At 33.7% G+C, this 115,343-nt stretch carries 96 protein-coding genes, 1 tRNA gene and 1 pseudogene; 53 read left to right on the top strand and 45 right to left on the bottom strand.

The window, feature by feature from the left end; genetic code table 11:
• Positions 1-314: 314 nt before the first annotated feature.
• The 6 genes from H6X70_RS14365 to folE all read right to left on the bottom strand — a co-directional run bounded on the left by H6X70_RS14365 (position 315) and on the right by folE (position 6,546).
• A complete protein-coding gene (locus H6X70_RS14365; protein ID WP_194768384.1) occupies positions 315-1,025 on the bottom strand; it encodes a toxin-antitoxin system YwqK family antitoxin in 711 nt (236 codons plus the stop codon).
• Positions 1,026-1,149: 124 nt separating this feature from the next.
• Complete coding sequence (gene yidC, locus H6X70_RS14360; RefSeq protein WP_194768383.1) at positions 1,150-3,042, bottom strand: membrane protein insertase YidC; 1,893 nt, start codon at positions 3,040-3,042, stop codon at positions 1,150-1,152.
• A 120-nt stretch (positions 3,043-3,162) separates the two neighbouring features.
• Positions 3,163-4,803, bottom strand: coding sequence for a CTP synthase (locus H6X70_RS14355; protein WP_194768382.1), 1,641 nt, complete (start codon positions 4,801-4,803; stop codon positions 3,163-3,165).
• 238 nt (positions 4,804-5,041) lie between these two features.
• On the bottom strand, positions 5,042-5,671 hold the full coding sequence (locus tag H6X70_RS14350; RefSeq protein WP_194768381.1) for a class I SAM-dependent DNA methyltransferase: 630 nt from the start codon (positions 5,669-5,671) through the stop codon (positions 5,042-5,044).
• Between the two features lie 5 nt (positions 5,672-5,676).
• The gene (locus H6X70_RS14345; RefSeq protein WP_194768380.1) at positions 5,677-5,943 is read right to left on the bottom strand and encodes a hypothetical protein; all 267 of its coding nucleotides are present in this window, start codon (positions 5,941-5,943) and stop codon (positions 5,677-5,679) included.
• A gap of 15 nt (positions 5,944-5,958) precedes the next feature.
• Positions 5,959-6,546 carry a GTP cyclohydrolase I FolE gene (folE, locus tag H6X70_RS14340; RefSeq protein WP_194768379.1) on the bottom strand — a complete coding sequence of 196 codons (588 nt, stop codon included), beginning with the start codon at positions 6,544-6,546 and terminating at the stop codon, positions 5,959-5,961.
• 365 nt (positions 6,547-6,911) lie between these two features.
• Here folE and H6X70_RS14335 point away from each other — a divergent pair, with 365 nt between their 5' ends.
• On the top strand, positions 6,912-7,574 hold the full coding sequence (locus H6X70_RS14335) for an ABC transporter ATP-binding protein (RefSeq protein WP_194768378.1): 663 nt from the start codon (positions 6,912-6,914) through the stop codon (positions 7,572-7,574).
• A gap of 321 nt (positions 7,575-7,895) precedes the next feature.
• On the opposite strand, the gene H6X70_RS14330 is transcribed toward H6X70_RS14335, so the two are convergent.
• Positions 7,896-9,086, bottom strand: coding sequence for an MFS transporter (locus tag H6X70_RS14330; RefSeq protein WP_410529886.1), 1,191 nt, complete (start codon positions 9,084-9,086; stop codon positions 7,896-7,898).
• Between the two features lie 267 nt (positions 9,087-9,353).
• Positions 9,354-10,163, bottom strand: coding sequence for a hypothetical protein (locus H6X70_RS14325; RefSeq protein WP_194768377.1), 810 nt, complete (start codon positions 10,161-10,163; stop codon positions 9,354-9,356).
• Positions 10,164-10,386: 223 nt separating this feature from the next.
• Between H6X70_RS14325 and H6X70_RS14320 the strand changes: the two genes are divergently transcribed.
• Positions 10,387-11,151 (top strand): TIGR02757 family protein, encoded by a 765-nt coding sequence (locus H6X70_RS14320; protein ID WP_194768376.1) that lies wholly within the window; start codon positions 10,387-10,389, stop codon positions 11,149-11,151.
• 42 nt (positions 11,152-11,193) lie between these two features.
• Entirely contained in the window at positions 11,194-12,690 is a 1,497-nt protein-coding gene (locus H6X70_RS14315; RefSeq protein WP_194768375.1) for a S10 family peptidase, read from the top strand.
• A 142-nt stretch (positions 12,691-12,832) separates the two neighbouring features.
• Here the strand turns inward: H6X70_RS14315 and H6X70_RS14310 are convergent, their stop codons facing one another.
• Positions 12,833-13,354 (bottom strand): lipocalin family protein, encoded by a 522-nt coding sequence (locus tag H6X70_RS14310; RefSeq protein ID WP_194768374.1) that lies wholly within the window; start codon positions 13,352-13,354, stop codon positions 12,833-12,835.
• Positions 13,355-13,407: 53 nt separating this feature from the next.
• Complete coding sequence (locus tag H6X70_RS14305; protein WP_194768373.1) at positions 13,408-15,300, bottom strand: PDZ domain-containing protein; 1,893 nt, start codon at positions 15,298-15,300, stop codon at positions 13,408-13,410.
• 84 nt (positions 15,301-15,384) lie between these two features.
• On the opposite strand from H6X70_RS14305, the gene H6X70_RS14300 reads away from it, so the two are divergent.
• The 6 genes from H6X70_RS14300 (at position 15,385) to H6X70_RS14275 (ending at position 21,578) form a co-directional block, all read left to right on the top strand.
• On the top strand, positions 15,385-16,392 hold the full coding sequence (locus tag H6X70_RS14300) for a glycosyltransferase family 2 protein (RefSeq protein WP_194768372.1): 1,008 nt from the start codon (positions 15,385-15,387) through the stop codon (positions 16,390-16,392).
• Between the two features lie 40 nt (positions 16,393-16,432).
• Positions 16,433-18,358: a vWA domain-containing protein gene (locus tag H6X70_RS14295; RefSeq protein ID WP_194768371.1), complete on the top strand. Its 1,926-nt coding sequence runs from the start codon at positions 16,433-16,435 to the stop codon at positions 18,356-18,358.
• Positions 18,355-19,611, top strand: coding sequence for a dihydroorotase (locus H6X70_RS14290; RefSeq protein ID WP_194768370.1), 1,257 nt, complete (start codon positions 18,355-18,357; stop codon positions 19,609-19,611). The genes H6X70_RS14295 and H6X70_RS14290 overlap by 4 nt, the downstream gene beginning before the upstream one ends.
• A gap of 4 nt (positions 19,612-19,615) precedes the next feature.
• Positions 19,616-19,948 carry a hypothetical protein gene (locus H6X70_RS14285; protein ID WP_194768369.1) on the top strand — a complete coding sequence of 111 codons (333 nt, stop codon included), beginning with the start codon at positions 19,616-19,618 and terminating at the stop codon, positions 19,946-19,948.
• Position 19,949: 1 nt separating this feature from the next.
• Positions 19,950-20,609, top strand: a complete 660-nt coding sequence (locus tag H6X70_RS14280; protein ID WP_194768368.1) for an alpha/beta hydrolase — start codon at positions 19,950-19,952, stop codon at positions 20,607-20,609.
• 87 nt (positions 20,610-20,696) lie between these two features.
• On the top strand, positions 20,697-21,578 hold the full coding sequence (locus tag H6X70_RS14275; RefSeq protein ID WP_194768367.1) for an alpha/beta hydrolase: 882 nt from the start codon (positions 20,697-20,699) through the stop codon (positions 21,576-21,578).
• A gap of 10 nt (positions 21,579-21,588) precedes the next feature.
• On the opposite strand, the gene H6X70_RS14270 is transcribed toward H6X70_RS14275, so the two are convergent.
• The gene (locus H6X70_RS14270; RefSeq protein ID WP_194768366.1) at positions 21,589-23,967 is read right to left on the bottom strand and encodes an outer membrane beta-barrel family protein; all 2,379 of its coding nucleotides are present in this window, start codon (positions 23,965-23,967) and stop codon (positions 21,589-21,591) included.
• Between the two features lie 184 nt (positions 23,968-24,151).
• Here H6X70_RS14270 and H6X70_RS14265 point away from each other — a divergent pair, with 184 nt between their 5' ends.
• The 3 genes from H6X70_RS14265 (at position 24,152) to H6X70_RS14255 (ending at position 26,259) form a co-directional block, all read left to right on the top strand.
• Entirely contained in the window at positions 24,152-25,180 is a 1,029-nt protein-coding gene (locus tag H6X70_RS14265; protein ID WP_194768365.1) for a sensor histidine kinase, read from the top strand.
• Positions 25,177-25,860, top strand: coding sequence for a LytTR family DNA-binding domain-containing protein (locus H6X70_RS14260; RefSeq protein ID WP_317171475.1), 684 nt, complete (start codon positions 25,177-25,179; stop codon positions 25,858-25,860). Before H6X70_RS14265 ends, H6X70_RS14260 begins: the two co-directional genes overlap by 4 nt.
• A 138-nt stretch (positions 25,861-25,998) precedes the next feature.
• Positions 25,999-26,259: a hypothetical protein gene (locus H6X70_RS14255; protein WP_194768364.1), complete on the top strand. Its 261-nt coding sequence runs from the start codon at positions 25,999-26,001 to the stop codon at positions 26,257-26,259.
• A 103-nt stretch (positions 26,260-26,362) separates the two neighbouring features.
• Here H6X70_RS14255 and secDF read toward each other — a convergent pair whose 3' ends face one another.
• Entirely contained in the window at positions 26,363-29,359 is a 2,997-nt protein-coding gene (gene secDF / locus H6X70_RS14250; protein WP_194768363.1) for a protein translocase subunit SecDF, read from the bottom strand.
• A gap of 166 nt (positions 29,360-29,525) precedes the next feature.
• Entirely contained in the window at positions 29,526-30,137 is a 612-nt protein-coding gene (locus H6X70_RS14245; protein WP_194768362.1) for a hypothetical protein, read from the bottom strand.
• Positions 30,138-30,385: 248 nt separating this feature from the next.
• Here H6X70_RS14245 and H6X70_RS14240 point away from each other — a divergent pair, with 248 nt between their 5' ends.
• Positions 30,386-34,642 (top strand): LamG-like jellyroll fold domain-containing protein, encoded by a 4,257-nt coding sequence (locus H6X70_RS14240; protein WP_194768361.1) that lies wholly within the window; start codon positions 30,386-30,388, stop codon positions 34,640-34,642.
• 145 nt (positions 34,643-34,787) lie between these two features.
• On the opposite strand, the gene hisS is transcribed toward H6X70_RS14240, so the two are convergent.
• From hisS to rpsF, 5 genes are all read right to left on the bottom strand, one after another.
• Positions 34,788-36,167, bottom strand: a complete 1,380-nt coding sequence (gene hisS, locus H6X70_RS14235; protein WP_194768360.1) for a histidine--tRNA ligase — start codon at positions 36,165-36,167, stop codon at positions 34,788-34,790.
• 143 nt (positions 36,168-36,310) lie between these two features.
• Complete coding sequence (locus H6X70_RS14230) at positions 36,311-36,781, bottom strand: DUF6495 family protein (protein ID WP_194768359.1); 471 nt, start codon at positions 36,779-36,781, stop codon at positions 36,311-36,313.
• 222 nt (positions 36,782-37,003) lie between these two features.
• Positions 37,004-37,447, bottom strand: a complete 444-nt coding sequence (gene rplI / locus H6X70_RS14225) for a 50S ribosomal protein L9 (RefSeq protein ID WP_194768358.1) — start codon at positions 37,445-37,447, stop codon at positions 37,004-37,006.
• 12 nt (positions 37,448-37,459) lie between these two features.
• Positions 37,460-37,756, bottom strand: coding sequence for a 30S ribosomal protein S18 (rpsR, locus tag H6X70_RS14220; RefSeq protein WP_042498218.1), 297 nt, complete (start codon positions 37,754-37,756; stop codon positions 37,460-37,462).
• A gap of 2 nt (positions 37,757-37,758) precedes the next feature.
• Positions 37,759-38,097: a 30S ribosomal protein S6 gene (rpsF, locus tag H6X70_RS14215; RefSeq protein ID WP_194768357.1), complete on the bottom strand. Its 339-nt coding sequence runs from the start codon at positions 38,095-38,097 to the stop codon at positions 37,759-37,761.
• A 203-nt stretch (positions 38,098-38,300) separates the two neighbouring features.
• Here rpsF and H6X70_RS14210 point away from each other — a divergent pair.
• Positions 38,301-38,996: pseudogene (locus H6X70_RS14210) on the top strand (LytR/AlgR family response regulator transcription factor).
• Between the two features lie 16 nt (positions 38,997-39,012).
• On the opposite strand, the gene priA reads toward H6X70_RS14210, so the two are convergent.
• The 3 genes from priA to nadC form a co-directional block, all read right to left on the bottom strand.
• Positions 39,013-41,487: a primosomal protein N' gene (gene priA / locus H6X70_RS14205; protein ID WP_194768356.1), complete on the bottom strand. Its 2,475-nt coding sequence runs from the start codon at positions 41,485-41,487 to the stop codon at positions 39,013-39,015.
• A gap of 3 nt (positions 41,488-41,490) precedes the next feature.
• Positions 41,491-42,432: a YihY/virulence factor BrkB family protein gene (locus tag H6X70_RS14200; protein ID WP_194768355.1), complete on the bottom strand. Its 942-nt coding sequence runs from the start codon at positions 42,430-42,432 to the stop codon at positions 41,491-41,493.
• A 106-nt stretch (positions 42,433-42,538) separates the two neighbouring features.
• Positions 42,539-43,399 carry a carboxylating nicotinate-nucleotide diphosphorylase gene (gene nadC / locus H6X70_RS14195; protein WP_194768354.1) on the bottom strand — a complete coding sequence of 287 codons (861 nt, stop codon included), beginning with the start codon at positions 43,397-43,399 and terminating at the stop codon, positions 42,539-42,541.
• 126 nt (positions 43,400-43,525) lie between these two features.
• On the opposite strand from nadC, the gene rlmH reads away from it, so the two are divergent.
• A complete protein-coding gene (gene rlmH, locus H6X70_RS14190; protein WP_194768353.1) occupies positions 43,526-43,999 on the top strand; it encodes a 23S rRNA (pseudouridine(1915)-N(3))-methyltransferase RlmH in 474 nt (157 codons plus the stop codon).
• Positions 44,000-44,170: 171 nt separating this feature from the next.
• On the opposite strand, the gene hpf is transcribed toward rlmH, so the two are convergent.
• Entirely contained in the window at positions 44,171-44,470 is a 300-nt protein-coding gene (hpf, locus tag H6X70_RS14185) for a ribosome hibernation-promoting factor, HPF/YfiA family (RefSeq protein WP_194768352.1), read from the bottom strand.
• 170 nt (positions 44,471-44,640) lie between these two features.
• On the opposite strand from hpf, the gene H6X70_RS14180 reads away from it, so the two are divergent.
• The 12 genes from H6X70_RS14180 (at position 44,641) to H6X70_RS14125 (ending at position 61,244) form a co-directional block, all read left to right on the top strand.
• Entirely contained in the window at positions 44,641-45,213 is a 573-nt protein-coding gene (locus tag H6X70_RS14180; RefSeq protein WP_194768351.1) for a non-canonical purine NTP diphosphatase, read from the top strand.
• 97 nt (positions 45,214-45,310) lie between these two features.
• Positions 45,311-47,530 carry a RelA/SpoT family protein gene (locus tag H6X70_RS14175; RefSeq protein WP_194768350.1) on the top strand — a complete coding sequence of 740 codons (2,220 nt, stop codon included), beginning with the start codon at positions 45,311-45,313 and terminating at the stop codon, positions 47,528-47,530.
• A gap of 26 nt (positions 47,531-47,556) precedes the next feature.
• On the top strand, positions 47,557-48,015 hold the full coding sequence (locus tag H6X70_RS14170) for a Fur family transcriptional regulator (RefSeq protein ID WP_194768349.1): 459 nt from the start codon (positions 47,557-47,559) through the stop codon (positions 48,013-48,015).
• Between the two features lie 8 nt (positions 48,016-48,023).
• A complete protein-coding gene (locus H6X70_RS14165) occupies positions 48,024-49,298 on the top strand; it encodes an adenylosuccinate synthase (protein WP_194768348.1) in 1,275 nt (424 codons plus the stop codon).
• A gap of 284 nt (positions 49,299-49,582) precedes the next feature.
• A complete protein-coding gene (locus tag H6X70_RS14160; protein WP_228530384.1) occupies positions 49,583-51,307 on the top strand; it encodes an OstA-like protein in 1,725 nt (574 codons plus the stop codon).
• A 26-nt stretch (positions 51,308-51,333) separates the two neighbouring features.
• Positions 51,334-52,521, top strand: a complete 1,188-nt coding sequence (locus H6X70_RS14155; RefSeq protein ID WP_194768346.1) for an aspartate aminotransferase family protein — start codon at positions 51,334-51,336, stop codon at positions 52,519-52,521.
• Positions 52,522-52,674: 153 nt separating this feature from the next.
• On the top strand, positions 52,675-54,063 hold the full coding sequence (locus tag H6X70_RS14150) for a tetratricopeptide repeat protein (protein ID WP_194768345.1): 1,389 nt from the start codon (positions 52,675-52,677) through the stop codon (positions 54,061-54,063).
• A 50-nt stretch (positions 54,064-54,113) separates the two neighbouring features.
• Entirely contained in the window at positions 54,114-55,031 is a 918-nt protein-coding gene (locus H6X70_RS14145; RefSeq protein WP_194768344.1) for a DUF368 domain-containing protein, read from the top strand.
• Between the two features lie 2 nt (positions 55,032-55,033).
• Positions 55,034-56,050, top strand: coding sequence for a DUF368 domain-containing protein (locus H6X70_RS14140; RefSeq protein WP_194768343.1), 1,017 nt, complete (start codon positions 55,034-55,036; stop codon positions 56,048-56,050).
• Positions 56,047-56,787, top strand: a complete 741-nt coding sequence (locus tag H6X70_RS14135; RefSeq protein WP_194768342.1) for a shikimate dehydrogenase family protein — start codon at positions 56,047-56,049, stop codon at positions 56,785-56,787. The genes H6X70_RS14140 and H6X70_RS14135 overlap by 4 nt, the downstream gene beginning before the upstream one ends.
• A 103-nt stretch (positions 56,788-56,890) precedes the next feature.
• Positions 56,891-58,867, top strand: a complete 1,977-nt coding sequence (locus H6X70_RS14130; RefSeq protein ID WP_194768341.1) for a DUF349 domain-containing protein — start codon at positions 56,891-56,893, stop codon at positions 58,865-58,867.
• A 1,159-nt stretch (positions 58,868-60,026) separates the two neighbouring features.
• Positions 60,027-61,244: a hypothetical protein gene (locus H6X70_RS14125; RefSeq protein WP_194768340.1), complete on the top strand. Its 1,218-nt coding sequence runs from the start codon at positions 60,027-60,029 to the stop codon at positions 61,242-61,244.
• 803 nt (positions 61,245-62,047) lie between these two features.
• Here the strand turns inward: H6X70_RS14125 and H6X70_RS14120 are convergent.
• The 11 genes from H6X70_RS14120 to H6X70_RS14070 all read right to left on the bottom strand — a co-directional run bounded on the left by H6X70_RS14120 (position 62,048) and on the right by H6X70_RS14070 (position 73,095).
• On the bottom strand, positions 62,048-64,384 hold the full coding sequence (locus H6X70_RS14120) for a TonB-dependent receptor (protein WP_194768339.1): 2,337 nt from the start codon (positions 64,382-64,384) through the stop codon (positions 62,048-62,050).
• A 137-nt stretch (positions 64,385-64,521) separates the two neighbouring features.
• Positions 64,522-65,265, bottom strand: coding sequence for a helix-turn-helix domain-containing protein (locus H6X70_RS14115; RefSeq protein WP_228530383.1), 744 nt, complete (start codon positions 65,263-65,265; stop codon positions 64,522-64,524).
• A 446-nt stretch (positions 65,266-65,711) separates the two neighbouring features.
• On the bottom strand, positions 65,712-66,176 hold the full coding sequence (locus H6X70_RS14110; RefSeq protein ID WP_194768337.1) for a hemerythrin domain-containing protein: 465 nt from the start codon (positions 66,174-66,176) through the stop codon (positions 65,712-65,714).
• 117 nt (positions 66,177-66,293) lie between these two features.
• Positions 66,294-67,055 carry a cyclase family protein gene (locus tag H6X70_RS14105; protein WP_194768336.1) on the bottom strand — a complete coding sequence of 254 codons (762 nt, stop codon included), beginning with the start codon at positions 67,053-67,055 and terminating at the stop codon, positions 66,294-66,296.
• Between the two features lie 935 nt (positions 67,056-67,990).
• Positions 67,991-68,527, bottom strand: coding sequence for a hypothetical protein (locus tag H6X70_RS14100; RefSeq protein WP_228530382.1), 537 nt, complete (start codon positions 68,525-68,527; stop codon positions 67,991-67,993).
• 53 nt (positions 68,528-68,580) lie between these two features.
• On the bottom strand, positions 68,581-68,757 hold the full coding sequence (locus H6X70_RS14095) for a hypothetical protein (protein WP_194768334.1): 177 nt from the start codon (positions 68,755-68,757) through the stop codon (positions 68,581-68,583).
• Positions 68,758-69,711: 954 nt separating this feature from the next.
• Positions 69,712-70,206 (bottom strand): hypothetical protein, encoded by a 495-nt coding sequence (locus H6X70_RS14090; RefSeq protein ID WP_194768333.1) that lies wholly within the window; start codon positions 70,204-70,206, stop codon positions 69,712-69,714.
• A gap of 249 nt (positions 70,207-70,455) precedes the next feature.
• Positions 70,456-70,803, bottom strand: coding sequence for a DUF3024 domain-containing protein (locus H6X70_RS14085; protein WP_194768332.1), 348 nt, complete (start codon positions 70,801-70,803; stop codon positions 70,456-70,458).
• Positions 70,804-70,878: 75 nt separating this feature from the next.
• On the bottom strand, positions 70,879-71,496 hold the full coding sequence (gene bluB, locus H6X70_RS14080; RefSeq protein WP_194768331.1) for a 5,6-dimethylbenzimidazole synthase: 618 nt from the start codon (positions 71,494-71,496) through the stop codon (positions 70,879-70,881).
• Positions 71,497-71,640: 144 nt separating this feature from the next.
• On the bottom strand, positions 71,641-72,786 hold the full coding sequence (locus H6X70_RS14075) for a sialidase family protein (RefSeq protein ID WP_228530381.1): 1,146 nt from the start codon (positions 72,784-72,786) through the stop codon (positions 71,641-71,643).
• A 235-nt stretch (positions 72,787-73,021) separates the two neighbouring features.
• Positions 73,022-73,095: transfer RNA gene (locus tag H6X70_RS14070), tRNA-Arg, on the bottom strand.
• 162 nt (positions 73,096-73,257) lie between these two features.
• Here H6X70_RS14070 and H6X70_RS14065 point away from each other — a divergent pair.
• The 5 genes from H6X70_RS14065 to H6X70_RS14045 all read left to right on the top strand — a co-directional run bounded on the left by H6X70_RS14065 (position 73,258) and on the right by H6X70_RS14045 (position 77,280).
• A complete protein-coding gene (locus H6X70_RS14065; protein WP_194768330.1) occupies positions 73,258-73,887 on the top strand; it encodes a Crp/Fnr family transcriptional regulator in 630 nt (209 codons plus the stop codon).
• Between the two features lie 88 nt (positions 73,888-73,975).
• A complete protein-coding gene (locus H6X70_RS14060) occupies positions 73,976-74,533 on the top strand; it encodes a YeeE/YedE family protein (protein WP_194768329.1) in 558 nt (185 codons plus the stop codon).
• Between the two features lie 27 nt (positions 74,534-74,560).
• Positions 74,561-74,974, top strand: coding sequence for a DUF6691 family protein (locus tag H6X70_RS14055; RefSeq protein ID WP_194768328.1), 414 nt, complete (start codon positions 74,561-74,563; stop codon positions 74,972-74,974).
• A 1-nt stretch (position 74,975) separates the two neighbouring features.
• Positions 74,976-75,767, top strand: coding sequence for a sulfite exporter TauE/SafE family protein (locus tag H6X70_RS14050; protein WP_194768327.1), 792 nt, complete (start codon positions 74,976-74,978; stop codon positions 75,765-75,767).
• A 100-nt stretch (positions 75,768-75,867) separates the two neighbouring features.
• Entirely contained in the window at positions 75,868-77,280 is a 1,413-nt protein-coding gene (locus tag H6X70_RS14045) for an MBL fold metallo-hydrolase (protein WP_194768326.1), read from the top strand.
• Between the two features lie 1,141 nt (positions 77,281-78,421).
• Here the strand turns inward: H6X70_RS14045 and H6X70_RS14040 are convergent.
• Together H6X70_RS14040 and prmA are read right to left on the bottom strand one after the other, a co-directional pair.
• On the bottom strand, positions 78,422-78,697 hold the full coding sequence (locus H6X70_RS14040; RefSeq protein ID WP_194768325.1) for an ATP-dependent Clp protease adaptor ClpS: 276 nt from the start codon (positions 78,695-78,697) through the stop codon (positions 78,422-78,424).
• A gap of 49 nt (positions 78,698-78,746) precedes the next feature.
• Entirely contained in the window at positions 78,747-79,583 is an 837-nt protein-coding gene (gene prmA, locus H6X70_RS14035; protein ID WP_194768324.1) for a 50S ribosomal protein L11 methyltransferase, read from the bottom strand.
• Positions 79,584-79,754: 171 nt separating this feature from the next.
• Between prmA and H6X70_RS14030 the strand changes: the two genes are divergently transcribed.
• Positions 79,755-80,054, top strand: a complete 300-nt coding sequence (locus H6X70_RS14030) for a nucleotidyltransferase family protein (RefSeq protein WP_194768323.1) — start codon at positions 79,755-79,757, stop codon at positions 80,052-80,054.
• 271 nt (positions 80,055-80,325) lie between these two features.
• Here the strand turns inward: H6X70_RS14030 and tpiA are convergent, their stop codons facing one another.
• From tpiA to H6X70_RS14005, 5 genes are read right to left on the bottom strand one after another with little or no spacing between them, the layout of a single operon-like run.
• Positions 80,326-81,075 carry a triose-phosphate isomerase gene (tpiA, locus tag H6X70_RS14025; protein ID WP_194768322.1) on the bottom strand — a complete coding sequence of 250 codons (750 nt, stop codon included), beginning with the start codon at positions 81,073-81,075 and terminating at the stop codon, positions 80,326-80,328.
• 33 nt (positions 81,076-81,108) lie between these two features.
• Positions 81,109-81,600 carry a TlpA family protein disulfide reductase gene (locus H6X70_RS14020; protein WP_194768321.1) on the bottom strand — a complete coding sequence of 164 codons (492 nt, stop codon included), beginning with the start codon at positions 81,598-81,600 and terminating at the stop codon, positions 81,109-81,111.
• Positions 81,601-81,641: 41 nt separating this feature from the next.
• Positions 81,642-82,718, bottom strand: a complete 1,077-nt coding sequence (locus H6X70_RS14015) for an ABC transporter permease (RefSeq protein WP_194768320.1) — start codon at positions 82,716-82,718, stop codon at positions 81,642-81,644.
• A 42-nt stretch (positions 82,719-82,760) separates the two neighbouring features.
• The gene (locus H6X70_RS14010) at positions 82,761-83,855 is read right to left on the bottom strand and encodes a BT_3928 family protein (RefSeq protein ID WP_194768319.1); all 1,095 of its coding nucleotides are present in this window, start codon (positions 83,853-83,855) and stop codon (positions 82,761-82,763) included.
• Complete coding sequence (locus H6X70_RS14005; RefSeq protein WP_194768318.1) at positions 83,852-84,397, bottom strand: DUF1599 domain-containing protein; 546 nt, start codon at positions 84,395-84,397, stop codon at positions 83,852-83,854. The genes H6X70_RS14010 and H6X70_RS14005 overlap by 4 nt, the downstream gene beginning before the upstream one ends.
• Before the next feature lie 93 nt (positions 84,398-84,490).
• On the opposite strand from H6X70_RS14005, the gene folP reads away from it, so the two are divergent.
• Genes folP through H6X70_RS13990 form a run of 3 tightly spaced genes read left to right on the top strand, consistent with a single transcriptional unit; the run spans position 84,491 to position 86,835 of the window.
• Entirely contained in the window at positions 84,491-85,321 is an 831-nt protein-coding gene (gene folP, locus H6X70_RS14000) for a dihydropteroate synthase (protein WP_194768317.1), read from the top strand.
• Between the two features lie 22 nt (positions 85,322-85,343).
• The gene (locus tag H6X70_RS13995; protein ID WP_194768316.1) at positions 85,344-86,012 is read left to right on the top strand and encodes a hypothetical protein; all 669 of its coding nucleotides are present in this window, start codon (positions 85,344-85,346) and stop codon (positions 86,010-86,012) included.
• A gap of 37 nt (positions 86,013-86,049) precedes the next feature.
• Positions 86,050-86,835, top strand: coding sequence for a diadenylate cyclase (locus tag H6X70_RS13990; protein WP_194768315.1), 786 nt, complete (start codon positions 86,050-86,052; stop codon positions 86,833-86,835).
• Between the two features lie 1,090 nt (positions 86,836-87,925).
• On the opposite strand, the gene H6X70_RS13985 is transcribed toward H6X70_RS13990, so the two are convergent.
• Both H6X70_RS13985 and truA read right to left on the bottom strand, forming a co-directional pair.
• Complete coding sequence (locus H6X70_RS13985; protein WP_194768314.1) at positions 87,926-89,695, bottom strand: ABC transporter ATP-binding protein; 1,770 nt, start codon at positions 89,693-89,695, stop codon at positions 87,926-87,928.
• A complete protein-coding gene (gene truA / locus H6X70_RS13980) occupies positions 89,696-90,439 on the bottom strand; it encodes a tRNA pseudouridine(38-40) synthase TruA (protein ID WP_194768396.1) in 744 nt (247 codons plus the stop codon).
• Positions 90,440-90,843: 404 nt separating this feature from the next.
• Here truA and H6X70_RS13975 point away from each other — a divergent pair, with 404 nt between their 5' ends.
• Together H6X70_RS13975 and H6X70_RS13970 are read left to right on the top strand one after the other, a co-directional pair.
• Positions 90,844-91,347: a metallophosphoesterase family protein gene (locus H6X70_RS13975; protein ID WP_194768313.1), complete on the top strand. Its 504-nt coding sequence runs from the start codon at positions 90,844-90,846 to the stop codon at positions 91,345-91,347.
• A gap of 392 nt (positions 91,348-91,739) precedes the next feature.
• Positions 91,740-92,168 carry a peptidylprolyl isomerase gene (locus tag H6X70_RS13970; protein ID WP_194768312.1) on the top strand — a complete coding sequence of 143 codons (429 nt, stop codon included), beginning with the start codon at positions 91,740-91,742 and terminating at the stop codon, positions 92,166-92,168.
• 449 nt (positions 92,169-92,617) lie between these two features.
• Here H6X70_RS13970 and H6X70_RS13965 read toward each other — a convergent pair whose 3' ends face one another.
• Positions 92,618-93,028 (bottom strand): DUF4293 domain-containing protein, encoded by a 411-nt coding sequence (locus H6X70_RS13965; RefSeq protein WP_194768311.1) that lies wholly within the window; start codon positions 93,026-93,028, stop codon positions 92,618-92,620.
• 185 nt (positions 93,029-93,213) lie between these two features.
• Here H6X70_RS13965 and rho point away from each other — a divergent pair, with 185 nt between their 5' ends.
• The 7 genes from rho (at position 93,214) to H6X70_RS13930 (ending at position 100,258) form a co-directional block, all read left to right on the top strand.
• Complete coding sequence (gene rho, locus H6X70_RS13960) at positions 93,214-94,902, top strand: transcription termination factor Rho (RefSeq protein WP_194768310.1); 1,689 nt, start codon at positions 93,214-93,216, stop codon at positions 94,900-94,902.
• Between the two features lie 216 nt (positions 94,903-95,118).
• The gene (locus H6X70_RS13955) at positions 95,119-95,865 is read left to right on the top strand and encodes an acyl-[acyl-carrier-protein] thioesterase (protein WP_194768309.1); all 747 of its coding nucleotides are present in this window, start codon (positions 95,119-95,121) and stop codon (positions 95,863-95,865) included.
• A 636-nt stretch (positions 95,866-96,501) separates the two neighbouring features.
• A complete protein-coding gene (locus tag H6X70_RS13950; protein ID WP_194768308.1) occupies positions 96,502-97,203 on the top strand; it encodes a DUF4369 domain-containing protein in 702 nt (233 codons plus the stop codon).
• Between the two features lie 244 nt (positions 97,204-97,447).
• Complete coding sequence (gene nhaC / locus H6X70_RS13945; protein WP_194768307.1) at positions 97,448-98,914, top strand: Na+/H+ antiporter NhaC; 1,467 nt, start codon at positions 97,448-97,450, stop codon at positions 98,912-98,914.
• Between the two features lie 137 nt (positions 98,915-99,051).
• On the top strand, positions 99,052-99,690 hold the full coding sequence (locus H6X70_RS13940) for a peroxiredoxin (protein ID WP_194768306.1): 639 nt from the start codon (positions 99,052-99,054) through the stop codon (positions 99,688-99,690).
• 15 nt (positions 99,691-99,705) lie between these two features.
• Positions 99,706-100,020, top strand: a complete 315-nt coding sequence (locus H6X70_RS13935) for a thioredoxin family protein (protein ID WP_194768305.1) — start codon at positions 99,706-99,708, stop codon at positions 100,018-100,020.
• Positions 100,001-100,258 (top strand): DUF6952 family protein, encoded by a 258-nt coding sequence (locus H6X70_RS13930; protein WP_194768304.1) that lies wholly within the window; start codon positions 100,001-100,003, stop codon positions 100,256-100,258. The genes H6X70_RS13935 and H6X70_RS13930 overlap by 20 nt, the downstream gene beginning before the upstream one ends.
• 242 nt (positions 100,259-100,500) lie before the next feature.
• On the opposite strand, the gene katG is transcribed toward H6X70_RS13930, so the two are convergent.
• Positions 100,501-102,708 carry a catalase/peroxidase HPI gene (gene katG / locus H6X70_RS13925; RefSeq protein ID WP_194768303.1) on the bottom strand — a complete coding sequence of 736 codons (2,208 nt, stop codon included), beginning with the start codon at positions 102,706-102,708 and terminating at the stop codon, positions 100,501-100,503.
• A gap of 196 nt (positions 102,709-102,904) precedes the next feature.
• On the opposite strand from katG, the gene tpx reads away from it, so the two are divergent.
• The 7 genes from tpx (at position 102,905) to H6X70_RS13890 (ending at position 111,770) form a co-directional block, all read left to right on the top strand.
• Positions 102,905-103,402 (top strand): thiol peroxidase, encoded by a 498-nt coding sequence (tpx, locus tag H6X70_RS13920; RefSeq protein ID WP_194768302.1) that lies wholly within the window; start codon positions 102,905-102,907, stop codon positions 103,400-103,402.
• Position 103,403: 1 nt separating this feature from the next.
• Positions 103,404-103,772, top strand: coding sequence for a diacylglycerol kinase family protein (locus H6X70_RS13915; RefSeq protein ID WP_194768301.1), 369 nt, complete (start codon positions 103,404-103,406; stop codon positions 103,770-103,772).
• 111 nt (positions 103,773-103,883) lie between these two features.
• Positions 103,884-106,286: an FtsK/SpoIIIE family DNA translocase gene (locus H6X70_RS13910; RefSeq protein ID WP_194768300.1), complete on the top strand. Its 2,403-nt coding sequence runs from the start codon at positions 103,884-103,886 to the stop codon at positions 106,284-106,286.
• Between the two features lie 11 nt (positions 106,287-106,297).
• Positions 106,298-106,933 carry a LolA family protein gene (locus H6X70_RS13905; RefSeq protein ID WP_194768299.1) on the top strand — a complete coding sequence of 212 codons (636 nt, stop codon included), beginning with the start codon at positions 106,298-106,300 and terminating at the stop codon, positions 106,931-106,933.
• Between the two features lie 9 nt (positions 106,934-106,942).
• Positions 106,943-109,315 (top strand): LptF/LptG family permease, encoded by a 2,373-nt coding sequence (locus H6X70_RS16955; RefSeq protein WP_317171474.1) that lies wholly within the window; start codon positions 106,943-106,945, stop codon positions 109,313-109,315.
• 28 nt (positions 109,316-109,343) lie between these two features.
• Positions 109,344-110,510, top strand: coding sequence for a 3,4-dihydroxy-2-butanone-4-phosphate synthase (gene ribB / locus H6X70_RS13895; RefSeq protein WP_410529885.1), 1,167 nt, complete (start codon positions 109,344-109,346; stop codon positions 110,508-110,510).
• Between the two features lie 348 nt (positions 110,511-110,858).
• Positions 110,859-111,770, top strand: coding sequence for a neutral zinc metallopeptidase (locus H6X70_RS13890; protein ID WP_194768298.1), 912 nt, complete (start codon positions 110,859-110,861; stop codon positions 111,768-111,770).
• A 34-nt stretch (positions 111,771-111,804) separates the two neighbouring features.
• Here H6X70_RS13890 and H6X70_RS13885 read toward each other — a convergent pair whose 3' ends face one another.
• A complete protein-coding gene (locus tag H6X70_RS13885) occupies positions 111,805-113,073 on the bottom strand; it encodes a chloride channel protein (protein ID WP_194768297.1) in 1,269 nt (422 codons plus the stop codon).
• A 374-nt stretch (positions 113,074-113,447) separates the two neighbouring features.
• Here H6X70_RS13885 and H6X70_RS13880 point away from each other — a divergent pair, with 374 nt between their 5' ends.
• A complete protein-coding gene (locus tag H6X70_RS13880) occupies positions 113,448-115,208 on the top strand; it encodes an APC family permease (RefSeq protein WP_194768296.1) in 1,761 nt (586 codons plus the stop codon).
• Positions 115,209-115,343: the final 135 nt, after the last annotated feature.

The raw sequence follows: 115,343 nt of genomic DNA, 5'->3' as shown, positions 1-115,343 counted from the left end.
TTTCATAATTATATTACTATATTTATATGACAACAAATGTAATACTAAAACTACATTACCTGAAAGAGACTATTTCATGTTAGCTCAAAACCATGTAGTTTAAAAGTTATTACAGAAAGTATCACTTCTAGACATAGAATTTATGATACTTTTTTAAGTTCTTATAAAAACATTGACACTATTTAATCAATGATTAAAATAATATCTATTTGAAAAAGAAAAGTTAGTTTGGTTAGTTTTGGTTTGTTAGTTTGTAGACAATATTTAAAAATTCTCACACCCTCTTAAAGATTGTCTATAAAAAAAGGAGCTCCTTATTTTTTAAGGAGTTTTTTTTTGCTTTGTGGTCTGTACGAGAAATTCTTTTCATTAACTAATTTACCGTTTTCATAAAACTTCCAAACCCCCTCTTTTTGACCTCTTTTATAAACGCCTTCAGATAATAAAACCCCCTCAGGATTATAAAACTTGGCTTCACCGTGCAATTCGCCATTAACATAAAAGTATTGTTTAAGAATCACGTTTTTTACTGAATACGAATATGCAGGACCTTCTAACTTACCATCGCTGTAATTTTGTTTTTCTGCAATCTGTCCGCTAGGATAATATACCAAGCGCTCTCCAATTAATTCACCATTACTATTATAAGTTTCTGTACTGAGTAGATTTTTAGAATTTTGCTGATAATATTTCCAAGTTCCAATATAGTTTTTACCATTCATTTGGCCTTCGCTAATCACAGAACCATTGGAAGCTAAAAATTTTACATCGGCAGTAGAATCCGTATCATTAAATAATTTGGTAGCCGATAAAACCGCTTGATTTTTATAATTGATATAAAACTTAAACAATCCAATTTCTTTACCATGATTAAATTCGCCTTCGTATCTTAAAATATTCGTGTCCTCAAAGTTCTTTTTCCAAATCCCATGACGTTTTCCTTCAGCATCAAATTGATTGATGTCTTGGGCAAAAACAAAACTGCTAATCAATAAAATCATGATTATACTATAGGCTTTTTTCATTTTAAAATATTTTTATCGCTTCTGCGGAATTATATCAATTACAACGTTATTTTTCGTCAATTTCTTATAATAAAAAAGCTGCCAAAATAAATTTCTGGCAGCTTTTCTAATTTGATAATTATAATTATTTACGCTTTTGCTGCGCTTGTTTTTGTTGTTCGGCCTGCTCCATCATTTCTGCCATTTTCTTTTGGAAACGATTTTGTTTTTTAGGCTTCTTTTTATTCTCTTGAATCTGCGCATGGATTTTATCTTCATCAAGAATAAAGTTCTTAATCACTAAGATAATTCCAATACTAATTAAGTTAGAAATAAAGTAATACAAACTTAAACCAGAAGCATAGTTATTGAAGAAAAACAACATCATGATTGGCGAGAAATACATCATATACTTCATCATTTTTGCCATATCTGGCATGCCTTCTTGCTGTGGTTGCGATTGCATATTTTGCCCAGTAGTTAAACGCATGTAGAAGAAAATTGCAATAGATGCCAAAATTGGAAACAAACTTACATGACTACCATAAAACGGAATGTTAAACGGTAAGTCTGCAATAGTATCGTATGATGATAAATCTTCTGCCCAAAGGAATGGTTTTTGTCTTAAATCGAATGCCGAAGGGAAAAACTGAAATAAAGCATAAAACACTGGCAACTGTACTAATGCTGGTAAACAACCTGCCATTGGACTCGCCCCTGCTTTAGACTGTAAAGCCATAGTTTCCTGTTGCGCTTTCATTTTGTTATTCTTATACTTTTCGCGAATTTCATCCAATTCTGGTTTTAAAATCTTCATTTTCGCTTGCGATAAGAATTGCTTATACTGTACGAAAGACAATAAGAATTTAACCAAAATAGTCATAACCACAATAGCTATTCCGTAAGGCATAAATCCGCCAAGGAAACTAAATAATGGCATAAAAATATAACGGTTTATCCAGCCAAATAAGCCCCAACCAAATGGTACCAATTCGTCTAAATTTTTTCCGTAAGCATTTAAAACTTTAAAATCGTTAGGGCCAAAATACCAATCCATAGATTCGCTAATTTCGCCACCTTGTAATTCTAAAGGCATTTTTGCAGCGAATGCTTTGGTGTAAACCGTATCTATTTCTTCGTCGTGTACTAAATTTTCAGTAGTGATGTGCGCTTTCTTAAAAGCTTTGTCTGTAAGTAATACAGATGAAAAGAAATGCTGTTTGAAGCCAATCCAAGTTACATCATCAATTTCTTTATCGGCATCCCTAGCGCCTGTATAGTTATCTTTTCCGTCTTCATATTCATAATGAACATCGGTATAACGGTTTTCATAAGAAATACTTTTAGCATGGCGGTACCCCTTAAGTTTCCAGTCCAAATTAATTTGAGATCCGCTATTAATAATAGTGCTTAAACCTTGAGAACGCACAGAAAAATCGATCATGTAATCGCCTTCTTTTATCTCGTAACGGTATTCTAAAAATTTACTTTCAGACACTTTAAGTTTCATAGAAACCACGGTTATGTTACCATTTTTGGTAACTTCTGGAATAAAAGGTAAATCTTTTGTGTTTAAAATTCGGCTATCTGTTGTTCCGAAATTAATATTGAAAGAAGCATTCTTGTCCTTAATTAAATAAATAGGAACAGAATCGTAATTTACAAATTGTCTTAATCTTACTTCCGACAGATATCCACCTTTATTGTTGAATTTTAATGCTAATAAGTCAGTTTCAACAACAGTTTCTTTATCGGTTGCATGAATTGCTGAATAAGCAAAAGCACCCAACTTATTTTTAAGCTCGATTTGTTGAAGCGAATCTACGCCAGAACCAATGGCATAATCTGAAGCTGTCGTAACTAAAGTTTGATTATCTGTTTTTGCTTTTTGTTCGGCTGCAATTTGCTCTTGTTTTGCTTTTTCTTGAGCTTCCAACTCTTCTGGTGTTGGTTGGTTTTGCCAAAGCATGTAGCCTAAAATTCCGAAAATAAGTACAAATCCTATAATCGAATTAAGATCTAATTTTTTTTCTTCCATATTTAATTTTGTGTCATTTTTAATGCTATCAAAAACAATATATAATCAGGTTTTCGATACGTTTAAAACAACAAGATATTTGTTAAAATCTGTATTGAATAATCAATAAACTGTCCAAATTTACTTTTTTGCCATAGTGGCACTTCTTTTTCCGCGACTATGTAAAAGGGCGGCTTTTACAAAGGCCACAAACAATGGATGTGGGTTTGCAACGGTACTTTTATATTCTGGATGATATTGCACGCCAATAAACCAAGGGTGTGTTGGGATTTCAACAATTTCAACTAAACCTGTATCTGGGTTTAATCCTGTTGCTTGCATGCCTGCAGCTTCCATTTGTGCTTTATAATCGCCATTAAATTCATAACGGTGTCTGTGACGCTCAGAAATACTTTCCGATTTATAAATATCGCGAATAGCACTACCTAATTTTAAATCGCAATCCCAAGCTCCTAAACGCATGGTCCCCCCTTTATCTGTAATCGTTTTTTGATCTTCCATTAAATCGATAACAGCATTTTTTGTATCCGAATTCATTTCAGAAGAGGCAGCATCTTTTATACCTAAAACGTTTCTAGCAAACTCGATAACGGCCATTTGCATTCCTAAACAAATTCCTAAAAATGGCACATTGTTTTCTCTAACGTATTGAACGGCATCAATTTTACCATCGATTCCACGCTCGCCAAAACCAGGCGCTACTAAAACCCCGTCTAAATGACCTAATTTTAAATGAACATTATCTTTATTGATGTATTCTGAATGTACAGACTCGACTTTAACCTTAACTTCATTCTCTGCTCCTGCATGAATAAAAGCTTCTAAAATAGATTTATATGAATCTTGTAATTCTACGTATTTACCAATTAATCCGATAGTTACTTCAGATTTTGGATTTTTATGACGGTGTACAAATTGATTCCAACGCTCAATATCTGGAGTGTCGCTTTTAAGATTTAATTTTTCAAGAACCACTTTATCCAAACCTTCATCTAACATTAAGTTTGGTACATCGTAAATGGTTGAAGCATCAATAGATTGAATAACAGCATTTTCTTTTACGTTGCAAAATAAAGCCAGTTTTCGGCGTAAATCTTTTGGTAAATTATGCTCGGTTCTACACACTAAAATATCGGCTTGAACCCCACTTTCCATTAATGTTTTTACACTATGCTGCGTAGGTTTTGTTTTTAATTCGCCTGCGGCAGATAAAAAAGGCACTAAAGTTAAATGAATAACAATACCATTATTTTCGCCTAAATCCCAACGCAATTGACGTACAGCTTCAATATATGGTAACGATTCAATATCACCTACAGTTCCACCAATTTCGGTAATGACAATATCGTAATCGCCAGATTTTCCTAAAATCTGAATACGTTCTTTAATTTCATCTGTAATATGAGGAACAACTTGAACCGTTTTTCCTAAAAATTCGCCACGACGTTCTTTATCGATAACACTTTGGTAAATTCTACCAGTAGTTACGTTATTGGCCTGACTTGTAGCACGGTTTAAAAAACGCTCGTAATGCCCTAAGTCTAAATCGGTTTCAGCACCATCTTCAGTAACATAACATTCGCCATGTTCGTACGGATTTAAAGTTCCTGGATCGACATTAATATAAGGGTCTAGTTTTTGAATTGTAACCCGATAACCTTGGGCTTGTAATAGCTTTGCAAGAGATGCTGCTATAATTCCTTTTCCTAAGGAAGACGTAACCCCACCGGTTACAAAAATGTATTTTGCTGTATTTGTCATGTTGCGCTTTTAAACGCAGGCAAATTTACAAAATTTTAATAGTTATTTGAGCCGTAATAACAAACATTATTTAAGTGTCCCATTTAATAACTTATTACATTGCTTATCAACGCGTTGAAAACACACAATACACCATAAACATTTCCTTGCTTTTATATCAAAAAAACACAGTGTTTAATTTGCGCTAAAATTCATTCAAAGAAACTGTTAACAACCAAAATGTCCTGAAGTTTTGAAACTATATCTTTTTCGCAACAATAATGGTATGCGTTTCGGAAGTTGTTTCGGAAGTTTTAAATGGTACATTTATAATTTCTAAAACACTAAAACCATTATTCTCTAGTTGGAATTCTATGGTTTGCAAGCGATGGTAATAAAAAAATACTCTACCCGCATTTCCCGATTTAAAGTTAGAATCTTTAGGATTTCCTTCTACAAAACTTAAATATAAAACCCCATCTTTATATAATAAGGTATTCGAATTACAAATTAACATTTCACATTCGTGTTGTGAAAGATAAGGCAAACAAAAACCAGCAATAATACCGTGATATTTATCTGTTAATTCGCCAATTAAACGAGTATCCATGACTACAAATTTGGCTGAAGGATTATTTTTTTCTGCCAAAGCAATCATATTGGGAGAAATATCCACACCTAAAACCGCCAAATTTGGTTGTTTTGTTAGAAGGTACTTTGTTATATTTCCAGGACCACAGCCAACATCTATTATTTTTGCTTTAGTGTTAGGAAGGAGAGCACAAAAATAATCGTAAGATGCGTTATAAAGTTCTTCTTTCATAAACTTAGCCTCATACAATTTGGCTATTTTATCCCATGTAGCAAAAGTTTCTGTGTTCGCATTCATTGTAGTTATTTCTTTTTTTCTGCCAAAACATAAGTATAAAACCACATAAGCGTAAAGGTTGGAATAATATCTAAACCTGGCACAATTTCTTCAACAAAGGAAACCACACCTGCTACTTTCCCCGATTTTCCTTTGTAGAGTTTCGTCATTAACCATCCTGAAATAGGCGCCCAAATAATATCGGTCATTTCTCCAATGCCTGGAAAAAAATAAGACAAGGCCCCTATGATGTCTAACAGAATACCAACAAAAAGTTTATTGTATTTACTCATGGGAGGACTTATTTATCACTTTCCAATTAATTTTAAAAACTCGTTTCGGGTTTCTATTTTTTCAAACTGCCCTCTAAACCCTGATGTTGTTGTTACCGAGCTTTGTTTCTGTACCCCACGCATCATCATACACATGTGCGATGCTTCAATAACAACAGCGACGCCCTGAGGTTTTAAGGTGTCGTTAATACAGTCTAAAATTTGCTTGGTTAGTCGTTCTTGAACTTGTAAACGTCTTGCAAAAACATCAACAATTCTAGGAAGTTTACTTAAACCTACAATTTGTCCGTTTGGAATATAGGCAATATGCGCTTTACCAAAAAAAGGTAAAACATGATGCTCGCAAAGGGAATATAATTCGATGTCTTTTACAATAACCATTTCGTTATAAGACTCTTTAAACATGGCGCCTTTTAAAATTTCTACAGGGTCTTGCTCGTAACCTTGAGTTAAAAATTGCATAGCTTTTGCCGCGCGTTCCGGGGTTTTTAAGAGGCCTTCACGTTGTGTATCTTCTCCTAAATCTTCAATAATATGTTTATATTGATTGGTAATTCCATCGGTAACTTCATCGTTATATTCTTCAAAACTTTTGTACGGCATAAAAGGGTTGTTTGTTGTTGTGCTTTATTTTTAATTGAACATATAAACCAGGGACTTTCCTAGAAAATATCCAACTAGGGAAATCGTAGAAAGTACTACAATACTAGTTAACAATAGCTTCTTTGATGTATTTGTATCTTTTCTTAAGGCAATAATTCCAAGAATTACTATTATTCCATTAAAAATAAGTAAAATAATTTCCATAATTGATTTTTATATTTTTCATTACTGTTTAACCATCGCATTTCATAATCCAACATAGCGATTCAATAAATATATAGTTAAAAGCAGATATTACAAAAAAAAGAAACTTAATTGTTCATAACGCTTTAAAGTAGTAAATTCACGCCTATTATTTCTTATAGATGATTCAAGCAAAAAACATTCATAAATACTACGGCGATTTACAAGTTTTAAAAGGTGTCGATATTCATATTAAAAAAGGCGAAGTGGTTTCTATAGTTGGCGCTTCGGGGGCTGGAAAAACCACCTTACTACAAATTTTAGGAACTTTAGACAAAGCTTCATCAAATGTGCCCTTTAAATTAAGCATAAACGGTACCGACATAAATACTTTAAAAGATAAAGCTCTAGCCAAATTTAGAAATGAGCATATCGGATTTATATTTCAATTTCATCAATTATTACCCGAATTTTCAGCCTTAGAAAATGTTTGCTTGCCTGCTTTTATTAAAGGAACAAAAAAAGCAGATGCCGAAAAACGCGGTATAGAATTACTCGATTTTTTAGGCTTATCGCACCGACACAACCACAAACCAAACGAACTTTCGGGTGGAGAACAACAACGTGTTGCCGTTGCTAGAGCCTTAATAAATAGTCCTGATTTAATTTTTGCCGATGAACCTTCTGGGAATTTAGATAGCGAATCTGCCGAAAACCTTCACAATTTATTCTTTAAATTACGCGATGAATTCGGACAAACCTTTGTTATTGTGACGCATAATGAAGATTTAGCAAATATGGCCGACAGAAAGTTAACCATGGTTGATGGTAAAATAACTTCCTAATTTTTTCTTTTTTAAGAAGGGCTGCCATATCATTCCCTTTCATTTTTATGTTGTAGTTCATTTTTTCCATTGATGAAAAAACGAACCAAAAAAATCTAGATTTACGAAACTTTATCTAAATTTTTCGTTCGACACCTAAATTCCAGGAACTCGCCATAATAATTAGAGCCAAATTTAAAAATTAGTTTAGCTCAAACAGCCTGAAATTTCACGGTGTTATCACTTCAAATTTCACGATAAATTTTCGATAGACCATAAAACCGATTTATCTAAATAAGACTAATACCAATTTTAAACTTAGATTTCGACCAAATATAAACCCTAGACTTTTTTCTTAAAAACCATTTTGGACACTAAGGCTGAAAAACCTAAAACAGGCCCAATAGCCAGCATGACAAAAAGATAATTTAAGGGCACAAAAGCCATTAAATAATTAAAAAGCATAATGCTAATAATTGTTAAGCTATACCCCAAACAATTTACAATGGTAAGCGCTGTACCTTTAAACTCGGGGTTAACGGTTTGAGCTACCAAAGTTGAAAATAATGGCGAATCGGCAATAACAACCATGCCCCAAAATACAGCAAAGGCTACAAAAATAATTTCGGAGTTTATCTCAAAAAACAAAGGCGACACCAAACAGCAAATTGCTGAAAGCACTAATGCTGTAGTGGCGACATGTATGGTTTTAAATTTTTGAGATAAATACCCAGCTATCACGCAAGCAATTCCGCCTAAAGCGATAATACTAAAACTTAATAACGGAATGTTAAAACTTGTACCCGGATGCATTTTAACATAAGTAGTTAGCAATAATGGAATAAACGCCCAAAATGCATAAAGCTCCCACATGTGTCCAAAATACCCAAAGGCAGCCGATCGAAAATTGGAGTTTCTAAATATTTTAAATATTACAGAAAGATCTATCGCTTTAGCGGATTTTCTAAAAGGGCCATCTGGAACAAAAACCAGAATTAAAACACCGCCTAATACCGCTATGCCCGAAGTGATATACACCACGTATTGCCATGAAATAAACTGACTAAAACCTTTTAATAAGTGCGGAAAAGCCGTTCCTAATACTAAAGCTCCAACCAAGAAGCCTAATGATTTTCCAAGTCCTTTTTGGTAATAATCGGCTGCTATTTTCATGCCCACGGGGTAAATTCCTGCCAAGAAAAACCCAGTTGAAAAACGTAACAAAATTAAACTATAAATAGTCTGGCTTGGAAAAACGACCAAAGCATTAAAAAATGCACATAATATCGCACAGACAAAAAACACTTTCGAAGGCGAAAAACGATCTGTAATTGTAAAAAAGGCAAACAAAAAAGTGCCCATAATAAAACCAAATTGAACCGCTGAAGTTAAAAACCCTAAAGCTGAAACTTCTAAATTAAAAGTGATGATTAAGTCGGTAATAACGCCATTTCCCGCAAACCACAACGAGGTGCAGCAAAATTGAGAGAAAACGATAATGGGTAAGATGCGTTTTGAAAGGTCCAAATTCATTAAAAATATAAGTCACGAATTTAAGCTTTATTATTAAACAAATAATTTTTTAAAACTTACCATCTGAAATAAACAAGCCTATTCTAGCAGCACATAGACAGAAAAACTAGTCAACACAAATATCAACCAATTAGTTATACAACTAGTATATTCACAGGAAAGGGCTAAAAAAAAGAAACCCCGAAGCGTTGGCCTCGGGGAATTCTAAATGATTAGATTTTAATCTAAGTGATTATTGAAATGTTTTAAGATTTCAAAAACCAAAAATTATTTTTCTAAAGGATATGTAACTCCTAAAATCGTTATAGTTTTTGCTGAATAGTCTAATTTAATATTATTAAACACACCAACATCAAGCTTAAGAACACCTGATTTTACTGCTCTTGGCAACAATACAAAATGTAAAGACTCTTCAACCGTTAATTCATATTCAATATCGTTTGAGCTAACTCCAGACTGTGTTCCGTCTAATAAATATTCGTCATCCCAAATATTTAGAGGCGTATCAGCTCCAGAAATCCAAGTTCTAGTTGAATTTTCGGTGTATTCAATAGCAGCATCATTTTCAGCAGTTATTTTTCCATTTTCAATATCTACGCTATATTCTAAAAACCCATCTTCATTTTCACCTAAATTCTCAACAACTTGAGTCCCTTCAACTTTATACCCATTGTGATAAAAACCATCAAAAGTAGCTGTATGTGTGCTTCCTTCTACACCGTACCAATCTGTTGAAACAATAGTTACAATGCCTTCTCTGGTAACCCCGTCTTTACCTACTGTTCCTTCTTTAAAATCAACCGTTATTGTTTTAGGAAATGTAGTTAAATCCATAGGTGTAACCGAAATTTCAGGACTATTTTTAGTCGCTGCTATTTTTGCTGATGAAGAACCTTCAGCTTGTAAAATGGCATCACCATTATTATTTCCAATATCTTGGAATATTTGATTAACCAAGGCGTATTCTTGAATAGCTTCAATCGTTTCTGTAGGCTCGATGGCTTCTGTTACAGCATCTTTTGCATCATCGCATCCTATAAAAAAAAGTGCTAAAACTGGAATGATTAATTTTTTCATAATTTATATGTTTATTTTTTCGTTTCAAAAATAACGCTATTTGGTCGAATTTTAGTTCAATTTTAGGATTGATTTATTACTTTTTCGACAAAAACATGCACTTCGTCGATGATTTAACGCTTTTCAACTATTATCTAATATAACAGTAAAGATTGAAAGCTTAAAACCATTAGCATAATAAATGGTATTTTTGAAGTCTTAAAACACCATCAAAATTTACATCTTGAATACTGCCGAATTAAAAGAATTTTTAGACGCTAAAGTTATTGAATATAACAATCCTAATTTTATTGATAGTGACCCTATTCAAATTCCGCATCGCTTATCAATCAAAGAAGATATTGAAATTGCCTCTTTTTTAACAGCCACCATTGCTTGGGGAAACCGAAAAATGATTATAAAAAATGCTGATAGCATGATGGAACTGTTAGGAAATTCGCCTTACGATTTTGTTATAAATCATAAAGCAAGCGACCTAGATACTTTTGATGGTTTTGTGCACCGTACTTTTAATGCTGAAGATTTAAAATATTTTATAACAGCTTTAAAAAACATCTATGTAAATCATAATGGTTTAGAGGCCGTTTTTAACAACTACACTTCCGAAACCAGCATGCAACCTGCCATTCACGAATTTAAAAAGACATTTTTTTCCATAAATCATCCTTCCCGAACATTAAAACATGTTGGCGACCCAAATAAAGGTTCGGCGGCGAAACGGATTAATATGATGCTGCGTTGGTTGGTAAGGAAAGATCAAGCAGGGGTAGATTTTGGCATTTGGAAAACCATTCCAGCTTCAAAACTATCTTGTCCGTTAGATGTACATTCAGGAAACGTGGCTAGAAAACTGGGTTTATTAAAACGTAAACAAAATGATGCCAAAGCTTTAACCGAATTAGACACCGCTTTAAGAAACCTAGACCCCAAAGACCCCGTTAAATATGACTTCGCCCTTTTTGGATTGGGTGTTTTTGAAGGGTTCTAACAACTGTTTTTCGTATCTTTATTCGCAAATACACACTGCCTTATGAAATTATATATTTCTCTATTTTTCACCGTTTTTAGTCTTTCACTTTTTTCTCAATCTCGAAAAATTCCAACCGATACTATGGTGGTTACCACACATAGTACAACCATTAAAAACACAGCTATCAACTACACGGCCACGACAGGAACCCAACCCGTTTGGAATCAAGAAGGCGACCCAATTGCGACCCTATATTATACCTATTACGAACGAAATAATGTAAAAAATAAAGCCGAACGACCTTTAGTGATTTCATTTAACGGCGGTCCAGGTTCTGCATCAGTTTGGATGCATATTGCTTACACAGGTCCAAAAGTTTTAAATATTGACGATGAAGGTTACCCTATGCAACCTTATGGTGTAAAGGATAATCCGAATTCTATTCTAGACATTGCCGATATTGTATATGTAAACCCCGTAAACACAGGCTATTCCAGAATGATAGCCAATAAAGAAGGAAAACTACCAGAACGCGAAACATTTTTTGGTATTAATGCAGACATTAAATACCTCGCCGAATGGATTAACACGTTTGTATCTAGAAAAAACCGATGGGAATCGCCTAAATATATTATTGGCGAAAGTTATGGAGGCACACGCGTTATGGGCTTAGCCAACGAATTACAATCTAAACAGTGGATGTATTTAAATGGTGTGATTTTGGTATCGCCAGCCGATTATAAATTATACAATACCAATCAGCCCATATATTCAGCTTTAAACTTGCCTTATTTTACGGCTACTGCTTGGTATCACAAGGCCTTAACCCCTGCTCTTCAACAAAAAGATTTATTAGATATCTTACCAGAAGCCGAAAACTATGCCATTAATACGTTAATGCCTGCCCTTGCTAAAGGTGGTTTTATTTCTGAAAGTGAAAAACAAGACGTTGCAAAAAAAGTGGCTTATTATTCCGGTTTAACCGAAAAGGCCATTTTACAAAATAATCTAGAAGTATCGAATAGTTATTTCTGGAAAGCCTTATTACAAGATAAAACAGGACAAACTATTGGCCGTTTAGATTCTAGATATTTGGGCATCGATAAAACAGAAGCAGGCACAAGCCCCGATTATAATGCAGAAATTTCATCATGGTCGCATTCCTTTACGCCCGCCATTAATTATTACATTAAAGAACATTTAAAATTTAACACCGATATTAAATATAATATGTTTGGCGATGTGCACCCTTGGGACAGACGAAACGACCATACAAGAGAAGGATTAAGACAAGCCATGGCCGAAAACCCATATTTAAAAGTACTAATCCAATCGGGGTATTACGATGGCGCCACCACATATTTTGGGGCTAAATATACGATGTGGCAAATAGACCCTAGCGGAAAAATGAAAGACCGTTTTACATACAAAGGTTATAGAAGTGGCCATATGATGTACCTAAGAAAAGATGATTTAATTTCTGCGAATGATGATATTCGAGAGTTTATAAAAAATGCTTCTAGCAACGGAAAAGCTGCTAAATATATGAGGAAATAGAAGTAAGTATTTTAGCGCTATCATAAAAATAAAAAAACGACTGATATTTTCAAGCATCAATCGTTTTTAAACTTATACATTTTATAACACTTTCAGACCTTCAATAAAGTATCTGAAAAATAGTTATACTAAATTCTGATTACTATTCTGAGAAGAATTCATCTGTCGTTTTTTCGTAAGTATACTTATAAGTAGAAATTTTTTCTTCTTCAAAAGTCTCTGTCAAGCTTAATCTGCCATTTTCAAAAGAAACAGTTTCTGGATCATACTCACCTTTAGCTCCTTCAATCCAATCGGGGTTATCAAGTTCATCAGGAACAATTACAACTTCTGTCGCAGTTCTTGTTAATATACCATTAGTTAACGTAAATGTGCCGGTTACTCCAAATCCATCATAAGCGCAATCATCTGAAATATCAGATTCTTTGGCCGCAACATCCTTATAAGTATTATCACTATTAAATTCGATAATCGATTTACTTTCACACACAGTAGCTTCTTCTAATTCTCCATCATAAGATATACTTACAAGTTTCCATTTTCCAATAATACTGTCTTGTACATCAGGCGTTTTATTATTATCATCGCTGCTACAAGCCAATAATGTTATTGTGGTTAAAAAAATTAGTGCAAATTGTTTTTTGTTCATTTTAATTGTTTTCATGGTTATTATCGATTTGGGGAGCAAATGTAGGTATTTAAATCAAAAGCAAACTCCTAACCTTTTAACCATGCTTCACGTAATGCTTTTTGCGCATCGGTTGCGTCTGGCTTTTCAATAATGCCAAGTCCCATGGTGTAAGTTTTAGTTACTTTTGTTTTAATGTTAATGGCTTTTCCATCACGTATTAAAACAACTTCAATAGCTTGACCAGGTTTCCAATTATAAATAGACTCTAATACCTCGTTTGCATTTTGCATGGTTATTTCCTTGCCGTTTACGCTTCTAATTATATCGTCTGGTTTAGCACCTTGTTCTGCCCAAAAGCTATTTTCTGAAACTTGATCTGTAAAAAAGATAACGCCTAATTGCGGATCGCCGCTAACAATTGGCGCTCCATCCATTAAAATATAGTTGGTTTCCACTTTACCTTCACCAATTTCTAAGCCCACTTTTGCGAAAAATTCGTTGTAATCAATTGGGATATCACCCACAACGTGCATTTCGAAAAAATCACCCAATGAAGGATAAGTCATCGCCACAATTTCATCAATTAATTTATCATCTTCAAAAGGTTTGTGCTTCCCATATTTATTCGATAATTCTTTCATTAGCGATAAAATTCCGCGATGCCCGTTACTTTCTTCGCGCATTAAAATATCAATACACATACCTATTAAAGCACCTTTTTGATACACGTTTAAATATTGATCTTTGTAAGGCTCTTTAATCACATTTTCACTCATTATGGTAAAACTCATCGCATCATTCATACGTTTTGAATAACTGATTTTTTCCATAATCGAATTGTAAAAACTAGCTTCATCAACCAAACCTTGATTCACTTGAAATAAAGTTGCGAAATATTCGGTAACCCCTTCATACATCCATAAATGCTTTGAAAACGTTGGGTTGTTATAATCGAAATACTGAACATCTTCAGAATGCACACTTAAAGGCGTTACAATATGAAAAAACTCATGCGAAACCACATCAATCATACTATCGGCTAAAGCTTCTTCAGACATGTTTTCAGAAAAAACAACAACCGTTGAAGTATGGTGTTCTAAAGCTCCAAATCCTTTTGCCGAATCTTCTTTTCCTTCAGATAAATACAAGAAAATATCGTATTGAGAAGTTGAATTTATATCACCTAAATACGCCTTTTGAGCTTCCATCATTTTAAAAACCGTTTCTTTAAGCGATTTTGCCGAATGTTTTTTATTTGGAGAATAAACACTTAAAACGATTTTAATATCGCCAACTTGAAAGGTTTCAACATCCAAATCGCCGTACATCATTGGATTATCGGTAATATCAAAATAGGTTTGTGCCAAATAACTTGTGGTAGTCGTTTTTCCATCGGCACTGGTTTTAGAACCTGATGCTTTTAACGCAGATGCATGCACAAAGTTAGACGGACTCGTAATATCCACCTTGTATTGATTGTTTTTTAAAGAATCGAAATACCCTATAAAACCATGTAAATTCAACACGAAATTATTCGGCTCTATATTGGTTCCCGAAGGTGAAAAAGGCGTATCATTTCCAATACCTCCCACGAGTTCCTGATCGAAAGTATCATTTACCAAATAGGTTATTTTATCAAGATTTTTAGCGTTAGAAATCGTCCACGTATTCGTATCTACATTGTGAACTGGCATTTCATTACCTTTATAATCATAAGCTTTAATGGCATCGATGTATTTTCCAAAATTGCTTATGGCATAGGTGCCTTGAACAACTTTTGGAAGTCGGTAAGTAACCTTATCAACCGTAAAACGTCCTGGATCAATAGTTACAGGAACACGATCGTTATCGACATGAACTAAATCTACCACGGTTTCAATTGGCGTATTTACAGCCAAATCATTTTGCGATGTTTTTGTGGTACCACAACTGGCAACCAATAAGCCCGTAAATAAAACGGCTAAAATTCTGTTATTCATTAATTTTGATTTTTGTTAAAAAATTGAGCTGCAAAATACTATTATGTACGACGCCCATTACCTAAGGTTTTGTTAAATTCGCATATGCAAAAACCGCTTGTAAGCATTTTAATTCCTTTTAAAAACACCGAAACTTATTTACCGGATTGTTTAAATTCCATATTACAACAAAGCTATTCTAATTGGGAATTAATCATTATTGATGATCATTCAACAGATAAAAGCCATGCTATTGTTAACGATTTTACTCACAAAGATAGCAGAATTAAACTATTAAAAAATTCTGGAAGTGGAATTATTGATGCTTTAAAATTGGCTTTTTCACAAAGCAAAGGGGACTTTATTACACGTATGGACAGCGATGATGTGATGCGTCCCAACAAACTTGAAGTTTTAGCAAATAATTTATTAACCTACGGAAAACAGCATATCGCGGTGGGTTTAGTTCATTATTTTGCTGAAGAAGGTATAAAAGCGGGTTACAAAAGCTATGAAGTTTGGCTGAATAACCTAACTGAAAAAGGCGCAAATTATTCTGAAATCTATAAAGAATGTGTTATTCCTTCGCCCTGTTGGATGGTACATCGCGAGGATTTAATAGCCTGCGATGCTTTTAACCCCAACCGCTATCCTGAAGATTACGACCTAGCATTCAGGTTTTACAAACACAATTTTAAATGCATTCCTTGCTGCGACATTTTACACGATTGGCGTGATTACAGCCACCGCACTTCTAGAACTCATGTGCACTATGCTGAAAATCATTTTATAGATTTAAAACTGCACTATTTTCTAGAACTCGATTATCAAACCAATAAAACGTTAGTGGTTTGGGGCGCAGGAAATAAAGGAAAAACCATTGCAAAAACCCTTAAAAAATTGAATATGCCTTTTGAATGGATTTGCGATAATCCTAAAAAAATTGGTAAAGACATTTATGGTACTGTTTTAAAACCGTTTCAATATTTACAGCACATTGAAAACCCACAAAGCATTATTACCGTTGCCAATAAAGAAGAACAGCAAGGTATTTTAGAATATATGAATCACTTGCATTTAAAACCGATTGAAGATTATGTTTTCTTTTGTTAATGCCGAAAAATTATGTAGGTTTGACTAATCTAATTAAGCTATGCAGTTTAAACATCCAGAACTTCTTTACGCCTTATTTTTACTGCTTATTCCTATTATTGTTCACTTATTTCAGTTACGTAAATTTAAACGTGAAGCCTTTACCAACGTTGCTTTTTTAAAAGAAGCCACTTTACAAACTAGAAAAAGTTCGCAAATAAAAAAATGGCTTGTTTTACTTACTCGATTATTGCTTCTAGCGGCTTTAGTTTTTGCTTTTGCACAACCTTATACTTCTAATTTAGACAGTTTTAAAACCGAAAAAGAAACCGTTATTTATTTAGATAACTCCTTTAGTATGCAAGCTAAAGGGAATCAAGGAGAATTATTAAAAAGAGCCGTTCAGGATATTATTTCCAATGTTCCTAATGATGAAAACATATCGATAGTTACTAATAATCACGTTTTTAAAAACACAAATATTAGTGCGATTAAAAACGAGTTGCTAAAATTAGACTATGCTTCAAATAGTTTAACTGCCGAAGCGGCTTTATTAAAAAGTAAAACCTTATTCAATAATAAAAAAGGGATTTTAAAAAATCTTGTTTTTATTTCAGATTTTCAGCAAGACCAAAGCGATTTTAATATTGAACCAGATTCGCTAACCCGTTTACATTTAGTGAAATTAGAAGCGGTTAACAAAAACAATATTGCTATTGATAGCGCTTACATTTCTGAAACAAACGCCAATAATTTAGAGCTTAACGTAGTTTTAAAAAATAGCGGTACTGCGGTTGAAAATTTACCGGTATCACTTTATAATGACGATAAGCTTATCGCAAAAACATCTGTAAATCTTAATAAAACCAACCAAACGACCTTTACATTACCTAAAGATCAGCTTATAAATGGTAAAATAAGTGTGGACGATAGCAGTTTACAATTTGATAATAGCTTGTTTTTCAATTTGAATAAAGCTTCAAAAATTAATGTGCTTTCTATAAATGCGGCGAACGATAGTTTTTTAAAACGCATTTATACCGAAGCCGATTTCAACTACATTTCAACCACCGAAAAACAGTTAAATTTTAACTTAATAGATAAACAGCATCTTATTATTTTAAATGAATTGGATGCCATTTCAACCCCATTAATTTCAGCTTTAAAACAATTTTCAGCGCAAGGTGGTACTATTATTATCATACCTTCAAACAACATTCAATTAACAGCTTATAATTTATTTTTAAATTCATACGGCGCGCAGTTTTCAAACATAATTACTGCCGAAAAACGCATAACCACTATAAATTACAGTCATCCCCTATACAATAACGGCGTATTTACAAAACAGGTTAAAAACTTTCAGTACCCTAAAGTGAATCAGTTTTATGGATTAACTTCAAATCAAGCTTCGGCAGCTTTACAATTTGAAGATGGTAAACTGTTTTTAGCAGAACTTAACCATGTTTTTGTGTTTTCGGCAGCTTTAAATAGCGATAATTCAAGTTTTAAAAACTCGCCACTTATTGTCCCTACCTTATTTAATATTGGAAAACAGAGCTTTAAAATTCCTGAAATTTATTATACCATAGGTCGCGAAAACACCTTTGAAGTGGAAACACAAATGCAGCAAGACGCCGTGCTTTCACTAGTTAATGAAGACGTTAATTTGATTCCGAGACAACAATATTTTAATAATAAGGTGGTGATTCATACTTCGGAAGAACCTTCAACTGCAGGTACATTTTCTGTTATGAATGGCATTGAAACATTAAAAAATGTGAGTTTTAATTACAATAGATCGGAAAGTGATTTGGTTTACCGCAATCTTTCTGCTTCAAAAAATGTGATGGTTAGCGATTCGGTAACTAAAATTTTCGACAGTATAAAAAGTGACACAAAAATTAATGCCCTGTGGAAATGGTTTGTTATTTTTGCACTAGCGTTATTGATTATTGAAATGCTCATCTTAAAATTCTTTAAATGAACATACTTATAAAATCGGCCACGATTATAGATTCTAAAAGCGAATTTCACAATTCTACTCAAGATATATTAATTGAAAATGGCGTGATTACTAAGATTGCCAACAGCATTAAAAATTCTAAAAATTACCAAGAAGTTAGCTTAAACAACCTTCATATTTCTCAAGGTTGGTTTGATAGCGGGGTGTGTTTTGGAGAACCTGGTTTGGAAGAACGAGAAACTATTGCCAATGGTTTACAAACTGCGGCGCTTTCTGGTTTTACTGCGGTGGCTTTAAATGCGTATAGCAATCCGGTTATCGATTCGAATTCCGATATTACTTTTATAAAATCGAAATCATTAAACCATGCTGTAACACTTTTACCTATTGGAGCTTTAACCGTTTCTAGCCAAGGTGTCGATCTTGCCGAACTTTATGATATGAGCTCTGCCGGAGCTGTTGCTTTTTACGATTATAAAAAGCCTATTTCTAATCCGAATCTTATGAAAATCGCGCTGCAATACGCTAGCAATTTTAACGGTTTGGTATGTTCTTTTCCACAAGAAAACAAAATTGCAGGTCTAGGTGTTATGAACGAAAACATAACTAGCACCAGATTAGGTTTAAAAGGTATTCCTGCACTTGCTGAAGAAATGCAAATTGCAAGAGACTTATTTTTATTGGAATATACAGGCGGAAAATTACATATTCCTACCATTTCTACAGCAACATCGGTGGCACTTATTCGCGAGGCAAAAAAGAAGAAACTAGATGTAACCTGCAGTGTTGCGATTCACAATTTATATTTTACAGATGAAGCGCTAACCGATTTTAACACGCATTTTAAAGTATTACCGCCCTTACGCACACAAAGTGATGCCGATGCCTTAATTGAAGGCGTTAAAGATGGCACAATCGATATGGTGACTACAGATCATAATCCTTTAAATATCGAATTAAAAAAGATAGAATTTGATTACGCTAATTATGGTACCATTGGTTTAGAAACTGCTTTTGGTGCCTTACAAACGCTATTTACCACAAAAAAAACCATTGATATTTTAACCAAAGGAAAAAATAGATTTGGCTTAGAAGCATCTGCTATAAATGAAGGTGCTCTAGCTAACATCACGCTTTTTAATCCAGACTCAAAAGCTGTTTTCACGACTAAAGACATCCTTTCAAAATCGAAGAATGCCATATTTGAAAACGAAACCTTAAAAGGCAGCGTTTATGGTATTATTGCCAATAATCAAATGGTTTTAAAATCGTAATTGCATGACAAATCAAGACATTGAAATTGGCCGTAAAAACGCCATAATAAGCTACATTACCATATTTGGAGTTATTATTGCCTATTATTTAAACAACGAAAACAAAAGTGATTTTGCTAGTTTTCACATCAGACAATCCTTAGGACTTTGGCTTACTTTTTTTGCGCTGGGTTATATTGTTGGTAGTTTTGATAACTGGTTGGTAACCTCATCCTTCTACTTGTTTTTTGTAATTCTTTTTATTTATGGATTTTCAAATGCTGTGGCAAGAAAAAAACAAATTGTGCCTCTAGTGGGTGCATTCTATCAAAAAATATTTGCAAACCTAGGAAACTAACATGGTAAACACATCACTTTCATTACAACATATTATTAGAAAATCTAGCTTAACCGAAAATGCACCATTATTAATTATGATGCATGGTTATGGCAGCGATGAAAACGATTTATTTTCGTTTGCAACAGAGTTACCCGAAGAACTTTTTATCATTTCTGTAAAAGCTCCTTACCCTATGGAACCTTACGGAAATGCTTGGTATGCTATTAATTTTGATGCTGAAAAAGGCAAATGGAACGATATTGAACAAGCCAAACAATCGCGTGATTTAATCTCAAAATTTATTGATGAAGCTGTTGAAGCTTACCCTGTAAATAAAAGTAACGTATCGCTTTTGGGCTTTAGCCAGGGCAGTATTTTAAGTTACGGAGTAGCATTAACATACCCTGAAAAAATTAAAAACGTCGTGGCTTTAAGCGGCTATTTGGTTCAAGATATTTTCCCTGAAAAATTTGAGTCGAAAGACTATTCGCATTTAGATTTTTATTGTTCACACGGCAGTGTTGACCAAGTAATTCCTGTGGAATGGGCGAGACAAACAACACCGTTTTTAAACGCCTTAAAAGTTAAAAATCAGTATTCTGAATTTCCTGTAGGGCACGGCGTAGCGCCTCAAAACTTTTATGAGTTTAAGGAATGGTTAAGTGCACGAATTGGCTAGGGTTTAAGTCGGTATTACAGCTGAAAACCAATTAATCCATTCAATTTCGAATAAATTAATAGCGTTTTCAATTTAAAAATTCTAAAAATGATACGAACTTTTGGTATTTCTTCCTTTATAGCGCTTAGTTCCATTTTTAATTGTACAAGTCAATCTACGACCTATAAACCTGTTAAATTCCCGACAGATTATAATGCAAGTCTTAATATTGTTTATACCACTGTAAACCAATGGGAAGGCAAGATGGATTTATATACCAATCTGCTTTCAAAGCAACCAACGCCTATTGTAATTAATATTCATGGTGGCGGTTGGAATCATGGTGTAAAAGAATCGCAAACTGGATTTAGCGAATTCTTTAAAAATGGTTTTGCGGTTGCCAATGTGGAATATCGTTTAGAATCTACAGCTCCAGCCCCTGCGGCGATTGAAGACGTAAGATGTGCCTTGATTTATTTGTATAAACACGCAAAAACATTAAATATTGATACCAATAAAATTGTGGTGATGGGCGCTTCCGCTGGAGGCCATTTAGCACTCATGACAGGATTATTGGGAAATAATAGAAGATTTGACAGCCATTGCTATTTAGAATCTGAAATTAAAATTGCTGCCATTATTGATAAATACGGTCCAACCGATTTAACGCTTCTATCCGAAATGGGTTCTGCGAAAAAATGGCTAAAAACAAACTCTAAAAATAAAACTTTTATAAAGTCTGTTTCTCCTTTATATTTTGTTTCCGAATCCAGTCCACCAACACTAATTATTCATGGCACGAAAGATCCGCTTGTTTCTTATAAGCAATCTGTCATGCTTTATAAGAAACTACAAGAAAATCAAATAAAAACGGAGTTGGTTCTAATTGAAGGTGGTGGCCATGGTAAATTTTCAAAAGCTGAAAAATCACTTTTTAATGAAAAATTATGGCAGTTTTTAGACAATCTAAAACTAACAAATAAAAACTAGGTTTTTAAACTTAACGTCTTCTTCCTCCAGAATATTCCATAGCATCCCCTTTTCCAAAGCCATAGCTAAATCCGAAAGTTACAAAACGACCTCGCATACTTTTAGTATAGGCTTCAAAATCGTCCTGAATCGTCATTCTTTCGTTAATTCGGGAATTAAAAACATCGCGCACACTCATATTAATTACGCCTTTACCTTTTAGTATTTTTTTACGTAAACCTAAATCTAAAAAAGCAATGTCATCAACTTCAAATTGAATGGTTTGATATTTTGAATTGTAATTTCCTGTAGCTTCAAAATCGATATCGGCTGGGAATTTAAACTTGGCTAGAATTTTAGAATTCCATTGGTCGCCTTTAAAATCGAAAACCTTAGTCTCATAACTTCCCACACGTTTAAAGTTGTTATAATTAAAATCGACATTAAAGCTTAACCATTTTGCTGGACTCACTTTGGTGTTAAATTCAATACCAATAGTACTATTTGTCCCAATATTTTCTGGACGTTGCACAATAACGTTATCTACCGAAGTCACCACGCGCTCTATAACATCGGTGGTATACCTGTGGAAAAGTCCGAAATTTAAAGCTGTTTTCCCTATGTCGAAAATACTTGTAATCTCATAAGAATCGGTGTATTCTGGTTGTAAATCTGGATTACCTTGACGAATATTATAATTGTTTCTAATGTTGAAAAACGGATTTAAATCCCAAAGACGCGGTCTATAAATTCGATTAGAATACCCCGCTTGAATTGACACAGCATCCGAAATTTTATAAGAAGTATGAATACTAGGAAACAGGTTAAAATAGCTTTGGCTATTAGCTTCATCGGTATTTACCAATAAGGTATTTACATTGGTATATTCCATTCTTAAACCTGGTTTTACACCCCATTTGCCACTTTGATAAGCACCTGTAGCGTAAATTCCCAACACATCTTGGTTAAATTCAAAAACGTTGGTAAGTCCAAAATCGGTTTCAAAATCACCATTCACTAAATCCTGAACTTCATAATCGTTACTTACATCGTTTATCACATATTGGGCACCAGTTTCCATGCTCCATTTATCTGAAAACGGCTTAGTATAATCCAATTTAAATGTGTAGGTGTTTTCTCCAAAATCGGTTCTAGTACGTTGTTCACGATCCATGTTAGTGCCCGAAACGGTTTCATCTTCAAACAAAGACGACTGATCTTTACTAAAAGAACGCCCTGTTGCACTAATTAATAAGTCGTGATCGTCATGATCTTCAAAATCTCTTTTATATTGAAGTTCATATTGCCATTTCGGATTGGCAGCTTCGGTAACTTCCGTACGGTTCCATTCAGATTCTAGATTCTCGTTTTCATCAAACAACTGAAAATTATTATCGGAAGGTTGATCTTCATCTTCAAAAGCATAATTACCCGAAATTGTGATGACGTTATTATCATTAATATAATAATCGGAACCTAATGTAATGGTATAAAACTTTTCATCTCTGTAATCTTGTCCCGTATTATAAAGAATGTTGCCATTATCTAAATCGTTATTAATATTGATGTTATCCTGAGGTCTTGAACGTCTTCCCAATCCAATTTGAGTAAACAGGTTAAACTTTTCAGAACGTTTGTTTAAACTTAAACCCACACTATTATTATCGGGAACACCAGCATTTAAAGTTATCGAACCATTCACCCCCTTACGCTCTTCTTTCTTTATAACTATGTTTATAATTCCCGTAGTTCCTTCGGCTTCATATTTAGCCGACGGGTTTGTAATCACTTCAATTTTTTCAATCATATCGGAAGTAATACTCCCTAAGGCTCCCGAATCTTCAGTTAAAATAGATGGTTTTCCATTAATTAAAACCTGTACCCCTTCACTACCACGTAAACTAATGGCACCTTCAATACTCACACTTACAGAAGGCACATTACTAAGTACCTCTAGCGCACTAGCGCCTGTACTACTAATGTCTCTTCCTATATTAAAAACACGTTTATCGAGTTTAAATTCATTTCTAGAAACTTCAGCTTGAACTACTACTTCTCCTAATTGCTCGGCATCTTCAGCTAAAGAAATAAGCCCAAGATTTATGCTGTTATTTTTAATTTCGAATTGTGTAATTGTTTTAGAAATAAACCCCATAAAACTCACTTCAATGTGAAAATTTGAAGCTGATGTTTCTACATTAAATTTACCATCATCATCAGTAATGGTTCCTGTAATAGGTTTTTTAGAATCAATATCGGTTATAGCAACAGTAGCAAATGCTAAAGGCTGCTTGCTGTTTTCTTCAACAACCTGCCCTTTAATTTTTATATTTTGAGCAACACTCGTCCCACCAATTAATAAAATAAAACAAAGTAATAATTGCGTGATGTGTTTTTTTCTAGAATTCATTCTTAATTATTGTTTGTGCAAAAATCAGGCTTTTATTTTAAAAAAGTCGATTGTATTCTGTAAACGACAAATCCGTCCCTGTAAACTGCAATGTTACAGTTCGCGATTTTACGTTTACATGATTAATTCTGCAGTTTACAGGACTCGTTTTTTATTATTGTAGTTTATATTGTAATTTCGATTTATGTCTGCAAAAAAAACAACATTTAAGATAAGTTGGAAAGAAATTGTTTTTCAAATTATTTTGCATTTGCTCGTATTCATTTTCTATGTCTACAATAGAACGAATCGTACTTTTGAAATCCACCACTTTATTTTCTTTTTAAATTATGCGATCGCTGCGGCCATAATTAGTTATATTTTAATGCCTACTTTTTTCTACAAGAAAAAATATTTAGCCTTTTGTCTGTATCTAATATTACTCATTGTTATTGTTATCCTTACTGAAGAATTTTTTCTAGAAAAGGTGTTTTTTCCTAATACCAAACGCTCTAGTTCTTTCCCAGGAGTATTTTTTATGTTGGCCGATATTCTACCGGTTATCACCATATTATCTGGTTTTAAGTTTACATGGGATGCTATTGTTAAGCAACGTCAAGTTGAAAAATTAACAACACACATTCAAGAAAGTGAACTTCAATTTTTAAAATCTCAAATCAATCCACATTTCCTATTTAACAATTTGAACAACCTTTATTCGTATGCTATTGAAGCTTCACCTAAAACCCCTATTATTATTTTAGAATTAAGTTCGGTTTTAAGATATATGTTGTACGAATGCAAAGCGCGCTATGTTTCTATTGTTAAAGAAATCGAGCATTTAAAAAACTTTACCCAACTAAATGAACTTCAAATTGAAGAACGTGGTCGTATTAATTTTAAATCTGAAAACATTGATGCTCAATATGAAATTGCGCCACTTATTTTAGTTGTTTTTATTGAAAACGCCTTTAAACACAGTCAGTCGGCACAATCGGATAACATAAAAATTGATATTGAAATTTCAATGACTAATGGTATTCTAAGTTTTAGTTGTGTGAACAACTTTATGCCTATGACCAAACAAGATGATTTAACACATGGGATTGGCTTAAAAAACGTAAAAAAACGCTTAGATTTATTATATCCAGATACGCATGAATTAAAGATTAATGAATCGGAAAACCTATACGATGTTCAATTAACCATAAAACTTCATAAAACAGCCCAATGATGACCTGTATTATTGTAGAAGACCAGCCGCCAGCACAGCGTATTTTAAAAAAATACATTGAAGATGTTGACTTTCTAACCTTGAAAGCTGTGTTTTCAGATGCCATTCAGGCCATGGCATATCTAAAAACAGAAACCATTGATGTGATGTTTTTAGACATTAATTTGCCAAAAATATCAGGGATTGAATTTCTTAAAAGTGCTAATAATATTCCGCAAGTTATATTAACTACTGCGTTTTCAGATTATGCCTTAGAGAGTTACGAACTGAATGTCGTAGATTATTTATTGAAGCCTTTTTCTTTTCAGCGATTTGTTCAAGCGGTTTCAAAAGTAAGCTCTAAAACTTCGGAAATGCCTTCGGAAACTTCAGAAATCTTCATAAAATCTGGCTATGAACATATTAAAGTTATTATTGATGATATTCTTTTTATTGAATCTGATTCCGATTACACCGAAATTACTACCCTAAATCAAAAATATTTATCGCAAGAACCATTACGCCATTGGATTGAAGTTTTACCAAATAACAAATTCTATAGAATACATAAATCTCATATTATAAACATTCAGAAAATAGAAAAATTGGTAAGTAACCTCGTCTATTTAAAAGGTGGTTATAAAATTCCAATAGGACGCACTTACAAAGATGCCTTTACTAAAAACATCTTTAAAATCTAATTCCTAACTTTACTTTCAAAATCCTTTAAAAAACAGCCTGTCCCTTTACAGTACGGGATGATTTTTTATTTTACTGGGAACAAAAAAAGCATAGTCACAGCTGGCATGCATTGAGTAGAACCGCTAAAAATGACATTTATGAGCAATTTAAAAGACATCAAATCAGAGATTGAAAAATATGCAAATGACTCAAACTTGACCGAATTACAAATTGTTGAGAAACTTGAAAAACATTACTTTGACAAAAAAGTAAACGCGAATTTAAAGTTGTATAAATTAGGGAAGAAAAAAGTGAGAGAAATAACAAAAGACTTGAAAATATCTCATAGAAAATTTTATCAGATTTTGGAAAAGAAGAACATTGGGTATAAAAAATATAATAAGAGTGATTTAAAATAAAACGATTGACTTCAAGTGTTTTTGCATAATCGAAAACTTAATTGAAAACAAAAAAGCCTGCTAACATTTGTTAACAGGCTTTTTTATTGGTTAAAAAATTGAATTAGCTATTAAGCTTCTTTCTTTTTTCTGATTTATCTACTGTTTCATACATTACAGGTGTTGCGATAAATAACGATGAGTAAGTACCCACAATTACCCCTACAATTAATGCAAACATGAAGCCTCTAATCGAGTCGCCACCAAATATAAATATCGCTAATAATACTACTAAAGTAGTTAACGAGGTATTTAATGTTCTACTTAATGTGCTGCTTAAAGAGACATCTACAACTTTGTCAAAATTCCATGCGGTATGCTCGTTAAGGTATTCACGAACTCTATCGAATACAACCACGGTATCATTTAACGAATAACCAATTACCGTTAATATGGCTGCAATAAATGCTTGGTTAATTTCCATGTTAAATGGCATGAATTTATAAGTTAAAGAGAATACCCCTAATACAATAAGAACATCGTGGAAAACTGCTATTACAGCTCCTAAAGAGAATTGCCATTTTTTGAATCGGAATAAAATGTATAAGAACACTACGATTAACGATCCTAATACAGCCCATAAAGAAGCTTGCTTAATATCATCGGCAATCGTTGGAGATACTTTATAAGTTTCTAATAAACCAACTTGCTTGTTTACATCGTTTAAATCGATGAAATCGTTATAAGTAGTCCCTTCTAAATAAGGTACTAAAGCTTGGTATAATTTAGATCGAATTTCTTCATCTACTTTAGTACCAGATTCGTTAACCTTATATTTTGTTGTGATTTTTAACTGATTTGCAGAACCAAATGTTTTAGCATCGGCACTTCCAAAAACAGCAGGGTCAGATAAAACATCTGTAATTTCTGAAGAAGAAACTGCATGTGCAAAACGCACTTGATAGGTTCTACCTCCAACAAAATCGACACCTTGATCTAATCCGTTTGTAAATAATGATCCTAATGAAAGTACGATTAATGAACCAGAAATGATGTAAGCAATCTTACGTTTCTTTAAAAATTCGATGTTTATGTTTCTAAAAAGGTTTTTAGTAAGTCCTGTAGAGAACTCTAAGTTACCACCTCTATTTGCATACCAGTCAATTAATAATCTTGTAATGAAAATAGCTGTAAATAAAGACGTAGCAATACCAATTAATAAAGTAGTTGCGAAACCTTTAATTGGTCCTGTACCAAATACAAATAAAATTAATGCTGTTAAACCTGTAGTAATGTTGGCATCTAAAATTGATGATAAGGCATTACCAAATCCATCTTTAATAGCTTCTGCTTGTCCTTTTCCTTTGCTTAATTCCTCACGAATACGCTCAAAAATAAGTACGTTCGCATCCACCGACATACCAATGGTTAATACAATACCCGCAATACCAGGTAAAGTTAATACGGCTCCAAGTCCAGATAAAACACCAAAGATTAATAAGATGTTTAATAACATGGCGATATCTGCAAATAAACCAGATTTTCCGTAATAGAAAACCATCCATAATAATACCAATGCCAATGCAATCATGAAAGACATGGTTCCACTTTGAATCGCTTCCTTACCTAAAGAAGGCCCAACAACTTCACTAGAAATAATATCTGCAGAAGCAGGTAATTTACCAGCACGTAATACGTTTGCTAAATCGATCGCTTCGTTTAATGTAAAGTCTCCAGAAATTGAAGAACTTCCTCCTGCAATAGGTCCTGTAGTTACGCCTGGAGCAGAATATACAATGTTATCTAAAACAATAGCAATCTGACTGCCTTGTGCATAAGCATTTCCAGTCATTTCTTCCCAGATTTTAGCACCTTTAGCATTCATTTGCATAGACACTTCAGACTTTCCAACAGCGCTAAACTGGTTTCTTGCATCGGTTACTACATCACCACTTAAAGGTGGAATGTTTTCTCTATTACCAACTAAGGCATATAAATCGACTAATTCGCTATTTTTTTCTGGTTTTCCAAAAGCAAATCTTGCATAACGTTGTTCTGATGGTAATAACGCTCTAACTTCTTTACTGTTTAAATAGTCAAGAACTTTATTTTTATCTTTAATTTCAAACTTAGCGATAACTGGTCCTCCAGGATAGCCTTGTCCTCTAATTAAATCGAAAATTGGGTTTACAGTAGCAACTGCTGTAGAATCAGTTTCAGCATCACCTAATAAATCGTCAATTTGAGATGATTTTGCATCTTCTTCATCTTCAGATTTTGCTTCAGCACTTTCTGTTTTTTTATCTACTACAGATTTTAAAACTTCGTTAGCTTGTGCTAAAAACGGGAAAAATTGTTCGCCTTTATAAGCATCCCAAAATTCTAATTGTGCTGTACTTTGTAATAAGCTTGTAGCACGCTCAACATCTTTAACACCTGGTAATTCAACCAAAATACGTCCAGAAGTTCCTAAACGTTGAATGTTTGGAGAAGTTACACCAAACTCATCAATACGCTTACGTAATACTTCGAATGCAGAAACGATAGACTCGTCAATTTTTCTATCGATAACTACTTTTACCTCATCATCAGACATACCGCCATCAATTTCACCATCTAAAGCTTTGGTGTAAAAAATATCTGGAGACGCTAATTTGGTATCACCTTTAATAGCGTCAAAAGCAGTGAAAAAATCTTCTAAATAGGTGTTTTGACCATTTTTTTGAAGTTCTGTAGCATCTTCTAAAGCTTTATTAAATGTAGGATCGGTTGTATTGTTAGCCAATCCTTTTAAAATGTCTTTTACAGACACTTGAAGAATTACGTTAATACCACCTTTTAAATCTAAACCAAGGTTCATGGCTTTTTGTTTCACTTCGGTATAAGTGAATTTTGCAACCCCCATGTGGTATACCGTATCGGTAGCGATAGACTGTAAATAGTTGGCTTCTTCCTGAGTACGTTTAGCGTGATAGTTCTCTTCGGTAGAAGGTACTTTATTAATCGCTATTTCATGAGCTTCTTTCTCAATTTGATTTGCTTTGAATGTGAATGATAATTGATAAATACTTACCAAACCAAACAAAAGAGCAAATAATTTTACTAATCCTTTGTTTTGCATTTTATAATTTTTACGTCATTTTTTTAATCGGGCAAATATAGAATTTACCGCATAATATGACAATGTTTTATGTATTAAGATTTTATGCTTCATCTTTATAAAAATGAAGTCTTTTTAATGTCTTTTGGAAATCTAGGTTTTACCTAAAGTAGTGTATAAAAACCTTTTAGCAGAAAGGGCCCGCTCGAACCTCGGGAATAGTATGCAAAGCTTCACTTATGGTAAGTGCTATAGTTTCGCAAACTTTAAAGGTCGTTTTAAAACTGTTATGAGAAGCTATAGTTTCTAAATAACCTGTTGAAAAACTATGATTAGAATCTAAAAATCGATCACTTTTAGTATCTAATTGTAAAACAATGGTACCATCGAAATCCCAACCAGAGTCGTTACTGGTTTGAATTTCATAAATGTCAAAATTGTATTTAACAGCACCTTCTTCAAGCGGAATCTCTGAATTGGCTTGATGTTCGGTTAAAATAAGGGCTAAATCATCTTCATTCGAAAAAGCCTTTTTAATACTAGAAACATCGGCGTCGCTGTAATATCTAATTTTTAATAAACCATTGTCTTGGGTGCTTACCTTAATATGACTTCCGCCAACGGCAATCAATTGTTTTTTTACAATGGCAATGGTGTTTTGTACTTCAGTAGATGTTAAATCAACATCTGTAAATTGCAAGACAATTTCTTGATTAGGCGTAGCTATTTGCTGCTGAGAAACAACACCAAACAAAGCTAATCCGAAAATAAAAGTACTAAGGCACCATCTTGCTAACATGCGCCAAATATAAAAAAATAAAGACTGTATTACTACAGTCTTTATATAATTATCATGTATAGCTATTTAATTCAGTTCTATTGACTTTTTTTAACTAAAAACGTAATAAAATACGCTCACAAACCAAACCGTTTATCTATTCATTCCAACAAATCAACCGTTTATCGGTTTTTTTTGAATATTAACGCACGCAAACTTATATTGCAAGCTGCTATTTAACAATCAGTTATCCCAAAACTGCCTCTCACATGAAGAAAACTACTTTTTGGACTAAATTATTATTGCATTTTTTCATCTTATTTCTAAGCATTAATGCTTTTTCTCAAGAAATTGAAAGTATTAATTTGAAGACTTCTACTAATAAGATGAGCAGCCCCCCTGAAGAGTTCACTTTCCAAACAACCATGAAATCCATGATGAGCACTGGTTTTTATGATAGTGATGGTGATGGTGTTTCAGATAACAATGATATTGATGATGATAACGATGGTATTCCTGATACTATTGAAGAACAAGCTTGTGTTGATGCTAACGGCAACTCATTGGCCGAATTTATATTCTTAAATGAAACTTTTGGTGTATACGATGAATCTGACCCAAGCACTGCGCGTGGCGAAATAGGCGGAGCAGACTCCCCTTACACTGCCTATACAGGCTATGGATACGAAGATGGCGCTGGCTCTAACAATAGTGTAAACGATGGCCAATACACACTTACAAGTATAATTGTAGATCCAGATGATGTCCCTACAAACCCTAATGCCAATGTTACTCCTTCGCCTACAGGCCATGTGGCGACATGGGCACACAGCGCTTGGGAACCAATTGAAGACCACACGCCTGGAGATAACACCGGAAATACCAAAGGAAGAATGGCACTTTTTAACGGCCATGACATTGCCAACAACACTTTTTATGAAACAACCATTAATGGTTTAATTCCAGACGTATTAATAACCTATAGTTTTTGGGTTATAAATGTAGACAAGAGTACTTATAATAGAAGTAAACCTAAAATTACTGTTCACTTTTATAAAACTGATGGTACTGAAATTTTTGGAACTAGCGGGTCTGTCTTCACAACTAATAACATATACCGCTGTAGTGGAGGCGGAGATAGCGATAGTACTAGTAGTACGTGCCCAGTTTCTGAATGGCAAGAATTTTCATCAACCTTAACAACCTCAGAATCTACTATACTTGTTAAATTTGTAAACAATGCTCCCGGTGGCGCTGGTAACGATTTAGCATTAGACGATATTGTTATTAAACAATCCATTTGCGACATGGATGGTGATAATGTTGGTGACATCTATGATTTGGATTCTGATAACGATGGGATCCCAGATGCTATTGAAGCAAATTCTACAACTGCTGCTTTGAGTGCTGATAAAGGATATATAGCAACAGCTTTAAAAAAATCAAACGATAAGAACAAAAATGGCATGCTAGACAGTTTAGAATCGCCTACTCTAACCCCAATAGACACAGACGGAGATGGCATTCCTAATTATTTAGATTTAGATAGCGATAACGATGGCTTATTTGATGTCGATGAGTCTGGAGCCACAAATAGTAACAGTCCAACCTTTATAAATGGGGACGGCGATATTTCAGGTGATGGTACTGGCGACGGTATAGAAACTGAAAACTTTAGAGGCGATAGCGGAACTGCAAACGGATACGGCGATGGCATAATAGATATATTCGATTTCCATGAAGGCACAAATTTTAACGATTCTTATGGTAATAATGGCCAAACTAGTCCTGTAGACACCTTTGGAGACCCTAATATACCCGACTATTTAGAAGTAAACCCACTGCCACTAGCCGCAAACGACCCTAGAATCATATATGAAAACTTATTAGATGCTAACGGTAAACTATCCAACACCACAGACAATGATGGCGATGGTATTATGGATTCGAGAGATGGAGACGATACCGTTTTTGGATCTCCAAGAAATTTAGACAGCAGTTTTAGTTTGTATTTTGATGGTAGAAACGATTATGTTGAAGATACTTTTTCGTTAACAAGCGAAGCCTCGATAATGGCTTTTATTAAAAAGGATGGAGCAAACACAAATAACGACCATCAAATTATAGCAGGAAAAGACAATTTCTATTTAATAATAGATAGCAGCACTAATATTGTAAGCACTGTTATAGAAGGCAACACTCTTGTTTCAACAACTGCAATTCCAGAAAATATTTGGACGCATATTGCCGTAGCAACAAAATCTGGCGAAACAAAACTATATATTAATGGTGTTGAAGAAGACACATCTACCAATGGAAGTTTCACCGACACCCCTAATTTCACAATTGGTCGAGGTGCTTCAAACGCAAACTATTTTAAAGGCGAAATCGATGAAGTAAGAGTTTTTAATACGGCCCTTACATCAGAAGAAATAAAAAGAATGGTGTATCAGGAATTGGATGATACCAATGGTTTTAACAGCGGAAAAATAATTCCTTTAGATATCTCATCAACATTAGGCTCCCAATTAGTTAAATACTATAAAATGGATGGCTATACAGACGACATTTTAGATGATAAAAAATCTACTTCAAAAGATGTTACTGGCGCAAAAATGTATAATTTTAAAAACATCTATTTCCAAAAAGCACCGCTTCCTTTTATCACTTCAGCCGATGGCGATTGGGATAATTCGGCAAGTTGGTTATATGGTGATGAATGGGATATTTCAAACAAAAAAAACAATCCTGAAGACGCCTCAATCATCCACATTAAACACAATTTAAACTTAAAAGGTGCAACCGAATTTACCCAAGGCACGGTTGGTATTATTATAGATGATAACAAAACCTTTACCGTCCAGCCAAATCATGGTATTCATAACAGTTGGTATTTAGAATTAAATGGACTTTTAGATTTAGAAGGCGAATCTCAACTTATACAAACCCAAGGCAGTATTTTAGCATCGACAAGTAGCGGAGCTTTGGAAAGAAACCAAGAAGGCGCAGCAAACTTATATACATACAATTGTTGGTCGTCTCCCGTTGGAATAACTGGCTCACTAAATAATAGCAACTATACAGCATCGGATATCTTTGATAATATTGGTTTTTTAACTGGTCAAAATGAATATGATGGAGACGGATCAAATGTTGCAGATTATTGGATTTGGAAATATGCCGATAATCCATCAGACCAATATTCCGAATGGGAACATATTAGAAGTACAGGAGAATTATTGCCAGGGGAAGGATTTACTATGAAAGGAACTGGAACCACCGATGCAGAACAACTTTACGAATTTCTAGGAAAACCGTTTAATGGAGATATCAGCTTAACACTTAATGAAGATAATGACTATTTAGTTGGTAACCCTTACCCGTCTTCTATTGATGCCGATCAATTTATTAGAGATAATTTAGGAACTTCTGATGGCGGAAACAACCCAAACGGAAATATTATCAATGGGGCTTTATATTTCTGGGATCATTTCTCTGATCACTCACACTTTCTTAAAGAGTATGAAGGCGGATATTCTGTATACACATTAACAGGAGCTACACCAGCCATATCAAATGATAGCAGAATTAATGCCACTGGAAATACAGGAAGTACGGCCAAACGGTATATCCCAGTAGGGCAAGGATTTTTTGTTTCATCGTTATTAGATCCAGATCTTAAAAAAATGATTAATTCTTCAGATGCATCTGCTGCAACCGTCCCTATTGGAGGACAGATTGTTTTTAAAAATAGCCAACGTGTATTTGCAACAGAAGCTGCTCATCCTTCCGAATTTTTAAAATCAGCATCAGGAAAATCTAAAGCAAATAAAATTTCTGAAGATATCAGGCCAAAAATTCGATTAAAATTTAAATCACCACTTGGTTACCACAGGCAAATTTTACTTGGTACAGATGCGCATGCCACAAATGGATTTGATTTAGGTTATGAAGCCGAACTAAACGAAGCAAACAAAGAAGACATGTATTGGCTGTTAAATAAAAGCGCATTAACAATACAAGCTATTAAAAACTTTGAAGAAACAAGTCAAATTTTACCTTTAGGCCTAAAAACATCAAAAGAAGGTTTAGCGCTGATAAAAATTGATGCTTTAGAAAATGTAGACCCTCAAACTAAAATTTATTTACATGATAAAGACTTAAACACTTATCATGATCTAAAAGAAAGTGATTTTGAAATTTATTTAGAATCAGGCGTACAAGAAGACCGTTTTGAGCTAACATTTTCGACACCTTTAACGTTAGAAACAGATCAAGCCGAAGAAAACAGTCTTGAAGTGCATTTTAATAACACTAAAAAACAAATTGTAATCTACAATCCTAATGCCCTTCAAATAGAATCAATAGCGCTATTTAACTTATTAGGACAATCGGTATTAAGCATTGAAATTCAAAATACTGATAGAAATTCAGAATACAAAACAGAAGCAATAAGCACAGGAATATACACGGTAAAATTAAAAACTAATAAAGGAACCGTAACCAAGAAAGTGCTTGTAGAGTAGTTTATTGAAAACCAACTTAAACAAAAGAGACTATCTAAAAAGTAAGTTAAATTTGACTTGTCAGGTTGAGCTTGTCGAAACCGATATTGATTAGCAATCAGTTAAAAATATTTCGACAAGCTCAATATGACATCAAGTATACTTTTTAGACAGTCTCTTTTGTTTTTAAAATTAATGCTTCTAGAGACACCTTGCTTTGCTCTCCTGAAACCATATCTTTTAATGTATACTGATTAGATTTTATTTCCTCCTCACCCACTAAAACCACAAATGGAATTTCGCGTTTATTCGCATGATTCATTTGTTTTTTCATTTTAGCAGCATCGGGATATAATTCAGCATTAATGCCTTGTAAACGTAAATTCTTAATGGCTTTTAAACAGAATAGCGCTTCCTTATCACCAAAATTTATAAATAAAACGGCTACATTTTTACTAACGGTTTCTGGAAACAAGCCTAATTCTTCTAAAACCAAATAAATGCGGTCCAGACCAAAACTTATACCAACCCCACTAACATCTTTTAAACCAAAAATTCCCGTTAAGTCATCATAACGGCCACCGCCACCAATAGAACCCATTTGTACGGTTTTTGGTGCTGCTACTTCAAAAATAGCGCCTGTATAATAATTTAAACCTCTAGCTAAAGTCACATCCAACTGAAGTGTTGCTGTACTTAAACCTAACTCGGAAATAGCTTCATCAATAAAAGCCAATTCTTCAATCCCTTTTAAGCCTTCTTCGGAAGTAGATAGAATACTTTTTAAACTTTCAATTTGAGATTCAAAAGAACCTGAAAGTGTAAATAAAGGCTGAAGTTTTGAAATGCCTTCTTCAGAAATTCCTTTACCAAGCATTTCTTCCTTCACTTTCTCCTCGCCTATTTTGTCTAATTTATCTAAAGCCACAGTGAAATCGATAAGCTTATCGCTAGCACCAATCACTTCAGCAATTCCAGAAAGTATTTTTCTATTATTTATTTTGATGGTAACGCCTTCCAGTTTTAAAGCTGAAAAAACCCTATCATACAACTGAATAAACTCAACTTCTTGCCAAAGCGATCTAGAGCCTACTACATCGGCATCACATTGAAAAAACTCTCTAAAACGGCCTTTTTGAGGACGATCGGCACGCCAAACAGGTTGAATTTGATAGCGTTTAAACGGAAATTCAATTTCATTTTGATGCTGCACCACGTAACGCGCAAAAGGCACGGTTAAGTCATAACGCAATGCTTTTTCTGAAATTGAAGCGGTTATTTTCGTGGAATCTTTTTCTGCATAAGCTTCTGCATTTGCCTTAGATAAGAAATCACCAGAATTTAAAATCTTAAAAATTAATCGGTCACCTTCATCGCCATACTTCCCCATAAGGGTACTTGAGTTTTCAAAACTTGGGGTTTCAATAGATTGAAATCCGAAGGTTTCAAAAGCACCACGAATAGTGTTAAATATATAGTTTCGTTTGGCAACTTGTTCTGGATTAAAATCTCTTGTGCCTTTTGGAATGCTTGGTTTTTGAGCCATATAAATGTCTGTGGAAACAGGTATCTTTTTAATTATTAAAAAATAGAATTTGCCGCATCAAAACTTTAAAAATTATTTTGCTGTTGCGGAAGAACAAAAATAATAGTTTTAATTGGAAACAAATTCTGCCTTTGTAGGAATGATTAGTTAATTATTTTATCAAAATACTTAAACAAATCGCCTTTAGTAATCACAGCGCCTTGTTCAATCATTTTAAACTTATCTAAATTTTTATCGTCGGTATAATCTTTATCGGCCTGTAAAAACTCTACGCTTTCATCCATTAAGTTTTCTCGTAACCAGTTATAACCTTCGGCTGTAGTAATATCCACTTCTTCGTTTTTCACATTCAATACAATGGCTTGCATATTCGTTTCCCCTAACCTAAACAAATACATGTGTTGTGCTGAAATATGCTCTAAAAACTCAGCAGCATTTAATACACCTTCCCAAATTAAATCGCTAAACACGTCTAATTCCATTTCGGCTAAATCGGGTTTATTTGCTTTTAAATTTGTCCACTCATCAGCTGTAATGGATTGAGTTGCTAAGAAATTTATAAATTCTTGGTGTAATTCTTCAAACTGTTCTTTGGTGAGTCTTGAATATTTCATTTAAATAAAAATCAATTTTGAAATTATAGTAATAAACTATCTGTATATAAACTGTTTTCAGCTTAAAAAAACCGGGTTTTTAAGCGCTGCAAATTTAAGAATATATCTCTTATTATCTTAAAAAATGGAGACCAAACCCAATGGGTTTCACACATGAAACTATAAAACATAAAAAAACCACTCAAAAAAATTGAGTGGTTTTGTATGATATAAAGCTTTTAATTAAGTTTGGGCAACAACTTCAAATTCTAAATCTACAGATACAACTCTGTGTAAACGAATTACGGCAGTATATTTACCTAATCGTTTAATTGTTGTAAGCGTGATGAATTTTTTATCAATTTCTTGACCTTCTTTTGCTAAAGCTTCAGCTAAATCGATGTTGTTTACAGAACCAAATAATTTGTCTCCTGCTCCAACTTTAGCTGGTATTTTAATTTCTAATGCTTTAATTGCTTCAGCAACTTTATTAGCATCATCAACTATTTTCTTTTCTTTAAAAGCGCGTTGCTTTAAGTTTTCAGCTAATACTTTTTTTGCAGAAGCTGTTGCTAAAATCGCTTGTTTTTGAGGAATTAAAAAGTTTCTACCATAACCGTTCTTAACTGTTACAACATCGTCTTTAAATCCTAAATTTTCAACGTCTTGTTTTAATATAAGTTCCATTGTTATCGTATTTTATTTTAATAAATCAGCTACATAAGGCATTAAAGCTAAGTGACGTGCTCTTTTTACAGCTACAGACACTTTTCTTTGATACTTTAATGATGTTCCTGTTAAACGACGTGGTAAAATTTTACCTTGCTCATTTACAAATCTTAATAACCAGTCTGCATCTTTATAATCTACATACTTGATACCAGACTTTTTGAAACGACAATATTTCTTTTGCTTATTAGTTTCAATATTAAGAGGCGTTAAATATCTAATTTCGCCGTCTTTTTTTCCTTTTGATTGTTGTTCTATTGATGACATAATTAAGCTTTTTGTTTAAGTTTCTCTCTTCTTCTTTCTGCCCAAGCAATCGCGTGCTTATCTAACGATACTGTTAAATAACGCATAAAACGCTCGTCACGCCTAAACTCTACTTCTAAAGCGTCAATTACTTCTCCTGGTACAGTGTACTCAAATAAGTGATAAAAACCACTTTTCTTGTTTTGAATTGGGTAAGCTAATTTTTTTAGTCCCCAATCTTCTTTAGCTATCATCTTAGCGCCGTTAGAAACAAGAAAGTCTTCGTATTTCTTTACTGTTTCCTTTACCTGATCTTCAGATAAAACGGGATTTAAGATGAAAACAGTTTCATAATGATTCATAAAAATCGTATTTTATTGTTAAAAATTGGCTGCAAAAGTAATTATTTTTTATATCTTACACAAGATTATTAGACCTAATTTCCCTCTCAAACAAATAGGCACTAGTAAATTCAATAAAATTTGCGCTTTACCGACGTTTTTTGGTTTTTAGCCGAATTTTTTGTACTATTGTCGATATCTTAACCGAAATAATATAGAATGTTATGACTTTAAACTGTGTAGTAGTAGACGATTCAGCCATTCAGCGTCTCTCTATAGTTAAGTTAGTCGAGAACCACCCATCTCTCAACTTAATTGCGGAGTACAGTAGCGCTTTAGAAACAAAAAATGGTTTAAACACGCATCAAGTAGATTTAATTTTTTTAGACATTGAAATGCCAGTGCTAAACGGATTTGAACTTCTAGACGTATTAAACAACAAACCGCAAATTATTTTCGTAACCGGTAAAACTGAATACGCTTTTAAAGCTTTCAATTATGATGCTACCGATTACTTACACAAACCCATTACAAGAGAACGTTTTAACACTTCTGTAGACAAAGCCTTAGAACAACACAGATTAACTCAAGACTTTAGCGAAGAAGATGGTGAACATATTTTTGTTAAAAGCAACCTTAAAAAACGTAAAGTTTACATTAAAGACATTAAGTGAATTGAAGCCCTTGGTGATTATGTAAAACTTGTAACTGAAGAAAACAGCTTGGTTGTATTATCCACAATGAAATCTTTCGAAGCCGAATTACCTGAAGGTAAATTTTTAAGAATTCATAAATCGTATATCGTAAATTTAGATAAAATTGACAGATTTAACAGTAAAAATGTTGAAGTTGGGGCTTATGAAATTCCTTTAAGCAGGAATAAGAAAACCCAATTGGTAGACGCTTTAAACAATATTTAATAACCACCACACTAAACTAAAAATTATCGACGTTTAAAACTACCCTAACCGATCTAAAATCTTTCACACTAAAAAAGCTATTATTAATTTTAATGATAGCTTCTTTTGTTTTTGCTAACGACTGTTTTTTAGGGATTTTTACTAAAATATTTTTATGAAACTGGTTTCTTATTCTAGCCACCGGTGGCGCTTCTGGCCCTAAAACCGCATCGCCAAACACTTGCCTTAACGATTTTGCAAACCAAATAGAAGCCGTTTCTACACGATTATAATCTTTGTGTTTTAATGTAATTTTAATCTGTTTATATATAGGTGGATATTTAAAATTATACCTTTCGTTCATCTGTTCTTTAAACATTTCGGTATAGTTATTTGTAGACACCTGCTGCAAAATATTATGAAACGGATTATAGGTTTGAATTAACACTTTCCCGCGCTCTTCGGTACGCCCTGCCCTACCCGAAACCTGTAACATAAGCTGAAAACTACGTTCGTGCGCTCTAAAATCTGGAAAATTCAGCATATTATCGGCATTCATAATACCTACTAACTTCACATTTCTAAAATCCAAACCTTTAGTTAGCATTTGCGTACCAACCAAAATATCAATTTCTTGCTGCTCTAGGGCTGTTATAATTTTTTCGTAACCGTATTTACCACGTGTGGTATCTAAATCCATTCGCGCTACCTTATAATCTGGAAAAAGTATTTTAACTTCTTCTTCAATTTGCTCGGTACCAAAACCTTTACTGTCAATATCCTGTCCGCCACAAGCCGAACAATCTTGCAACATGGCCGAATTATAACCACAATAATGGCAACGCAATTGATTTCTGTATTGATGATAGGTTAGACTCACATCGCAATTAGGACACTGCGGCGCATGCCCACAGGTTTTACACTCGACAATTGGTGAAAATCCGCGACGGTTTTGAAATAAGATGATTTGATGGCCTTCAGCTAAAGTTTCGGTCATTTCCTCGATAAGCCTATCGCTAAAATGCCCTTTCATGCGCTTCTTTTTCAGCTTATCTTTAATATCTACCAACTCAATATCAGGCATTAAAACATTGTTGTAACGGTATAACAATTCAACAAAACCATATTTATTTTGCTTCGCGTTATAGTAACTCTCTAAACTTGGCGTTGCAGAACCCAATAGTGTTTTTGCTCCATGTAAATGCGCCAAAACAACCGCTGCATCTCTGGCATGATAACGCGGTGCAGGGTCGAATTGCTTAAAAGATTGCTCGTGTTCTTCATCAACTACAATCAATCCTAAGTTATTAAATGGTAAAAATATAGAAGAACGCGCGCCTAATATTATTTGCGCTTTCCTGCCTGACGGCAAGGCAGGCGCGGAATTGTTTAGCACATGATTCCAAACTTCAACACGTTCTTGAGAAGAGTATTTAGAATGAAAAACAGCTACTTTTTCTCCGAAATAATTCTGAAGCCTCGTAATTAACTGAGTCGTTAAAGCTATTTCTGGAAGCAAATACAACACTTGTTTACCTTGGTTTATAACCGCCTCGATAAGTTTTACGTAAACCTCTGTTTTTCCTGAAGACGTAACCCCGTGTAATAAAGTCACACTATGATTTTCAAAACTAGATTGTATCTCTTTTAAAGCAGTTTCTTGATGGTCGTTTAATTGTTTTGAAGCTTCGGTATCTTCTCCTGAATACTCCACACGATCGGTTTGTATATGATACTCTTCAAGAACACCTTTATCAATTAACGATTTTATTATTGAAGACGAAGCGCCACTTTCTTCAACCAAATCTGAAACCTTTACAGGCTTTTTGGTTTTCGCCGAAATAGAAAACAAAGTAAGAACCACTTCCCTTTGTTTAGGAGCTCTGCTTAACTCATCTAATAATTCATGTAAGGCCCTTTCACTTGTATAACTGGTATGCAACTTGACATAGCGAACCAATTTAGGTTTATACTTTTCATATACCTCTTCTTCAACGGTAATCGCCTCCTTTTCAATCAAACCTTTAATGACAGGTAAAATATTCTTTTTCCCCAGAATATTAGTGATATCATGAATTTTAAGTGAAGACTGGTGTTGCAAAGCTTCAAAAATTAAAAACTCATCATCTTTTAAAATGGACTCGTCTATATTATTAATGGCATTTCTTGTAACAACCGTTTCACTCTCTAAAATAAATGCGTTTGGTAAAGCAGCGCGCATCACATCGCCTAAAGTACACATGTAGTAACTCGCAATCCACTGCCAAAACTTCAACTGCAAATCGTTTACTACGGGTTTTTCATCTAAAATTTGCTGAATATCTTTAGCTTCATAAGCCACCGGAGCTTCATTATGGATGCTAAAAACAACTCCTGTATATATTTTAGATTTTCCAAAAGGAACGGCTACACGCATGCCTGGCTTTAGAAATTCAGCTTCAGCAGCCGTTACCGTATAGGTAAATAATTTTTTAAGTGGAATAGGAATAATAACATCAATAAAATACAGCATAAACTAAGAGGTTTTTCGAAGTTTATTAATAGATGCATTTAACTCGTAGCCCAGCAATATAATATTAGAATTTAACCATAAATACAGTAGTAAAATTAAAAGGGCACCAATAGAACCATATAATTTATTGTATTGACTAAAATTCTCGATATAAATTCCGAATAAAAATGAGGTTACAATGATTAAAAAAGTAGTAAATAATGCGCCCACCGATAAAAAACGGGAATACTTCCCTTCTTTTGTTCCGAAATAATAAAGTGTTGCAGTTGATAAATACACCATAATTACAAAGAACATCGACTTGACCATGTTTGTCCAAAACTTCCCTTTTTCTTCGGAACTAAACCCGATATCTTGAAGCATTTCTATAAAATTCTGAACCACATAAATTTGAAAATAACCTAGAAACGCAATGGTTAAGATTAATAAAAAAGATAAAATTAATGCAATACCTAAAGCATATAAATATTGCCTAAATACAGAACGTGTGATTTGTTCATGGTACGAACTTTCAAAACCTGTAAACACAGCGTTAACCCCGTTTGCCATTAATAAAATTGATAAAATAAACACAGACGATAATAAACCGGCTTGCTGCGATTTTTCAATATTATCAAAGATGTTTTCAAAGAAAAAATCGGAAGTACTTGGTGGTAAAAAGGATTCTAAAAAGACTAAGAATTCAATTTTAAAATCATCAATAGGTATGTAAGGGATAATGATTAGTACAAATAATAAAAACGGAAAAATTGCTGTAAAAAAACTAAAAGCAATAGCACTAGCTCGTGTCGTTACTGCACCTTTTACAATACCTGTAATATAAAGTTCTAATAAATCGTATAAAGAAAACCCTGCAAGGCCAGGAAGTTTAATGTGCTTAAAAAACCGTACTAAAATATTAATTACGGGTATTTTTTCAAGTTTGTCCTCAATGGGCTTGGTCATTAATAGTTTGCTTTTCGTGGTTAGAATAGCAAAGTTATTAAAATAAAGAATGCTTTTAAGGCTTAAAACCTATTAAATTCATTAAATAAAAGACCGAGGGAAAGTCTTATTTTATGGCTTTTAAGCTTAAATCCATATTATGAACAGAATGCGTTAAAGCGCCCGACGAAATATAATTTACACCACATTCTGCATAATGTCTTATCGTGGTTTCGTTTATATTTCCTGAGGATTCGGTAAGGCATTTATCGCCTATTAATTTAACCGCTTTTCTGGTATCCTCATAATCGAAATTATCAAGTAAAATTCTGTAAACACCATCGTTTTCTAGAATTTCTTCAACCTCAATTAGGTTTCTAGCCTCAACCATAATTAGCAAGTCTTTACCAGTTTCGTTTAAATAATCCTTAGTCATTTCAATTGCTTTGGTTATTCCACCAGCAAAATCGATGTGATTATCTTTTAACATAATCATATCATACAATGCAAATCTATGATTTTCGCCACCACCAATTTTTACAGCCCACTTTTCTAAAACACGAATGCCTGGGGTTGTTTTACGGGTATCTAAAATTCGTGTTTTAGTTCCTTTTAATAAATCAACAAACATTCTAGTTTTTGTTGCAATGGCACTCATACGCTGCATGGCGTTAAGTACCGTACGCTCGGCTTTTAAAATAGATTGCGAAGAACCTTCGATATACATTACGACATCGCCGTATGTCACCTCGGAACCGTCTTCAATACGTACATCTAATTTTAAATTTTTATCAACGTAAGCAAATACCTTTTTTGCGAAATTAACACCGCCAATAATACCTTTGTCTTTAACTAAAAGTTTAGCTTTGCCGCGTGCATTTTCAGGAATACAAGCTAACGAGCTATGATCTCCGTCTCCAACGTCTTCTCTAATCGCGTTAGAAATAATCATTTTCAATTCCGAATCAAACTGCTCTTGTGTAATCATAAATAATTCATATTTGCAGCAAAAATAATAAATAGATTCACTAAATTAAATTTTACATTTACGAAATTTTTAATTTTTTCTAATTTTAATGCATTATTCATAAATAGCAAACCGTAATCCTGACATATGACTATTAGACTTATTGCCATTGGCAAAACTGATAATAAACAACTTACGTTACTAATTAACGATTATATTAAACGCTTAGGCTTCTACATTAAATTCAATTTAGAGATTATTCCAGATATTAAAAATTCGAAGAATTTAAGTGAAGAACAGCAGAAAAAAAAGGAGGGAGAGCTGATTTTGAGCAAGATAAATACTACAGACGCCTTAATTTTGTTAGATGAAAACGGAAAACAATACGACTCGGTAGCCTTTTCAAACTACTTACAAAAACATATGAATTCTGGAATTAAGCAATTGGTTTTTGTTATTGGTGGCCCTTATGGTTTTTCGGAAGACGTTTACAAACAAGCTAATGGAAAAATATCATTATCTAAAATGACCTTTTCTCATCAAATGATTCGCTTATTTTTTATTGAACAATTGTATAGAGGTTTCACTATATTAAGGAATGAACCTTATCATCATAGGTGAAAAATTGGTTTTTGGTTTTTGGTTTTTGGTTTTTGGTTTTTAGCTGCAGTTACTGTTTTCAGTTCAATGCGCTTCTTAAACACAAAAAAAAGATGATTAAAACTAGGTCTTAATCATCTTTTTAAATTAATAGACTTCGGTCATCCGTCATCTGTCATTCTTATGTCAATTCTAATGCGTTTTAAAAACTTCTTTTCTTTTTTTAAGTTGACGCTCTAAATCGCTTATGGTTTCTCTTACCGAAACTTCAAAATTACGCTCGTTAGAAGTTGCAAAAATTCTTGGTCCCGGTAAACTCAATTCTATATTACATATTTTTCCTAAATCGTGATCTTTTTCATCTTGTTTAAAATGCACGGCAGCACTTATTAAAAATTCATATCTATTAAATAGTTTTTCTAGTTTTTCTTTTGTGAATTGTGAAAGTGTTTCACTTACATCTACGCCTACATACTGAAAATTTACTGTCATAATCAATCGCTTTTTATGTTAATAATCTATTCCCAAGGTACAGGTTTTTTGCTCAACATAAAACATCAAAAGTCATAAAATGCTATTAAAATTTAAAATACAATAAATTAAATGCCACTTTCATTTATACCTTTATAATAGTACTTTTGGCATAATCAATTCTAGAATCTATGCAACTCGTTTTCGCCACCAACAACTTAAATAAAGTTAAAGAAGTTCAAGCTTTAATCCCTGAACACATTACCTTATTAAGTTTAAAAGATATTGGTTGTTTGGAAGATATTCCAGAAACACAAGATACTATTGAAGGCAATGCCATTCAAAAAGCAACTTATATTAAGGAGAACTACGGTTATGATTGTTTTGCAGACGATACCGGCTTGGAAGTTGAAGCATTAAATGGTGCGCCTGGCGTTTTTTCCGCGCGTTATGCTGGCGAACAAAAAGACGCTCAAGATAATATGAATAAGCTACTAAACGAATTACAGGGTAAAACCAATAGAGCTGCACAATTTAAAACGGTAATTGCTTTACATATAAACAACACTTTAAAAACTTTTACTGGAATTTGTGAAGGTGCTATAACCAACAATAAAATTGGAGAACAAGGCTTTGGATACGACCCCATTTTTAATCCGAAGGGATACCATGAAACCTTTGCCGAAATGCCTTTAAGTACTAAAAACAGTATTGGTCACCGCGGAAAAGCCGTTTCTCAACTGGTTCAATTTCTAAACAGCTAGTAAATTTAACCTTACACAAGCTCCTATTCCGGCCTAATTCATTATAAAAAAACAACACGAAGTTGTCTGTTAACATTCTTTATGCTACTTTTAAATTATGACAGAGGAAGATATTGAAAAAGAAAATGCCACCATTGCAAAAGCCTACAAAGAACTACTAAAAGTTAGTTATAGAACCCTTTCTTCTGAAGATAAAAAACTAATTAGAAGTGCTTTTGAAGTTGCTTTAGATGGACACAAAAACCAGCGTAGAAAATCGGGAGAAGCTTACATCTTCCACCCTATTGCTGTGGCTAAAATTGTAGCACAAGAAATTGGATTGGATGCCACTTCTATTGCTGCGGCGCTGCTTCATGACGTTGTTGAAGACAGCCCAGATTATGAAATTAAAGACATCGAGAAACGTTTTGGAAAAACCATTGCTAGAATTGTTGAAGGTTTAACCAAAATTTCATCCTTAAGTAAGGACAAAGACATGGATGTGTCTTTACAGGCCGAGAATTTTCGTAAAATGCTTTTAACGCTTAATGATGATGTTCGCGTTATCATTATTAAAATTGCCGACCGACTCCATAATATGCAAACCATGGATTCCATGCGCCCTGATAAACAGGATAAAATCGCATCGGAAACCTTATACATTTATGCGCCATTAGCACACCGTATTGGTTTGTACAACATTAAAACGCAACTTGAAGATTTAAGTTTAAAATATACCGAACCCGATGTTTACAACGACATTCTTCATAAAATTAAAGAAAGTAAAGAAGAACAAGACCTATATATAAAGGACTTTAGTGAGGTTATAAAAAATGCTTTAGACAAGGAAAATTTTGAATACTCTATAAAAGGACGTCCGAAATCAATTTTTTCAATAAGAAGAAAAATGTTGGCTCAAGGCGTTTCTTTTGATGAAGTTTACGACAAATTTGCCATTCGAATTATTTATAAAAGTGAAATTCCAGACGAAAAATTTCTAGCTTGGAAAATATATTCAATTGTAACCGATCACTTTAGACCTAACCCCATGCGATTGCGAGATTGGATAACCTCGCCAAAATCTACAGGTTATGAAGCCTTACACATTACCGTAATGGGACCAAAAGGACGCTGGGTTGAAGTACAAGTGCGTAGCGAACGTATGAATGAAATTGCCGAAAAAGGATACGCCGCTCATTACAAATACAAAAACAATTCTGAAAAAGAAGACAGTTTAGAAAGCTGGATAAACAGGCTACAAGAAGCGCTTGAAAGCACCGAGATTAATGCCGTAGATTTTGTTGAACAGTTTAAACTTAATTTATATTCTCAAGAAATATTTGTTTTTACCCCAAATGGCGATTTAAAATCGCTTCCAAAAGGGGCCACATCTTTAGACTTTGCCTTTAATATTCATACCGAAATTGGCATGAAAACCAGAGGCGCCAAAGTAAACGGAAAACTTGTACCGCTTAGTCATGTTTTAGAAACTGGCGACCAGGTAGAAGTTTTAACTTCCGAAAGTGCAAAACCAAACCAAAACTGGTTAGACTATGCGACAACAGCACGAGCTCGTGGTAAAATTAAATCGGCACTAAAAGAAGACAAAAAACGCATTGGCGAAGATGGTAAGGAAATTTTAAGACGTAAGTTAAAACAACTAAAAATTACACTTAACGAGCGCAGCATTAACGAACTGGTTAATTATTTCAAACTAAAAACGAGTTTAGATTTATTTTACCGTGTAGGCATTGGCTCGATAGACAATACCATGATAAAAAACTTTGCGGCGTCACGAAGTAATGCCTTAATGTCTTTTATTAAAAGTAAAATTACCAGAAAGGCAAACATTCCAAAAGAAGAGATTGAGAAAAACGAAGTAACTACCAATTTCGATTCTTTAGTTTTCGGAAGAGAAGAAGAAAAACTAGATTATAAATTAGCCAATTGCTGCAACCCCATTCCTGGCGACCAGGTTTTTGGATTTTTAACAGTTTCTGAAGGTATTAAAGTGCACAAAAAAAACTGTCCGAATGCCTTAAGTTTACAATCCAATTATGCTTATCGTATCATGACGGCTAGATGGGTAGATTCCACGCAGCAAGAATTTTTGGCTCAAATTACCCTTACAGGAATCGATCATATTGGCTTGGTAAACGAAATAACCTCTATCGTTTCTGAAAATATGCATGTTAATATGAAAAGTATTAGTTTTGAAAGTGATGAAGGGTTATTCTCAGGAAAAATCAATGTTGTTGTAAAAAATAATACCATTATTAAAAAGCTTTTAGAAAAACTTAAAAAAATTAATGGTATAGATAAGGTTACTAGAGTGTAAAAAAGTGTAAATTTGCCACGGAAATTATGAATGCAAAAGCTGATACAAAAAATCAAGATATAGTAAAAAGTGTATTTACTAACTTTTTAGAAAATAACGGGCACCGTAAAACCCCCGAACGCTATGCTATATTGCAGGAAATTTACAATAGCGATGAACATTTCGATATAGAATCACTATATCTTAATATGAAAAACAAAAAGTATCGTGTCTCTCGCGCAACACTTTACAATACCATAGAATTACTTTTAGATTGTGGCTTGGTAAGAAAACACCAGTTTGGAAAAAACCAAGCACATTACGAAAAATCTTATTTCGATAGACAACACGATCACGTGATCCTTACAGATACAGGTGAAGTGATGGAGTTTTGCGACCCTAGAATTGAATCTATCAAAAAAACAATCGAAGAAATTTTCGATATCGAGATAAACAACCACTCACTTTATTTCTACGGAAATAGAAAATCAACAACTAATAAATAAATTTTACAATGGCAGTAGATTTACTACTAGGATTACAATGGGGCGACGAAGGCAAAGGAAAAATTGTTGACGTTCTTACATCTAACTACAATATTATAGCACGTTTTCAAGGTGGTCCAAATGCAGGACACACTTTAGTATTTAACGGTAAAAAACACGTTTTACACACTATTCCTTCTGGAATTTTTCATGACGATGCTACCAATTTAGTAGGAAACGGTGTTGTTATTGATCCTGTAATTTTTAAAGGTGAATTAGACAAACTTGAAGAACAAAATGTAGATTATAGAAAATCTTTACACATTTCAAGAAAAGCACATATTATATTACCAACACATCGTTTATTAGATGCTGCTAGTGAAGCTTCTAAAGGTAAAGCAAAAATTGGATCAACTTTAAAAGGTATTGGTCCAACTTATATGGACAAAACGGGTAGAAACGGTATTCGTGTTGGCGATTTAGAATTAAGTGATTGGAAAGAGCGTTATAGAGCTTTGGCAGACAAACACGAAGCCATGATTAAATTCTATGATGTAGAAATTGAATACAATTTAGCAGAGTTAGAAGTTGAGTTTTTTAAAGCAGTTGATGTTTTAAAATCTTTAAAACTTATTGATTCTGAAGAATTTATATACCAAGCTCAAAAATCGGGAGAAAGCATTCTTGCTGAAGGCGCTCAGGGGTCTTTATTAGATATCGATTTTGGAACTTATCCTTTCGTAACGTCTAGTAATACAACGGCTGCTGGGGCTTGTACAGGTTTAGGCGTTGCTCCAAACCAAATTGGAGAAGTGTTTGGAATCTTTAAAGCTTACACAACACGTGTAGGTTCAGGACCATTCCCTACCGAACTATTTGATGAAGATGGTGCTGCAATGGCCAAAGTTGGTAATGAATTTGGTGCAACAACAGGACGTCCAAGACGTTGTGGTTGGTTAGACTTAGTGGCTTTAAAATACGCTTGTCAAGTTAACGGGGTAACCCAATTAATGATGATGAAAGGCGATGTACTTTCTGGTTTTAAAACTTTAAAAGTATGTACAGCTTACGAATATAAAGGTGAAACCATAACTCACTTACCTTACAATATCGAACCTGAAAACGTTCAACCGATTTATTCAGAGTTTAGCGGTTGGAACGAAGATTTAACAGAAATGTCTGAAGCTTCACAAATGCCAAAAGCTTTAAATGACTATATCGAATTTTTAGAAAAAGAATTAGAAATTCCTATTACAATCGTTTCTGTTGGACCAGATAGAAAACAGACTATTTTTAGAAAATAACTGATAATACAAGCATATCGGTAGAAATATATAAAACGTTCCAAATTAATTTTGGAACGTTTTTTTGTTTCTATATCATTAAAATATCATATAATACTATTTCTATTCTAAATTAACTGTAATAAATCGCCCTTTTTCCCTTTCTGCTTTAAAATAAAAATTAACTCTAATTAATACCATGCCTTATTTTTCTATTTCGAATAAAATAAATCATCGTTTTATTTTATAGCAAATTCAAATAAGAAATGGTATTAATCGTTATTTTTGCCACAAACTTTTACACTTTGAACAGATTACACGTTTTACTTTTTATCTTTATTATAGGTTGTATTTCAACACATAGTGCTCAAGAAAAGCGCAAAATTCAGATTGAATACGCTGGTAAACTAACTATAGACGAAGAAAACTACCCAGGCGCGAAAGTATTAACTCGCGATGATAAACAACAAGTTCATATTATACATGGAGGTTCAAATATGTGGTGCGATAAGGCCATACATTACGGACAAGAAAATTTTGTGGAAGCCTACGGTAATGTTTCGGTAAAACAGGGTGATACCATTCATATGACATCTAAGTACGTTGAATATAGTGGGATTACAGAATTAGCCTTTGCTAGTGGCGATGTTGTTTTAACCGACCCGCAATCAACCATATCATCAGACACCTTATATTTCGACCGTGTGAAACAGCAGGCGTTTTATAAAAATGGTGGTAAAGTGGTGAAAGATTCATCAGGAACCATTACCAGTAAAATTGGACGCTATTACATGGATATTAAAAAATATCAGTTTGTAAAAGATGTTGTTTTGGTTAACAAAGAATCAACCATTAATTCCGATTATTTCGATTTTTATTCTGATACTGGTTACGCTTACCTCTTTGGTCCTTCAACCATAACCACCGAAACAAGTAAAACCTACTGCGAAAAAGGATTTTACGACACAAAACAAGAGTTTGGTTACGCCATTAAAAATGCCCGAATTGATTATGATAATAGAATTGTTGAAGGCGACAGTTTATATTTTGATCATATTAAAAATTTTGCATCGGCAACCAACAATATTAAGGTTACCGACACCATCAATAAAAGTATTATAAAAGGGCATTACGCCGAAGTTTATAAGGAAAAAGATTCTTTATTCATTACAAAACACGCTTTAGCCATTACTGTTCAAGAAAATGATTCTATTTTCATGCATGCCGATAAAATAATGGTTACAGGCAAACCAGAACATCGTATTATAAATGCGTATTATAATGCGAAAATTTTTAAATCGGATATCTCTGGAAAATCAGACTCTATTTATTCTAATCAAAAAACAGGGCTAACCAAATTAATAAACCTGCCGCGTTTTTCTAATAGCGATAAATTTGCAACAACAAGAAAACCCATTCTTTGGAACTTTGAAAACCAGATGACTGGAGACACCATTCATCTTATTTCAAATCCCGAAACCGAAAAATTAGACTCCCTTTTAGTGTTTAATAATTCATTTATCATTAGCAAAGATACCTTAAGCGAAAATGGTTATAATCAAATATATGGCTTGCGTCTTGTGGGACAGTTTAATGATAAAAACACCTTAAGAGAAGTTGATATTACTAAAAATGCCGAATCTATTTTTTATGCAAGAAACGACAAGCAGGAACTTATTGGTATCGACAAAGCGAAATCTGGAAGTATTCAAATTTTGTTTGCCGAAGGTGATATCGAGGAATATTCAAGATTTAATCAAATTGATGGTAACTTATATCCAGAATCTCAATATCCCAAAAAGGAACTTTTTCTAAAAGGCTTCGATTGGCGTGATTCTGAACGTCCAAACAGTGTTGAAGATTTATTTAAAGACGATCCGCCATTAAATCTTCCGGTTATAAAGGGCCTCGAAGATTATGTGCCTTCAGGCGAGTTTTTTGATGAAGACATGCTAGAACGCATTAAATCAGCCGGAAAAACGAGCCCAGAAAACAATAAAGCGGCACGTAATATTCCTGAGAAAAAATAATAACCTCATATTTTCTAGCATACAATATGACTTCCGAATTCCTTAAATATCAAGCACAAACCTCACCACATCCATTGGGTTTGGAAATCTCTCATGCGCGTGGTTCATACATATACGACACCAACAACAAAGGCTATTTAGATTTTGTTGCAGGCGTCTCTGCTTGTCCGTTAGGGCATAATCACCCCAAAGTTGTTCATGCCATTAAGGCGCAGTTGGATAAATATATGCACGTGATGGTTTATGGGGAATACGCTCAAAAACCAGCTGTAGAACTTGCAAAGCTTTTAGCTAGCCACTTGCCTACTTCGCTTGGAAAAACCTATTTAACAAACTCGGGTACCGAAGCCATTGAAGGCGCCTTAAAATTAGCAAAACGCGCTACAGGACGCAGTGAAATAATTGCAGCAAACAAAGCTTACCACGGAAATACCATGGGATCGATGAGTGTTATGGGGGTTGAAGAACGCAAACAAGCTTTTAGACCCTTATTACCAGATGTTAAATTTATTAGCTTCAATAACGAGAATGATTTAAACCTAATAACCACTAAAACAGCCTGTGTTATTCTAGAAACCATTCAAGGTGGTGCTGGTTTTATAGAACCCAAAAATGGGTTTTTAGAAAAAGTAAGAACCCAATGCTCAAAAGTTGGGGCACTTTTAATATTAGATGAAATTCAGCCTGGTATGGGAAGAACTGGAAAGCTTTTTGGTTTTGAAAACTACAATTGCATTCCAGATATTTTAGTTACAGGAAAAGGTTTAGGCGGTGGCATGCCTATTGGCGCATTTACAGCCTCTAGCGAACTTATGGACTTGTTACAAGACAAACCCAAGTTAGGTCACATCACAACTTTTGGCGGCCATCCAATTATAGCGGCTTCGGCGTTAGCCACGTTAAAAGAAATTACAGAAAGTGATTTAATGCAACAAAGCTTAGAAAAAGAACAACTTTTTCGTGAGCAACTCGTACATCCATTAATTACCGAAATTAGAGGAAGAGGACTCATGTTAGCATTAATTACGCCTTCTGATGCTATTACAAATCAATTAATATTAACCGCTCAAGACAAAGGTTTAATTTTATTCTGGCTACTCTTCGAGCCGAAAGCGGTAAGAATTACACCACCCTTAACCATTTCTAACAGCGAAATTATAGAAGGTTGTGCTATAATTTTAGAGATTTTAGAAGAAATCCACAAAAATCAATAAAATATTAAAACACTGATTTACAGCTTTTAAAAAGAAAAACAAGCAACAAAAACAATGCCTGTTCATTACTTTGTTGAAAACATTTATCATTTTAACGACTAATCAGTAAATAGATTACTAAATTTAATCAAGTAGAACCTCACAAATGAGCTTATGGAGTTTAGTCATGATGACAACAAAAATTTGCCGCTTACCAAGTTTGAATCCATGCTTAAAACAAACCATGTTTTGTTTTTCGATTCAGAGGAGTTTGAAAATATAATTCATCACTATCTTAACCTTGGTAAAATTGCGCTTGCAAAAAAAGCGATAAAGCTAGGCTTAGATCAGCATCCAACCTCCATAAATCTCCGCCTTTTTAAAGTTGAAATATTTGTTTTTGAAGACAAACTCGTTGAAGCCGACACCCTATTAAACGAGCTTTACAGTTTAGATCCTATGAATGAAGAAATATACATTCAAAAAGCCAATATTTTTTCAAAAAAAGACGACCACGAACAAGCCATATCTGTACTTAAAAAAGCCATTAAATTAACCGATGATGTGGTCGATTTATATTCGCTTATTGGTATGGAATATTTATTTCTAGATAATTTTGAAGAAGCTAAAATCTACTTCATGAAATGTCTTGAAACCGATATCGACGACTATTCTTCCTTATACAATGTTATTTATTGTTTTGAATTTTTAGAACAAAATGAAGATGCGATTTCATATTTAAACGTGTTTTTAGATAAAAATCCTTATTGTGAAGTAGCTTGGCATCAATTAGGCAAGCAATATTATCATTTAAAAGATTACAAAAAAGCATTAGCAGCTTATGATTTTGCAATTATTTCTGATGATACTTTTGTTGGTGCTTATTTAGAGCGTGGTAAAGTTTTAGAAAAACTAAAACGCTACAAAGATGCTATTGAAAATTACACCATAACCTTAAAATTAGACGATCCAACATCATTCGCATTACTACGCATTGGGCATTGCTACGAAAAACTAAATAATGAAGAATTGGCCATTCAGTACTTCGACAGAACGGTTCATGAAGACCCATTATTAGACAAGGGCTGGATTGCAATTACCAAGTTTTACAACAAAAAACACGATTATCATAAAGCTTTATACTACATCAATAAAGCCATAAATATAGATTCTGAAAACGTTATCTATTGGAAATTATATTCGCAAATTAACCATCGATTAAGCCATTTTGAAGAAGCCGAACGCGGTTTCAAAAAAACCTTAGAATTAGGCAATTACGAATTAAATACTTGGTTATCTCGCGGCGATATTTTAATCAAACTAGGAGAGCCTGAAGCCGCTATTTATAATTTTGAGCAAGCCATCGAATTTTATCCTGATAATGCTGAAATTGAATACAGATTAGCTGGTTTATACTTTCAATTAAATGAAAATGATAAAGGGATTTTTCATTTAAAAAACGGTTTAAAACTCAACGAAGACTACGTTTTTATCATCGATGAACTCTTTCCAAAAGTCTCTAAAAAAAGATTAGTTAAGAACATACTAAAAACAAATCTGTAAGGAAACGTTTAATTAATTTGTATACCTTTGGTTTTCTTAAAAAATCAAGCATGCAAAGACGTTTAAAAGATTATTTTATCATTGCTTTTAAAGGATTAGCGATGGGCGCTGCCGATGCCGTTCCTGGAGTTTCTGGTGGTACAATTGCCTTTATTTCTGGAATTTACGAAGAATTAATTTCAACCATAAGCAATGTAAACGCATCACTTTTTAAAACACTTTTTAGCAAGGGATTTAAAGCCTTTTGGCAGCAATTAAACGGTAATTTTATTGTAGCGCTGTTATCGGGAATCGTTGTTAGTTTTGTTACTTTTATGAGGATTGCAAACTACCTATTAGAGTTTCATCCTGTTTTAATTTGGTCCTTCTTTTTCGGACTCATAATTGCCAGTATTTATTTTGTTGGAAAACAAATTACAAAATGGACAGCATCATCAATTATCGCTTTAATTCTTGGAGCCGCAGTTGCTTTTTATATTAGCAAATTACCTTCATTAGGTACAAACGATAGCGATTGGTTTTTATTTATTGCTGGTGCCATCGCCATTTGCGCCATGATTCTCCCAGGTATTTCCGGTTCATTCATACTTATTATTCTTGGTGCCTACAAAACCCTTAGTGCAGCTATTCACGATGTAGATATTAAAAAAATTATCATCTTTGGAAGTGGTGCTGTTTTAGGTTTACTAAGTTTTAGTCATGTTTTAAAATGGTTGTTTAAAAACTATCACAACTTGACATTAGCCATATTAACGGGGTTTATATTTGGTTCATTAAATAAAGTTTGGCCCTGGAAAGAAACTTTAACCTGGCACACCAATTCAAAAGGCATTAAAACACCTTTATTACAAGAAAGCGTTTCCCCTTTTGCCTTCCAAGGCGATAACCAATTGTTATTTGCAGTCATTTTAATGATTATTGGATTTTTAACTATTTTTATTCTTGAGAAACTAGGTTCAAAAAAATAAAAATGCAGCGTACCAGAACAATTACCGATAAACTTTTTCTAGTTCTAAAAGGATTAGGCATGGGAGCAGCCAATAAAGTGCCTGGCGTTTCTGGTGGGGTTGTTGCTTTTGTGGCGGGGTTTTACGAAGAGTTTATTTATTCCTTAAAAAAAGTAAACAAAAAGGCTTTTGGTTTGCTTTTAAACGGCCGATTTAAAAGTTTTTATCGCTATATAAATGGTCCTTTTTTAAGTCTGCTTTTCTTAGGCATGGTAATTAGTTTCTTTAGTATTTCAAAGGTTTTAGACTATTTAATAAAGCATTACGAATTGTATGTTTGGAGTGTTTTCTTTGGAATGATTATCGGCTCGATTTACTATATCTATAGAGATTTTAACGACTGGAAACATAAAACTTATATCGCCCTTATTATTGGTATTCTACTTGGTGTGAGTATTAGTTTTTTAAGTCCGGCAACCGAAAACGACAACCTCTGGTTTGTATTTTTATGCGGTATTATTAGTGTTTCAGGAATGACGCTCCCTGGATTCTCAGGTTCTTTTATTCTCATCCTTTTAGGAAATTATGTATTACTTTTAGTCGACTCGGTAAACGCATTATACGATACAGCTTCCGAAGTATTTACAGGCGATTTCAGTTTCATTCAAAACGAAGAACGCATTATAATGCTTAAAATATTAGCGGTTTTCACTTTAGGATCGCTAACTGGTTTAGTTTCATTTTCACACGTCCTCAGCTACATATTAAAACGTTATAAAAGCATTACATTATCATCCATAATTGGTTTTATAGTTGGCTCGTTAGGTGTTGTGTGGCCCTGGAAAACGACTATTTACAAAATTCACGAAAATGGCGAAGTATTATTAGACTCTAGAGGTCAGAAAATAATTCATAATTACGAACGCTTTATCCCAGAATTAGTACTAGAAACCTACTTAGCCATGGGCTATATTATTTTAGGAATCACTATTGTATTAGCCTTAGTATGGTTTGAACAAAAAAACAAAAAAACTACATGAACAAATTAGGACTTTTAGGTAAAAACATTTCATACTCATTCTCGAGAGCCTACTTCAAACAAAAATTTCAGGACGAACATATTGAAGACACCACTTATGTAAATTTTGATATTGAAGACATTAGTAAATTTCAAGATATTATAGAAAACACAGAAAACCTAAAAGGTTTAAACGTCACCATTCCATACAAGGAAGCCGTGATGCCTTTTCTTGATAAAATAAACAAAAAAGCTAAAGCCATTGGCGCTGTAAACACGATCAGAATTACTAAAAAAGGAAAACTAGTTGGTTATAATACAGATTGTTACGGATTCAAAAAAACCATTGAACCTTTTATAAAAAAGCATCATAAAAAAGCCCTTATTTTGGGAACTGGTGGTGCTAGTAAAGCCATTGCTTACAGCCTTAAAGAATTGAATATTTCTTATGCCTATGTCTCAAGAAAGCTCTCTGAACATGTTCAATTTTCTTATGATACCTTAACTGAAGAAGACGTTAAAAATCATGAAATCATTATTAATAGCACGCCATTAGGCACATTTCCAAATGTTGAAGAGTGTCCAAATATTCCTTACAAAGGCATAACCGATAAGCACTTGCTTTTTGATTTAATATATAATCCAGAAGAAACCACGTTTTTAACTCATGGAAAAAATCATGGAGCTACCATAATTAATGGCGCAAACATGCTAAAACTTCAAGCCGAAAAAGCTTGGTCTATTTGGGGACTTAAATAAAACCACTAATTACGTTAAATCCATGGCTTGTACTTTGTTTATACTATTCTTGTTAGTATCTTTAAAGTCAAAAGTAATTTGACGAACCTTAACATTTTTCAAAATGTCTGACAACAATAAAATACAAAAAGTAGAAGAAGTTGATGCTAATAATTCTAATGAAAAATCAATAGAATTAAATGAAAATCAAGCGATTGAAACCACGTCCAATGAAGTAGAAGACACTGTAAATTCTGTTGTTGAAGAAGACAAAAGTGAGGCCGCAAAAACTACAGACGAGCATGATGAAGTTCTTAACGAAATTGAAGAGTCTAATGCCGAAGACGCTGAAGATGAAGGCAATAAAGACCGTCATAAAATAGAAGTTAAAGATTACGACACCATGTCTTTAGAGGCATTGGCTATCGAATTAGAAAGACTTCTGGCTACTGAGAAAATTCAAGCCATTCGCACCCATGTTAATGCTATTAATACTGAGTTTAAGCTTAAATTACAGTCTATAATAGATGAAAAGAAAGAGGATTTTTTAAGTGAAGGTGGCAACGAAATTGATTTTTATTATGTATCTCCAGTTCAAAAAAGATACAAAGAAGCCTATAAAAACTACCGTAATAAACTTAACGAGCACTACCAAAGTTTAGAGAAAAACTTAAAACAAAACTTAGCCGATAAGCTCGAAATTATTGAAGAATTAAAGGGATTAATAAACGTTGAAGAAAACATAAACACCACTTATAAACATTTTAAAGAACTTCAAGAACGTTGGCGAAATACGGGACCTATTCCTCGAGATAAATACAATAATGCCTGGAATAGTTACCACCACCATGTGGAACTTTTTTACGATTTCTTACACTTAAATAGAGATCTACGCGATTTAGATTTTAAACATAATTTAGAGAAAAAATTACTAATTATCGAGCGTGCTGAAGAATTAGCAAAAGACGATAATGTGATGCGTGCCTTTAGAGAACTTCAAGAATTACACAAAATGTGGAAAGAAGAACTCGGCCCTGTTGGCAAAGAACACCGTGAAGAAATTTGGGAACGTTTTAAAGCCGCCACAAAAATAATAAACGATAAACGCCATACATACTATCAAGAAATTGATAAAGTTTACGAGAAAAACTTAGAGAAAAAACTTGATATTATCGCGCGTATTGAAGCTGTGAGCGCACAAGGAAATGGTTCTCATGGCGTATGGCAAAAAAGAATAAAACAAATTGAAGCTTTACGCGACGATTTTTTTAATGCGGGAAAAGTCCCTATTAAAGTTAACGAAAGCACTTGGGCTAAATTTAAAGATGCCGTAAGAACCTTTAACAGACAAAAAAATTCTTTTTACAAAGATTTAAAAAAGGAACAATATAAAAACCTGCAATTAAAATTAGATTTAATCAAAATTGCCGAGGATAATAAAGAGAGTGACGATTTTGAAACCGTTACACCTTTGATGAAAAAAATTCAGAGCGAGTGGAAAAAAATTGGGCATGTTCCTAGAAAAGATAGCGATAAAATTTGGAAACAGTTTAAAGCCGCTTGCAATCACTATTTCGATAGAATTCATGCTAAAAGAAATGCTGCCAATAGCGAACAAACTGAAGCATACAACAAGAAAAACGAGTTGTTAAACAGCTTAAAAGAGTTTAAACTTCCTGAAGATGTTGAAGATGGTGTTGAGGCGATTAAGCAACAAATAAAAGATTGGCAAGCTATAGGTCGCGTGCCAAGCGACAAGCGTTATATTGATGGGAAATTCCAAAAAGTGATTGATAATTTATTAGCCACTTTAAATTTAGATAAAAACGAAGCTGAAATTATTAAATACGAAAATAAATTAGACACGCTTAACGCTGCCGATGATGATAACCGAAATTTAGATAATGAACGTGTATTTATCAGAAAAAAAATAGCAGAAGTTAAAAGTCAAATTATTCAATTGCAAAATAACCTACAGTTTTTCACTAATGTTGAAGATGATAATCCGCTTGTAAAAGAAGTGCGTAACAACATAAAAATCCATCAAGAATCTTTAGATTTATGGAAAACGAAACTTAGAAAAATTAAAGATCTCTATTAGATATTTAAACTTTTTATAAAACCGAAAACCCTGTAAATATTAAATATCTACAGGGTTTTACTATATATAATGATTTAGTTGGGGGCGCATTAAATTTTCAATTGTTTGTTTAAAAAGAGCTACCGATACGTACTGAAACCCATCAGCAGCTTTATTAACCTTAAACCAAACTATATGAAAAACTGTAATCTGTTATAATTACTCTACAAATTTACGACTGATTACTAGAAAATATTGCGACATGCTATGTCGTGTGGTGACTCCTATATTTTCAAAACATAATTGGAATTGTATTATTTGATGATTCAATTGTTCCGTAGGATTTCAGAGGAATTGAGAAATAGAATTTAAATCACGATGATAGGTTCTCGTCTGCGCTCGAACACTCTTATATTTGAAATATACTTTCTTTTTTAAAGTAACTAAAAACAGTTCTTTTAATCTCTGAAAAAAACCGAAAACCCTGTAAATAATGAATATCTACAGGGTTTTACTATATATAATGATCTACTTGGGCGACTTTAAATTTCCTATTGTTTGTAAAAAAAAGCTACTGATTCGTACTGAAACCCATCAGCAGTTTTATTAACATTAAACCAAACTATATGAAAAACTGTAATCTGTTTCAATTACTCTACAAATTTACGGCTGATTAAAACAAAAACTTGCGACATGCTATGTCGTGTGGTGACTCATGTATTTTCAAAACATAATTGGAACTAAATTGTTAGCTGCTACTTCTAACTAAGTCGAAAAGTTATACTTAAATCAAAAGCATTTGTTCTCGGCTGCGCTCCTATTATAGAATGCTTTAAACTTGTTTGCATTCTGTAAAGCATTAAAAAACACAAGTATTGTAGAACACCTCCCTTAATCCCTCCTTATTAGGAGGGAAACTGTTGCGTATGAGTTTCTCCTTTATAAAGAGAAGATTAAGAGCTGTGTTAATAGCGTTTAAAAGTAAAGAAGATTACAAGCTTAGAAAGTTAAAAGGAGCGTTATAAAAAAGCAGGTTCTAAATTATAATTTCAAACTACAAAGCTACATAATACACTGAAAATAAATCGCTTATGTTTTTTATCACAAATTAATGGTATAAAATCAACTACAGGGATACTGAAATAATCATTTTTAGAAAGCAATACTATATTTTTGTATTATGATTTCAATTAAATCCCAAACAACCATTGCCTATATCTATTTTTTAATAGCAGCAGTGTTTGGTGTTTTTTTAAGAGCACTTCACGTTTTTGATTTTGATGTTAATTATAGACACATCGTTCATGGGCATTCGCATATTGCTTTACTAGGTTGGGTATACCTTTGTTTAACCACTTTGCTTTATCATTTTTTCATTTCAAAAAATGAGGATTTAAACCAAAAGCACCAACGTATTTTCATTTTTACACAATGTACTTTGGTTGGTATGATGCTCACGTTCCCGTTTCAAGGTTATGCCTTGTTTTCAATTATATTTTCAACACTTTTTCTATTTGCTTCTTATTGGTTCACATGGTTTTTTGTGAAAAATTCATCTTCAACACTTAAAAAATCAGCATGTTATCCTTACATAAAAGCATCGCTTTATTATCTTGTTTTATCGAGTATTGGTCCGTGGGCATTAGGGGGCATTATGACTATCTTAGGACCTGGATCTATTTGGTACCGTCTGGCCATTTACTTTTATTTGCACTTTCAGTATAACGGCTGGATGCTATTGGCCTTAATCGGAATCTTCATTTATATATTTGAAAACAAAGGTGCTACGCTTCCGCGGAAGCAAAACAAACGCTTTTTTATAGCACTAAATATAAGTGTGTTGCTTACCTTGTTTTTATCGGCATTATGGACTAAACCAATCGGTTTTGTATATGTATTAAGTGGCGCAGGTGGGTTATTACAACTGGTTTGCTTTATGTATGCGCTTGGTTATATAAAAATGAAGTGGGCTAATCTACAAGCTGCTTTTACTTCTACTGAAATTTTTATGTTTAAAACTGTTATGTGTGTTTTAGGCTTAAAACTAATTATACAATTTTTAGGAGCCATCCCCTATTTTTCAAATCTAAGCGCGACAATTATCGAGTTAACCATTGCTTATTTACATTGGATTTTTTTAGGACTAATAAGCATGAGTTTATTCTTAATTTTGAGTGTATCAAAACTGTTCAACATTACTTCAAACGCATTTAAGTTTTACCTCCTAGGCTTTATACTTACCGAAGGACTCATCATTTATAAAGGCATTGACGTTTGGTCTGGAAAATTTAGTATTCCCGATTATTATAATGAAGGCTTGTTAATTGCTAGTATCATGCTGTTTTTGAGTATTTTTTATGTTTTTCAGAAAAATATATCGAAGAAATCAACAGCGTAAATCTTTTTGTGTTCAGTCTTAAATTATAAATTCAATAAGATCGAGTTGTTCCCGTATTACTGTTTGTTACAAAAACGAAAACCCTGTAAATAACGAATATCTACAGGGTTTTACTATATATAATGATCTACTTGGGCTACTTTAAATTTCCTATTGTTTGTAAAAAAAGCTACTGATTTGTTCTGAAACCCATCAGCAGCTTTACTAACCTTAAACCAAACTATATGAAAAACTGTAATCTGTATCAATTACTCTACAAATTTACGACTGATTACTAGAAAATATTGCGACATGCTATGTCGTGTGGTGACTCCTATATTTTCAAAACATAATTGGAATTGTATTATTTGATGATTTAGTTGTTCCGTAGGATTTGAGTGGAATTGAGAAATAGAATTTAAATCACGATGATAGGTTCTCGGCTGCGCTCGAACACCCTTAAATTTGAATTTTACATTCTTTTTAAAGCAACTAAAAACAGTTCATTTAATCTTTGTAAAAAAACGAAAACCCTGTAAATAACGAATATCTACAGGGTTTTACTATATATAATGATCTACTTGGGCAACTTTAAATTTCCTATTGTTTGTAAAAAAAGCTACTGATTTGTTCTGAAACCCATCAGCAGCTTTACTAACCTTAAACCAAACTATATGAAAAACTGTAATCTGTTTCAATTACTCTACAAATTTACGGCGGATTAAAACAAAAACTTGCGACATGCTATGTCATAACAAATTTTTATCTATAATTATTTTGAACAGAACAACACTGTAATAAACTCATTATCAATAAGAAATAATCTAAAATGATATTTTATAACTGATATTAGGAATTACTAAGGCTTCTCTATAGGCTTCAACACGATTGGTTTTAATATTAAACCTGTGTCCTTGAAATTCTTCAAAACTAGTGGCATTTAAAATTTTAAAAGAAAGTTGGCTGCTCGTTTTCTTCTTATTCCATTCGTAATTTGCTGTAAAATTTAAAATGAGAGCAGGTTCTAATTGTTCTGTAAAAGGGGTTGTTTCATTGTAAACCACATCTTGTTCTATTGAAGATGCCGAATCATCAATAATAGAATACCTATCCCCTCCTAAAATGCTAGATTTAAAGTTTAAACTGAGTAGTTTTGGTACTTTTTTACCAATTTTAAACTCTTTTCCAATTAATGCATTAACAATAAAATTTTTATTAAATCTCGTGTTATACCAAGTATTGGTATCTGTTTTATATTTAGAATCGAAAATTGAAGCAGAAACTAAATAATAAAAACCATGAGTTACATATTGCTCTAAGGTTAAGTCTACTCCATAATTTTGTCCTACACCATTATTCACGTAGGTTTCATTTATAAACCAATCATTTTGTAAATTTAAAAGGGAGGTTGTTGAATTTTCTATAACAGGAATGTTGAATAAATATTGAAAATAAGGTTCAATTTTAAGATGTGTTTTTTCTGTGATATTTAAATCGTAAGCGAGAACAAAATGATGCGCTTTCGAGAAATCTAAATTTTTATTTGCCTGCGCATAATCATCTGGACTTGTATTTGCAAAATAAATATTTATAGGTTCTATTCTACTATGTAAGCCATAGCCAAAACTTAATGCATTAGTTGCATTCAACTGATGACTTACACCTAAACGTGGTTCGATGGTGTAATTATTATTTAGCGTAAAGAGTTGGGCATTCAATCCCAAATTGATTTTCCATTTTTTAAGGGATATGGAAGACGCCGAATACGCAGATAACAAAGCACTCATACCATTTTCTGCAACTACTGTATTTAAATGATTTGCAGATTTGTCTGCGTCTTTAATATCCAAATTATACCCTATTCCTCTCACTAGGATTCCCGTTTTATTAGTGTGGTTGGCGTTAATTTTTTTATTATAAAAAGACTTAAACGTGACGTTATAATTTGTGCTTTTAATTTTATTTTCGGGTTGTAAATTTGAAGCGTTATCTAGCCTTTCTGTGTATAAATCAATCCCGTTTGTAGAGTATGCCATGGTACTGTTTAAGTAGGCCGAGTTTTTAAACACTAACTTATGGTTTAAACCAAAAGCGCCCATAAATTGCTTAACGTCTTGCTTTTCAGTATCTTGATAATAGTTTTGATTATCGATTTCGGTCTCTGGAATTGCTCCAGATTTATCCATTAACCCAATTCCCCAAAGCTCGAACAAACCAGCATTTTTTGAAGGTAATTTTAGCTTAAATGATAAATCTTGATAATTCGTTCCTTGAGCATCTTCAGGAAGTAAACTAGACACAAGGCCTAAGGTAGAATAACGGTAATTTACTAAGTAAGACGCATTACTTTTTTTACTCAAAGGGCCTTCAGAAGCAACATCAATTCCTATAAGTCCAATCCCAACACTGTGTTCAAACTCTGTACTATTTCCGCTTCTCATATTTATATCGAAAACCCCAGAAAGCGCATTATTATATTCAGCTGGAAAGGCGCCGGTATAAAAGTCGGAATTTGCTAACAAATTACTACTTAAAGCTGTTAATCCGCCGCCACCAAAAGCGCCCAAATCTGCAAAATGATTGGGGTTAGGTATTTCTACACCTTCAATTTTCCATTGCATAAATTTTGGGGCATTTCCTCGAATTACTAGTGCATTGTTACCTACACTACTTGCAACACCAGGAAAAGAGGCTGCTAAACGTGCTGGATCGTCAAACGCACCTGCGTAACGTTTAGCTTCTTCAACACTTAACATTCTTGCACTTACCGTTGCCATAGGGTTTAAGGGCTTTTCCTTTATAACTCTAGGTTTAATAACAATTTCATTTAGCGAATAGGCGTTCTCTTCAAGCCTAACATTTAAAACAACTTCTTTTGCAGAAGTAACTACAACTTCTGGTTGTATTACAGACTGATAGCCTAAAAATGAAATCTCCAAGTCATATCTTCCAACCGAAACGTTTTCAATAGTATAATATCCATCACTATTAGAGGTTGTGCCAATAACTGGATTCGTATCCAGAATTATAATGGTTGCAAAAGCAAGAGGCTCTCGAGAAGCCTCATCAATAATTCTTCCCTTTATGGTTTGTGTTAAATTTTGAGAAAAAATAACAAATGACGTTAATGAAAATAATTGAAATAAAAGAAACCTTTTCATAGCTAAGTTTTAAAATGAATAGCAAAACTAGATATTAAGGCTGCTTTAGGCGTTCTTGCTTATATATAAGAACAAATTTGATAAATAAAATCAAACTATTGATTATCAATCAATTAAAACGATTGATAAGTTTGATTTTATAAAGTAGAACTTCTTTTTTTAAACTCTGAAGGTGTTTGAGAACTAATTTTTTTAAAAGTTGTATTGAATGAGGTTTTCGAGTTAAATCCAGCTTCAAAAGCGATTCCCATTATAGATAAGTGATTTTTTTCTTCGGATAGAAGTAATTCTTTAACTTTTTCAACTCTATACCTATTTACAAACATGAAAAAGTTTTCATTAAATCCGGAATTAATCACATAGGAAAGTTGGTGTGCTGGTATATTAATTTGTTGAGCTAATTTAACAAGATTTAATTCTGGATCTAAATATGGTTTTTGACTCTCCATTAGTTGAAGAAGCTTGGTTTTTAAAGCATCTAAATCTTGATCGGAAATAAGTTTTCGCTTTGAAATATCAGAATCATCAGCAGTTATTTGATTGTCTTTTATTATAAATATTTCCTTTTGCTTTAGTGCATTGTAGGCCACAAAAATGATAATAACGAAAGAAACAATATTGGCAAATAAGTTTAAATCGGCATCAACAAATAATATATTATATACGCCAATAAAAATACTAAGTACAAATAATGATATAATGATATATTCTATCCAATTAAGGTTTATTTCGCTTGTGTTTGAAGCGAATAACTCTATTTCTACTTTGTAGCGTTTAATTTTTAAATAAGACGCTACAATAAAATAAATGGCCTGTATTATAATTAACACATTTAGTGAAACGGCAATAAGATTACCATACACCGCATCTTGCTGAACCATTAAACCGACAAGGAAAATTAGAGGAAATATTAAATATTTAAAATCTGAGGTCTTAAATTTAAAATCTGGATTTGTGTAATAAACGACACTAAAATAGAAAAATATAGGTGTTAAAAATCGAAGAAAACGAATACAGGTAAGCAAATTATAATTTAATAAGTCGCTCTTAATAAGGATGAAAATTTCTTCGATCCAAAACATAGACCAGAGAAACAAAAATAACCCAAACCACAAATTAGCCTTTTTATTTACCCTTAAAGGGTTCGATATCAACAAAAAGGAGAGTAATACTAACGCTCCATAAGCAATAATTACAAAGTAAGTATTTATTGTATTTATAATCATTTAACCGTTATTTATTTAACCTTTCTAGGTTTATAAAGCGTAATATACTTATGATTATTATAAAATTGAAAATTAAAAATCTGTTATATTTTAAACAGGTGTTAAACCCAAAACTCATCTGAAATATTATCTTTAAAATCATGCGTTTGGTGCACAGATTCAATAAAATCGAGTTGTTCCTGTGTTGCTACTTTTTGGATGTCGTTAAAAAGTTCGCGTTCTTCAAAACGAATATGTTTAATTAAGGCTTTTTCAATATGTTGTAAAGTGCTTTTAGAAGCTTCGTTTTTCGAGAATAGCGCTCTAAGTTCAGTATGTTGATCTAGAGCTTTTTTAACTAATTCGTTGGAGTTTCCCAATATTGGAAAAACATGATTTTCTTCAATTTTGAAGTGCGGACAAAGATGCGTGTTATAAAACCAATTGGCGTAAGCGTTAATTCTTTTTGGAGAAACATTTTTAGCTAAGCCTGTTTTAATTTTCCAAGACAATAGCAGGCCATGATGATGTTCTCTGCTAAGTGGTTGCAGTGCTTTTACTCTTTTAATGCCTTTAGGTGTATTCATGTTATGAGGGATTGAAAATGATTAAATTTCTGAAGTTTTCTATATAAAAACCTACCGCTTATAAAGATACAAAACAAAAAAACAGCATGTAAACATTCTACAAGCCAAAAGTATTACCTATTCGAACATAGCAACCACGCGTGCAGGAGCCGCCGAAGCTCCAACTATTTTTAATGGAAAAACAGCAATTTTAAAACCTTCATACGGCAGGGCATCTAAATTTACAAGTTGTTCCATGTGGCAATATTCTTTATCTCTACCTACTAAATGAGCTTCCCAAAACAGTTCAGAATTGTTAGTTTCTTTAGCTTTTTTCAGCATATAGGGCAAGGGTAAATCCCATCCCCAAGCATCAATGCCCATTACCTTTATTCCTTGATCGATTAACAAAGCCGTAGCTTCGGCAGACATGCCCGTTCCTATTTTATGAAAATCTTTGGTGCCATTAAATTTATCCCGTCCTGTTTTAATTAGTACAATCATTCCGGGTTTAACCGTTAAATTATTTAGCTTCAAAAAATCTTCAATATCCATTTTGGTAATGGGGTCGAAATCTGCTTTATGGGTCATATCAATAACCAATCCGTCACCAAAACACCATTCTAGCGGAACCTCATCAATGGTTTTCGATTTCTTGCCATTTGTAGTTGGCGAATAATGCCACGGTGCATCGATATGTGTGGTCGCATGAACACCCATTTTTTCGATCGTATCATCGGCCCAACCATTAAAATGTTTCGGAAACAATTTAAGCGGAAGCCCTAAAAAACGGATTAGTAATTTCGATTTTCGGTGTGGTTTATGTTTTATTTTAACTTTCATAAACCATGGGTCCGACTTATTGTACTGTATGGGTTTCGATAAATCTATAATTTTCATAGGAGGTTTTACTGCTTAATCAATTTCTTACTAATGGTACTATTTCTTTTAGCATAACCAAAATAAGTAAAGGATTAAATATATCGCTTTCATATTTACTAAAAAAATAGGAACTGGGAATTGAGTTTGTATTATTTACACATACTCAACATGTGGTTTTTTACTTCTGTTTTTCCATTTTTCTTTTAGCTGCATGGGTTGTTCTGAATGAAATTCAAAACTTTGAACCTTCATTTCGATATATTTTACAGACCTTTCAGGTTTTTAAAACACTATTTTTCGGAAATTGAAAGCTCTTATGTTTTTATAGTTTTAACCCTCCTAATTTCGATGAAATCGAAATTTTCCTCCCTTCAAAACGAAAGGAGGAGCAAGTTTTATTAATGTTTTCTAGAACAAACTAAATCTTATTAATCTATTTTAATTAAAATTTTGTATTCAATACACTTATTTTTAAAAACCTGAAAGGTCTTTTTCGAAAATACTTCTTTGAGTCGCAACCCCAACTTATGAAACTGGTATAATTAGGAGAAGCCACATTTTTCTATATTATCCTATTAGCGCGAACTTGTAGTCCATGCCTAAATCCATACCTCTATAACACTCATTTTACCCCAAATACCAATAAAGCTTAAAAGTAAATAGATCTATTAAATTCAACTAAAAAACACTTTACTTTCTTTAAACTTTCTTATGACTATCCTCAGTTAATAAAAAAGCTACTACATCTTAGTTAAAGCTTTCTTGTTTATCACTTATTAGAGCGGGCACGGACTACAAGTCCGCGCTAGCGGGGTTACTTGGTTGGCATACTGATTTAGAATTGACTGACAAACTATGAATATAATTAAAAAGGTGGCACGTATGACTGATAAAGCCAAGGATTATGTCTAATGTCTATCCTTTAATTGATGCTTTTATCGCTAAAAATAAACTTAAAGGGCTGGTGTGATACCTCTCTCTTTTTCTATAAGACCTTCGTAATAACCAAACTTGGGGTAATCTTCCCAATTAGATGAGATATCAACTTTACTTTTAGATTGTTTCTCTATTTGTTCATTTGTTTGGGTATTTCTTTCTATAATTGTTAACTGCCCATCAATAGTAAAAACATAACTGACAGTTTTATACGCTTTTTCATTATCATCTTTAAATTCCCAAATGTTTACTGTCGATAAAAAAAGCTTGTTTTCAGGTATTTCTTTTTGCCATTTTGACGAATCATCAAATCCATTAAAAGCATAAGACATATAAGTTCTTTTTAAATTATCTAAAAAATGAACTCTAAAAAAGCCCTTGTTCGTTTCAATATGAGATATAGGGGTTTCATTATCAAAAACAGTAACGAAATAAATTAAATTATTATCATGAGCGTATTTGGCTGATTCTTCTAAAAGAGCTTCATTTTTTTCTTTTCTTTTATTGAAAACAGTTTTGTTATACCCATCTAGCACCTCTATAGATAATGGCACACTCTGTATTTTTTTTCTTCTAGTCCAACGCTGATATAAATATCTCCTCATAATCAATTATAAACTGTTCCTTGCACGTCCCTAATATCTATATCCCATTTGGTAGCTTCATCCAGTAAGCTTTGTGGTATTGGGTTATTTTGTACAGGAACCTCTAAAATCATTTGTCCATCTATCTCTATAATATTCTCCAAAGAAGCATTAGAACCTCCTGCTTTGTTTGAAGGCACATCAGCAATCTTTGTTCCTGGTGGGTACTTATCTTTTAATTCTTGAATATATTTTATTCCTGTTGACTCTTGTATGTCAGAAAATTGAGTGTATTTTCTTGAAACAATCTCTCCGCTAGCGCGGACTTGCAGTCCGTGCCTAAAATCCACACCTCTATAACACTCATTTAACCCCAAACACCCTTAAAAACTTAAAAGTAAATAGATCTATTAAATTCAACTAAAAAAACACCTTACTTTCTTTAAACCTTGTTATGACTATCGTCAGTTAATAAAAAAAGACACTACATCTTTGTTAAAGCTTTCTTGTTTATCACTTATTAGAGCGGGCACGGACTACAAGTCCGCGCTAGCGGGTTAGAATTTCTTACTTCAAGTGTGTCCTTGTAAATCATTTTTGCTTTGAAAATAGGATTGTAAACCTTAATACTAACGTTTTAATACAATCAATATTTATATTCTGATATTCTTGACCAAATAAAGAAATAGTGTTATAAGTATTGCCCAAGGTAAAAATCTAAAATTTGTTATCATTTTTGTTTTTTTTTAATTTATAAAAGATCATTCCTGCCGTTGTGTTAATCAGTAATAAGGAGATAATTATAAATATTAATTTAGTATAATATTTTTCTTTATTTAAATTAACATTACGATTGGTATTCAACAAGGTAAGTTTACCATCCTGTCTTTAAAAGTTATTTGATGCGGTCTAATCGTTTCTTGTTTTATATGTTTCATCTCAACTTTTTCAGGCAAACTACCTTCAGTAAAGGCTTCAGCCTCTATACATTCAAAATTATTTATTAATTTCATTATTTACAAAACTTAAAATGATCTAATTGTTTACTAAAATCTTCTATTTTCATATTTCCAATTTGTTCCTCTTTTAGCATAGCACTGAAGTATTTCGCAATCATTTTTTTGTTTCATTATAAAATTCATTGAAAGTAATTATTATAATTTTTCTAGTTTTTCCCTTATACTTTCTGTTAAAATTGGTTGCTCCCAAATACCATGTATGTAGGTGAAACCCGGACCCAATTGGTCGTTCATTTGTGCTGTTTCATCAGGATTATCTCTGTAAAACTCAATAATTAGATATTCCTTTTCTTTAAAATTAATTAATGTTAAATTTCCGTTTTGCCCATAAGTTGTATTTATATTGGCTGTATAATAACCTTTATACGCTTTACTTTCACAATAATTAAATTGATAGGTGTTTGATAAAAAATCTAAATCATTAAAATCAAAATAGCCTTTGGCAAAAGAGTTTACTATTAATCTTTTAGTGTATATATCCATTTTTTTCCTATCTATAGGAGTTAATACATCATTTTCATTGAGTAAAAATATTTTTGGACGTTTAAATTCATTACCAATTTCTCCTGTCTTGATACTATCATTTTCTAATAATGCTTCCTTGTATTTAAAATATTTAATAACCTTCATTTATTTACAGAATTTAAATTGGTCTATTTGCTTACTAAAATCAGTTATGAGGTGTTTCCAAAGTCTTTACAACATTATATAGTCCTTCTTCCTTCAAACATGAAAACCAGTTAACCCGCTAGCGCGGACTTGTAACTTAAATCTATGCTAGCGGAAATAGCAATAATGTCTTGTGTTTCTCTGTCAAAACATCAATCATTAGCACAATCCATTTCTTGTTCCATTTGATGAATTATATGTTCGTTTATTCTATCCAAAAAAACATCCGAATTTATCATTTTTTATAGTCTCAATCATTTCATCCAAATTTGTCGATATCGGAAACGGATCGTAAAGTGCCCATTTACCACTTGCACGCATCCAATAAAGGTTCCATTCTCCTCGTGATTTATAAAACCTGATTTTAGCAAACTCAAAATGTTCTAATTCATTTGGGTTGTCCCAAGCTGGACGAATTTCATACAGAATAACAATTTTTCCGTCATAAGAATACCCATAATCAATTTGTTTTCTCAACGCCTCGTTTTCTGGACGTATAGATTCTATATACTTTTTTATTAAAAATTCGTTTATATCAATGGTTGTTTCTTTTGTCATTTCTAGTAAAATTAAAGACTAAATATACCAATTTGAAGATTATAAAAATGTAACTCAGCATTGAGCCACCATTATTTACACATACTCAACATGTGGTTTTTCACTTCTATTTTTCCATTTTTCCTTTTGCAGCATGGGTTGTCCGCCATAATCGGTGGCAGGTTGGCCAATACACATATATCCTAGACTTTTCCATGCTTTAGGCACATCAAAGAGGTTTTCAAATTTTGAATAATCTAAAATAGAAACCCAGCCTGCCCCAAAACCTTGTTCGGTAAGTGAAAGCCAAAGGTTTTGAACCGCACAGGCACAACTCCACTCTAAAGTGCTTGTGTTGCCAATGGTGCCAATGGTGCCAATTGTAAAATTATCTAAGGTGCTACTATCGCAAAAAATGGCAATGCCAAGTGGTGTTTCTTCAATAGCCTCAAGCTTAAACGTATTATAAAGTGTAGACTGATTTTTGTCGGTTATTCCCAGTTTAGCCTGTTCGTTCGAAGCATTAAACAAGGCTTTAATTTCTTTTTTCTTTGCTGTAGATTTAACAACAACAAAGCGCCACGGTTCTGAAAGTCCTACCGAAGGCGCTGCATGAGCCGCATCTAAGGCTTTAAGTAGTACCGCTTCCGGAACTTCATTGTCTGTAAAATGACGAGTATCTCTACGTTTATAAATACAATCGTATAAGTCCATAGTATCCTTTTTATAAAATCAAAATTTCATCTAAAGGTAAGGCCTTTTTGAGCTTTCAAAAATTGATTTATAGGAATTTTAAGGAACAACTTTTAACGCTTTCTATTGCGATAGAATAACATTAACAAGCGCTATAAAAATTTACTATTCGTATTGAAGACTTTCAAGAGGTATTCTAGTTAACTCGACATCTTCTTTATTGGTTGCATAAGAAACGTACAAATAATTACCCCAAACAACACTTTTAGGATAACTATAGCCTACACGTTTGTATTTTCCAGGAAATCTTAATTTCTGAAGATTATCACCACCACCTCTCAATAAATACGCTTTATCAAACAACCAGCCATCTTTACTTAATGTTATTACCAATGGAAATCTACTTTTATTTCCCGAAGGATTATTCACCATGTAAGCCATGCCATTGGGTAAATTTCCAGCGCTTTGTTTTGCTCTAGAATCTGGTGTATTAATAATTTGAGGAGTGGTCCAGGTTTCTCCATTATCAAAACTCATGGAAGCGAGTTTTTTAAATGTGCTTTCTTGATCTCTAAAAACCATCACAATTGCGCCATCTTTTCTATAAAACCAACTGGGTTCTATAGCCCTACTCATGCCTTCTTTTGTTGTGGGCATATTCTTCATTTTTCCAGATTTCCAACCCGTTACACCACTAGGATCATCGGTATAAAATGGCGTTACAATTAACCCAGGTTGCATGTGAAAAGCTGTTAAAATTCTACCATTAGGCAATGCATGTACATCCTGTTCTATAATTCCTAAAACAGGCTGACCTTCACTGTTTTTTATAGGCACTGGTTTCTCCCAATGAATTCCATCGGCTGATGAAACAAACTCTGTGTACCCCTGTTTTAATTTACTAGTATTATTTGGCCATACACAAATATAAGCTACAAGAGTATCTCCATTACACCACCATCCTCCACTTGTTTTTATACCATGCTCCCACTTTTCGGTTAATTTTTTTGGAGCTTCCCAATCTACACCATTACGACTTCTGCTATAAAAAACTTGTGTATCTGCGCCATCTTCATCAACAGCAGAGCTTTGCCATTGCGCATAAAGCATACCCTTAAACGGAAATAAAACAACACCATGATTGTATTTATTATCTCGGTTTTTAGGTAAAAAAACTGTAATTGTTTCCAAGCCTTTGGCATAAGATAGCCCCAGTGTTTCTGGTTTGTTCATATTAAAAAGCGAATCTACCTTAAAAGGCTTAATATGTTCTTGTCCATGTAATACTATACATAGAAAGGCTATCGCCAAAAAACTGATTTTATTTTGATATGACATCATGGGAAATAAAAGCTTAGCATTCAGTGAATATATTTTAATGCTTATTTTGAAAAAATTAGGCTTTGTAAGTAACTATTTTTGTTCTTCTAATCCAAAGTTTTTGGGGTCAATCTCAAAAGTTGTGTGTAAATTAATTAAGATTCGTTTTCCAAAAAAATCAAACAAAAAAAAGCTCCCAATTTCTTGGAAGCTTTTTTAACTTTAGTGACCATGCCAGGATTCAAACCTGGAACCTCTTGAGCCGTAATCAAGTGCGCTATTCAGTTGCGCCACATGGCCTTATTTTGTGGGTGCAAATATACATTTTTATTTAAAACATATGCAAATTTTATTTCAAATTTCTAATTCATTACTTTTGATGAATAAAGCAATTGCTCATTATAATTTGATTTAACTTCAAACTAAACAAAAGGCATCATAAATAATTTATTCTATAATACTATGAAAGCGAATCTATTAAAAGATATGTACAGTCATGTTTTAGATAAAAACCTCATTGAAGAAATTTTTGAAATTGGTTCATTTAAAACTTTCAAAAAAGATGATATTATTATAGATATTAATCAAACTTTAAAATTTATTCCACTCTTATTAAGTGGAAATATTAAAATTCTGCGTGAAGATCAGGATGGCAACGAACTTCTTATTTATTTTTTAGAAGCTGGCGAAACCTGCACCATGTCCTTAACATGCTGCATTGGCACAACCAAAAGTAAAATTAGGGCAGTTGCCGAAAGTGATTCTAGCTTAATTTTAATTCCGGTTTCATACATGCAAAAATGGTTTCAGAATAATGAAAGCTGGCGAAATTTTATTTTAGAAAGTTATCAAAACCGCTTCGAAGAACTTTTAGAAGCTATAGACAATCTTGCTTTTATGAAAATGGACGAACGTTTATACAAATACCTTGTAAATAAAACGGTACTCCATGAATCTAAAAACATCATTATTAAACATCAAGAAATCGCCGAAGATTTACACACCTCTCGCGTGGTGGTTTCCAGACTTTTAAAGCAATTGGAAAACGAAAAAAAGATTGTACTAAGCCGAAACAAAATAAAAATTTTATAATAGTATTCCACCACCTATCCCTACTTAGGTAACATTTATCACAAAGTTAGTATACCATACACCATACTTTTGTGATAAAATTAATAGCATGGAACACATTTTAAATCCGTGGCCTTGGTACATTTCAGGTCCACTTATCGCCATTGTTATGGCGCTCCTACTCTACTTTGGTAAAACTTTTGGCATGTCCTCTAACCTTCGCACCCTTTGTGCTATTGGAGGCGCTGGGAAATTTGCCGATTTTTTTAAATTTAACTGGAAAGATCAAATCTGGAACCTAACCGTAGTTTTAGGTGCTATAATTGGTGGGTTTATAGCCGTTCATTATTTATCAAACGACAGTGGTACGCAGCTTAACCCAAGCACGATTTCCGAACTTCAAAACATGGGATTTGATAAACCTGGAGCCACATTAGTCCCTCAAGAAATGTATAATTTAGATGTTTTAACAACGCCTAAAGGATTGCTTTTATTAATTATTGGTGGGCTTCTAGTAGGTTTTGGCACCCGTTACGCGGGCGGTTGTACTTCTGGTCATGCCATTACTGGACTTAGTAGTTTACAAAAACCATCGCTAATTGCTGTGATCGGATTTTTTATTGGCGGATTAATTATGACCAATTTCATATTACCGCTCATCTTCTAAAACAGCTCACTCTAAAAAAATAATCAAATGAAATTTATAAAATTTTTATTAGTTGGAATTTTCTTCGGCATTGTTTTAGTAAAGTCTGAAGCCGTTTCATGGTACCGTATTTACGAGATGTTCCGATTTCAATCCTTTCACATGTATGGCATCATAGGCACTGCCATTGCATCAGGAATCTTGTTTTTACAACTTTCAAAAAGAGGTGGTATAAAAAGCATTGAAGGTGCCGATATTTATGTTCCTAAAAAAGACAAAGGCATTACCAGATATATTGTTGGCGGTATAATTTTCGGCTTAGGTTGGGCACTTATAGGCGCTTGCCCTGGCCCCATGTATATTCTTTTAGGCACAGGGGTTTGGAGCATGATAATTGTTATTGCAGCAGCCATTTTAGGTACTTTTTTATACGGTGTTTTAAAAAATAAACTACCGCATTAATATGGATAGCATCCAAATTTTAGGCTATTTAGGTGCTCTTATTGTTGGTCTTGTTTTAGGACTTATTGGTGGCGGAGGTTCTATACTCACCGTGCCTTTATTGGTTTACCTTTTAGGCTACAATCCTGTAATGGCTACGGCATATTCGCTTTTTGTGGTAGGTGTATCCTCTATGGTGGGCACCTATCAGAAGTACAAAAAAGGCCTTGTAGATTTTAAAGTAGGCTTAGCGTTTTCGTTTCCTTCTTTCCTTGCCGTTTATCTTTCAAGGCGATTTGTAGTGCCCGGCATACCGGAAACACTTGTTAGTTTCGGAAATTACGAGCTCACCAAAGACATGGCCATTATGGTGTTTTTTGCGGCTATTATGATTATTGCGGCCTTTTCAATGATAAAAAAAGGAAATCCTCAAGAACAGTTTACCGCAAAGCAACCTTATTATAAAACATTTATTCAAGGGCTAACCATTGGAACCATTACAGGATTAATAGGTGCTGGTGGCGGGTTTTTATATGTTCCAGCCTTAGTACTTTGGGCTAATATCCCAATGAAAAAGGCCGTAGGAACCTCGCTAATTATCGTTACTATAAATTCACTTATAGGATTTCTAGGCGATGTACAAACCTTAAATATCGAATGGGACTTCCTTTTAATCTTCACATTAATTTCTGTATTAGGAATAGTGATTGGGGTATTTTTCTCCAAATTTATTAGTGGTGAAAAACTAAAAAAAAGCTTCGGGTATTTTGTGCTAATCATGGCTACCTACATAATTTACAAGGAACTTTACTAATCCAAATGTGATATTAGTTACAAACCAAAGTAAACCCGTTTTGTAATTTTGAATTAATAATGAAAAGTTTTCCTTCTTGAAGGAACTAAAAAAATTTACGATGAAAATAGAACAAATATATACAGGATGCCTCGCCCAAGGCGCATATTACATAGAATCTAACGGCGAAGTTGCAATTATCGACCCACTACGTGAAACACAGCAGTATGTTGATAAAGCTGAAGCTGAAAACGCTAAAATCAAATATATTTTTGAAACTCATTTTCATGCCGATTTTGTTTCTGGACATGTCGATTTAGCTAAAAAAACGGGAGCAACAATTGTTTTTGGCCCTGGTGCTGAAACTGATTACAACATCCATACGGCAAAAGATAATGAAGAATTTAAACTAGGAAACATCACCATCAAAGTGCTACATACACCTGGTCATACTTTAGAGTCGTCGTGCTTTTTATTGATTGATGAAAACGGAAAAAACCATGCGCTTTTCTCTGGAGACACCTTGTTTTTAGGCGATGTTGGCCGGCCAGATTTGGCTATTAAATCCGATTTAACAAAAGAAGATTTAGCAGGCATGTTATTTGATTCGCTTAGAAACAAAATCATGACGCTATCTGATGACATTATTGTTTATCCTGCCCATGGTGCGGGGTCTGCTTGCGGAAAAAACCTGAGCAAAGAAACTGTAGGTGTTTTAGGTGAACAAAAAAAGACAAACTATGCCTTGAGAGCTGATATGACAAAGGCCGAGTTTATAAAAGAAGTTTTAGATGGCATGGCGCCTCCTCCTCAATATTTTGCAAAAAATGCCTTAATGAATAAATTAGGCTACGATAAATTTGAAGATGTTTTAAAACAAGGTAACACTGCTTTAAGTCCTGAAACTTTCGAACATCTCGCTAATGAAGAAGGCGCTTTAGTGTTAGATGTGAGAACTGAAAAAGACTTTGTAAAAGCCCATATTCCTAACTCCATTTTTATTGGAATTCATGGCGGATTTGCACCTTGGGTTGGTGCATTAATAACCGATTTAAAACAACCTATTTTATTAATTACCCCAAAAGGTAAAGAACAGGAAACCGTAACAAGACTATCGCGCGTTGGATACGACAATACTTTAGGGTATTTGGAAGGCGGTATGGAAGCTTGGAAAAATACTGGAAAAGATATTGAAAGCATCGAAACGATTTCTGCGGAAGAATTTTCTAAACAATTTAAAAAGGAACCCATACAGGTTTTAGATGTTAGAAAAGATGGAGAATACCAATCGGAGCATTTAGAAGGTGAAAATGTGAAACATTTTGCTCTAGACTATATCAATAACAATATGAATGCTATTGATAAAAATAAAACCTATTTTTTACACTGCGCTGGTGGTTACCGCTCGGTAATTGCGGCTTCCATTTTAAAAGCTCGCGGATTTGATAATTTAGTTGATATTTCGGGTGGCTTTGCTGCTATAAAAAACACCGATTTAACTACTACCGATTTTGTTTGCCCATCGACTTTGTAGGTATCACTCTAAAGGTTGTGGTTAAGTAAATACAGTAATGTAAAAATCAACACTGTATGTTCTCGACTTCAAAAAATAAAACCTTAGATACAATAAATGGCTGCGGTAGCTAATCCTATGTCAATTCGAGTGATGCGAGATTAGGAGCATTGTATCGAGAATCTTATACTTGTTAAAAACTATTACGAAGAAAAATTACAACGTTATCAACTTCTCGATACAATTCCGAAGAAAAATTGGAATCACTCGAAGTGACAATTCAAAAATCCAAGCCCTACTTTTCGGCAATCAATTTCTTATTCAAAAAATAAAACCTCAGGGACAATAAATGTGCTGCGGTAGCTAATCCTATGTCAATTCGAGTGATGCGACCTTAGGAGCATTGTATCGAGAATCTTATACTTGTTAAAATACTACTACGAAGAAAAATTACAGCGTTATCAACTTCTCGATACAATTCCGAAGAAAAATCGGAATCACTCGAAGTGACAATTCAAAACTCAAACCCCTACTTTTCGGCAATCAATTTCTTATTCAAAAATTAACCTTAGATACCATAAATGTGCTGCAGTAGCTAATCCTATGTCAATTCGAGTGATGCGACCTTAGGAGCATTGTATCGAGAATCTTATACGAGTCAAAATACTATTACGAAGAAATATTACAACGTTATCAACTTCTCGATACAATTCCGAAGAAAAATCGGAATCACTCGAAGTGACAAAAAAACGCTACGTCAGTTCGAGTGATGCGACCTTAGGAGCATTGTATCGAGAATCTTATACGAGTCAAAATACTATTACGAAGAAATATTACAACGTTATCAACTTCTCGATACAATTCCGAAGAAAAATCGGAATCACTCGAAGTGACAAAAAAAACGCTTTGTCAATTCGAGTTTAACCATAAAATATTACATATCAACGTTCTATGTTCTCGACTCCGCTCGAACACCCTGATATTAAAGCTTTAATTAAATTTCTTAGTTTTCACTCTAAACTCTAGAAGATAATGGTCTTCGAGCGGAGTCGAGAAGTTTATGAAAATCAGCACTCTACCTCTACTCGAACGCCCTGAAATTAGAGATTATACACTTACCTAATTTCCAGAACTTACATATTAATGAAGAAATCTGTTTAAACTACACAATTTCCGCACTCAATCCTGCTTCTAAAAGCATAGAGCATCGCGGTTTTAAATCGTCGTAATCGCCTGTTTTAACCGTACATTTCCCGTTGTAGTGCACGATTAACGAACATTGCTCTGCTTGTTCGGCAGTATGATCGCAGGCATAAATAAGTGTTTCTATAACATGATCAAAAGTATTTACATCATCATTATAAACCACTATTTCGTTTTGAGTTGAAACCGCTTCCTGAAGTAAAACTTCTTCGGATGTTTTTTCTTTAGTACTCATAATCCTATTGTGTTTCAGACAGTTCACACAGAAACCATCAATTTATTTACTAATTTAAAAATTTTAGAGCAACCCAATTGTTTCGTTCAAGTTTTTCTTCAAACTTTAACAAATACTTCTCACATTCGGCTTGAATAGTTGGAATGTCATCGTTGTAAAATCCACTTAAAAATAGAGTCCCGTTTTCATTTAAACAAGACGCGTAAGTTTTTAAATCTTGTAACAAGATATTGCGGTTAATATTAGCAATTATCACGTCGTATTTTTTATTTTGAAGTACTGAAGCATCACCTTCAATAACCGTGATATGTTCGCAATTATTACGTTCTACATTTTCCAAACTGTTTAAATAACACCAGTTGTCATAATCGACAGCATCAATGGGTTTGGCACCTTTCATTTCGGCTAGAATCGCCAAAACTCCTGTGCCGCAGCCCATATCTAAAACCGATTTATTGGTGAAATCGTTTTTTAAAATATGCTCAATCATCATGTGCGTGGTTTCATGGTGCCCAGTTCCAAAACTCATTTTAGGTTCAATTATAATATCGTATTGGGTATCGAACTTATCATGAAATGGGGCACGAACAGCACAAACATCATCGACTACAATCGGACTAAAATTTTTCTCCCATTCTTCGTTCCAGTTGGTTTGTTCGATTTCATTAAATTCGAATGAAATGTCAAATTCATCAGATTCTAAAATTTGAATATCATCAAGAATATCGCCGTGCCATTCTTCCTTTTGAATGTATGCTGTAACACCGTTTTCGGTTTCAACAAAGCTTTCAAAACCAGCGTAACCTAATTCGGCAATAAGAATTTCAACCCCTGGTTGTAAAGGCGATACTTTAAATTCGTAGCCTATATAAATGATATTTGACATAGTTATTTTTTTTCGGTCGACAAAGATAGAGGTTAATCTCTAAATTATACGAATTGTTCTCATAAAGAGTTCTTAAACTTAACGGAAGTTTAATGTGATAGTGTTTCGTTGGCATTCATTCATTTATGACAAAAATTGTGAACTTAAAATTAAATGGTTTAAATTTGATATATGATTATAACTGAACAAAATAAAAATTTAATAAAATCACTCTGCGAAACTCATCTCGTAGAAAAGCTTTATTTATTTGGTTCAGCTACTGGAAATCATTTCTCAAAAAATAGTGACATTGATTTTTTAGTAAAGTTTCAAAAAATTGAATTAGAGAAATATTTTGACAACTATCTATCTCTAAAAGAAAAACTTAAAAAAATTTTCCAAAGAGAAGTTGACCTCGTTGAAGAACAGACTCTTAAAAACCCTATCCTTATAAAATCCATAGAAAAAAACAAAGAATTGGTATATGGATGAAAGGATACTAAAGTGGCATCCCTTTTTAAGGCACGAGAAAAGACTTCGACAAGCTCAGCCTGACATTACAGCTAATAATTGTATTTGTTACAAAAAACAAATTTCCTAATATCATTTAAATTCAAAACACAAATCGTAGTTACTCGGTCACGCTGAGCTTGTCGAAGCGCACAATAATTAAACCTCCTTTTTTATCTGTACAGCCTGTAAACTACAAGCGCGACCCTAAATAATCAGGGTCGCGCTTGAATATTTTAATAAATACGTTTAATTAAAATGCATTTACAATAGCGAAAAAATCTTCAGCATTTAGTGAAGCTCCGCCAATTAAACCACCATCTACATCTGGTTTAGAGAAAATTTCTTCAGCATTTGCTGGTTTTACACTACCTCCGTAAAGGATTGAAACCTCATCGGCAACATCATTTCCATAAGCATCGGCTAGTGTTTTTCTAATGAAAGCGTGCATGTCTTGTGCTTGCTCTGGACTTGCAGTTTCGCCAGTTCCTATGGCCCAAACAGGTTCGTAAGCTAAAACGATGTTTTGAAAATCGGCTGATTTTAAATGAAACAACGCGTTTTTAATTTGATTTCCAACAACAGTTTCTTCGTTTCCAGATTTTCTATCGGCTAATTCTTCACCAAAACAGAAAATAACACGCATGCCTTTTGCTAAAGCAGCATCTACTTTTTTAGCTAATGTTTCGTCGGTTTCGTTAAAATACTCACGACGCTCGCTATGACCTAAAATTACTGTGTTTATGCCAACACTTTTTAACATGCTTGCGCTAATTTCTCCTGTGTAAGCACCATTTTCTGCAAAGTGCATGTTTTGTGCGATTACCTCGATTCCTGAGCCTTTTGTGCTGTTGTAAGCATGCCATAAGTTTGTTGCTGTTGGTGCAATCATCACTTCGGCAGCAGATGTTTTAACCTGTGCTTTTAAGCTTGTAATTAATGTTTCAGTTTGCGCTAAATCATTATTTAGTTTCCAGTTTCCGGCTACAATTTGTTTTCTCATAATAGTAGTATTACACCCTAATATTTAGGGATTTTATTTAGTTATATTAATCTCAATATTGTTATCATCGGCTTCAACAGCCTTGAAAAGTTTAATGTTTCCTTCGGCATCAACCACAATATATCTTGGGATCCAATCGATATTTACAAAATCGCCAAAGGCACTCTTTTTTCCGTTAGGCAAATAATAATGATCTCCTTCAACTTGGTATTTTTTAATGCCGTTTTTCCATGCTTTTTCAGCTCTGTCTAAAGACAAAAATACATAAGCGGCTTCGGGATGTTTTTTCTGTAAAGCCTTTACTTTTGGCATGCCTTTAATACAATCGCTGCACCAAGATGCCCAAATATCTATCACGATGGTTTTTCCTTTATGGGCTTCTAGAATGGTTTTAAAAGCGACAGATTCACCGTTTAAGTTTAAAAACTCATCATTTAAAGCCGCTTCCGAAAATTTAGTAGGCACTTGGGAATTACAGCTAAAAACTGTAAAAAGAAGTATCGCTAAGTATTTTAATTTTTTCATAGTTTTAGACATGACGCATGAGACTCCTGCGTTTGCAGGAATTATTCTAATTTTACTTTTGGGTCTAACCACACGTAAATAAGATCCACAAAAATATTAATAATTATAAACAATAAGGCTATAATTAACACGGCGCCCATAATTACAGGCAAATCTAAAGTGTTTAAAGCATTTACAATTTCTTTTCCTAAACCGTTCCAGCCAAAAATATATTCTACAAACACGGCACCTGCCAACATGGAAGCAAACCAACCCGAAATTGCTGTAACCACAGGGTTTAAAGCGTTTTTAACGGCGTGTCTTTTTATTATTTGAAACTCACTCAAACCTTTTGCTCGTGCGGTTCTTATATAGTCTTGGTTGAAAACTTCTAATAGCGAATTTCGCATGAGTTGAATAACAACGGCTAAAGGACGAATGCCTAAAACTACGGCTGGAAGGATTAAATTTTTCCAACGGATGTGCATGCCTTCACCAAAATCGTCCATCTCGTATAAACTCCCGGTCATTTCTAAATGCGTGTATTCATGAAGAATATATCCAAAAAACCAAGCGAATAAAATAGCGCTGAAAAAGGATGGTATACTCATACCAAATGTGCTTAATATTTGAATGACTTTGTCTAACCAAGTGTCTTTATTTAATGCTGAAATAATGCCAAGAAAAACACCTAAAAGCATGGCAATTATTATGGCTGTAACTGCTAAAACAAAAGTATTTGGCAAAGTTTCGCCTAAAACCTGACTTACCAATTTCCCTTGTTTAGTAAAGGATTCTCTTAAATAAGGCAACTTCAATACGGCTGTAGTATTTCCTATGGAAAACAACGTGGTTTCCTTGTATTTTCCGTCTCTTAAAAAGGTATAATCTTCGGGGTTATTTGAGTGAAATGACAGTGGCGATAAATCGTTTATATAATATAAATACTGTGTACTTATGGGTTTATCGAAACCGTACTTCTTTTTTACTAAGGCTAATTGTTCGCTATCTTCATTTTGCCCAAGCATCATTTGTGCTGGGTCGCCCGGCAGGACGCTAAATAAAAAGAATATCACAGTAACTACCCCAAAAAGCGTGAGAATAGCGTAGAAAATTTTATTTAATAAATAACCTATCAAATAGTTTTTAAATTGATTTGTTTAACTGAAAAGACAATGAATTTAGAATTTTAAATCTTCAATATCGTTCCAATGTACTTTTTGTTTTATTGTGCCTTTATCTAATTCTAAAACACCTGGATTTGATCGTACTACTGTTTTTAAAGCTTTTTCGTCGCACAAATAAAATTCGAAATCGATGTTGTACGTTTCTTTAATGTGCTGTTTTGCATCTTCACCAGAAGCTGTTAAGCCTATAATTTTATACCCATGACGTCTGGCTTCATCTTGAAGTGCTTTTAACTTTAGTGCGCCGTTACGTTCGATATGCTCTAAGCTATATGAAACTACAACGATTAACTTATCTTCATTTAAAAATTGGGCAGTTAAATCGCCATCTTCACTTTCAATAGAGAAATCGTAAATTGGAGGTTGGTACCCTTCTTGAATCACTTTGGTTTCTACACTTACATAGTCGCCATCTACTTTTGGATACGAGCCATTGGTTTTAAAAACTTTGTTTTCTCCATTTAAGTTAAACGTCCAACTGTACTCTTGAATGGGTTTTGGGGCATCTTCAGGAATCGTCATACCTTCAGAAATATTGTTTCCTATTTTATAGGCTCTAAAGTCTATTGCAGGCAAATGTTCTAATACATGAAAACCAAACCATAAACTCAAAATAAAACTTAACAGAGCAAAAATGGTTGTTTGTAATTTCCCGAAAACAGGATGAATATATTTTAAGCCAACAAATAAAATCAGAATAAAAATAAGCAGCACCAGATCTTTTGTAAAACTTTCCCATGGGGTTAATTTAAGCGCATCACCAAAGCAACCACAGTCTTTTACTTTATCAAAATAAGCAGAATAGAAGGTTAAAAAGGTAAAAAAGACAATCATTAACAGTAAACTCCAAACCGTAAATTTGGGCTTGTAACCTATTAATAAAAAGACACCTAAAACGACTTCAAAAACAACGACTAATATTGAAATTCCGAGTGCATAAGGCTCTAAAGCTGGAATATTAAGCACATCGACACTAAAATATTCTTGTAATTTATATGAAAAACCTAAGGGATCATTCAGTTTTATAAATCCTGAAATAATAAATAATACCCCTACAAAAATTCTAGAAATGGCTACTAATACTCTCATGCGTTGTCCTCATTTAAGTGAATCATCGCGAAGATACCATAATTAATCATGTCTTGATAATTGGCATCAATACCTTCGCTAACTAATGTTTTTCCTTGGTTATCTTCAATTTGTTTTACACGTAATAATTTCTGAAGAATTAAATCGGTTAAACTGCTTACACGCATATCGCGCCAGGCTTCGCCATAATCGTGGTTTTTATCTTCCATTAATTTTTTGGTGCGAGCAGCCATTTTCTCATACAACTCGGTAGCTTCTTCAGTCGATAAATCAGGTTGTTCTACCACGCCTTTTTCCAATTGGATTAAAGCCATAATGCTGTAATTAATAATCCCGATAAACTCGCTAACTTCTCCTTCATCAACCTTTCTAACATCGTTTTGCTGCAAGCCACGAATACGTTGCGCTTTAATAAATATTTGATCGGTAAGCGATGGTAATCTTAAAATTCTCCAAGCACTTCCGTAGTCACTCATTTTCTTTATAAATAAACTTTTACAGGTATCTATTACGGCATCGTATTGTTTTGAAGTATCTTGCATGAATAAATTGAATTTTGCGTAAATTTCGCATATTTTATTAGAATGTTCAAAGGTTTAGGGCCTAAAGTTCTAACATATTACAAAACCGTATAAATGACTATTAATTGCAAAGGGCAACTCATCGATTTATCAACGCCAAAAGTGATGGGGATTTTAAATATGACACCCGATTCTTTTTACGATGGTGGCGCCCATAAAAACGAAAAAGAAATGCTTTTAGCTGTTGAAAAAATGCTAAAAGACGGCGCTACTTTTATCGATATTGGTGCGTACAGCTCTAGACCAAACGCCGACCATGTAAGCGAAATCGAAGAGCTAAACCGCATTTTACCCGTGGTGAAATCGCTTTTAAAAACATTTCCAGATATTTTATTATCTATCGACACCTTTAGAAGCGAAGTTGCTAAACAATGTATTGAAGCTGGAGCAGCTATGGTTAACGATATTTCGGCAGGAAAACTAGATGCTAACATACTGCAAACGGTTGCTAATTTACATGTTCCTTATATTATGATGCACATGCGAGGTACGCCTAAAACCATGCAACAGCTAACCGAATACAACAATTTAACAAAGGATGTTTTGTTTTATTTTTCCGAACGCATCGCTGCAGCAAAAGCTTTAGGGATTATCGATATTATTGTTGATCCTGGATTTGGTTTTGCAAAAACTTTAGAACAAAATTTCGAATTGCTAAACCAACTAGAACTTTTTAAAATGATTGAAAAACCGCTATTAGTAGGGGTTTCAAGAAAATCTATGATTTATAAAACTTTAGAAACCACAGCCGATAAAGCCCTAAACGGCACATCGGTTTTAAATACCGTTGCCTTACAAAAAGGCGCTTCTATTTTAAGAGTTCACGATGTAAAAGAAGCTATGGAATGTGTTAAATTAACTGAGGCTTTGATTGCTGGTTGTTAGTTATTGGATATTGGTTAAAAATATGAAAAACAAAATTATTTTACTTTTATGCTGTGCCGTGTTTTCCTGCGGAAATAAAAAAGTGGTAGAATTACCTGAAATAGATTATTCTGAAATTTCTAAAATTAACGATGTCTCCCCAGGTTATTTATTTTACGATGAAACCCAAAAAGATAGTGTTGAGCTAAATAGAAAAAACTTAATTGTTTCTACCAACTGGTTGATTAATGTTGACAAACGCCTAACTTTAAATCAGGTTATCCCACACATAAAATTTTTACAAGAGAAAAAAAACAACTCGAGTCATAAAAATGAAAACGCAAGAAACTATTATACCTGCAATAACACCAGCGAAAAGCAACTGGGTTTTATAGAATTTACAGAGGTTGTTTATACCGAAAAAACGGATGCGTCTCCAGATTTAGAAGCATCAAATAAAACCAAGTTTATAAATTTTAATCAAGATGGTTCTATCTATATTTTAAATCCGAATGCGGAGCCATTTGTAACTAAATCAACTAAAAACACACTTTTAAACGATTTAAAAAAAGTAGATTCCACAGGGTTTATTTTAGTCTTACGCTTTCATAAAAATTTAAGTTTTCAAGAGTATATTAGCTACAAATCTTTAATTGCAAAAGCCGAACTAAAGCAAGCAAAAATATCAAAAGAAGAGTTTCTCGATAATTAACCTTAATTTACTAAATTTACCAAAAACCCCGCCACCATTGGATATTTTTAAAGACATTCTAAAATTTACCGTCGTAGATATTATCGATGTTATTCTTGTTGCTCTACTCCTCTATTATTTGTACCGCTTGGTAAAAGGCACGGTAGCCATCAATATTTTTATTGGAATAATTATAATTTATGGGGCTTGGCGATTAACCGATTTCCTGAACATGGAACTGCTTACTAGCATTTTCGGAGGGTTTATGAAGGTGGGAATTATTGCGCTTATAGTGGTTTTTCAACCCGAAATAAGAAAGTTTCTACTCATGGTAGGCTCCACCAATTTTGGACGTCGTGGTAAATTATTAAAACAATTTAATTTTCTAAAAACAGAAGACACGAACGACACCGATGTAGATGCTATAATTTCGGCTTGCAATAAAATGTCGATGTCTAAAACAGGCGCATTAATTGTTTTTGAACGCAACAACAACCTCGATTTCCTTTCAGAGTCTGGCGACGAAATGAATATTAAAGTCACTCAACCTATTATTGAAAGTATCTTTTTTAAAAATAGCCCGTTGCACGATGGCGCCATTATAGTTAACCATAATACAGTAAAAGCCACCCGTGTAATTCTTCCTGTAAATAACGAGAAAAACATCCCAAAACGCTTTGGTTTACGCCACAGAGCAGCCATTGGTGTTTCTGAAAAAACAGATGCTTTAGCTTTAGTGGTTAGTGAAGAAACTGGACATATTTCTTATTTTAAAGATGGTGATTTTGTGGTTTACGAAGATACAAACGAGCTGAATGCTTTAATACGAAAGGATTTGGCATAGTTTTTAATTTGAATGAAAACTGTTCTCGATACGATGCTCCTATGGTCGCACCACTCGAACTGACATCGTGCTTTTTGTTACTTCGAGTAATTCCGATTTTTTTTCGGAATTGTATCGAGAAGCTTTAGTGCAATTAATATATTCTATTTCAAAAAACTGTTCTCGATACGATGCTCCTAAGGTTGCATCACTCGAACCGACATCGTGCTTTTGTCACTTCGAGTAATTCCGATTTTTTTTCGGAATTGTATTGAGAAGCTTTAGCGCAATTAATATATCCTATTCCAAAAAACTGTTCTCGGTACAATGCCCCTAAAGTCGCATCACTCGAACTGACATCGTGCTTTTTGTCACTTCGAATGGTTCCTCATTTTTCTTCGGAATTGTATCGAGAAGCTTTAAAACAATTAATATATTCTATTTCAAAAAACTGTTCTCGACACAATGCTCCTAAGGTCGCATCACTCGAACTGACAACCTGTTTCTTTTTGTCACTTCGAGTGATTCCGATTTTTCTTCGGAATTGTATCGAGAAGCTTTAAAACAATTAATATGTTCTATTTCAAAAAACTGTTCTCGATACAATGCTCCTAAGGTCGCATCACTCGAACCGACATCGTGCTTTTTGTCGCTTCGAGTGATTCCGATTTTTCTTCGGAATTGTATCGAGAAGCTTTAAAAAAATTAATGTATCCTTTTAAAAATCTGTTCTCGACACAACGCTCCTAAGGTCGCATCACTCGAACTGACATCGTGTTTTTTGTCACTTCGAGTGATTTTCGATTTTTTTTCGGAATTGTATCGAGAAGCTTTAAAATAATTAAAGTAACCTATTAAAAATCTGTTCTCGATACGACGCTCCTATGGTCGCATCACTCGAACCGACATCGTGCTTTTTTTTGTCACTTCGAGTGATTCCGATTTTTTTTCGGAATTGTATCGAGAAGCTTTAAAACAATTAATGTGTCCTATTAAAAAACTGTTCTCGATACAATACTCCTAAGGTCGCATCACTCGAACTGACATCGTGCTTTTGTGACTTCGAGTGATTTTCAATAGAAAATTGTATCGAGAAGTCTGCCGTAAAAACCTAAGCCACATGCTCCTTCAAAAACTGTACTTCATACAAGTTTTTATAGTAGCCATTTTCTTTTTTAAGAAGTTCCTCATGGGTGCCTTGTTCTACAATTTCACCCAAATCCATAACAATAATTTTATCTGCTTTCTGGATGGTTGCTAGTCTGTGGGCAATTACAATCGAAGTACGCCCTTTTGTGATTTTATCGGTGGCATTTTGAATTAGTTGCTCAGAATACGAATCGACAGAAGAAGTCGCTTCATCTAAAACCAAAATACTCGGGTTGGTAACATAAGCTCTTAAAAACGAAATTAATTGGCGCTGACCAGAAGACAACATAATACCACGTTCTTTAACATTATAATTGTAGCCGTTTGGAAGTGTCATAATAAAATCATGAATCCCAATATCTTTGGCCGCTTGATACACTTGAGCTTCAGTAATTTCTGGATGATTCAATGTAATGTTATTCATGATGGTGTCTGCAAACAAAAATACATCTTGCAAAACCACAGCTATTTGTGTTCTTAACGACGCTAAAGTGACTTCTTTTATATTAAGCCCATCAACTAAAATAGCGCCCGATTTAATTTCGTAAAAACGATTCAATAAATTAATTATTGTCGATTTTCCTGCTCCTGTTGCACCAACAATGGCAACGGTTTCTCCAGCTTTTACTTCAAAAGAAATCCCTTTTAAAACAGCTTCATCTTCAACATAATTAAAATGGACTTTTTCAAATGCTATATCCCCTTTAAAATGGGTTGCTACTTTGGTGCCGTGATCATCAATTTGCGATGTCGTATCAATCACTTTAAAAACTCTGGTTGCAGCAACCATCCCCATTTGCAGTGTATTAAACTTATCGGCAATTTGTCGTAATGGTCTAAAAAGCATGGGAATAAACATGATAAAGGCAATTAAATCACCTTGCGACACGGCGCCACCTTTTAAAACCACATTTAAACCACCATACCAAGCCACCAAACCAATGGTTATGGATGCCGACAAATCGGCTAACGGAAAGAAAATCGAGTTGTACCAAACCGTTTTTAGCCAGCCTTTTTTATGGCGGGCGTTTATGGCTTTAAAATTATCATATTCAATTTTTTCGCGTGTAAACAGCTGTAAAATTTTCATCCCTGTTAAACGCTCTTGAACAAAAGAATTTAAGTTTGATACTTCGGTTCTAACTTCCTCAAAAGCCTTTTTCATGTATTTTTGAAACAATCGCGTAGCATAAAGTAAAAGCGGTAACATGGCAAATACAATCAGGCTTAATTTTAAATTGATGTACACCATAACACCAAAAACCACCACCATAGTCAGTAAATCGCGTACAATCATAAAAAGCCCTTGTCCAAAAATATCGGCAATACGTTCCATATCGGTTACGGCTCGTGTAATTAAAACCCCTACCGAAGAATTATCGTAATACTTCATTTTAAACTTCAGCAAATGGTTGAATAGTTTAACACGTACATCAACTACCAAATTTTGCCCCAACCACGTGGCATAATAAATAAATAAAAGCTGAAAAACCGTTGAAACAATTAGTACGCCCAACATTAAAACAATGTAAAACAAAAAGTCCTTTTCTGCTTTATTTGTAATACTATCGTCTATTGCAAACTTGGTTAAATAAGGCGTAGCAGCACTTAATGCAGCTAATAAAATCACCAAAACAATCAAACTGTAAAAAACAATTTTATAGGGTTTTATGTATTCAAAAAGACGCTTAAAAAGCTGAATGTCAAAAATATTTTCTTTTGGTTTACTCATTTATAGTTTTATATCTTCTGGATATTCAATATGTGTTAAAAATAAGCCATGCGCCGGAACCGAAAATCCAGCTTCTCCTCTACTTTTAGATTGGATGATGTTGTGCAAAGCTTCAACTTCCATTTTCCCCAATCCTATATTAATCATCGTGCCCACAATGGCTCGCACCATATTTCGTAAAAACCGATTGGCTTTAATCACAAAATGAAGTTCTTCGTCTTTAAAAAACCATTCTGCTTTCATAATATCACAATTATACGTTTTTACGTCGGTATTACTTTTCGAAAAGCATTGAAAATCTTTATACGTTAATAAAATTTTCGAAGCTTCATTCATTTTATCTACATCAAGCGCTTTCTTCACAAAATAGGTGTGTTCAAAATTAAACACATTTTTCTTTAAAGTCACCCTATATAAATACTGTCTGCTAAGCGCATCAAAACGTGTATGCGCTTCAGGTTTCACTTTAAAAACCGAATGCACAGCCACATCAACCGGCAAAAACGAATTGAGTTTATACAGTAATTTATCATTATTAAACGCAGCATCGGTATCAAAATGAGCAAACATCTGGCTAGCATGTACGCCTGCATCCGTACGTCCTGCGCCCATTATGGCAATATTTTCTCCTAAAATAGTAGACAATGCTTTTTCTAAAACCTCCTGTACAGAAATCGCGTTGGGCTGGTTTTGCCAACCGTGATAAGCTTGTCCGTTATAAGAAAGTTCAATAAAATACCTCAATTCTGCTCTATTTATTAAAACCACAAAGATAGGCAGTTTTAAGCATGTTAAGAAGTCCGAATCTTAATTCTATATTAAAAGATTTTAAGGCAAAATCAAGCACCGAAAACTTCAAATATAATGATGTCTAAAATTTGGGCGTTCCCCTAAGGGTCGGGCTTTCCGCTATATCTTTTTTTCCTACCTCAAAAAAGGATGCCGCTGCAATCCCTAACGCAGTGCCCAACCAGCATTTATCTTTCCTTCAAAATAAACATTTACCATTTAAGCAAACAAGTTGTTATTGTAAATACGTGAAGTTTTAAAACTAACATAATAAAACCAAAAATAAAGTTTAATGCGCTATAGCGAAGTCAATAAATTAAGGCAATAATCCATAACTTTACAAGCCGAAACCACACGAAATGACAAAAATATTACTCCTTTCTGATACCCACAGTTATATAGACGACGACATTTTAAAATACGTAAAGCAAGTAGACGAGGTTTGGCATGCTGGCGATATTGGCGATTTAAAAGTCACCGATGCTATTAAAGCACTAAAACCACTTCGCGGCGTTTATGGTAATATTGACGAAGCCAAAATACGTGGTGAATTCCCTGAACACAACCGTTTTAAATGTGAAGATGTCGATGTTTGGATTACGCATATTGGCGGCTACCCTCCTAAATACAACTTACGCGTTTTAGATGATATTAAACAAAATCCGCCACGAATATTCATTTCAGGTCATTCCCATATTTTAAAAGTGATGCCCGACAAAAAGTTAAACTTAATTCATATGAATCCTGGCGCAGTTGGAAAACATGGCTTCCATAAAGTTAGAACCATGCTGCGTTTTACTATAGACGGAAAAAAAATAGAGAATCTGGAAGTTATTGAATTTCCGGTGCGTCATCCGAGGTAAGTTTTTGGTAAGTTGTACTTCGTCTTGAAACTAGAAATAAAAAACATAAATTCCACAAATTATCACGAATCGTATTACACAACAAACCATCTTAACAACTAAACTCCAGTAGAATGTATACAGAGGAAGTAGCCATTGGCTATACGTAATTCCATCTTTGAAAATTTGGAGCTTTCAAACTCTAAACCTTTAGCATTAAACTATAAACTCTAGGCTAATATGTCTTTTAAACTTGCCTCTTTGTGATTTTTTTTACTTTCTAACTTCTAAGGTTCTAACTCTGTAACTTTGAATCTTCTCCAAATTAACAGTATTTAACGTATAAAATTGCCGCTTTAAATCCATAAATCGTAATTTAGCCCACTTATAAAAAAGTAAACATAATTATATTTATGAGTCAAGTAAAAGAAAATGATACCGTAAAAGTACATTACACAGGAAAATTAGCAGATGGTCAAATTTTTGACAGCTCTTTAGAGAGAGAACCTTTAGAAGTTACTCTTGGTCAAGGGATGCTTATTCCTGGTTTTGAAAAAGGTATGATTGACATGAAAGTAAACGAGAAAAAAACAATTAATATTCCTGTTGCCGAAGCTTACGGCGATGTGAGACAAGAATTGTTGTATGAAGTAAAAAAAGAACAATTACCACCAGAAATGACTCCTGAAGTTGGCATGGGATTAGCTTCAAAAGATCCAGAAGGAAGAGAAGTTCAATTTAGAGTGGCCGAAGTTCACGACGATTTTATTGTTGTTGATGCTAACCACCCTTTAGCAGGACACGATTTAACGTTCGACCTAGAACTTGTTGAAATAAAATAAGGCAAAAGCCCTTCCTAAATCCTTCCCAGTTGTGAAGGACTTAATTACAACTAAAAGTAATTAAGTGTTTCTCACTTCTAGAGAAACTAAAACAGGAAAAATTATAAAAAGTCTGGAACTATTCCAGGCTTTTTTTGTTTATAAAAGTTATTCAGGGCTAACTATTTTATTCAATTAGAGATTAAGTAAAAACACTCCTTATACCCTACACTAAAGACCTTCAACAAAAACACATTAACATTTCGATACTGCTCAAAGAAACAAAAAAAACTAAGCGACATATCAGACTCCTATTTAAGCACTTAGCTTCTATTTAGGAGTGCAAATTGCAGGATCTATTTAGAATCGAGTATTTCCTCGGTTGGAGGGATTAGGGAAGGCTATTAGATATAAAAAAACCCAAGATCTTCACCTTGGGTTTACGCACTAATACTACTAAGATTTTAGGTTTAACGTAATCTATCTACAGATTTTACGAGGTCTTCATCCTTCTTGATGGCCTTATTGGCTAAAGCCAAAAACACGATAGAAACAATGGGGAGAAGCATCCCAATACCTTTCTCAGAAACCGCCGTTTCTCCAGATACATTTAGAGATAAATACACAAAAAAGCCTAATAAAATAAAGTTTAATATGATATTAAGTCGCCCCAACATAAATTGGGACTTCCTGTTTTTGTATCGAAATATAGAAACTACCGAAAACAAAGCCGAAGTTAAAAAAGCGGCAAACACATAACTGGTATCGGCTGCAAAAACTTTTACACCTGCTTCTGTTGTCCATAATTCAAACGCAAAAATTAATCCGCCAGATACTCCTGCGGCTAATAAAAGGTAGATGGTTTGAATACGTTGTAGCATATTTATTTTTTAATTCTAGACAGCAAAAATAAAAGAATTAATGCAGAAAAATAAAATAAAGTTGTATAATTGCAGTAATAATTCTCAACAGTCGCAAAAACAAGCGATTAAATCTTCAGAATAAAATTCAATTTTTCAGAATAACTCAAGTAAGTGTTCTCAACAATATATTCAATTAAACATCAATGTTTGAAATTTCACAATTAAAAGAAAAGAAACTCGCTGATTTACAGGAGATTGCTAAAAAACTGAACGTTTCTAAATACCGTTCACTTAAAAAGTTAGATTTAGTATATCAAATATTAGATCAGCAGGCTGCAGACCCTAAGGCTGTTAAAGCTGCCGTTGCACCAACACCTTCAGCGCCTGTTGAAGCTGAAAAAGCAACAGAAAACAAAGAAACTAAAGACGTAAAGCCTGCTAGAAAACCTAGACAGCGCGTACAAAAGCCTGTTAGAAACACCCCGCCAAAAGCAGAGGAGAAAACAACAACAGAACCTCAACAAGTTGAGCAAAGTATCGAAGCACCAAAAGCAGAGACTGCTCCAACTGAAGCGCCTAAAAAAGCACAAAAGGAAGCGCCTAAAAAAACGAATTCGCCAAAGGCCAAAAACCAAAACGAAGGACCAAATAAACCAAATCCTAGAAGTCAAAATAATCCGAACCAAAATAAAAATCAGCATAAAAACCAAAAAAATGGTAATGTTGATAAAGGCAATAAAGACAACAGAAACCGTTATCGCGAACCTGATTTTGAATTTGATGCCATTATTGAAAGTGAAGGTGTTCTAGACATCATGCAAGATGGTTATGGGTTTTTACGATCTTCAGATTACAACTATTTATCGTCACCTGATGATATTTATGTATCGCAATCGCAAATTCGTTTGTTTGGTTTAAAAACTGGCGATACGGTTTTAGGTCATGTACGTCCGCCAAAAGAAGGCGAAAAATATTTCCCTTTAATTAAGGTGAGTAAAATTAACGGTCAAAACCCTAATGTTGTTAGAGACCGTGTATCTTTTGAGCATTTAACCCCATTGTTCCCTGATGAAAAGTTTAATCTTGCAGAAAAACAAAGCACGATTTCTACACGTATCATGGATTTATTTTCTCCTATCGGAAAAGGGCAACGTGGTATGATTGTTTCGCAACCAAAAACAGGTAAAACCATGTTACTTAAGGATGTTGCGAATGCTATCGCTGCAAATCATCCTGAAGTTTACCAAATGATTTTATTAATTGATGAACGTCCGGAAGAGGTAACAGACATGCAACGTAATGTACGTGGCGAAGTGATTGCTTCTACCTTTGATAAAGAAGCTCACGAACACGTTAAAATTGCAAATATCGTTCTTGAAAAAGCAAAACGATTGGTTGAATGTGGTCATGATGTGGTTATTTTACTAGATTCTATCACGCGTTTAGCTAGAGCTTATAACACCGTTCAACCAGCATCTGGAAAAATATTAAGTGGTGGTGTGGATGCGAATGCTTTACACAAACCAAAACGTTTCTTTGGTGCAGCTCGTAATATTGAAAATGGTGGTTCTTTAACCATTATCGCTACAGCACTTACCGAAACTGGTTCTAAAATGGACGAAGTTATTTTCGAAGAGTTTAAAGGAACTGGTAATATGGAACTTCAATTGGATAGAAAAATTTCTAACCGTAGAATTTTCCCTGCTATCGATTTAACTTCATCAAGTACACGTCGAGACGATATTTTATTAGACGAAACCACCGTACAACGTATGTGGGTAATGCGTAAATACCTTGCGGATATGAATCCTGTTGAAGCCATGGAGTTTATTAACGAACGCTTCAAACAAACAAAAAACAATGAAGAGTTCTTAATTTCTATGAATGGATAAAAATTAAGCATAACAATTTATAATTAGCCTTAACATTTCTGTTGAGGCTTTTTTTATACTTCTATATCAACTGAAATCACTCTCTATAAAGCATAAAAATGAATACACTTTAGTAACTTTACATAGATAGCTTCATTGAAAAAGATATCATCTTTAGTTCTTGATGCGTAGACATTTTAATTACAATTTAACTCTTTCAGAATAATCTATTTAAGCATGCCATTAAATAATATTGTATTTGAACAAGATTATAACATTAGAAGCATTAACATAAATGCGAATAAAAAACTAGGTTTATACGGACTTCTTGGTTTGCTTGAAGACACCACTTCAGAGCATGCTCACAAACTAGACTTTGGTTACGAAAGCATGATTAAACAAGGATTCATCTGGGTATTAATTCGTCAGAAACTAAAAATGAAGGTTTGGCCACTTTGGCATGACACGATTACTATAAAAACATGGACACTTCCTATTAATGGCTTTAATGCGACGCGTGAATTTGAAATATTTCTTAATGGTGAAAAAATAGGTGCTTGCTCTACCACATGGATAATTTTAGACAGCAAATCTCGCCGACCAAGAAAGATAACAGATTTAGACCACTCTTTCTCGCCCCGAACCGATTACACTCTAGATTTTTCATGCTCTAAAATTATAACTCCAGAAGATTTACAAATTGTACAAACCATAAAAGTAAAGAATAGCGATTTGGACATGAACAACCATGTAAACAATACTAAATATTCACAATGGGCACTGGATTTAATTCCTTTTGAATACCACTCAAAACACCAACTAAACGAATATGAAATTAATTTTCTGAATGAATCCTTGCTCGGAGATAACATAGCGCTTTACAGTCATATTGATGAAACTCCAAGAAACGAACTATTTTTTTATGGAGAAAACCTGAATGCATCTAAAACAGCTTTTAAAATAAAAATGAAAATTCAAGACTAACGGGAATCACTGTCAAAAAGTTGTTGAATGCATCTAAATTTAGCGCACAAAAAAACCGAGCTCCCTCAAACTCGGTTTCTTTTAATTTGCTTTTTGTTTTATGATGTTAGATTTGGGGTAACCATATCAACAACACATTGCAAATATTAATTAATTAATCCATTGAACTAAAAAGTGTATTATTTAGTACGTTTCAAATATATTATAATAAACAAATAAAAACGACTAAATACAGCTATTTTCGATAAAATACATATTTTATTAACATTTAGAGCTTCACAAGCCTCAGATACAATGAAAAATACTACAAATTAAGTGTGATTTTCAAAAGGTATATTAAAAACAAAAAACCATCATAAACGGAAAAAGCACCTTTATAAAAAGGTGCTTTTTCACTTACTAACCAACCAAAAATATGATTTACACTTACTAGTTTAAAGTAACCACTCAATAAACTTTAACATAAATGTATTCGAATAACAAATAGCAATACCTATGCCAAAGTAAATCGTGTCATTTCCTTTTATGATACATTTAACAGAAAATAAAGCCTATTAATCGGTTAAAATCTCTCCTCCCCTTTGGTTTTTAAAAATTAATTATAAGATATTTGCGATTCACTAAATAAACCCATTCATGAAAAAACTATCTATATTTCTTTTATCCGTATTAATGCTTTCTTGTGGTGGAGAGCAAAACGATTTAACCGTAAAAACAAACATTAAAGGATTAAAAAAAGGAACAGTATATTTAAAGAAGATAGAAGATACAACTTTAGTAACGGTCGATTCTATAGTTGTAAATGGCAATTCAAGTTTTGAGTTACATAGTAAAATTGAATCTCCCGAAATGTTTTACTTAGACTTAGACAAAAATAGTACAGAACAAGACAGGATTGGCTTTTTTGCAGACCGTGGTGTTACAGAAATTAACACAACAGTTAAAAACTTTGTGCTTGATGCTAAAATTAAAGGCTCTGAACAACAAAAAATATTAGAAAAATACCAAGCGTTTATTACTAGATTAAACAACAGAAACCTTGATCGCATAAAAGAAAAGTTTGATGCACAAGTAGCCCAAGACACTATAAAAATTCAAGCCCTTGAAAAAGAAGAAAGAAGCGCACTAAAAAGACGCTATTTATATACAGTAAATTTTGCCATACAAAATAACGATAGCGAAGTGGCACCTTATTTAGCACTATCCGAAATTTATAATGCTCGCCTAAATTTATTAGATACCATTAATCAAGTTTTAACCCCTAAAGTTAAAGCTTCTAAATATGGTAAAGAACTTAATAGCTTTATCGAAAAAATTAAGGAAACGGAAAAAGAATAAATCTTTAAAGTTCCGCTTAAACAATAAACTAAACAGCTTTGCAATTGCAAGGCTGTTTTTGTTTAGATGAAGGATGTACAGCAATAGGAAAGCGCCAACCTGACAGAATTCTTAACTGTTAAAAATAGAAACAGTTCCTCCCTATCAATCTTCAGTATAGGTGTATTATTTAAATGCCAACAGTTATTTAGAATTTGCATAACAACCACGAAAATCGTAACATTACCATTGTAAAATCCCCCTTATGCACGACGACAAAAACATTTCTGAATTTAAAGCAGACACCCAGCATATCATAGAAAATAAAGCCTTAAATTTTACAGAAGCCTTAATTCCGGTGGGGATTTTAATGAGTTTTCTAGCCTATAACATCTTTTTTGCTGAAGGCGAAATGTTTGGAGAATATTCCAACCAAATCATTCTTTTAATTGGAGCTTTAGTGGCTGCAACTGTTGGCTTTTTTAACAAAGTGACTTACAACCGTATGCTTTTAGAAATTTGGGAGAATTTAAAAAGTGTTTTCATTCCCATTATGATATTATTTTTGGTAGGCGCACTTGCAGGCACCTGGCTTATAAGCGGTGTTATTCCTGCTATGGTTTATTATGGTCTACAGGTTTTAAGTCCCGAAATATTTTTACCAGCTTCAGTCGTTATTGCTGCAGTAATTTCTATTGCCACAGGAAGCTCTTGGACCACTTCGGCAACCGTTGGTATTGCGCTTGTAGGCATAGGCACTGCATTAGGCATTAACCCGGGAATGATAGCTGGCGCCGTAATTTCTGGCGCCTATTTTGGTGATAAAATGTCGCCTTTAAGCGATACCACAAATCTAGCTCCCGCTATGGCTGGCACCGATTTATTTACACACATTCGTTACATGGCCATTACCACCGTGCCTACAATCGTGCTTACATTAATTGTATTTGCTGTTTTAAGTGCGAGCATAGAAACATCAGGAAGTGCCGATGTGAGCAATTTATTAAACACTATAAATAACACTTTTAATATTACACCATGGTTATTTACCGTTCCTTTGGTCGTTATTGGATTAATTTTATTAAAAACAAAACCACTAATCGCATTAGGAGTTGGTGTTTTATTAGCTGCTGTTTTTGCTTTCGTTTTTCAGGCGGATATTTTAAATGGTTTGGGAGAATCTAAAATTAACAGCATTATAACGTCTATTTTAACCGATACTCAAATTACTACCGATAACGAAAAACTAAACGACCTTTTTGCTGCAGGCGGCATGAAAGGCATGTTATGGACCATCTTTTTAATTATTTGTGCCATGATTTTTGGCGGTGTTATGGATGGTATTGGTGCTTTAGCTAGAATTACAAAGGCTTTATTATCGGTCGCTTCATCTATTTTCGGATTATTTGCTAGTACCGTTATAAGTTGTTTGGGTTTAAATATTATTGCTTCCGATCAATATTTAGCAATTGTTATCCCTGGAAAAATGTTTAAAAAAGCGTTTGAAGACAAACAATTAGCGCCAGAAAACTTAAGTAGAACTTTAGAAGATTCTGGCACAGTAACTTCTGTTTTAATTCCTTGGAACACCTGCGGAGCCTACCAATCTGGCGTTTTAGGTGTTGGTGTTGGCGAATATTTTATCTATGCCATTTTCAATTGGCTTAGCCCTTTTACCACATTATTATTCGCAGCATTGAATATTAAAATCAGACAACTTAGCTCTAAATAACTGAAAACTATTCAGTTTAAAAATAACTATAACAAAAATCTATACGCTAATAAATTTTTAGGATTTCATTTTCCTAAATACTTTAAAATCTATGCTAAATTTGCATCAGAAATAAACAATAATTTAAATATAAAAATATGTCATTAGTAGGAAAAAAATTCCCAGATTTAAACGTAGACGCTATGAATGAAATGGGCGATACTTTTAAAGTAAACGTTCTTGAAGCAGCAAAAGATAACAAGAAAAAAGTTGTTCTTTTTTGGTACCCAAAAGACTTCACATTTGTTTGCCCTACGGAATTACACGCTTTCCAAGCAGCATTACCAGAATTTGAAAAACGTAACACAGTAGTTATTGGTGCATCTTGTGATACTCCAGAAGTACACTTTGCATGGTTAAGTACTCCAAAAGATAACGGTGGTATTGAAGGTGTTACTTATCCAATCCTTGCTGATAGCAACAGAAACCTTTCTAGCGTTTTAGGTATTTTAGATATTACAGAAGAAATTTACGACGAAGCTACAGGAACTGTACAAGTTGTAGGTGATAATGTAACTTACAGAGCGACTTATATTATTGATGAAGACGGTATTGTACAACACGAAAGTGTAAACAACATGCCATTAGGTAGAAATGTTGGAGAGTATATTCGTTTAGTTGATGCTTTAACTCACGTTCAAGAAAAAGGAGAAGTATGTCCTGCAAACTGGGAAGAAGGAAAAGAAGCTATGCAAGCTAACGCGAAAGGTACTGCTGCATATTTAGCAACTCACTAATAAAAACAAAAAGTTATGGTTCAAGAATTAGATAAAGATAATTTGGCTGAATTGGTTTCAAACAATAACATTGTAGTGGTACAATATGCTGCTACATGGTGCGGAAATTGCCGTATTATGAAACCTAAATTCAAAAAGTTAGCAACCGAAAACGAAAATGTTTCTTTTGTTATCGCTGATGCTGAAAAATTTCCAGAATCGAGAAAATTAGCAAATGTTGACAATTTACCAACTTTTGCCACTTTTAAAAACGGAACGTTTTTAGACCAAGTACAAACCAATAAATTTGAAGTTTTAAAAGATTTAGTAGATGAAGCTACCAGTAATTAAACATCTTACTCAATTTATTGAGGAGAACGACGAAGATTTCGTAATTGAAACCATCGAAACGTTGGAAGCTTTAACAGAACTACCTTCTTTAAAAGATGAAGAATTAGATGTTATTGGCGAACTTATTTCGAATATGTACGGCGCCGTAGAAGTGAACAAAATGATTAAAGATGGCACCCCTAAAAAAGAAGCTTTAAATGCTTTTATGAAGCGTGTCATGGGATCGATTGACACCTAGTTTTAGAGTAACCAAACTTTTATTTGAACCACAAAGCAGTCTAGAAAACTTTTCTAGACTGCTTTTTTTTGATGCTTCCTAAGGCATACTTTTTTTAACTCTCTACTGTTTCCTTCTTCTTTTATAGTTGATTTGGAAGCGACTTAAAAACGTATTATTCAATACTTGAAAAAAACAAATCACAAAAAAAGGAACAAGCATTTTACACTTATCCCTTTTTCTATTTTATTTTTAAACCGCTTTTATTTCAAATCGTAACGGTCTAAATCCATCACTTTAGACCATGCCGCAACAAAATCATGAACAAATTTTTCATGTCCGTCGTTTGCGCCATAAACTTCAGCAATAGCTCTAAGTTCAGAATTTGAACCAAAAATTAAATCTACACGTGTTCCTGTAAATTTTGCTTCACCCGTTTTTCTATCACTTCCAATAAACACAGAATCATCATCAGAAGACGCCTTCCAGGTATAATTAAAATCTAAAATATTAGAAAAGAAATCGTTTGTTAAACTTCCAACCTTATCAGTAAAAACACCGTGATTAGAACCATCAAAATTAGCCCCCAACACGCGCAATCCTCCTACAAGAACTGTTGTTTCGGGAACAGTAAGTGTTAATAAATTAGCTCTATCGATTAATAAATCTTCAGCAGACACTTTTAAGCCTGGCTTTAAATAATTTCTAAAACCATCTGCTTGTGGTTCTAAATAACCAAACGATTCTACATCTGTTTGCTCTTGAGTTGCATCTCCTCGACCACCATTAAAAGGTACTTTAACTGAATATCCTGCCTTTCTAGCAGCTTCTTCAACACCTAAACAACCGCCTAAAACAATTAAATCGGCTATAGAAACGTCACCTTTGTAATGCTTTTGAATCTCGCTATATACTTCTAATACTTTAGCCAATTCTTTAGGATTATTTGCAGCCCAATCTTTTTGAGGTTCTAATCGAATACGACCACCATTTGCGCCACCACGCATATCCGAACCTCTAAACGTTGAAGCCGAAGCCCATGCTGTTCTTACCAATTGAGAAACACTTAATCCTGAAGTTGAAATTAAATTCTCTAATGTTGCTATATCGTCTTCACTCAAGGTATAATCAACCGTTGGAATTGGGTCTTGCCACAGCAATTCTTCCTCAGGAAGTTCTGGACCTAAATAACGCGAAAGTGGCCCCATATCACGATGTGTTAACTTATACCAAGCGCGTGCAAAAGCATCTTCAAAAGCCTTATGATCTTTATGAAAACGTTTTGATATTTCTAAATAAGTTGGATCCATTTTAAGCGCCATATCAGCCGTAGTCATCATCAACTCTTGTTGTTTAGATGAATCGCCTGCCTGAGGAGCCTTTCTTGCTTTTGAAGCTTCAGTTGGTTTCCATTGATGCGCACCTGCTGGACTTTTTGTTAATTCCCAGTCGTAATTTAATAAGACATCAAAATAATCATGATCCCATTGTATTGGGTTTGGAGTCCAAGCCCCCTCTATACCACTTGAAATGGTATGGTCTGAAACTCCAGATTCAAAGCTGTTTTTCCAGCCTAAGCCCATATCCTCTATTGCAGCACCTCCAGGCTCTGCCCCTACATATTTTTCTGGGTTTTCGGCTCCATGTGCTTTCCCGAAAGTATGGCCTCCAGCAACAAGCGCTACAGTTTCTTCATCATTCATCGCCATTCTACCAAAGGTTTCTTTTATATCGATAGCAGAACCCAATGGATCTGGATGTCCATTCGGACCTTCAGGATTTACATAAATAAGCCCCATATGTGAAGCCCCTAATTGCCCTTCTAATTTCCCATCTGCATACCGTTCTTGGTTGCCTAGCCATTCTTGCTCAGATCCCCAATATATATCTTGTTCTGGTTCCCAAATATCTTCTCGTCCTCCAGAAAATCCAAAAGTTTTTAAACCCATAGATTCTAAGGCACAATTTCCTGCAAGAATGTACAAATCGGCCCAAGAAATATTCTTTCCGTATTTCTTTTTAATTGGCCATAATAGCAAACGGGCTTTATCTAAATTCACATTATCCGGCCAACTATTTAAAGGTGCAAATCGCTGGTTGCCTGTTGATGCGCCTCCGCGTCCATCGCCAACACGATAGGTTCCTGCACTATGCCAAGCCATTCTAATCATTAATGGTCCGTAATGACCGTAATCTGCTGGCCACCAATCTTGAGAGTTTTTCAATAAGTCGATAACTTCATGCTTCAGGTTTTTAAAATCGATACTTTTAAAAGCTTCAGCATAATTAAAATCGGCTCCCATTGGATTAGACTTTACAGCGTTTTGTCTTAAAATATTTAATTTTAACTCATTAGGCCACCAATCACGATTTCCTGTACCGCTACCAGCTGTTACTTTTTGAGTTCCTCCCGAAAACGGGCATTTTCCTGTGCTTTCATTTGAAGCATATGAATTTTGATTTCCTTCCATTTTTTCTGATTTTAAAAGGTTGACATTCCTACAAATTTACCAAAAAAGTCGTCTAAAAAGTTCACAAACAAATGTTAATAAAGGCTTTAATCATCAACAAAATCAATAGAAAATTAAAATGTTATAGAAAAATCAAATTCTTATATGGGTTCGCTTTTATTTTCATAATTTTATCTAAATTTTTAAAATTAAAAAAATGGCCACAGTAACATTAAAAGGAAACAAAATAAATACCTCTGGAAATTTACCAGAAGTTGGAACAAAAGCTCCAGATTTCACATTAACAGGAACCGACCTATCTTCTAAAAGCTTAAGCGATTTTGCAGGAAGCAAAGTAGTTTTAAACATATTCCCAAGTGTAGACACTGGCACTTGTGCACAATCTGTAAGAACCTTCAATAAAGAAGCAAGTAATCTAGAAAACACAAAAGTACTTTGTATTTCTCACGATTTACCATTTGCCCAAGGTCGTTTTTGTGGTGCTGAAGGCTTAGAAAATGTTGTTAGTTTATCTGATTATAAAGATGGTAGCTTCGGAAAAGCATACGGTTTAAACTTTGTTGACGGCCCGTTAGAAGCTTTACACTCGCGTTGCATAGTTGTGTTAGATGAAAATGGTATTGTAAAGCACACCGAACAAGTTAGCGAAACCGTTAACGAGCCAGATTATAAAGCAGCCATAGCAGCGCTATAGTATGCCTAAAAAAGAATCAATTTTAGTAAATCGTATAAAAAGTGTAGGGTTCGCCTTTAAAGGTGCGTTTTTATTAATTAAAACAGAATCGAGCATAAAATTTCAGTTCATTATCGCATTAATCGTTACTGCTGCTGGATTTTTTTTCAACATTTCGGCTAACGAATGGCTAGCACAAATGCTTGCTATTGGTTTAGTTATGAGTCTAGAAGGCATGAATACTGCGGTTGAAGAAATGGCAAATTTTGTGCACCCTGAACGACACCCTAAAATTGGTTTAATTAAAGATATTGCGGCAGGGGCTGTTTTTATAGCCTCTGTTTTTGCTAGTCTTGTTGGTTTTATTATCTATCTTCCAAAGATTTTTTAAAATACTATTACCTCTAGGATAAACGTTAGTAATTTGTATTTTTGTTGCTTTGTGAAATCAATTTAATGAAGCACCAATTTTTGTATTTCAACTTGAATCAACAACTCATTAATGGCTAAAAGCAAACCCAAAACTAAAAAAGCACCTAGAAAAAAAATTAAAATGCCTAGTTTTAAGTTATCTAGCCAGCAAAAACTGGTATTAGGTAGCTTTTTGGTAATTTTAGGTTTCCTTATTTTTATTGCCTTTATTTCACATTTATTTACTGGAAAAATCGACCAAAGTGCCTTATCTGAATTTGCTTCAAGACAAGTAAAAACAGAAAATTGGTTAAGCAAATCTGGCGCCTGGATAAGCGATTTACTCATTCAACGTGGTTTCGGACTCGCATCCTTTATATTCTCGGGCTTAATATGCCTTTCAGGCGTTTTCGTCTTAATGAATTTAACCATGTCCAAGCTTCGTAAACATTGGTTTTGGGGCACTTTTATTGTGATTTGGATTTCGGTACTTTTTGGATTCTTCGGAAATAAAAATGACATGCTAGGCGGCACCATTGGTTTTGAAGTAAACAGTTATTTACAAGATTATATTGGCAAAACAGGCACCATACTTTTACTTGTTTTCGGACTAATTACCTATTTAGCCATTCGTTTTAAAGTTACTTTTGAAAGTATTATTAGATTCTTTAAATCGGCCAAAAAGGACATTAAAGATGAACTTTCTAATATTAAAGGTGATGAAGAACCAATCGCACCTATAGACAATAGCTTTTCTGAAGAAGCCGAAGCCATAAAATCGGCTTACGAAATTGCTTTAGAAAATAACGATCCTGAACCGCAACCCAAAGCGCAACCAAAAACCGAATCTGCTCCTTTGGAGGTTAAAGTATCTACACCCGACCCTGAAGATGATGAAGAGGATCCTGAATTAGAAATTAAGGTTGAAGAAGTTAAAGAAGAACTATCAGAATCTGATAATTTAGCTAATAAATTAGTGGAAGATTTTGGGCAATTCGACCCCACACTTGAACTTGCTAAATTCCAATTCCCAACCCTCGATTTATTAAAAAAATACGATACCGAAGGCATTAAAATAAATCAGGAAGAATTAGAAGAAAATAAAAACAGAATTGTTGATACTTTAAACAATTACAAAATTGGAATTGCGAGTATAAAAGCCACCATTGGACCAACAGTTACGCTGTATGAAATTGTTCCTGAAGCTGGTGTTCGAATTTCAAAAATTAAAAATTTAGAAGATGATATTGCCTTGTCGCTTTCAGCACTTGGTATTCGTATTATCGCACCAATTCCAGGAAAAGGTACCATTGGTATCGAGGTTCCTAATAAAGATTCTACTATTGTATCTATGCGCTCGGTAATAGCATCGAAGAAGTTTCAAAGTTCAGACATGCAGCTTCCTATCGCCTTAGGAAAAACCATTAGCAACGAAACTTTTGTAGTCGATTTAGCTAAAATGCCTCACTTACTTATGGCAGGAGCAACGGGTCAAGGTAAATCGGTTGGATTAAACGCCGTATTAACTTCGCTACTTTATAAAAAGCATCCTGCAGAAGTAAAGTTTGTTTTGGTCGATCCTAAAAAGGTTGAATTAACGCTATTTAATAAAATTGAACGTCATTATTTAGCTAAACTTCCTGATAGTGAAGACGCGATAATAACAGATAACGCCAAAGTAATCAATACATTAAATTCACTTTGTATTGAAATGGACAACCGTTACGAACTGCTTAAAAATGCTTTGTGTAGAAACATTGCAGAGTATAACGTTAAGTTTAAAGCACGAAAACTAAACCCAAATGATGGGCATCAGTTTTTACCATACATTGTTTTGGTGGTTGATGAGTTTGCCGATTTAATTATGACGGCTGGTAAAGAAGTTGAAACCCCAATAGCCCGTTTAGCACAGTTAGCCCGTGCCATTGGTATTCACTTAATTATTGCAACCCAGCGTCCTTCGGTTAACGTTATTACGGGTATTATAAAAGCGAATTTCCCTGCTAGAATTGCATTTCGAGTAACCTCAAAAATAGATTCTCGCACCATTTTAGATGGTTCTGGAGCCGACCAACTTATTGGTCGTGGTGATATGCTTTACACACAAGGTAACGATTTAATTCGTGTACAATGTGCGTTTGTAGACACGCCAGAAGTTGAAAAAATAACCGAATTTATCGGGTCACAAAAAGCCTACCCAGACGCCTACATGTTACCAGAATATGTAGGTGAAGAAAGTGGCACAAGTCTTGATATAGATATCTCCGACAGAGATAAATTGTTTAAAGATGCTGCCGTTGTTATTGTAACAGCACAACAAGGTTCGGCATCATTATTACAACGAAAACTTAAATTAGGATATAACAGAGCTGGAAGAATTATCGATCAACTAGAAGCTGCTGGCATTGTAGGTCCGTTTGAAGGCAGTAAAGCCCGACAAGTTCTAATTACCGATTTAATAGCTCTAGATCAACATTTAGAAAACGAAATATAATTTTAATTCCAATGAAAAAACTCATTACTATAGTATTAATTACACTTTCCTTTCATGCTTTTGGGCAAAACGATGCTAAAGAGTTATTAAACCAAGTTTCCGAAAAAATAAAGAGCTACGACAATATTAATTTAGAGTTTAAATATACTTTAGAAAATGTTTCTGAAAACATCAAACAAGAAACCAAAGGCGATGTTATTTTACAAGGTGAAAAGTACCGTTTAAATATTCTTGGGGTTACACGTTTATTTGATGGTGAAAAATTATACAGCATAAGCAATGAAGATGAAGAAGTGACCATCTCTAAACAATTAGAAGAAGACAGCGATGCCATTACACCTAGTAAAATGCTTTCTTTTTATGAAGATGGCTATACTTACCAAATGGATATAAAACAAGACATTAAAGGTCGAAAAATTCAATATGTAAAATTAACACCTATTGATTCTAATTCTGAAATAAAAAACATCCTTTTAGGTATTGATGCGCAAACGAAACACATTTATAATTTAATCCAAATTGGAGAAAACGGAACAAAAACAACACTTACTGTAAATTCATTCCATACGAATGAGCAATTACCAAAAAACGTGTTTACCTTTGACGCTGCAAAATATAAAGATTATTACATCAATAATCTTGACTAAGCTTAAATAGTGAAAATTCTAGACCGTTACATACTAACCACCTACTTAAAAACCTTCATCAGTGTATTTTTAATACTCATGATGATTTTTATATTACAAACTATTTGGCTATACATCAAAGAGTTAGCCGGAAAAGATTTAGACATAATGGTTATCGTGAAGTTTTTGCTTTACTTTATGCCAAAGCTAATTCCACTAGTTATTCCGCTTACCATTCTGTTAGCATCCATTATGGTTTTTGGTAGTTTTGCCGAAAATTACGAATTCGCAGCCATGAAATCGACAGGGATTTCTTTGCAACGCGCTATGTCTGGTTTAAGTATTTTTATTGTTGGTTTAGGTATTGTTACTTTTTTCTTTGCAAACAATGTAATTCCCTGGGCAGAATTTAATTCCTTCAATTTAAGACGAAATATAGCCAAATTAAAACCTGCCATGTTATTAGCTGAAGGGCAGTTTAATGAAATTGGCACCTACAACATTAAATTTGATAAAAAAAGTGGTGAACGCGATCAGTTTTTAGAAAACGTTACCATTCATTTAAAAGGTAACGACGGCAGAACAAATGCTACCGTTATAAAAGCAAAATTAGGCGAACTTACCAGTGAAAAAGATTCGAATGTTTTAAAACTTATTTTAACTGAGGGACATTACTACAGCGATGTTTCAACCAAAACACATAAAGCTCAAAGTAAAAAGCCTTTTGCTAAAAGTGCTTTTGATAAAAAGGTTATGAATATTGATTTGTCACAATTCAACAATGTCGATTTTGATGAAAAATCGCAGACCGACAAATACAACATGCTAGATATCCCTGGGCTTAATAAAGCGATTGATTCTTTAGTTAATAAAAGCAAAACAGATCATGCTGCTTTTACAAACAATCTGTACCAGCGTTCTGGATTTAATCGATTTAACCCGCCTAAAACTATAGAAAAAGACTCATTATATACAGGAGAAGTTCTCGATATTTTCGATACCAAAGGCAAAATTCAATTGGTAGAAAATGCCACAAAAAACCTAGTTAATTCTAAACAAGCCATAACAACTAAAGAAAGCTCCCTTAAAATTTCTAAAACATGGTTTAACAAGCATATTATTTCTTTGCATGAAAAATTCGCTTTAGGCTTTGCTTGTATTATCTTATTTTTCGTAGGGGCACCTCTTGGGGCTTTAATCCGTAAGGGAGGCATCGGACTTCCAATGGTTATTGCCATACTCTTGTTTTTAACCTATCATTTTATAGGGATATTCACAACAAACAGTGCTAAAAGTGGCGGCGTAAACCCTGTTTTAGCTAGTTGGTTTTCAACGCTAATTATGTTGCCTTTAGGAATATTTTTAACTAAAAGAGCGACTGCAGACAGAGGTCTATTTGAAAGTGAAGGAATTTTAGAACCATTAAAAAAATTATTTGGTATTAAAATAATTCCGACCGAAAAGGATCTTTCTACTTTTGATGTTAATAGTGAAGCTTACACTACATTAACAACGTACGATCAAGCCAAGCTTATCGACATTATTAAAAACTACAAACATTTTAGCGGTCACGATATAAAGTACAAAAATACTGCATTAGCCATTCTAAATTCGAGAGGCATTACCAAACAGCAACTTAAATTTTCTGGCGAATATTCCGATGAAAAATTTGATGAATCGCTACGTCTAAAAGAAACCTGCGACGAAGATTCTAAACTAGCTCTAATATTATATATATGCTCTATACCGTTTATTGTTATTGGTAAAGTTTTAGAAAACAACAAATTTGAACTTACCGGAAAAATTTTATTTATAACAGGTGTTGCTATTGGACTTATTTATATTATTGGTTTAGGGCGTTCATTTATAAGTTTTTCAAACTTTAAAAAGCACGTCAAAAAAGAAGTCTTACTAAACTCTGTTTTATATATTGCTGTTGGTCTTCCGTTGTTTTTCATTGTTTATGTAGTTCAAAAGAAAATGCTTAAACAAGATTTAGTTGAAGATGATATTGAACCGCCATTAGTAGAAGTTACTAAACAGAGTAGTGAAGTTGCAATTAAATTACAAAACATAGCTAAAAACTACAAAGACCACGCTAGATATGCCATGGTTTTATACAGTATTGGTATAATTTTAGTGATTTTACACTTTGTGTTTAAAAATAACAAACTCCCTTCCTTAGCTTCAACAGCTTCAGAATTAAGTTTCATACTTCTAACCTTGTTTGTTATTTACTTTATAAAATCGATTTTAAATTTCTTAAAATTTTATAAACAACTGGATGAAAAAATCAATTCTATAAAATTATTTTTCATCTTTATAAGTCTTCCGCTCTACCCTATTTCGTTTATTATTTCAAACAATAAATTAAAAAAAGACTTGAAGTTAAATTGTTTATAATATTTAAAATAAGCAATATCTTTGCACCATGATATTAGATCCTATGACACAAGATACAACAACACCTAAATTTGAACTTAACACCATTCATTCAGCTATTGAAGATATTAGAAATGGAAAAGTAATAATTGTTGTTGATGATGCTAACCGTGAAAATGAAGGCGACTTTTTAGCTGCTGCAGATAAAATTACCCCAGAAATTATAAATTTTATGGCTACTCAAGGTAGAGGGCTTATTTGTGCACCACTTACCGAGAACCGTTGTAAAGAACTTGATTTAACCATGATGGTTAGTAATAATACCGACCATATGGAAACTGCTTTTACGGTTTCAGTCGACTTAAAAGGTAAAGGTGTTACCACAGGAATTTCGGCTGCCGATAGAGCTTTAACTGTTAAAGCATTAGTGAATGATGACACCAAGCCTTTCGATTTGGCTAGACCTGGTCATATTTTCCCTTTAGTAGCGAAAGAAGGTGGTGTGTTAAGACGTACAGGCCACACCGAAGCTGCTATAGATTTCGCAAGATTAGCAGGATTAAAACCAGCTGGTGTGATTGTAGAAATCATGAATGAAGACGGCACCATGGCTAGACTTCCTCAACTTATGGAAGTAGCAAAAAAACATGACATAAAAATTGTTTCTATTGAAGATTTGGTTGCTTACCGTATGCAACACGATTCTTTAATTGAGAAAAAAGAAGATTTTCAACTAGAAACACGTTTTGGTAGTTTCAGATTAAGAGCTTACAAGCAAACTACGAATAACCAAATTCATATCGCTTTAACAAAAGGGACATGGAAAGCTAACGAGCCTGTTTTAACTCGAATAAACTCAACACTTGTTAATAATGATATTTTAGGTACTTTAACCAATAAGGCCGACGACGACTTAAACGCGATGTTTAAAGTAATAACAAAAGCCGGAAAAGGCGCTATTATTTTCATCAATCAAGAAGCGCAATCTATGGATATTCTAAAAAGATTATCATTCTTAAAGGATAACCAAAAAGAGAACGACGTAACTAAAGCTCCAAAGATTAAAATGGATGACCGCGATTTTGGTATTGGTGCGCAAATTCTACACGATTTAAACATACATCATTTACGTTTAATTTCTAATTCTCAGCAACACAGCAAGCGCGTAGGTTTGATTGGCTATGGTTTAGAAATAATAGATTATGTATCGTATTAATTTCAATACTTTTAGAGAATAAAATTCTACTTATTATAAAATGTAAAGCCTGAATAACTTAGTTGTTCAGGCTTTTTTTATTTAAATGCTCCTGTTTTAATTGAAACTTCCAAAAAGTAAATTTTTATTCTCTGACCAGTTTGTGATATTTCATAATAAGAAAGAGACAATTTTTTTAAAGCTATATACAAATACAGTAATACAGAAAAAACTTTATTTAAAGGATTCTTAAACTTCATAATTGAATTTAAACACAAGTGTTTAAAAAATTTATTTTCAATTACATATTTATATTTAATGAAATAATGAGTAACTTCAATCTTTAAAAATTAATTAATCTGTAGTATTATGAAATGGCAAGGTAGAAGACGAAGCTCTAATGTTGAAGACCGTAGAGGTCAAGGCGGTAGTCAAAGATCAAGATTTGGTGGTGTTGGCGGTTTTAATCCGATGTTATTAGCACCATTAATTAAGCTCCTATTTTCTAAAGTAGGTTTAATAATTGTAGGCCTCTTTTTGGTGGTTACCTTTTTAACAGGTAATAATCCGCTAACCATTATTAGTCAGTTTTTTACAGGAGGTCCTGTACAAACGGAAACTTCTGCGCCTTATCAGGGTACCGAAAAAGAAAATGAATTAGCCGAATTTAGTGCTACCATTTTAGCAAATACCGAAGATGTTTGGAACTCGCTCTTAGACAATTACCGCAACCCAACCTTAGTACTTTTTACAGGTTCGGTTTCCTCGGCTTGCGGTACAGCTTCTAGTGCTACGGGGCCTTTTTATTGCCCAGGAGATGAAAAACTATACCTTGACTTAAGCTTTTTTAATGATATGGAGCGCCAATTAAATGCGCCTGGTGATTTTGCTCAAGCATACGTTATCGCCCATGAAGTTGGTCATCATATTCAAAAAATAATGGGTATTACAGCTAAAATGGACCAATTAAGAGGTCAGATGAGCCAAACAGAATACAATAAATACTCTGTTAGGTTAGAACTTCAAGCCGATTTTCTAGCAGGCGTTTGGGCAAACCACTCTCAGGAAATGACACAAATGATGGAAACAGGTGATTTAAATGAAGCTTTAAACGCTGCAAATGCCATTGGCGACGACCGTTTACAGAAAAACTCAACAGGTAGAGTTGTACCTGATTCGTTTACTCATGGTACATCAGAGCAACGTATGCGATGGTTTAAAAAAGGATTCGACACTGGCGATATTTCGCAAGGCGATACTTTTAATGCTAATCCGCTTTAAATACTTTATTTGTTAATTAACGAAGTCAATACTTTTATTCTTTTTCCATTTGAGAACCAATAAAAGGTATTCTTGGTGCTAAAAAGTAACCTGTTAAACTTGCAAATAGAATTGGGATAAAATGCCCGAAACCTGTTAATGTAGCCAGTAAAATAGTTGTACTCATAGGCGTTCTAGTCACACATGCATTTATGGCTGCCATACAACTAACAATCGCTAAAGTCAGATTTATTGCAGGAAAAAGTTGCTTTAAAATTAAGCCTAATGTAGCTCCAACAAAAAACAAAGGAATTATAAATCCGCCACGCCAACCTGAAGTAACCGTTATAGAAATCGCTAAAATTTTAAAAATTAAAATCGCAAATAACAGGCTTAAGGAAAAATTGTTCGCTAAAAGTTCGTTAATCTCATGATGTCCAAAGTATCGTGTGATAGGAAGGTAAAATGCTATAACACCAAGCAGGATACCACCTATTAATGTTTTTATATAAATGGGAAGCGGTTTGATCTCGAAAATAGATTTTAAAAATTTAGTGCAAAAAATAAAACCCCAGCCGCACGCCGCACCAACTATTGCAAATAAGACTGCATAACCAAAATCAAAAACTCCAGAATATTCATAAGCAGATAAATCCCAAGTTGGCCCAAGTCCTAAATGAATAATTATCGCAAATACTAAGTAACTAAAGCAACTTGCTACAAATGCTGGAATTATGGCTTGATAATATTCAACAGCATGTTTATGGTGAAGTATTTCTAAGGAAAATAAACTACCGCCTAATGGCGCACCAAATAACGCTGTAAAACCAGAGGCCATTCCAGCAATACTAAGCGACCTTAATGCTTCGCCTTTTAGTCTGAATAATTTACCAATCCAAGTCCCCGTAGATCCCGTTACTTGAACTAAAGGAGCTTCTGGACCAAGACTTCCTCCCGATGCCACACACAATAAAGAAGAAAGAATCATTGAAGGATTATTTTTAGGATCCAGTTTGCCTTTATTAAAACGGATATTATTAACAATTAAATGAATCTCCCCAGGATCGCCAATAAAGTGAATAATCAACCCGGCAAGGAGACCGCAAGTTCCCATTAAAGGAATAACATGCCAACCTTCAAAAAAGGCTAATTTATGCGTTAAAAATTCGAGTCCAATCCAATAAATTCCGGCTATCAGTCCACCTAATAATCCTAGAAAAGCCCAGAGTATAAAATTTCTGCTAAATACAAAAGGGTTAAATCGGATAGGTTGGTCTAATATATTTAAGTAAGTTACTAGTTTTCTTTTTTGTTTTAACTTCACTTTCAAACATTTTTTTTAACTGATTCACACGGGATTGATTGTCATATTTATCAATAAAAAAACAACAAAAAAGTAGCTATCAGAATTGCTGTAAAAGTAATCAATTTCCATAAAAAAAGAAGCTGTTCAAATCATAGCTAAAGACTATAAAAAGATAGAATTCCTAACATTTCACAAGAAAATAAAACAATCGAAAATCTATTTCTTTTAATCCTTCAAAAGCTAAAAAGGTTCTAAAAATAGTAAATACATTTCTGTCGTAATTTCTTCATACTTTTACTATCTTAGTTCTGTAATACGAGAATTTAAACAGATTTAGAGTATTAAGAAATTAGAACCTCTCAGAAAATAAAATATTAAATGGCTAAAAACTTATGAAAAAACATAAAAAACTATCTGAATTAGCTTCTACTGCTATTTGTGGAAACGACATCAGTTCATCCGTATTATATGTTTCGGCTTTAGCCATAGCATTCGCTGGTCAATATGCATGGATTACCCTCCTAATAGTTTCTTTAGTACTTTTTCTTTTTAGAAAAATATACGGCGAAGTTGTTGGCGCTTTACCATTAAATGGTGGTGCCTACAACGCTTTACTTAATACAACCAGCAAGTCTGTAGCATCATTTGCGGCCACCTTAACACTGCTCTCCTATATGGCTACGGCTGTTATTTCAGCTAACGAAGCCATACATTATTTGCACCATTTAATTCCAGCCATTCCAATAATTATTGCAACTATAGTTTTATTAAGTTTTTTTGGTTTACTTACTATAGGCGGCGTTTCAGAATCGGCTAAAGTAGCCATTGGCATCTTTCTTTTTCATTTAGGATCCTTTATATTATTAAGTGGTTTTATCATCTTTTTCTTAATTAATAACGGATTTGGTTTATTTTTTGAAAACTGGGAATTACCAACCACAGGAGGAAGCATTACTAATGCTATTTTTTTAGGGTTTGCAGCATCTATGTTAGGGGTTTCTGGGTTTGAAAGCTCGGCAAATTTTGTTGAAGAACAGCAAAAAGGCGTATTTCCAAAAACACTTAAAAACATGTGGATTGTTGTAAGTGTTATTAACCCGCTAACAGCCATATTTGCATTGGCTTTATTTACATTACCCGTATTGCAAAGCGATGCCTATCAAAATACCCTTTTAATAGAAATGGCTTCTTATGTTGGAGGTGATTGGTTGGCTATTGTAATAGGAATTGATGCCTTTTTAGTACTAAGTGGAGCTGTTTTAACCAGTTTTGTAGGTGTTTCTGGTTTATTAGAACGCATGGCTCTAGATAGAATTTTACCGCAATACTTTTTGAAAAAAAACAAACGCGGTAGTTCCTATCGCATCATATTAATTTTCTTAGTTTTAACTATTTCGGTACTATTAATTACTGAAGGTAATGTAAAACTTTTAGCTGGTGTTTATACCATTTCTTTCCTATCGGTAATGGCATTATTTGGCATTGGAAATATTCTTTTAAAAGTAAGAAGAAACCGTTTACCTCGACCAGAAAAAGCCAGTTGGGGCGCTATATTATTTGCTATTTTCGCCGTACTTCTCGCTTTAGTAGGAAATTTAATAATGAAGCCTGCTGAAGGCGTTCCTAGTAATTTATCGGTGTTTCTAGAATACTTCATCCCTTCAATCATATTTATTTTAGTGATGTTAAACAGAACGGTGTTATTAAAATTCTTATTGAAATTAATACATTCTGTTTTTGATCCGTTTAGAAATATGGTGTTTAAAACAGACAAAAAAATACTATCTATAATTCACGATATAAACTCTCAAGAATTCGTTTATTTTACAAAAAATGATGATGTTGCTACTTTAAATAAAGTCATGCTTTACATTCAAAAAAATGAACATACTAAGAAGATAAAGGTCGTAACAGCGACTAAAGATGGTAATTTGGTTACTGATCAATTTAGAAATGATATTCAAGTTGTTGATAGAGAATACCCTTCAATTTGTATTGAATTTATAGAATTAGACGAAAAATTTGGTCCAGAGCTCATTACCAAATTATCTCAAGAGTGGAAAATACCAGTCAATTTTATGTTTATTAGTTCTCCTGGAGATCATTTCTCATATAAAATTGAAGAATTAGGTGGTCTGCGGTTAATTATTTAAATAAAAACGGGTCAATCTCAAAAGTTGTGGAGCATCTAAAAAAGCAAGACCTTTGAATAAAAATTTTTAATGCCATCAGATTCATTATTAGCCATAGCCAATTTATTACTTCCAGAAATACTTATTAAGTATTTT

The organism is Tamlana sp. I1, from assembly GCF_015355625.1.
Taxonomy (GTDB): domain Bacteria; phylum Bacteroidota; class Bacteroidia; order Flavobacteriales; family Flavobacteriaceae; genus Pseudotamlana.
Note: the sequence above shows the minus strand (reverse complement) of the source record. Positions and strands in the feature narration are given on the sequence as shown.

What these genes read in the sequence shown, in the direction of transcription:
- H6X70_RS14050 (WP_194768327.1), top strand. Translation starts at nt 74,976, where the DNA reads ATGGATAGCATCCAAATTTTAGGCTATTTAGGTGCTCTTATTGTTGGT.
- secDF (WP_194768363.1), bottom strand. Translation starts at nt 29,359, where the DNA reads ATGCAAAACAAAGGATTAGTAAAATTATTTGCTCTTTTGTTTGGTTTG.
- H6X70_RS14260 (WP_317171475.1), top strand. Translation starts at nt 25,177, where the DNA reads ATGATGACCTGTATTATTGTAGAAGACCAGCCGCCAGCACAGCGTATT.
- rlmH (WP_194768353.1), top strand. Translation starts at nt 43,526, where the DNA reads ATGACTATTAGACTTATTGCCATTGGCAAAACTGATAATAAACAACTT.
- H6X70_RS14350 (WP_194768381.1), bottom strand. Translation starts at nt 5,671, where the DNA reads ATGAATGCGAACACAGAAACTTTTGCTACATGGGATAAAATAGCCAAA.
- H6X70_RS14245 (WP_194768362.1), bottom strand. Translation starts at nt 30,137, where the DNA reads ATGTTAGCAAGATGGTGCCTTAGTACTTTTATTTTCGGATTAGCTTTG.
- H6X70_RS13995 (WP_194768316.1), top strand. Translation starts at nt 85,344, where the DNA reads ATGAAAAACAAAATTATTTTACTTTTATGCTGTGCCGTGTTTTCCTGC.
- katG (WP_194768303.1), bottom strand. Translation starts at nt 102,708, where the DNA reads ATGGAAGGAAATCAAAATTCATATGCTTCAAATGAAAGCACAGGAAAA.
- H6X70_RS14280 (WP_194768368.1), top strand. Translation starts at nt 19,950, where the DNA reads ATGGTAAACACATCACTTTCATTACAACATATTATTAGAAAATCTAGC.
- H6X70_RS14270 (WP_194768366.1), bottom strand. Translation starts at nt 23,967, where the DNA reads ATGAATTCTAGAAAAAAACACATCACGCAATTATTACTTTGTTTTATT.
- H6X70_RS14020 (WP_194768321.1), bottom strand. Translation starts at nt 81,600, where the DNA reads ATGAAAAAATTAAAATACTTAGCGATACTTCTTTTTACAGTTTTTAGC.
- H6X70_RS14265 (WP_194768365.1), top strand. Translation starts at nt 24,152, where the DNA reads ATGTCTGCAAAAAAAACAACATTTAAGATAAGTTGGAAAGAAATTGTT.
- hisS (WP_194768360.1), bottom strand. Translation starts at nt 36,167, where the DNA reads ATGGCTCAAAAACCAAGCATTCCAAAAGGCACAAGAGATTTTAATCCA.
- prmA (WP_194768324.1), bottom strand. Translation starts at nt 79,583, where the DNA reads ATGTCAAATATCATTTATATAGGCTACGAATTTAAAGTATCGCCTTTA.
- H6X70_RS14345 (WP_194768380.1), bottom strand. Translation starts at nt 5,943, where the DNA reads ATGAGTAAATACAATAAACTTTTTGTTGGTATTCTGTTAGACATCATA.
- H6X70_RS13910 (WP_194768300.1), top strand. Translation starts at nt 103,884, where the DNA reads ATGGCTAAAAGCAAACCCAAAACTAAAAAAGCACCTAGAAAAAAAATT.
- H6X70_RS14180 (WP_194768351.1), top strand. Translation starts at nt 44,641, where the DNA reads ATGCAACTCGTTTTCGCCACCAACAACTTAAATAAAGTTAAAGAAGTT.
- H6X70_RS14125 (WP_194768340.1), top strand. Translation starts at nt 60,027, where the DNA reads ATGATTTCAATTAAATCCCAAACAACCATTGCCTATATCTATTTTTTA.
- yidC (WP_194768383.1), bottom strand. Translation starts at nt 3,042, where the DNA reads ATGGAAGAAAAAAAATTAGATCTTAATTCGATTATAGGATTTGTACTT.
- H6X70_RS14285 (WP_194768369.1), top strand. Translation starts at nt 19,616, where the DNA reads ATGACAAATCAAGACATTGAAATTGGCCGTAAAAACGCCATAATAAGC.
- H6X70_RS14175 (WP_194768350.1), top strand. Translation starts at nt 45,311, where the DNA reads ATGACAGAGGAAGATATTGAAAAAGAAAATGCCACCATTGCAAAAGCC.
- rpsR (WP_042498218.1), bottom strand. Translation starts at nt 37,756, where the DNA reads ATGTCATCAATAGAACAACAATCAAAAGGAAAAAAAGACGGCGAAATT.
- H6X70_RS14355 (WP_194768382.1), bottom strand. Translation starts at nt 4,803, where the DNA reads ATGACAAATACAGCAAAATACATTTTTGTAACCGGTGGGGTTACGTCT.
- H6X70_RS14295 (WP_194768371.1), top strand. Translation starts at nt 16,433, where the DNA reads ATGCAGTTTAAACATCCAGAACTTCTTTACGCCTTATTTTTACTGCTT.
- H6X70_RS14255 (WP_194768364.1), top strand. Translation starts at nt 25,999, where the DNA reads ATGAGCAATTTAAAAGACATCAAATCAGAGATTGAAAAATATGCAAAT.
- H6X70_RS14165 (WP_194768348.1), top strand. Translation starts at nt 48,024, where the DNA reads ATGGCAGTAGATTTACTACTAGGATTACAATGGGGCGACGAAGGCAAA.
- H6X70_RS13915 (WP_194768301.1), top strand. Translation starts at nt 103,404, where the DNA reads ATGCCTAAAAAAGAATCAATTTTAGTAAATCGTATAAAAAGTGTAGGG.
- H6X70_RS14325 (WP_194768377.1), bottom strand. Translation starts at nt 10,163, where the DNA reads ATGAAAAAATTAATCATTCCAGTTTTAGCACTTTTTTTTATAGGATGC.
- tpx (WP_194768302.1), top strand. Translation starts at nt 102,905, where the DNA reads ATGGCCACAGTAACATTAAAAGGAAACAAAATAAATACCTCTGGAAAT.
- H6X70_RS14150 (WP_194768345.1), top strand. Translation starts at nt 52,675, where the DNA reads ATGGAGTTTAGTCATGATGACAACAAAAATTTGCCGCTTACCAAGTTT.
- rpsF (WP_194768357.1), bottom strand. Translation starts at nt 38,097, where the DNA reads ATGAATCATTATGAAACTGTTTTCATCTTAAATCCCGTTTTATCTGAA.
- H6X70_RS13955 (WP_194768309.1), top strand. Translation starts at nt 95,119, where the DNA reads ATGCCATTAAATAATATTGTATTTGAACAAGATTATAACATTAGAAGC.
- H6X70_RS13975 (WP_194768313.1), top strand. Translation starts at nt 90,844, where the DNA reads ATGACAAAAATATTACTCCTTTCTGATACCCACAGTTATATAGACGAC.
- H6X70_RS14110 (WP_194768337.1), bottom strand. Translation starts at nt 66,176, where the DNA reads ATGAATACACCTAAAGGCATTAAAAGAGTAAAAGCACTGCAACCACTT.
- folP (WP_194768317.1), top strand. Translation starts at nt 84,491, where the DNA reads ATGACTATTAATTGCAAAGGGCAACTCATCGATTTATCAACGCCAAAA.
- H6X70_RS14365 (WP_194768384.1), bottom strand. Translation starts at nt 1,025, where the DNA reads ATGAAAAAAGCCTATAGTATAATCATGATTTTATTGATTAGCAGTTTT.
- H6X70_RS14040 (WP_194768325.1), bottom strand. Translation starts at nt 78,697, where the DNA reads ATGAGTACTAAAGAAAAAACATCCGAAGAAGTTTTACTTCAGGAAGCG.
- H6X70_RS14115 (WP_228530383.1), bottom strand. Translation starts at nt 65,265, where the DNA reads ATGGTTCAGCAAGATGCGGTGTATGGTAATCTTATTGCCGTTTCACTA.
- bluB (WP_194768331.1), bottom strand. Translation starts at nt 71,496, where the DNA reads ATGGACTTATACGATTGTATTTATAAACGTAGAGATACTCGTCATTTT.
- folE (WP_194768379.1), bottom strand. Translation starts at nt 6,546, where the DNA reads ATGCCGTACAAAAGTTTTGAAGAATATAACGATGAAGTTACCGATGGA.
- H6X70_RS13965 (WP_194768311.1), bottom strand. Translation starts at nt 93,028, where the DNA reads ATGCTACAACGTATTCAAACCATCTACCTTTTATTAGCCGCAGGAGTA.
- rplI (WP_194768358.1), bottom strand. Translation starts at nt 37,447, where the DNA reads ATGGAACTTATATTAAAACAAGACGTTGAAAATTTAGGATTTAAAGAC.
- H6X70_RS14085 (WP_194768332.1), bottom strand. Translation starts at nt 70,803, where the DNA reads ATGACAAAAGAAACAACCATTGATATAAACGAATTTTTAATAAAAAAG.
- H6X70_RS14105 (WP_194768336.1), bottom strand. Translation starts at nt 67,055, where the DNA reads ATGAAAATTATAGATTTATCGAAACCCATACAGTACAATAAGTCGGAC.
- H6X70_RS14005 (WP_194768318.1), bottom strand. Translation starts at nt 84,397, where the DNA reads ATGCAAGATACTTCAAAACAATACGATGCCGTAATAGATACCTGTAAA.
- H6X70_RS14120 (WP_194768339.1), bottom strand. Translation starts at nt 64,384, where the DNA reads ATGAAAAGGTTTCTTTTATTTCAATTATTTTCATTAACGTCATTTGTT.
- H6X70_RS14135 (WP_194768342.1), top strand. Translation starts at nt 56,047, where the DNA reads ATGAACAAATTAGGACTTTTAGGTAAAAACATTTCATACTCATTCTCG.
- H6X70_RS13930 (WP_194768304.1), top strand. Translation starts at nt 100,001, where the DNA reads ATGAAGCTACCAGTAATTAAACATCTTACTCAATTTATTGAGGAGAAC.
- H6X70_RS13905 (WP_194768299.1), top strand. Translation starts at nt 106,298, where the DNA reads ATGAAAAAACTCATTACTATAGTATTAATTACACTTTCCTTTCATGCT.
- priA (WP_194768356.1), bottom strand. Translation starts at nt 41,487, where the DNA reads ATGCTGTATTTTATTGATGTTATTATTCCTATTCCACTTAAAAAATTA.
- H6X70_RS14155 (WP_194768346.1), top strand. Translation starts at nt 51,334, where the DNA reads ATGACTTCCGAATTCCTTAAATATCAAGCACAAACCTCACCACATCCA.
- nhaC (WP_194768307.1), top strand. Translation starts at nt 97,448, where the DNA reads ATGCACGACGACAAAAACATTTCTGAATTTAAAGCAGACACCCAGCAT.
- H6X70_RS14045 (WP_194768326.1), top strand. Translation starts at nt 75,868, where the DNA reads ATGAAAATAGAACAAATATATACAGGATGCCTCGCCCAAGGCGCATAT.
- H6X70_RS14310 (WP_194768374.1), bottom strand. Translation starts at nt 13,354, where the DNA reads ATGAAAACAATTAAAATGAACAAAAAACAATTTGCACTAATTTTTTTA.
- H6X70_RS14145 (WP_194768344.1), top strand. Translation starts at nt 54,114, where the DNA reads ATGCAAAGACGTTTAAAAGATTATTTTATCATTGCTTTTAAAGGATTA.
- H6X70_RS14055 (WP_194768328.1), top strand. Translation starts at nt 74,561, where the DNA reads ATGAAATTTATAAAATTTTTATTAGTTGGAATTTTCTTCGGCATTGTT.
- nadC (WP_194768354.1), bottom strand. Translation starts at nt 43,399, where the DNA reads ATGATTACACAAGAGCAGTTTGATTCGGAATTGAAAATGATTATTTCT.
- H6X70_RS14330 (WP_410529886.1), bottom strand. Translation starts at nt 9,086, where the DNA reads ATGAATTTGGACCTTTCAAAACGCATCTTACCCATTATCGTTTTCTCT.
- rho (WP_194768310.1), top strand. Translation starts at nt 93,214, where the DNA reads ATGTTTGAAATTTCACAATTAAAAGAAAAGAAACTCGCTGATTTACAG.
- H6X70_RS14130 (WP_194768341.1), top strand. Translation starts at nt 56,891, where the DNA reads ATGTCTGACAACAATAAAATACAAAAAGTAGAAGAAGTTGATGCTAAT.
- H6X70_RS13950 (WP_194768308.1), top strand. Translation starts at nt 96,502, where the DNA reads ATGAAAAAACTATCTATATTTCTTTTATCCGTATTAATGCTTTCTTGT.
- H6X70_RS14030 (WP_194768323.1), top strand. Translation starts at nt 79,755, where the DNA reads ATGATTATAACTGAACAAAATAAAAATTTAATAAAATCACTCTGCGAA.
- H6X70_RS13890 (WP_194768298.1), top strand. Translation starts at nt 110,859, where the DNA reads ATGAAATGGCAAGGTAGAAGACGAAGCTCTAATGTTGAAGACCGTAGA.
- ribB (WP_410529885.1), top strand. Translation starts at nt 109,344, where the DNA reads ATGATATTAGATCCTATGACACAAGATACAACAACACCTAAATTTGAA.
- H6X70_RS14090 (WP_194768333.1), bottom strand. Translation starts at nt 70,206, where the DNA reads ATGAAGGTTATTAAATATTTTAAATACAAGGAAGCATTATTAGAAAAT.
- H6X70_RS13970 (WP_194768312.1), top strand. Translation starts at nt 91,740, where the DNA reads ATGAGTCAAGTAAAAGAAAATGATACCGTAAAAGTACATTACACAGGA.
- H6X70_RS14305 (WP_194768373.1), bottom strand. Translation starts at nt 15,300, where the DNA reads ATGAATAACAGAATTTTAGCCGTTTTATTTACGGGCTTATTGGTTGCC.
- H6X70_RS14200 (WP_194768355.1), bottom strand. Translation starts at nt 42,432, where the DNA reads ATGACCAAGCCCATTGAGGACAAACTTGAAAAAATACCCGTAATTAAT.
- H6X70_RS14010 (WP_194768319.1), bottom strand. Translation starts at nt 83,855, where the DNA reads ATGAGAGTATTAGTAGCCATTTCTAGAATTTTTGTAGGGGTATTATTT.
- H6X70_RS14060 (WP_194768329.1), top strand. Translation starts at nt 73,976, where the DNA reads ATGGAACACATTTTAAATCCGTGGCCTTGGTACATTTCAGGTCCACTT.
- H6X70_RS14065 (WP_194768330.1), top strand. Translation starts at nt 73,258, where the DNA reads ATGAAAGCGAATCTATTAAAAGATATGTACAGTCATGTTTTAGATAAA.
- H6X70_RS13985 (WP_194768314.1), bottom strand. Translation starts at nt 89,695, where the DNA reads ATGAGTAAACCAAAAGAAAATATTTTTGACATTCAGCTTTTTAAGCGT.
- H6X70_RS14240 (WP_194768361.1), top strand. Translation starts at nt 30,386, where the DNA reads ATGAAGAAAACTACTTTTTGGACTAAATTATTATTGCATTTTTTCATC.
- H6X70_RS14170 (WP_194768349.1), top strand. Translation starts at nt 47,557, where the DNA reads ATGAATGCAAAAGCTGATACAAAAAATCAAGATATAGTAAAAAGTGTA.
- H6X70_RS14315 (WP_194768375.1), top strand. Translation starts at nt 11,194, where the DNA reads ATGAAATTATATATTTCTCTATTTTTCACCGTTTTTAGTCTTTCACTT.
- H6X70_RS14300 (WP_194768372.1), top strand. Translation starts at nt 15,385, where the DNA reads ATGCAAAAACCGCTTGTAAGCATTTTAATTCCTTTTAAAAACACCGAA.
- hpf (WP_194768352.1), bottom strand. Translation starts at nt 44,470, where the DNA reads ATGACAGTAAATTTTCAGTATGTAGGCGTAGATGTAAGTGAAACACTT.
- H6X70_RS14335 (WP_194768378.1), top strand. Translation starts at nt 6,912, where the DNA reads ATGATTCAAGCAAAAAACATTCATAAATACTACGGCGATTTACAAGTT.
- H6X70_RS13940 (WP_194768306.1), top strand. Translation starts at nt 99,052, where the DNA reads ATGTCATTAGTAGGAAAAAAATTCCCAGATTTAAACGTAGACGCTATG.
- H6X70_RS13935 (WP_194768305.1), top strand. Translation starts at nt 99,706, where the DNA reads ATGGTTCAAGAATTAGATAAAGATAATTTGGCTGAATTGGTTTCAAAC.
- H6X70_RS14140 (WP_194768343.1), top strand. Translation starts at nt 55,034, where the DNA reads ATGCAGCGTACCAGAACAATTACCGATAAACTTTTTCTAGTTCTAAAA.
- H6X70_RS14275 (WP_194768367.1), top strand. Translation starts at nt 20,697, where the DNA reads ATGATACGAACTTTTGGTATTTCTTCCTTTATAGCGCTTAGTTCCATT.
- H6X70_RS13880 (WP_194768296.1), top strand. Translation starts at nt 113,448, where the DNA reads ATGAAAAAACATAAAAAACTATCTGAATTAGCTTCTACTGCTATTTGT.
- H6X70_RS14290 (WP_194768370.1), top strand. Translation starts at nt 18,355, where the DNA reads ATGAACATACTTATAAAATCGGCCACGATTATAGATTCTAAAAGCGAA.
- tpiA (WP_194768322.1), bottom strand. Translation starts at nt 81,075, where the DNA reads ATGAGAAAACAAATTGTAGCCGGAAACTGGAAACTAAATAATGATTTA.
- H6X70_RS14230 (WP_194768359.1), bottom strand. Translation starts at nt 36,781, where the DNA reads ATGAAATATTCAAGACTCACCAAAGAACAGTTTGAAGAATTACACCAA.